Genomic DNA, 112,698 nt, shown 5'->3' with positions numbered 1-112,698 from the left:
GGGCATACCCGCGCACTACGCCGATGCGCAGGTCGGCCAGGTCGCGCAGGTCTGTCCAGCGCCGCGCGTTGCCCGCCAGCGCGAACAGCGTCAGCGGGCCGCCGGGAAACGGCGCGGAAAGGTCGCACTCGCTTTCCCGCCCGGTGGTCTTGTAGGCGGGGGCCACGGCGGCCACCTGGCCTTCGCGCAGCAGCGCCATGCCCCTGGCCCAGGGCATGAATTCGAAGCGCGCCTCCAGCCCGGCGGCGGCCAGCGCGGCGCGGATGATCTGCACCGCGTATCCGCCGTGCGGCAGATGGCGCTCCGCGTAGGGCGGCCAGTCGCAGGTGGCGATGACCAGGACGGAATCATCGGCTTGCGGCTGACCGGGCAGCGCTTGAACCGGCCGGGCCAGGGCCTGCGACAGGGGCATGCTGCCCAATGCGGCCAGCCCCGCCAGCGCGCACAGCGCGGCCAGCAGCACCGCGTGCCGCAGATGCGTCAGCGCCGCCGTCGGCATCCGGTGGCGGATGCCGACGGCGCGCCACGGGCGCGGGCGGGTCATGCCGGTCCTTCTACGCGGGCGAGGCCCAGCGGATCAGGCCCAGCGAGTGCGGGTCGGCCAGCAGCGGATGCACCGGGGCGGCCCGCACGGTGAAGCCGAAGCGCCCGGCCTCCGCCGGGCGGGTGCTGCCGCTGAACAGCTGCCAGCCGTCACGCCGTTCGCCCTCGGGGGTCATCACGGTCAACTGGCGCTGCGAGAAGGAGCCGTCCTGCCCCAACGGCCCGGCGTACAACTGGACGAGCACGTGCTCGGCCGCGATGTCGTCGAGGTACAGTTCCGCCTCCACCCGCAGCGAATCGCCCACGTGCAGGGTGTCTTCCACCCGGCTGCGCACGTTGCGGATCTGCACCGCGCTCCACTTGGTCATCATCTCCATGCGCCATTCGGAAAGTTCGCGTGCCGGGACGAAGCCGTCGCGCGCGAGGCGCATGTAGTAGCCGTGGGCCGGGGAATAGGCCGTGCCCAGGTAGTCCAGCACCATGCGGTGCGAGTTGTAGCGGGGGGCCAGTTCCTTCAGGGCGGCCTTCATGCGGCGGATCCACGAGCGGGGCAGGCCGCCCCGGCCGCGGTCGTAGAATTCGGGGATGATGTCGTTTTCCAGGATGTTGTAGAGGGTCTGCATCTCCACGAAGTCCTGGTAGTCCGGGTCGTCGTATTCCTCGCCCTTGCCGATGGCCCAGCCCAGGCTGTTGTCCGGGCGGTAGGCCTCGTCCCACCAGCCGTCCAGCGTGGAGAACTGCACCACGCCGTTGAGCATGGCCTTCATGCCGCTGGTGCCGCAGGCCTCCAGCGGGCGGCGGGGGTTGTTCAGCCACACGTCGCAGCCGGAAACCAGGTACGAGGCCACCTCCATGTCGTAGTCCTCGAGAAAGACCACGCTCATGTTGGCGCCCTGCGAACGGCTGAAGGCGATCAGGTCCTTGATCAGCTGCTTGCCGCCCTGGTCCTGCGGGTGGGCCTTGCCCGCGATGATGAACTGCACCGGCCGTTCGCGGTCGCCCAGGATGCGTTCCAGCCGTTCGCGGTCCTGCAACAGCAGGTTGGCGCGCTTGTAGGTGGCGAAGCGCCGGGCAAAGCCGATGGTCAGGGCTTCGGGATTCAGCATTTCCTCGGCCATCTGGATGTCCTGCCGCCGCGCGCCCTGCGCGGCCAGCTGGCGGCGCAGCCGCTCGCGCACGAAGTCCACCAGCCGGGCGCGCAGCCGTTCGTGGGTTCGCCAGAACTCGGCGTCGGAAATGGTGTCCACCTGGCTCCAGGCGCGGGCGCAGTCCGGGTCCTCGCGCCAGTTGGAGCCCAGGTACCGGTCGTACAGCATGCCGATGTCCTGGGCCACCCAGGTGGGCGCGTGCACCCCGTTGGTCAGCGCGCCGATGGGCACGTCCTCCATCGGGAACTGGTGCCACACCTGCTTCCACATGTTGCGCGAGACGCGGCCGTGCAGCGTGGACACGCCGTTGTTGGCGCGCGACAGGCGCAGGGCCAGCACGGTCATGCAGAAGGGTTCGGCGTCGTCGTGCGGGGCCTCGCGGCCCAGGGCCATGAACACCTTGAAGGCCAGGCCCATGTCGCGGGCGTAGGGTTCGAAGTAGCGGTACATCAGGTCCGGGGCGAAGCGGTCGTTGCCCGCGGGCACCGGGGTGTGCGTGGTGAAGATGGAGCCGGAGGCGGCCACCTCGGTGGCGGCCTCGAACGACAGCCCGTGCTCCTTCATGTACAGCCGTACCCGCTCCAGCCCGGCGAAGGCCGAATGCCCCTCGTTCATGTGGATGACCTTGGGGTCGATGCCCAGCACCTTCAGCGCCTTGATGCCGCCGATGCCCAGCAGGATTTCCTGCCACAGGCGCATCTCGATGTTGCCGCCGTACAGGCGTTCGGTGATCTGGCGGAAGTCAGGCGGGTTCTCCGGCAGGTTGGTGTCCAGCAGGTACAGGGTCACCCGGCCCACGGCCGCCTGCCAGATGCGCGCCGCAAGCGGCCTGTTGCCCACGTCCACGCGCACCACGGCGGGCTGGCCGTCGGGCGTCAGCGCCGGGCGCATGGGCATCTGCTCGAAGTCGTAGACGGGGTAGCGTTCCTGCTGCCAGCCGTCGGGGGTCATGTACTGGCGGAAATAGCCCTGCTGGTAGGCGATGCCGATGCCCACCAGCGGCACGTTGAGGTCGCTGGCCGACTTCAGGTGGTCGCCCGCCAGGATGCCGAGGCCGCCGGAATAGATGGGCAGGCACAGGGCCAGGCCGAATTCCAGGCTGAAGTAGGCCACGGCGGGCGTGCCGGGGGGCACCTGCTCGAACTTGTGGGGCGACGGCCTGCCCACGTACTGGCGCAACTGCGCCACGGCGTCGGACAGCCGTTGCTTGAAGAACGTGTCGCGCGAAAGTTCCTCCAGGGTGCGCTGGGGGACGTGGTTCAGGAACCATACCGGGTTGCGGTAGCTTTCCTGCCACAGGCGCTGGTCCATCTGCGAGAAGATGGACTCGATGTCGCTGTTCCACGAGAACCAGAGGTTGTAGGCCAGTTCCCACAGCCCTTCGAGCCCTTCGGGAAGTTTGGGGATGACACTGAAGACCTTGAGCGGCTGCATGCTGCGTACCTCCGGCGGTGCGGCGTCGGCGTGCTTTTGACTTGCCTGCGAGAGTGGCATAGGAACAGACGGTCCGGCGGCCCCCCTCCGTGCGGCGGTGGTCCGGCGGGTCTGTGGAGTTACGGTATTCTTTCACAGGAGCTTTTTCGTGACAAGTGCAAGCAGCGTTATGGAGGGTACGCCGACGTTGCGCGTGCGGGTGCGCTACCTGCGCGACGCGCGCGCGCTGTACGCCCCCGATGGAGGCGCCGGCGGCCCCGGCGGCCTCGCCCCGGCCACGCCGCTTGCGGCGGGCATGGACCTGCGCGCCTGCATGGACGCGGAAGAGGCGGTCCTGCCCGCAGGGGCGCGGCTGGCCATCCCCGCCGGGGTGGCCGTGGAGCCGCTGTCGCCCGGCGCGGCGGGGTTCGTGTACTCGCGTAGCGGGCTCGGGGCGCGCATGGGGCTTACCGTCAGCCAGGGAGTGGGCGTCATCGACCCCGACTATCGCGGTGAGATCGTGGTCTCGCTGCTGAACACCTCGGGCGAGGAGCGACGAATTCGCCGTGGCGAGCGCATCGCGCAGCTAGTGTTCCAGCCGTATTTCCACGCCCTCGTCGAAGAGGCGGATGCCCTTGGCGAGACGGCGCGCGGCGCGGGTGGCTTCGGGCACACCGGCAGCCTGTAGGGATCGTGCCGAAATTGTCTTTTCGCCCGTTGACAGCGTCAAACTTCGCTCGCCATTTCGGTCAAATACGATAAGAGTATACTCCCTCATGGCGGGCTCGTTTTCCTTGTCAACGAACGAAAATCCTAATTTCGGAAAGCCCCTTGGGTACGCGGCACGGGTTTTCCCGCCCGCACCCCCGCCGCATCCGAATACTTCCATCAATTCTCCGGAGACACGCCATGAGCGAACGGTTCGAAGCGCTGAAAGCGCGCGAGGAATCCCTGTTGTGCCGCACCTACGGCCGGTACCCCATTTCCGTGGCGCGGGGGCATGGCTCGCGCCTGTGGGACATTGACGGCCGCGAATACGTGGACCTTCTGTCCGGCATCGCCGTGACATCGCTGGGCCACTGCCACGAGGAACTGGCCGAGGTGGCCGCCGCCCAGGCCCGCAAGCTGGTGCACGTCAGCAACCTGTTCTACCAGGAAGAACAGCTGGACCTGGCGGAAAGGCTGCTGTCCACCAGCCATTGCGCCAAGGCGTTCTTCTGCAACTCCGGGGCGGAGGCCAACGAGGCCGCCATCAAGCTGGCCCGGCGCTACATGCAGCGCGTGCAGGGCCGCGAAGCCTACGAGATCATCACCCTGACCGGGGCCTTCCACGGGCGCACCCTGGCCACGGTGGCCGCCACCGGGCAGGCCAGGTTCCAGGACGGGTTCCATCCCATGCCGGAAGGGTTCCGCCAGGTGCCTGCGGGCGACATCGAGGCCCTGCGCGCCGCCGTGGGCCCGCAGACCGCCGGGGTGCTGGTGGAGGTCGTGCAGGGCGAGGGCGGCGTGTGTCCGCTGGACCCCGGCTACGCCAGCGCCGTGCAGGCCCTGTGCCGCGAGAAGGGCGTGCTGTTCATGACCGACGAGATCCAGGCGGGTATGTGCCGCACCGGGCGGTTCTGGTCCTTCCAGAACTACGGCCTGGAACCGGACATCGTCAGCTGCGCCAAGGCCCTGGCCAACGGCCTGCCCATGGGCGCCATGATGACTACCGACGAGGTGGCGCGCGGCTTCGTGGCGGGCAGCCATGCCACCACCTTCGGGGCGGGGGCGCTGGTTTCCGCCGTGGCCTCGAAGACCGTGGAGATCATGCTGCGCGACGACCTGGCCGGACGGGCCGCCGCCGAGGGCGCGCGGATCATGGACCGCTTCCGGGCCATGGGCGAAAAGCTGCCCGGCACCATCGACCACGTGCGGGGCCTTGGCCTGATGATCGGCGTGGTGCTGGCCTTCCCCGGCAAGGAGGTATGGCAGGCGCTTATCGACCGGGGCTTCATCTGCAACCTGACCCAGGATTGCGTGCTGCGCCTGCTGCCCGCGCTGACCATTCCCCGCGCCGACCTCGACGCCTTCGCCGACGCGCTGGAGGACATCCTGTCCGCGCACAGGCCCGCGTAACGCGCCCGCGCGAGAGGGGCACCACCCCTTCCGGCTCATGATGAGTGACGCCCCGCCGGCTGGTCCCCAGGACCGTCCGGCGGGGCGTTTTGCGTGTGGCGGCCCCGTCCGCCATGCCCGGCACGGCAAAATAATGGCGTGACCCGGTTGCCCGACCTACTGTATATCGTGAACATGGGAAAACCGCGCGGCGGGACGTGGCCGCGCGGTGCACGCATGGCGCGCCCGCCGCACGGCACGGATGCCCGGCCCGCGCGAAGGAGGGGAGGGGTATGAGTGATTTCAGCGTATCGTCAACCAGTTCCGGAGGATGGGACAGCCAGACCTTCGGCGCTGCGGTGGTGGGCAAGACGCTGGACTACATGAACGGCGTGGCGTCGTCGCCAGTCCAAGCGGTCCAGGCGGCCCCCTGGGACAAGCAGACCTTTGGCGCGGCCGTGGTAAGCAAGACCCTGGACTACATGAATTCCCCGGGGCTCGGGAGCACGGGCGGATCGGGTTCTGCCCGCTCCACGGGCTGGTCCGGCTCCATGAGCGCCGATTACGATTTCCAGAAGTCGGTGCTGGGTCCGGCCTATTCGGGCGCGGGCGCGCTGGTGGACATCTATGCGTGATTGCGGGCCTGACAGGGTGGCCTGACCGGAAGGCTCGATGACCAGCCAAGCCAGGCCACCGCTGCCGGAGATGTTCACGGCGTCCGCCCGTACGGGGCGGGCGCCGTTTCACGTTCTCCGCTCGTGACAAGGGTTCCGGACGGCGCGGGGCCGCCCGGCCCGGGCAGGCGGGCACCCCGGACGTGGAATGGAGGAATGTTCCCGCAATCCCCCGCCGGCATTGGCTGTTTACGTTTTTGTTAATGATTTCGCTTGACAGCGCTTCAAACCGTCCGCTACAACACCGCAACACGCCTGTAGAAACGTGTGGCACTTCCGGCGGCCGATGCGGTGGCTTTCCCGTGTCGGCAGTACGGCTTTCGCGGTGCAGCGGCCAGTGACGGCGGACGGTGACCGTCCGCCCGTGCGGGGTTGCGTCGCGCACGGGTGCCCGCCGTACCGTCCGGGGCCGCCCCCTGGCGGTGCATCGCCCCGCGGCGCGGGGCGCATCTTCGACAATCTGGTAAAAAGACGGCGGCGGCCCGCGCCATCGCCGGTACAGGATACGGACGGCCGCGCATGGCGATGATCGAATTTCACGACGTGCACAAGTGGTACGGCGAGTTCCACGTGCTCAAGGGCATCACCCAGAAGGTGGAGAAGGGCGAGGTGCTGGTCATCTGTGGCCCCTCCGGCTCCGGCAAGAGCTCCTTCATCCGGTGTCTGAACCGGCTGGAACCCATCCAGAAGGGGCAGATCCTGCTCGAAGGCAGGAGCATCCACGACAAGAGCGTGGACGTGAACGAACTGCGCACCGAGGTGGGCATCGTCTTCCAGCAGTTCAACCTGTACCCGCATCTTTCCGTGCTGCACAACGTGACCCTGGCCCCCACCAAGGTGCGCAAGATGCAGAAGGCCAAGGCGGAATCCATCGCCATGGAACTGCTGGAGCGCGTGGGCATCCACGACCAGGCCCGCAAGTATCCCGTGGAACTTTCCGGCGGCCAGCAGCAGCGCGTGGCCATCGCCCGCGCCCTGGCCATGCAGCCCAAGGTCATGCTGTTCGACGAGCCCACCAGCGCGCTCGACCCCGAAATGATCAACGAAGTGCTCAACGCCATGAAGGACCTGGCCCGCGCGGGCATGACCATGCTCTGCGTGACCCACGAAATGGGCTTCGCGCGCGAGGTGGCGGACAGGGTCGTCTTCATGGACGGGGGCAAGGTGATCGAAGAGGCCCCGCCGGACGTCTTCTTCTCCAATCCCCGGCACGAGCGCACCCAGGCGTTTTTGCGGGAAATCCTGTAGCACTGCCTGTCGGCGCCCCGGCGTCGGCAGTCCCCCAGCCGGGCGGCGCGAACGCGCCTCGGGCACGACACGCGACACCCCCGACAGCCGCGCCATGCGGCACGCCGGGTTCGGACGACGGACGAACGCCCATCCCGGGGGCCTGCGGCCCCCCGAACCGCATCAGCAGGGAGAACTCTCATGAAGCGTCTTGTGCTACTGGCCGTGGCCCTGTGCGTGGTGCTTTCCGGCACCATCGCCCACGCGGGCAAGATCGAGGACATCAAGGCCCGCGGAGCGCTCGTCTGCGGCGTCAAGGACTCCACCGTGCCCTTCGGGTTCATCGACGAGCAGAGCAAGCAGGTCGTCGGCTTCGACATCGACATCTGCAAGGCCGTCGCCGACAAGCTGGGCGTGAAGCTGGAACTGAAAACCGTCACCAGCGCCACCCGCATCCCCATGCTGACCCAGGGCTCCGTGGACATGGTGGCCGCCACCATGACCCACAAGTTCGAGCGTGACGACGTCATCGACTTCTCCATCACCTACTTCATGGACGGCCAGAAGCTGCTGGTGAAGAAGGGCGGCGGCGTGAAGAGCGCGGCCGACCTCAAGGGCAAGAAGGTCGCCACCGCCAAGGGCTCCACCTCTGAAAAGAACATCAAGGCCGCCCAGCCCGAGGCCACCGTGATCTCCTTCGACGAGTACCCGCAGGCGTTCCTGGCCCTGAAGCAGGGCAAGGCCGAAGCCGTCACCACCGACTCCACCATCCTGCTCGGCCTGCGCAACTCCGACCCCGAGCCCGAGAAGTGGGAAATCGTGGGCGACTACATCGCCGCCGAGCCCTACGGCCTGGGCCTTGCCGAAAACGATTCCAAGTTCCGCGATCTCGTCAACCGCACCCTGGTGGACCTGTGGAACACCGGCGACTACATGAAGATCTACGACAAGTGGTTCGGCAAGGACACCAAGTACTACCTGCCGCTCACCTGGAAGATGGAAACCTGGCCCTACTAGCACGCACCAACCCGACGGGGGACGCGGCGCCATCGCCGCGCCCCCCGTTTTCACGCGGATAACGTCTTGCAGTACAACTTCGACTGGAAACTCGTCCTCTCCGGCGAATACCTGCAGTGGATCATCGACGGCGTCGTGGTCACCTGCCAGATTTCCGCCATCTCGCTGGTGCTCGCCATGGCGCTCGGCACGCTCATCGCGGTGATGCGCCTTTCCGGGGTGCGCCCGCTGGTGTGGTTCAGCGCCGGGTTCACCGAGTTCTTCCGCAACACGCCGCTGCTGGTCCAGATATTCTTCTGGTACTTCGGGTCCGACGCGGTGTTGCCCGCCGCCGTCAACCAGTGGCTGTACAAGCAGAATTTCGAATTCGCGGCCGGGGTCATCGCCCTTGCGGTGTACACCGCCGCGTTCATCGCCGAAGAGATACGCTCGGGCATCTTCTCCATTCCGCGCACGCAGTTGGAAGCCTCGCGCGCCTGCGGCCTCACCTTCCTGCAGGCCATGCGCTACGTGGTCCTGCCGCAGGCCTTCCGCATCATCGTGCCGCCGCTGATCTCGCAGGCGCTCAACCTGTTCAAGAACTCGTCGCTGTGCATGACCATCGGGGTCATGGAACTTACCTACATGGCCCGCCAGATCGAATCGTACACCTTCCACGGGTTCGAGGCGTTCACGGTCAGCACGCTGATCTACCTCGCCATCTCGCTGCTGGTGTCGTTCAGCATCACCCAGTATAACAGGCACTTCCTGCGGACCATCAAGTACTGACGCACCCCGCGCCGCCACGGCGGCCCGGTCTTTTCGGGCGGCACCGCCGCGTGACCCCAGGCACCACTGGGGACACCGCCGGGCAACAGGCGCCGCCACGGTTTCAGAATCAGTCGTAAGGAGCAACCGGCGTGCAGTGGGACGTCGTCTGGAGAAATTTCGATTACCTGCTCGTGGGCTCGTGGCCGCAAGGGCCGCTGGGCGGTCTTGCCATGAGCGTGATGCTGGCCATCGGCGGCATCTTCGGGGCGTTCTGGCTGGGCCTCGGCTTCGGCCTGCTGCGCCTGTCCGAGCGCTGGTGGCTGCGCCTGCCCGCCGTCATCTACGTCGAGGTCATCCGCGGCATTCCGCTGCTGATGCTGATCTTCTGGTTCTACTTCCTCGCGCCCATCGTGCTCGGCCACACCCTGCCCGAGGCGGAAAGCGCCCTCGTCGCCTTCATCGTGTTCACCGGCGCCTACATCGCCGAGATCGTGCGCGCCGGGGTGCTGGCCCTGCCGTACGGCCAGATGGAGGCCGCGCGCGGCACCGGGCTTTCCAAGACCCAGGCCATGGTCTACGTCATCCTGCCGCAGGCCCTGCGCAACATGATCCCCTCGTTCGTGAACCAGTTCGTCAGCTTGACCAAGGACACCTCGCTCGCCTACATCATCGGCGTTTCCGAGCTCACCCGCACGGCCACCCAGATCAACAACCGCGAGCTGACCGCTCCGGCCGAACTCTTTTTCACCATCGCCGTGCTGTACTTCATCGTCTGCTGGACCCTGACCGCAGCCAGCCGCCGGCTGGAGCGGCAGATGGCCCGGTACCAGGCAAGGTAGCCCCGTGTCCGACCTCATCCGCATCAGCATCGTCATTCCCGCCGACTGTCCCGAAGACCTCGAAATCGCCGACGGCGTGCTGGCCCTTGCCGTGCCCTTCGGCTGGGAAGAGGAAAGCCTGCCCGACGGCTCCGTGCGCCTGCGCGTGCACACCGACAACCCCGCCTTCTGCGAGCAGCTTCTGGCCACCCTGCGCGCCGGGCTGCCCCGCGCCGAGGTGACCCGCGATTCCGTGCCCGACACCGACTGGACCCTGGCCTGGCGCGACTTCTTCACGCCCGTGGAGTGCGGGTCGCACTTCATGGTCATCGCCCCGTGGATGGTGGACACCGTGGACCTGCACGGCCGTATCCCCATCGTCATCGAGCCCAAGACCGCCTTCGGCACCGGCCACCATCCCACCACCGCCCTGTGTCTCGGCGCTGTCTCCGAGCTTGCCGCCTCCGGCCGGGTGCACGCGGGCCTGCGCTTTCTCGACCTGGGCACCGGCTCCGGCATCCTCGCCATCGGTTGCGCCAAGCTGGGCCTGACCGGCGTGGCCACCGACATCGACATGCTGGCCGTGGAAAACGCCGAGGAAAACCGCGTCATCAACGCCGTGGCCCCCGCCATCGACGTGCGCCTCGGCAGCACCGAAGCCGCTCAGGGCGAACGCTACGACGTGGTGCTCGCCAACATCCTCGCCCAGCCCCTGAAAGACCTCGCTCCCGATATCCTCGCCCTGCTGGCCCCCAACGGGTGCCTCGTGCTCTCCGGCCTGCTTGCCGTGCAGGCCGATAGCGTGGAAGCCGCCTACACCAGCCTCGGCATGCCCCCCGCACGCCGCCGCGTGGAAGGCGAATGGGCCGCGTTGATCTGGGAGTAGGGGAGGGAAGAGTTTTTTAAGAGAGAAAGAGTTACCGGGGGAAGGGACCCTTTGCGGCAGCCGTTAGATGAGCGCAAAGCGCGAATCTTACGGATGGCGACCGCAGCGTGTAAAAGGGGCTCCTTCCCCCGGCCCCCCATCCCCCCAAACTTTTTGATCGGGTGGGAGGGGGGAGAGTTTCAGCGCCGTGTTGCTCAACGAGTGACGCGGCATTTTTGTTGGAAAACGTTGGGTTTTCCCTGAAAGGGGTGCAGGGGACGGAGTCCCCTGCCCGCCGGAGGCGTAAGGAACGCCGTCTCCTTGCCCGCCGGAGGCTGAAAAAAACGTGCATCCCTGATAGCACCGCCCCGTGCGACGCCGCCGGTTGCGGCGCATGCGGGATGACGCTAGGGTGTCGGCCTATGCGAGGGAAACGGGAACGCCTGTTGCGCGAGATGTACGCGGCCATGCACGCCCGGCTGGGTCCCAGCGGCTGGTGGCCGGGCGAAACGCCGCTGGAGATCTGCGTGGGCGCGGTGCTGACCCAGAACACCGCGTGGACCAACGTGGAAAAGGCCATCCATCGCCTGCGGGAAGCCGGGGCGCTGGCCGACGGCCAGACCCTGCTGGCCCTGCCCGAGGCAGAGCTTTCGGAGCTCATCCGCCCGGCGGGGTTCTTCCGGCTGAAGGCGGTGCGCCTGCGCAATCTGCTGCGTTTCCTGGACGATGCCTGCGGCTTCGACTTCGGCGTGCTGGCCCGGCAGGAGTTGCACGACCTGCGCCCCCGGTTGCTCGGCGTGTCGGGCATCGGGCCGGAAACGGCGGATTCCGTGCTGCTGTATGCCGTGGGCCTGCCCACCTTCGTGGTGGACGCCTACACCCGGCGCATCCTGCACCGCCACGCCATGGTGCCGGAAGACATCCCCTACCACGACCTGCGCGACGTGTTCATGGACGTGCTGGACCCCGACGTGGACTTCTACAACGAATACCACGCCCTCATCGTGCGGGTGGCCAAGGACTGGTGCCGCGCCCGCGCGCCGCGCTGCGTCGACTGCCCCCTGTGCTCCTTCCTCGACAGCGGGGTGGCCTGAGCCATGCGGCCGGTGCGGTTTCCGTCGTGGGGTTCCGGCCTCGCCCCCTCTGCGGGCATGCGCCGCGCCGGTCCCGCACGCGTGGCGCTGCGCCGCCTGCTGTGCCTGGCCCTCACGCTGGTCCTGACGCTGGCCCTCGCGCTGGCGGGATGGCTGGCCGCGCGGCCGGAATCTTCCCTGGCCGCCACCTCCGGCTCCATCGGCAAGGCGGGTCCGCTCAAGCCTGGTCCGGATGCTGATGGCGACGCGACCGCGCCACCAACCAAGGGCGGCAAGGGCGGCCAACCCCGGCGCCAGGAAGCGCGCGGCAAGGCCGCGCCCGTGGGCCAGTTGACCACGGAAGAGGACATCCGCAAGGCGCTGGAGGCCCAGCAGGCCCGCCTGCGCGCCCGGCAGGAGAGCATCACCAGGCTTTCGGTGCAGGAACGCGCCCTGAACACCGACCTGGCCATGGCCGAGGACCGCATCACCGCGCTGGAGGCCAAGGTGGCCCGCCAGGAGCAGGAACTGGCCCAACTGGAGGCCGCCGCCACCGACGTGCGCGCCGCCTACGAGCGGTTGGCCGCCGAGCGGTCCCGCACGGAAGAATCCCTTGCCGGGCTGCTGCAACTGCTCTGGCCGCTGTACATGCGCCAGAAGGGTGTGGGCGCGCGCGACCTGACCAACTGGCGCATGGCGGAGCGCGACTACGCCTGGACGCAGGAAATCTACAAGGTCATCGGGGAGCGCCAGCAGGAACTGCACGGCCAGGAAACCGCCATGGCCGAAGCCCTGACCCGGCGCGAGGCCCTCTCCGAACAGGTGCGCAAGCAGGTGGAGGCCCTGGGGGCCGACCGTTCCAAGCTGCTGGCGGACAAGCAGCGCTTCCGCCAGTCGCTGTCCTCGGTGCGCCAGCAGCGCGAGGACGCCGAGGCCGAACTGGCCGACCTGTTCGAGATGATCCAGACCCTGAACGCCCGGCTGGAGCAGGCCCTGTCGCGCGGCGACATAGAGAAGCAGAAGGGCCGCCTGCCGTGGCCCGCCAAGGGCAGGGTGGTGCGCCGCTACGCGCCGGACGCCAAACCGCCGGTGCGCGGGCTGGGCATCTCGGTGGGGCAGGGCGAGCCGGTGCGCGCCGTGGCTTACGGCCGCGTGGTGCACAACGACACCATGCGCGGGTTCGGCCGCGTCGTCATCCTGATGCACGGTCAGGCGTATTATACGTTGTACGCCTTCCTGGCCGACAGTCCGTTGCGGCTGGGCCAGGAGGTGGGCGGCGGCCAGCAGGTGGGCACCGCCGGATTCTACCCGGACGCCAATGGCCCCGGAGTCTATTTCGAATTGCGTTTTCACCAAAAAGCCATTAACCCTGATGCGTGGCTCCTTTCAGCAAATTAGCCTCTTTTCAGGCTTTCGGAGGATTCGTTATGCGTGTGACGCTGTGGACGGCCACGCTGCTCATTCTCGGCGTGCTCGCGTTTTCCGGCGGGTCGGCGCTGGTGCCCGGTACCGTCGGCGCGGCAAGTGACGAGGGCAAATACGATTCGCTGAAGCGCTTCAGCCAGGTGCTGGACCTGGTGGAGCGCTATTACGTGCGCGACGTGCCCCGCAAGGACCTGATCAACGGCGCCGTGAAGGGCATGCTGCAAGGGCTGGACCCCCATTCGACATTCCTGTCGGTGGAGGAGTTCAAGGAGATGCAGGAAAGCACCTCCGGCGAATTCTTCGGCATCGGCATCGAGATTTCCAGCGAGAACGGCCAGCTCATCGTGGTGGCCCCCATCGAGGACACCCCCGCCCACAAGGCGGGCCTGAAGAGCGGCGACATCATCCTCGCCGTGGACGGCGTGCCCACCCAGGACATGACCACCCAGGAAGCGGTCAGCCGCATCCGGGGCGCCAAGGGCACCGAGGTGGAACTGTCCATCCTGCACCGCGACGCCAAGGCCCCCGAAGTGGTGCGCCTGGTGCGCGACGCCATCCCGCTCATCAGCGTCAAGTCCAAGATGCTCGAGGACGGCTACTACTGGGTGCGCCTGACCCGCTTCAGCGAACGCACCACCGGCGAACTGGTGGACGCGCTGAAAGAAGCGGGCAAGAAGGGCATGAAGGGCATCATCCTCGACCTGCGCAACAACCCCGGCGGGTTGCTGGACCAGGCCGTGAGCGTGTCCGACACCTTCCTCAAGGACGGGGTCATCGTGTCCATCCGCGGCCGCATGGAAGACGCCAGCCGCGAATACCGCGCCAAGACCCAGCCCGGCGACGTGGCCGTGCCCATGGTGGTGCTGGTCAACGCCGGTTCCGCTTCGGCCTCGGAAATCGTGGCCGGCGCCCTGCGCGATCACAACCGCGCGCTCATCCTGGGCGAACGCACCTTCGGCAAGGGCTCGGTGCAGAACGTCATCCCGCTGTCCGACGGCGCGGGCCTGAAGCTGACCGTGGCCCTGTACTACACGCCCAACGGCCGCTCCATCCAGGCGGAAGGCGTCGAGCCCGACTTCGAGGTGCCCTTCGAACTGCCGCGCGAAGAGGAAAAGGCCCACCGCCTGAACATGGTGCGCGAAAAGGACCTCAACCGGCACCTCGAGAACGGCGCTTCGGGCAAGGATGCGCGCCCCGCCACCCGTGCGGACGACGTGAAGCAGGCCCTGGAAAAGGACAACCAGCTGCGCATGGCGTTGCAGTTCGTGAAGCGCCTGCCCCGCCTCAAGGACATCCAGTAGGTGCGCCGCCGCGCATGCGGCGGGCTGCCGATGAAGCTGTAACGCTGCACGACGAAAAACCAGGGGCGCGGGAGACCGCGCCCCTATCATGTAGGGACATGCCGGGACATGCCGGGACATGTCCCGGGCCGGACGGCCGCCACGGGCGGCGCGGGCCGGACATGATGCAGGAGAATGCATGGCAGGGGAGAAAAGCCCCGGAAAGAAGCCCCCCCGCAAGGATGACGCCAAGGGGGGCAAGGGCCGCAAGCCCGCCGCATCGGGCAAATCGGGCAAGTCTTCGGGTCCGGCGTCAGGAGGATCGGGCAGCCGCCCGCGCTCCGGCGGCAAGCGCGGCAAGCCCACCCTGACGCCGCTGGTGGCGCGGGCCGTGCTGGCCATCTGCGTGGCCGCCACGCTGCTGGTGATGCTGCTGTTCGTGTTCGGCTCGCCCATGAAGCCGTCCGGCGACGAGGCGCGCAAGCCCGCCGTGACCGAGCGCGGCGAGAAGAAGGCGCAGGCCCCGCAACAGGCGCAGAAGCCGCCAAAGGGCGACGCGAAACGCGGCGAACAGTCCGAACTGCCCCAACTGCCGCAGTTTCCGCAGCTTCCACAAACCCCGGTGAGCGATACGCCCAAGGGCGAACCCCTGGCCGGGGACGCAACGGGTGACGCCGGGGCCGATGCGCCGCAGACCGCGCCCGTCAAGCCGGAACGCGCCGCGTCACCCCCGGCGAACGGCACGGCCGACGCCAACGGCGCGCGCGAGGCGGGGGGCGAAGTCCGCCAGCCCGTGACCCCCGGCAACCTGCCCTACGAGGAAAGCCTGGACGCCCCGGTGGAAGCGGGCGTGAAGCAGGTGGACTATGCCCTGGTCCAGACCGTGACCCGCCTGGGCCTCGGCCGCGACCGGCTGCGCCTGGCCTCCATCGAGAACCGCCAGTCCAAGGGCCAGACCTTCCATTTCCAGCGCATGGAAATGCGTCTGGACGGCGCGCCCGACCGCTTCGTGCAGACCCTGAGGGAAACGCTGGCCGCCTGGTCCGACACCGCCAACGTCGAGGTGCGGGCCGACGACCTGCTCATCGTCACCGTGGACGGCCTGCCCACCCACGAGATTTCGCTGCTGCTCTACGAGGGCGCGCCTCCCCCGGTGGCGATGACGCCGGGCGGGGCGCGGCTGGCCATCGTCATCGACGACATCGGCGAAAGCATGTCCGCCGCGCGCGACCTGGCCGCGCTGGACTATCCGGTGACCTTCTCGGTCTGGCCGCGCAGCACGCACGCCCGCGAGGCGGCGGACCTGGCCCACAAGGCCGGGCGCGAGGTGATGATCCACCTGCCCATGGAGCCGGTGCGCTACCCGCAGGTGAAGCCCGGCCCCGGCGCCATCCTGTCCGGCCAGCAGCCGCAGGAAATCGCCGCGCTGGTGCGCGACGCCGTGCGCCGCGTGCCCCACGCCGTGGGGCTGAACAACCACATGGGCTCGCGCGCCACCCAGAACGCCTCGGCCATGCGCACCGTGTGCGAGACACTTGACGGCACCGGCCTGTTCGTGCTCGACAGCGTGACGCACCAGAATTCGAAACTGTACGCCGAGGCGAAGCGCGCGGGACTGCCCGCCTACAAGCGGAACGTGTTCCTCGACGTCATCGCCGACAAGCGCAACATCATGTTCCAGTTGGACAAGGCGGCCCGCATCGCGCAGGCCGAGGGGCAGGCCATCGCCATCGGCCACCCCCTGCCGGAAACCGTGGCCGCCCTGAAGGAATGGGCGCGGACGCGGGATCGCAGTGTCATCATCGTACCTGTCCGGCAGCTTTCCCGCTGACTTCAAGCGGACCTTCCGCCCGTTGGCGTCGTCAAGCTTCGCCTGCCATGTCGGTCGAATACGATAAGAGTATACTCCCTCATGTCAGGCTCGCTTTCCTCGCCAACGAACGGAAATCCCGCTTGAAGGTGCGCCGCGTGACTCGTCCTCCTTGCCGGAGAACGAAATCTCCGCAGCGTGCGGGGTGCGCAGGCACAGGATTGAAACCGCAAGTGAGTGAGGCGGTTTCGGTCAACTGCGCGCACCTGATGGCATGTCCCCTGTACGGGCGCGGGTGAACCGTTCCGTTGCCGCCCGCGCCGCAACCGCAACCCTTGCAGTATCCGGAGGAAATGAATGGCCGAGCGCACCTTTTCGATCATCAAGCCCGACGCCGTGGAACGTAACCTGTCCGGCGCCATCCTGAAGATGATTCAGGACAGCGGGCTGAAGGTCGTCGCCATGAAGATGATCCACCTCACCCGCAGCCAGGCCGAAGGCTTCTACGCCGTGCACCGCGAGCGTCCCTTCTTCGACAGCCTGGTCACCTACATGTGTTCCGGCCCGGTTGTCTGCTCCGTGCTGGAGGGCGACAACGCCATCCAGCGCTACCGCGACCTGATGGGCGCCACCAACCCGGCCAATGCCGCCGAAGGCACCATCCGCAAGACCTACGCCGTGAGCATCGAGGCCAATTCCGTGCACGGTTCCGACGCCCCCGAAACGGCGGCGTACGAAATTGGGTACTTCTTCAACGCACTGGAGATGGTAGGGTAGCGACATGACCGTCAGCAGCACCGGGAACGCCGTCATCGGCTGCATCGGCTGCGGCAACATGGGGGCCGCCATCCTGCGCGGTCTTTCCGGCCGCGAGGGACTTTCCCTGCTGGGATACAACCCCACGCCCGCAAGGGTGCTGGCCCTGGCCGACGCTGGGGTGCGCGCCATGCCCGACGCCGCCGCGCTGGCCGCACAGGCCGACGTGGTGTTGCTGGGGGTGAAGCCGTACATGGTGCCCGAGGTGCTGCGCGCCGTCGCGCCGTCGCTCAGGCCGGACAAGGTGGTGGTGTCCATCGCCTCCGGCGTGTCCATCGCGGCCATGAAAGCCGCCATGGCGGAAGCGGGCGGCCCCGAGTGTCCGGTGGTGCGCGTCATGCCCAACACCCCCGCCATGGTGGGCAAGGGCGTGTACGCGCTGTGCTTCGACGACCCGGCCCTGGACCAGTCCCGGCGCGACCTGGTCCGGGGCCTGTTCGAGTCCATCGGCACGGTCGTCGCGCTGCCGGAGTCGAAGTTCGCCGCCTTCACGGCGGTGGTGGGCTGCGGCCCGGCCTACGTCTTCTACTTCATGGAGGCGGTGACCGAGGTGGCCGTGACCCTGGGTTTCACCCGGCAGGACGCCACGGAACTGGTCAAGGGCCTGTTCTCGGGCTCGGTGGCGCTGGCGGAGCAGTCCGGCACGCACCTTTCGGTGCTGCGCGAACAGGTCTGCTCGCCCGGCGGCAACACCATCGCCGCCATCAACCAGTTGGACCGCGAGGCCGTGCGGGGCCGCATCATGGATGCGGTGCTGGCGGCCTACAAGCGCGGGCTGGAAATGGAGAAGTAGCGGACCCGGCCTTCGGGCCCGTGGAAACGCCGGTAGAACCATGATCCCCCGTCGCGGCAACGCGGCGGGGGATTTCCGCGTTCCAGGGTACGGGGATGGCGGAATGCTCGCGCCATGAGGCGGCCAAGGCGGTGTGGCGGGCAGCCATGGGTGAGTGCGGGCCTGATGCGGGCCTGATGCGGGCCTAATGTGGGCCTGATGAGGCATGACGTGGGCGGGGCCGGACTGGCGCGGGGCGGTTCACTCCCCGCCGTTGCCGTCGGGTGTGCTCCAGCGGCGCAGCCAGGCGGCCAGCGTCTCTTGCGGCACATCGCCGCGCCCCAACCGCTCGAACACCAGAATCCTGTCGCGCGGCGGGGCGTGACATGTCCTGCCGTGCAGGCGCAGGAACAGCATGGCCGTGACGTAGGCGGTGCGCTTGTTGCCGTCCACGAAGGGATGGTTGCGCGCGATGCCGAAGGGGTAGGCGGCGGCAAGCCCGAAAATGTCCGGCGCGTCGTAGTTGGCCAACTGCCGGGGGCGTGACAGCGCGCTTTCCAAAAGTCCCATGTCGCGCACGCCCGTGGCGCCGCCGTGTTCGTCGATCTGCCGATCGTGGATGGCCAGCGCCACTTCGGCGGGTATCCACCGGATCATCGTTTGGCCAGTTCGCGCAGGATGTTCCGGTCTTCACGCATGATGTCGTCGGCAAGGCCGATCTGCTCGGCGAAATCCTCGTTGACCGGGGTGAGCCGGAACCCGCCGTCCGGGGCTTCCGTGAGGTAGATGGTGTCCCCCTCGCGTACGTTCATGCGGGCCACGGCTTCCTTGGGCAGGACCATGCCCAGCGAATTCCCCACCCTGCGTACCTTGACGGTCTGCATGCGCCACCTCCGTTGTTACGGATGTAATAACATCACGGAGCGACGCAGGCAAGCGGACGCGACGGGATGTGGCCAGACGAGATGTGGCAGGACGGGATATGGCAGGACGGCATGAGGCCGCCGGGGTGTCCGCCGGACACCGCCCTACAGGAACAGGTCGGCGTCCGTGGGGGTGCGGTCCCACTGGATCTTGCCGCGCGACTTCTTGTACTTGCGCAGCAGTACGTACAGCGCGCCCGCGCCGCCGTGGGCGGGCTGGGCCGTGCAGAAGGCCAGCACCACCCGCTTGAACGGGTCGTGCGTCAGCCATGCCTGCACCTTTTCACGCAGGACGCCCATGCCGTCGGGGGAGTTTTTGCCCCTTCCCGGTATGACCAGCACGGTGCGCATGCCCTTGTGGTAGGCGGCGCGCAGGAAGCCGACCATGGATTCGTAGGCTTGCAGCGCGTTCATGCCGTGCAGGTCCAGATGGCCTTCCGGGCTGTACTGCCCGGCGCGCAGCTTGCCGACAGTCAGCGCGTCCAGCCCCACCACGTGGCCCTCCAGGTATTCGTCGGTGAATTCCAGCGCGAATTCCACCGCACCGTCCATGAAGTCCTGCAACGGATGGCCCACGGCGGGCGCGGCGGCCTCGCGCGGGGCGGTTTCCGGCGGCACCTCGCGCCCCTTGCCCGCCAGCGTGCGCACCCCGGTCATGGCCTTGGTGAACAGGTTGTCCTCGTCGGGGGGCGGGGTGTGCTCGTGGTCGGCCACGGTCTGCCGCGAACGCTGGCGCACCGCCTCCTTGCGTTCGGAGGCCGTGACGGGCACGGCATCGGGCTTTCCGGGCATACTCCCGGCGGGAGGCGGGCCGGAGCCGTCAGGCGCATCCGCCGTCTGTTCCAGCAGTCGCTTGAATCCCGGCTGGTCCTGCAACGCAAAGCCGTTGCGGGCCGCGTCCGCGTCCAGCCTGGCCGCCGTAGTGGCTGCCAGCTTGTCGCGTTCGGCGGCCGGGACGGCCGATGCGGGCATCTCGGGCACTACGGGTGCCGGTGTCTGCTCCATTCCCCTCTTGCCCGGCGTGCCCTTGCCGGGCTTCTTCGGCGCGTCCAGCCGCTGCACCGCGCCCATGGCCGACAGGAACGCCTCGGCGTCTTCCTCAGACAGGGGCGGTAGCGCGGACCGGGCTTCGTCCGTTCCGCCGCTCGTGCCGGGCCGCTGGTGCGCCTTGTGCGCCTGCCCGCCGTGTCCGTGGGATCGCGCACCTGCCTTGGCAGCGGGGGACGTCGCCTTCTGGGCGCGGGCGTCGCGGAAGGAGCGCTTGTTCAGTGCCCGGAACGGATTGGCGCTGTCGAAATCGTCGTCGCGGGTGTCTGTCATGGGAAGTCTCCGGAATATGCGGGCGGGGTGGGCGGCACGGCGCGGAAAGGCGGGCGCGCCGTCCGGCCCCGGCAAAGGTCGGAAAAGGTCAGGGGTGGAATTCTCCGTGCGGGGCGGGGTGCTGTCAAGTGGAGCAGGGGACCGGATGGAATCAGGGGGGCGCGCGGCCTCCGGAACGGCCCCGGCCCGTTACACGCTGTTACACGTCCGCGAACGGCCTTGCATTGTTCACGCCCGGCCAAATGTGGTAGTGACGGCGCAACGGAGGTTTCTCATGATCGCATCGCATTCTCCGCGCCACGGCGCGCGTTCCCTGCTGGTTCTCGCACTGCTGCTGGCGTGTTCCGCCCTGCTTGCCGGGTGCGGCGCTCGCTCGTCGTTCTTTGGCGGGCCGGACCCCTTTGGCGAGGAGACCGTGTTCGGTCGGGGCCGCGACAAGGCCGTGCTCATCAATGTCAACGGCGTCATCGACAACCGGCCCAAGTCCGGCCTGTTCCGCGAGCGTCCGGGCATGGTGCAGGAGGTGGTGGCGCAACTGCGCCTGGCCGCCCAGGACCCGGACGTGAAGGCCGTGCTCGTGGCCATCGACAGCCCCGGCGGCGGCGTCACCGCCAGCGACGTGCTGTACCATGAGTTGATGCGCCACCGCGAGCGCACGGGCCAGAAGGTCGTTGCCCTGATGATGGATACCGCCGCCTCGGGCGGCTACTACACCGCCCTGGCCGCCGACCGCATCGTGGCGCACCCCTCCACGGTCACCGGCAGCATCGGGGTCATCTTCCTGCGGCCCGAGGTGGCCGGGCTCATGGACAAGATCGGCGTGCGCGCCGTGGTCAGCAAGTCCGGCGACCACAAGGACATGGGCTCCCCCTTCCGCGAGGGCACCGACGAGGAGCGCGCCCTGTTCCAGTCCATCATCGCCGACATGAACGGCCGCTTTCAGGGGCTGGTGCGCGAGCGCAGGCCCGCCAGCCACGGCCGCGAGGCGCAGTTCGCCGACGCGCGCATCCTCACCGCCCGCCAGGCCCTGGCCGCCGGGCTGGTGGACCGCATCGGCTACTTCGAGGACGCCCTGGCCGAAGCCGCCAGCCTGACCGGCGCCACCGAACTGCGCGTGGTCACCTACCGCCGCGACCCCCTGCCCGGCGCCACCGAATACGCCACCGCCACCACCCCCGCCGGGTCCGGACGCATGGCCCTCGTCGATCTGGGCCTGCCCGGCATGGACGCCGCCTCGCGCGCCGGGTTCCACTATTTGTGGCTGCCCGAGGCCGGGATGTAAGAGGCAGATGGAGAGTAATCGTGGGAAGGGAGAGAACTTTTGCGCTCTGCGGTCGCCATCCGTAAGGCTCGCAGGCTCGCCTAACGGCTGCCGCAAAGTTCTCTCCCTTCCCACGAACCCCCATCCCTCTCTCAAAACTTTTCCATTAAGGCACCCCCCGTCATTACGGCATGGCGGAGGGTGTTTTCTTTAACCGTATTGGGCTGCTACGCCTCCGGAGCGTCCGCTTCCACCAGCGCGTCCACGATGGTGCTCAGCACGGCGGCGGCGGGGCGGTCGGGGTGCGAGGCGATGTAGATGTTGCCCTCGTCGCCCGCGCGGACGATCTCCGGGTCCAGCGGCACCGCGCCTAGGAACGGCACGTTCATTTCCTTGGCCAGGCGTTCGCCGCCGCCCTGGCCGAACAGGGATTCCACGTTGCCGCACTTGGAGCAGACGATGCCGCTCATGTTCTCGATGACGCCCAGCACCGGCACGTTCAGGTCTTCGCAGAAGCCCAGCGAGCGGCGCACGTCGTCCACGGCCACGGCCTGCGGCGTGGTGACGATGAGCGCGCGGGCCGCGTCGCCCAGCAACTGGAGCACGGACAGCGGTTCGTCGCCGGTGCCGGGGGGGCAGTCCACCACCAGGAAATCCAGTTCGCCCCAAGCCACGTCGGACAGCAGTTGCCTGATGAAGCCCATCTTCACCGGGCCGCGCCAGATCACCGCCTGGCGGCCGTCGGGCAGGAAGAAGCCCAGCGACATGACCTTCAGCGAAACATCTTCGCGCCACAACACGGGCTGGATGGTGTCGCCGTCCACGTCGGCCTGGGCCGCGTCCAGCTTCAGCAGGCGGGGGATGGACGGGCCGTGCACGTCCACGTCCAGCAGGCCCACGCGCTTGCCCGCCAGGGCGAGCCCGGCGGCGATGTTGGCGGCGGTGGAGCTTTTGCCCACGCCCCCCTTGCCGGACATGACCACGATGGTGTTGCGGATGTGCGAAAGGGTGGCCTGCAACCTGGCCTCTTCGGCCTGCTGTTCCGGGGTGGGACCACCGCACCCGCCGCCGCAGCCGCCTCCGGCACCTGCGGCCGGGCCGGACGAGCCGGACGAGCCGGACGAGCCGGACGAGCCGGACGAAGAAGACGAGGGGCAGCCCTCCGGATTTCCGGCGGAGCCGCAACCGGCCGCGCTGGGGCAGCCCTGACAGGAAGAAGAATCGCTCATGGGGTGTTGCCTCCGGCAATGGCATACCCCCGGATACCGTCCGGGCACGAACTGCGTGCCGGACGGGCCGGGGGGTGAATTCGACGTCGGAACGGGGATGCTTGCCCGACGTGTGCTACTGTAACCACGCGCCCGCCATGCCGCAAGCCCGCAGGCGGGGTTGCCCGGGCGCTACCCGCGCTTGGCGGCGCGCGCCGCGCGCAGCCAGTCGTACCAGCCTTCCAGTCCTTCGCCGCTGCGGCAGGACATGGGGAAGATGGTCAGCCCCTTGTTCAGGTGCGTGGCGAAGCGCTTGGCCCGCTCCACGTCAAAGTCCACGTAGGGCAGAAGGTCCACCTTGTTCAGCAGCATCACCGTGGAAAGATTGAACAGCAGCGGGTATTTCTCGGGCTTGTCGTCGCCCTCGGTCACGCTGAGCAGGGCCACCTTGTGGTCTTCGCCGCAGTCGAACTCCACCGGGCAGACCAGGTTGCCCACGTTCTCGATGAACAGGATGTCGATCTCCGCGAGGTCGAAGTTGGACAGCGCCTCCAGAATCATGTTGCTGTCCAGGTGGCAGCCGCCGTCGGTGTTGATCTGCACGGCCTTGGCCCCGGTGGCGGCCACGCGGCGGGCGTCGTTGTCGGTTTGCAGGTCGCCTTCGATGACCGCCATGCGGAACTCGCCGCGCAGGTCGGCCAGGGTGCGCTCCAGCACCGAGGTCTTGCCCGCGCCGGGCGAACTGATCATGTTCAGGACCAGAATGCCGTGCCGGGCGAACAGGCCTTTCAGTTGGGCGGCCATCTTGTCGTTGGCTTCCAGCACGTTCCTGACCACGGGTATTTCCACGGTAGCCCCCTATTCTGCTTCGATGTGTTCGACGTACAGCTCGCGCCCGGCCAGCACGTGGTGTCCGGCCTCTTCGCCGCAGGCGGGGCAGGGCGCGAACAGCAGTTCCTTGCCCTGCGGCTCGAACTCCCTGCCGCAGCCGCCGCATTGCAGCTTCACCGGGGCCATGGCCAGTTCCAGCTTCGCACCCTCGAAGGCGGTGCCGATGGTCATGGCCTCGAAGGCGAACTCCATGGCCTCGGGCACGAGGTTGGCCAGCGCGCCGAAGCGCACGCGGACCAGCAGCAACCGGGTGGCGGAATGCTTGGCCAGCTCTTCCTGAACGATGGAGATGACGCTGGATGCGACGGACATTTCATGCATCCGGCATGGATAAAGGAAAAGCCACGGCGCGTCCAGTTGGGGGAAGCGGTGCGGGACAGGGCCGCCGTCCCGCATGCCCCGGCCGTTTGCAACGCCCGCGAAAAAGGGTACATCTGAGCCCGACGCGCCCACGCCGTGCAGCCACGGCGCGGTGTTCGCGGGCAGCGACAGGAGCAGATATGGAGACCGGCATCTTCAAGGGCGTCTATTCCTCCGTCGATCCGCGCCAGACGGGCAGGCCGGGCATGGGGGCGCCGGGGCGCAACGCCGCGCGCAGGCGCTACTGGTTTGTCTGGGAGCACGACGCGGGCGGCTACGTGGTGCAGCCCCTGTCGGCCAGCATGGAACCCACGGGCGAGCGCCGCGCCATCAGCACGGCGGAACTGGCCAAGGGCTATGCCTTCGAGCCGGACGTGCTGGCCGTGCCCGTCCGCCCCGGTTTGACGGCCATGCAGGCCGCGCGGGGCGGTTCCGGCGGTTCGGGCGGCAAGAAGCAGCAGGACCCGGCACCCGGTGACGCGCCGTCCGGCATGGCCGCCGGGCGCGACGCCAACCGCCGTTCCGGCGACATCGCCGGACACGAGATGGGCGCGCAGACCGAGCGTTCGCTGCGGGCCGACTTCGCCATCGCGCTGGCCCAACTGCGCCGGGGCGACCGCGACCGCGCCGTGCGCGCGCTGGAGCGCCTGGCCGAGGCCCCCGGCGAATTCGTACCCGCCCATCGCCACATGTTCACCGATTTCGGCATCAACCTGCGCAAGAGCAAGCTGCCGCGCATCGCCATCCGGCACCATCTGCGCGCGCTGGACCTTTCGCCGGACGACAGCCACGTGCATTTCAACATCGCCCGTACCTACTACGACATGGGCGACACGGAGCGGGCGGAACAGCACCTGCGCGAGTCGCTGGAACTGACGCCCGACCTCGAGCCCTCGCGCCGCTTTCTCGACTTCCTTCTGGAGCGGAAGGCCGGCGCCGCCAACGATGAAGGGACGGCCCGCAAGGCCGCCCGGTAAGGAGACCTTCGCAAGATGAACAAGACCATCGCCATGCTGATACCCACCGTCGTGCTGTTCGCCATGGCGCTCATCGTGCTCAATCATTTCAGTTCCGGCGACGAAAAGCCCGCCCCGGTGGAGGGACCCTCCGTACAGGCGCCAATGCAGACTCCGGGGCAGACTCCGGGGCAGGGCCAGCCCCTGCCCGCGCAGCCGGGCCAGCCCGGCATGCCCTACTTCGAGCAGGGTGGGCAGGGAGCCCTGGCCCCCGGCCAGCCCGGCGGCACGATGACCGAAACCCCGGCAGGCATGGTTTCGCCCGGCGAGGGCGAGCCCGCCGGTTCCCCGGGTTCCGCCGGACAGGCCGGACAGGCCGGGCAGGCTGCGTCGGGCGAACCGCGTACGGCTCTGGGCCGCATGGCGTCCAAGTCGGGCGCCGACCTTGCCGCCCCGCTGGAAAGCAAGAAGAAGGAACCGGCCAAGGGCACGGAGAAAGCCGCGCCAGCCAAGCCTGCCGAAAAGGCGGCCCCGGCCGCCAAGCCGCAGGTCGCCGCCGCCGCCCCCGCCGCGCAATCCGCCCCGGCCAAGGCCGCCCCCGCCGCAACGCCGCAGACGGCCAAGGGCGACCATTCCATCACCTCCGCCACCATCAAGTTCTCCGGCAGCACGGCCATCCTGCACCTGCAAGGCGATGCGCCCATCCAGTACAAGTACATAGTGCTGCCCAACCCCGACCGGCTGGCCCTGGACCTGACCGGCGCGTGGTCGGTGACCGCGCCCTCGGTGCCCTCCAACAGGGTCATCGAAAAGGTGCGCGTGGGCCGCTACGGCGAGAACACCCGCATCGTGCTGGACCTGAAGGCCGCGCCCACCAAGCATGAGGTGGTGAAGAGCGGGGACAGGGCCATAGAGGTCCGCGTGCAGTAGGGGCTGTCTCCAAATTGTCTTTTTGCCCGTTGGCTGACCGACCCGAAGGGCGCGAAGCGTGCCCGTTACGCGAGCTTGCGAGTGTTACGGGCATCGAGCGCAACGCGGTCAAATTTCGCCAGCCATTCCGGTCAAATACGATAAGAGTATATTCCCTGCATGGCGGGCTCTTTTTCCTTGCCAGCGAACAAAAATCCTGATGTGGAAACAATCCCTGGCAGGGGGATTCCCTTCGGAAACGCAAAGAGCGGGACGGAATGGCCGTCCCGCTCTTTTCATGTCCGCCGTCTGCAAGAGGACCGCGTCCGGCGCGGCCCGGAAGGGGCTACTCGGTGTCGAACCCGGCCTTGCGGATGGCGGCCTTCACGGCCTCCACGTCCACGGGGGCCGATTCGGTCCACGCGGCTTCTCCCTTTTCCAGGCTGACGTCCACATCCTTGACGCCGGAAACCCCGGCAACGGCCTTGGTGACGGACATCTTGCAGTGGTTGCACGACATTCCCTTCACGGTGACGCTGGGCATGGTCAGGCTCCTTGGGCTTGCGTGTCGCGGTGGGCGGGGCGCGCACTTGCCTTGCGGCGGGCGCGGGGTTACTTGAATGAGAACTTCTTTCAACACCATAGGCTCCGGGGCGCGGTTTGGCAACACGCCGCCGCAATTCGGAGCCGTCATTTCGGTCGGCGACGGCGGCACGGTTCCGTCATCCGCTGGCCGCAGGAGCCCGCCATGACCACCCTCGCAGGACCGCCCGACCCCCGCGAACGGGCCGACACCCCGCAGCAGTCCGCCCGCCCCGAACAGGCTGATTCCTCGCGGCAGGCCGACGCGCCGTCCGCTTCTCCCTCCCTTGCCGCCCCGGACCTTGCCCGGCTGGTGCTGCCGGTGCGGGGCATGACCTGCGCGGTGTGCGCGGGACGCATCGAACGCATGGTGGGGCAGATGGACGGGGTGTCGCGCATCAGCGTGAACCTGGCCACCGAGACCATGGACGTGGCGTGGAACCCCGCGGCCCTGCATCTGGACGACATCGCCGAACGGGTGAAGGACCTGGGCTTCGAGGCGGTGCTGCCGGACCCCGCTTCCTCCGCCGCCCCCGACGACGGCCTGCTGCGCTACGCGGTGCGCGGCATGCACTGCGCGGCCTGCTCGGCGCGCATCGAGCGCGCCGTGGGCCAGATGGAGGGCGTGGCCTCGGTCACCGTCAGCCTGGCCACGGAAACGGCGCAGGTCACCCCCGCGCCCGGCTTGGCTCCGGACGCCACGGAAGCCCTTGCCGCCGCCATTCCCGCGCGCATCGCGGAATTGGGATTCGAAGCGGAACGCATCCTGCCCCGGCAGGATTCCGGCACCGCCCTGTGGGAGGCCCAGCGCGAGGAGGCCGCCGCCCGCCTTGCCCGCATGCGCGGCAAGCTGGCGCGCGAGTTCGCCTTCACCATTCCGCTGCTGGTGCTGTCCATGGGGCACATGGCGGGCCTGCCCCTGCCCGCCTGGCTCGACCCGCACCACGCGCCGCTGGCCTTCGCGCTGGCGCAGCTGGCGCTGACCGCGCCGGTGCTGTGGTTCGGGCGAGACTTCTACCGCATCGGCTTCGGCAATCTGGCGCGGCGCGCCCCCAACATGGATTCGCTGGTGGCCGTGGGCACCGGCGCGGCCTTTGCCTACAGCCTGTGGAACACGGTGGAGATCGGCCTTGGGGTGGAGGTGGCCCGACGGGTCATGGACCTGTACTACGAGTCGGCGGCAGTGCTCATCGCGCTGGTGTCGCTGGGCAAGTACTTCGAACTGCGCTCGCGCACCCGCACGTCCGAGGCCATCAAGGCCCTGATGGAGCTTGCGCCCGACACGGCCCTGCGCATGGAAGACGGCGAGGCGCGCGAGGTGTCCGTTGCGTCCGTGCGGGCCGGTGACCGGCTGCTGGTGCGGCCCGGCGCGCGCATCGCCGTGGACGGGGTGGTGGAGGAGGGCACCAGCAGCGTGGACGAGGCCATGCTGACCGGCGAAAGCCTGCCGGTGACCAAGAACCCCGGCGACCCGGTGGCGGGCGGCACCATCAACCGGCACGGCTCGTTCGTCATGCGGGCGGAACGTGTGGGCGCGGACACCGTGCTGGCCCGGATCATCCGGCTGGTGCAGGACGCGCAGGGCTCCAAGGCCCCCATCGCCAACCTGGCCGACCGGGTGAGCCTGTGGTTCGTCCCGGCGGTGATGGCGCTGGCGGTGCTGGCCGGGGTGGCGTGGTATGCCTCCGGATCGGAATTCACCTTTGCCCTGCGCATCTTCGTGGCGGTGATGGTCATCGCCTGCCCGTGCGCCATGGGGCTGGCCACGCCCACCTCGATCATGGTGGGCACCGGGCGCGGCGCGCAGCTGGGCGTGCTGATCAAGAGCGGCGAGGCGCTGGAACAGGCCGGGCGGCTGACCGCGCTGGTGTTCGACAAGACCGGCACCCTCACCGTGGGCAGCCCGCGTCTGACAGATGTTGTGATGCTGGCCGACGTGGTGGCGCTGCGCGCGGAGGGCGAAGACGGTTCCGAAGCCGCGCTGGTGCGCCTTGCCGCCTCGCTGGAAGCCCTGTCCGAGCATCCGCTGGCCGAGGCCGTGGCCGAGGGGGCCACGGAACGCCGCCTTGCCCCGTGGCCGGTGGAGGACTTTCTGGCCGTGCCCGGCAAGGGCGTGCGCGGCCGGGTGGTGGCCGATGACGGTGCACGGCGTTCCGTCGCCATCGGCAATGCGGCGTTCATGGCGGCGGAGGGCGTGGCCGGGCATGATGCGCCCGAGGTGACCGCGCGGTCCGACGCACTGGCCGAGCAGGGCCGCACCCCGCTGTACGTGGCCGTGGACGGCCGCATGACCGCCCTGCTGGGCGTGTCCGACCCGCTGAAGCCGGAAGCCCCGGCCGTGGTGCGCCGCCTGCGGGAGATGGGCGTGCGCGTGGTGATGCTGACCGGCGACAACCGCCGCACCGCCCTGGCCGTGGCCCGTCAGGCGGGCATCGACGACGTGCGGGCCGAAGTGCTGCCCGACCAGAAGGAACAGGCCGTCAGCGCGTTGCAGGCAGAAGGGCACGTGGTGGGCATGGTGGGCGACGGCATTAACGACGCCCCGGCCCTGGCCCGCGCCCACGTGGGCATCGCCATGGGCACCGGCATCGACGTGGCGGTGGAGGCGGGCGACATCGTGCTGCTGCGCGGCGGACTGGACGGGGTGCTCACGGCGCTGTCGCTCAGCCGGGCCACGGTGCGCAACATCCGCCAGAACCTGTTCTGGGCCTTCGGCTACAACGTGCTGGGCATTCCCGTGGCGGCCGGGGTGCTGCACGCCTTCGGCGGGCCCACCCTGTCGCCCATGATCGCGGGCGGGGCCATGGCCCTGTCCTCGGTTTCGGTGGTCAGCAACGCGTTGCGGCTGCGCTTCTTCACTCCGGAGGGCGGACCCGAGAGCGGGCCGGAAGGCGGGGCGGAAAAGAGCGTGTAGAACCCGGCACCGCCGGGGGGAAACGCAAGGGGCACCGGATCGTGATGATCCGGCGCCCCTTGCCGTTCCGGGATACCTCGCGGTGGATGCCCGCGGCGTGCGGCGTCAGGCGGCGGAAAGCCGCAACCGCTAGTAGTCCTTGATGTACTCGTCCAGGCTGTCGGCCGTGCAGTTGCGGCTCACCCAGTAGGCGGCGGCCCAGACCATCAGCGCGGTGGCCTGGGTGTCGTCCAGGCGTTTCAGCTTGGCTTCCAGGCTGGCCTTGCTGGCCCCGTGCTTGGTGTGCACCATGCCCACGTCGCAGGCGTCCATGACCCGCAGCAGCAGGTAGGACAGCCGGGTGTGGTCGGGCAGCAGGCGCAGGTCCTTGTGGGCCTCGATGATGGTCTTGAGTTCGGGCCCGGAAAAGATGCCCTTGATGGTGGAAATGGCGCGGAAGAAGGTGTCCACGGCCCACGGCAGGATGAATTCCGCCCCGGCGCTCTTGGTGCGGAAGTAGTCCTTGAGCCAGCGTTCCTGCTCCGACGATATTCTGGCGGCAACCTGAGGCATGTTCGCCCTCCCTGCTCGGGGTGCGGCTGTCGTCCTGCGGGGTGGTGGACGGCGGCACGGCGCGACGGGCCGGACCTGTTCGTCCCCGTTTCGGCGGGCCGGGCTGCATGGCCTGCGTGCGCGCCGCATCGGCGGCGCGCGCGATTGCCCCCAAGCATGCCCCCGTACACACCGGTCTCACGGGGCACGTTAGGTCAGACGGAAAAAAAGCTCAAGAAAAAATCTAGAAATGGCCGCGCGTGGTTACGCGTCCTGACATGACATGGGCATGACGTGGGCATGGCGCGGGGCGCACGCGGCGGGCGAAGGGGGGCTGGACCGGACGGAATTGGGCGGAATCGGGTGGAACCGGACGGCAGTGGCCGCGCCAGCGGGCGCGCCTACAGGTTCACGTCGCCTTCCAGCACCGCGCCGTGGGGGATGGCGGCCTGCATGCACGAGGGGTTGCGCACCACCACCCGCCCGCGCACGGCGACGTCGCGGCCGAACAGCACGTCGCCGTGCACGGCCAGCGTGGCGCAGTGCAGCAGGGATGGCGCGCCGTGGGGAAAACGGGCCATCAGCCGGTCCCAGGTGCCGTAGTGGGCGTTGTCCAGGTCCACCAGCACGTTGGAGGAGGTGCAGTCCGGGTTGGGGCGCACGCGGCCGTCGGGTTCCAGCAGGGTGCGGTCGGACCACAGCACCAGCAGGTCGCTGCACCGCTTCACCGGCAGGAAGCGCTCGCGCCGGGTGACGATGGCCCGCGCCTTGGGGAACAGCGAAATGGCCGCGCCCATGGCCGTTTCCACCTGCCAGACCTTTTCCGAATGGGGGTCGCGCGGGTTCACGGTCTTGGGGTTGCGGATCATGGGCAGGCGCAGCAGGCCGTGCCCGTCGATGTGGCGGCGCAGCGCGCGCAGGTCCAGCCAGATGTTGTTGGTGTTGAACAGCCCGTAGCGCACGATGTCCTGGAAGCGGGGCAGGTCTTCGTCCGGGCACTGGGCCAGTTCGCGCAGCGCCAGCCCCCCGTCGCGCGAGCGGGCCAGGTGCCCGCCCTTGCGGTCCGCCGGGGTGCGCGGCGCGCATTCCATCAGGAAGGGGATGTCCTCTTCCATGAGGTAGCCGAGGATGGCCGGGTCCAGCGTGGCGCCCAGGTTGTCGGCGTTGGAGATGAGCGCGTAGCGGCGGCCCGATTCCAGCAGCCGGTCCAGGTGGCCGGAAAGGGCCAGCGCGGCGTAGATGTCGCCGTGGCCGGGCGGGTTCCATTCCTGTTCCGGGTTTTCCGGGTACTCCACGGGCAGCAGCGTTGCCCGCGACACCTTGGGAAAGCGGTGCTGCAAGAAGGCGCCCGGCCTGCCGGTGTGTTGCAGGCCCAGCACGTCCAGCGCGCGCAGGGTGTCCTGGTGGGTGGAAAAGCTGTTCATGAACAGCAGCGGCGAAGGCCCGCCGTGGGCGCGGCGCAGGTGTTCGGCCTGGCGCACGATGAGTTCGAGGAAGGTGGCCCCGTTCTTGGCGGGCAGCAGCGACTTGGCGTGGGTCATGCCCATGCTGGTGCCGAGGCCGCCGTTCAGCTTGATGCACGCCGCCTCGCGCAGGCGGGCGCGCCCGGTGGCGGCGTAGGGGGCCAGGTCGTCCAGCAGGGGCAGGTCGTCGCGCCCCACGGGCAGGATGTCCGATTCGGGGATCAGGCCGGTGCTGCCGCAGGCCAGTTCTTCCAGGTATGAGGCGAACAGCGCCACCAGCGGCGAGGGCATTCCGGCGCGCGACATCTTGGCGGCAAAGGGTTGCAGGGGAGCGGTGCACACGCCGGCATCCGCGTCCGCATCGGGAATGCGGACGGGGGCGATGGCGGGGGCGGCGGGCCGGGTCAGCAGCTCGGGGCCGGAATGGGGCATGGCAACCTCTGCAAAAGCGCTACGAAGGCATTCCGATGGCGCGCACGGCGGCGCGCCGAAGGGGCGGGCATGCAAGAATGCACTAAATGTAGCATAACTTCAAGAAAAGGACAGCAGAAAAGGGGGGTTGCGCATGGCGAACCGGTGACGGCGGGGTGGCGGAACACGGCGCGCGGGCGAGAATGGGGAATATTCGTAAATGGTTGCTGACGAAAAGGGGCGGCGCGGCGAACTGGCCGCCGCGCCGCCGGAATGCGCGGGATTGCGGGAAGAGGGGGGAAAAAGAGGCGAAAGACTACAGGTACCCGTGCAGCGGGCCGCCGGGCGCGGCCAGCGCGTCCACGCGGCGCTCCACGTCCGGGTCGGTCTCCAGCGCCGGGGCGTGGAACGACTTCAGCCGCGCGTCGATGAGCAGCGGGCCGGTGCACCCCCAGTGCTTGCAGTGGGTGAATTCGCCCGCGCCGTACATGTCGGTGGCCGGGTCCGAGCGGGTGAAGACCACCCACAGGAAGTTCTCCCAGTTGGCGGCGGTGAAGGCCGGGTCGTCCACCACCACGAACAGCGGCAGGCCGTCCAGCCCGCGCGCGTGAGCCAGCCGGGCGGCCAGGGCGTGCATGGCCGGATCGTGCTCGTCGCGCCTGGCGGTGTGCTTCGGCCCGCGCAGCACCACGACGCCCCGGCCGAACAGGCGCGGATCGCCGAACGCGCCGCCGCCCGCCCCGGCCATGTGATCGTCGTCCGTGCGAGCATCCAGCGGCAGGTCGCCGGGCAGGGTGTCGGCCAGTTGCCGCTTGCGCGGGCCCGCCGCCGCCCACACCAGCTTGGAGCCCTGGTTCAGGCTGATGCCGGTGTAGTCCAGGGTGTCGATGGTGGTGCGGGTGATGAAGTGCAGGTCGCGGGTGAAGTCGGTGCGCTCCAGCATGTGCGTGAAGAAGCCGGGAAAGTCGTGCGTGGACATGGAGGGCGCGTCCTCGTGGGCCATGATCAGCACGTACTTGGACAGGGAGGTCTGGGTAGTGCCCAGCAGGGCCATGCCGCAGGTGATCAGTTCCTGCGGCTGGCGTTCCCCGGCGTAGGGCACGTAGCGCTCGCTGCCGATGGCCAGCAGCAGCGGATGCACCCCGGCGGCGTCCACGGCGTGGATCTCGCGCACGCCCGCGAACACCTGCGGCACCAGGTCGGCGGTAAGCTGGTGGATGAAGTCGCCGAACATGGTGTCTTCCTGCGGGGGGCGGCCCACGGTGGTGAACGGCCAGATGGCGTCGGGGCGGTGGTGCACCGCGTCCACCCGCAGCACGGGGAAGTCGTGCGCCAGGCTGTAGTAGCCGAGGTGATCCCCGAAGGGGCCTTCCGGCTTCTGGTACGGGGCGATGGCGCCGCTGATGCAGAAGTCGGCTTCCGCCAGAATGGGGAGGCCGCCGGGTCTGCGCACCATGGGGATACGGAACCCCGCCAGCGCGCCCGCGAACAGGATTTCGGCGATGCCTTCCGGCAGGGGCATGACGGCGGACAGGGTCATGGACGGCGGCCCGCCCACGAAGACGTTGACCTTCAGCGGTTCGCCCCGGCGCAGGGCCTGGGCGTGGTGGTACCCGATGCCCCGGTGGATCTGGTAGTGCAGGCCCACCTCGCGGTCCTTCTCGTAGTCCGGGCCGTCCAGCTGCACGCGGTACATGCCGATGTTGGACTGCATGGGGCCGGGCGCGTCGGGGCTTTCGGTGTACACCTGCGGCAGGGTGACGTAGCCGCCGCCGTCCATGGGCCAGGAGACCAGGCGCGGCAGGTCGCTGATGGCGCAGCGGTGGCGCAGCACCGGGCCGTCGGACACCGATTTCGGCAGCATGGACCACAGGGCGCGCGGAACCCCGGTATAGCGCAGGGGATGGCGGAAGGCGTCGAACGGGTCCAGTTTCAGACGGAAGATGCCTTCCACGGCGCGCAGGGTATCGCGGAAGATGAATTTCGTGCGCTCCATGGTGCCGAACAGGTTGGCCAGCATGGGAAAGCGGCAGCCCCTGACCCGCGTGAACAGCATGGCGGGCGCGCCCGCGCGGTAGGCGCGGCGCTGGATGGCGGCGATTTCCAGGTTGGCGTCCACCTCCGCGTCGATGCGCACGAGGTGCTTGTGGCGTTCAAGGTCGGCGACGCAGGCGGAAAGATTGCGGTAGGTCACGGGTTCCTCGTGCTGGCGGCGCGGTGGCGCATGCATGGTTCGCGCGGGCCGGGCGGAGTGGCCGGAACCGGCGGCGCGGCGGGGTTCGGGAATGCGACAATGCGACAAGCCCGCCCGCGACGCAAGCCCGTAGTGGGGAGTGGATGGCCGGGGGAAGAACCGGGGGCGCGGCGTCAGTCCGTCTCCAGCCGGTAGCCCACGCCGCGCACCGTGCGCAGGCGGGCGCCGACTGCGGGACCGTGGGACCCGGGGAAGCCGGGGGAGCCCGGTGCGACCGTGCGCTCCAGCGTGCGCCGCAGGCGCGAGACCAGCACGTCCACTTGATGTGCCTGATGGGGCTGATGCGCCTGACGGGCATGGGACGGGCGGCCGGAAACCCGGCCGGAAGACGGCGCGGCGTAGTCCAGGCACCAGCGGGCGATGTCCGCGCGCTGCACCACCGTTCCCGCCCGGCGCAGCAGCAGTTCCAGCAGCAGCCGTTCCTGCGGGTGCAGCGAGAGGGGCCGGAAGTCGCGGGTGGCGCGCCCGGTGGCCGGGTCGAACACGATGTCGCCCAGGGCCAGCACCCCGGCCGCCAGCGGACCCCGGCCGGGGGGAGCCGCCAGCCCCGCCGCCCGCAGCGCGGCCACCAGCGCCCCGGCGGCGAACGGCGCGCGCAGCAGGCGGGCGGACGCGGGCAATCCGGCGGCGCGCACGCGGCGCGACTCCTGCCGGGCCGTGCCGGTGTGCAGCAGGACCAATGGGGTGCCGGGCGGGATGCCGGGCGGGGTGCCGGACCGGATGCCGAGAAGGACGGGGTGGGAAAACGGGGACATGTCGCGTGAAGGAGGCGGGACCAGCAGGTCCAGGTCGGCCACCAGCGCGTCGGCATGCGGAACGGCCTGTACCCCCGCGTCCGGCACGTTCGCGGATGCCGGGGGCAGTTCCTCCACCAGCCGCAACCCGGCCTCGGCCAGGGTGTCGGTCATGTGCGCGGCGATGCGCGCATCGGCGGTGCGGAGCAGGATCAGCATGGGGTTTCGGGCGCGGCCATGGTGGTGCGCATAGGTTGGGATACTGCACTGGCCGCGCGGTGTCGAGGGCGGCGGGGTGCGCCAGACCACAGGAGGGCCCCGGTGTGCATGCCGGAGCCCTCCGAAGGGACGCGCCGCTCGTGCAGGGGAGCTACGCCACCTTGTAGAACGCGGAGGCCGAGGCGTTGCAGATGGGGCACTTGTCGTCGTGCGGGCCTTCATGGGTGTAGCCGCACACGGAACAGACGTAGTAGTCCACGTCAGCCAGGGCGGCCGGGTTTTCCAGCGCCTTCTTGTAGAGGTTGGCGTGCACCTCTTCCACGGCGTTGGCCCAGCCGAAGTAGCGGGCGGGAACCTTTTCGCCTTCGGCTTCCGCCTCGGCGATCATCTGCGGGTACATCTTGGTGAATTCGTAGGTTTCGCCCTCGATGGCGGACTTGAGGTTGTCGAGGGTGGAACCGATCTTGCCCGCGTTGCGCAGGTGGCCGTGGGCGTGGATGGTTTCCGCCTCGGCGGCGGCGCGGAACAGCTTGGCGACCTGCGGCAGGCCTTCCTTGTCGGCCTGCTTGGCGAAGGCGAGGTACTTGCGGTTGGCCTGGGATTCGCCGGCAAAGGCCGCCATGATGTTCTCGTGGGTCTTGCTCATCGATATGCTCCTTTCTGGTTTTATGGTTGGGTTCCTTGTCAGGAACAATTCCTGTTTAGCTTCCATCCATGGCCTTGTAAAGTGCTTTTTTGAAGTTTCCCGAAAGAAATTGTCCCGGTCATACGGCATGACGCCGGACGGGGAAGGCGCCCGCGTTGAAAACGGGAAACGGAGGCGCGGGCCGGTGGTGGCCGGACGGCCGGAACTGCGCGGGATATGGGCGGCGTGGGGCTGCGTTGCGGTTGATGGCGCGGACTTGACGAGGACGCGCGCGAAGGCGTGCGGGAGCGCGACGGTTCTAGATGTCGGAGACGGGGGCAGCGTCGGGCACGAATTCGGGGCGCAGGCGGCCCCCCTTCAGCACCAGATGCGCCCGGAACTTCTTGCCCTGGCGCGAGGTGAAGTCCATGGCCTGCGCGGTGCGGCCGGTGGCCAGCAGTTCGCGCGCCGTGGGCTCGTCCAGTTCGCGGCCGAAGGTGGTGCGCCAGATGATGAACGGGCAGCGCCCGCCGTTGGCGGCGACGGGTTCCGCCACGCCGTCCTGCGCGGCCCCTTCAGCCTCGGGCGCGTCCCCCGATGGCTTGCCGCGTTTCTTTCCGGAAGGGGCGGGCGGCTGCCCGGTGCAAGCCCAGCCGCGCGGGGTTTCGCGCACCTCGCCGCCGCACAGGGGGCACAGGCCGTCGGGCGTGCGGGCGTGGCGTTCGGCCGCGGCGTCCAGCAGGCGGTCCAGGTTGCGTCCGCCCACCCGCTTGATGCGGTGCACGCCGTGCCACACGCTTTCGCGTATCCCGTGCATGAACTGCGGGTAGGTGGCCTTGCCCGCCTCCATGTCCTTGAGGGCCTTCTCCCACGTGCCGGTCAGTTCGGGCGAGGCCACGTCGGGCAGCAACGCCTCGATGACCTCGGCCACCTGCATGCCCCGGTCGGTGGCGATGAGCCGCTTGCCCTGCTTGCCCGCGTAGCCGCGCTGGAGCAGCGTCTCGATGATCTGGGCGCGGGTGGCGGGTGTGCCGAGGCCCCGTTCCTTCATGGCCTGGCGCAACTCCTCGTCCTCCACCAGCTTTCCGGCGGTTTCCATGGCCGCCAGCAATGACGCGTCCGTGTAGTGGGCCGGGGCCTTGGTCTGGCGCTTCACCCGGCGGATGTCATGCGTGTGCAGCTTCGCGCCCTTGCGCAGGGGCGGCAGGGGGGTGTCTTCCGCCGCGCGCCACGGCTCCACGGCCAGCCAGCCCTTTTCCTTGAACACCTTGCCCCGCGCGATGAAGGCGTGCTCGCCCACCTTCACCGTGACCGTGGAGGTGGAGAATCTGGCCTCGGCGCAGAAGGCGGCGATGAACCGGCGGCAGATCATCTCGTAGACCTGCCGTTCCGCCTGCGAGAGGCGGGCCGGGTCGCCCTTGCGGGCGGTGGGGATGATGGCGTGGTGGTCGGTGACCTTGCGGTCGTCCACGCAGGCGAACTTCACCTTGCCGGACTTGATGCGCGTGACGGCCAGCATGGTCTCGTCCGGGTACAGGTGGTGGATGGCCCTGAAGTGGTTCAGGATTTCCGCGAACAGTTCCTTTGTCAGGTGGCGGGAATCGGTACGCGGGTAGGTGATCAGCTTGTGCGTTTCGTACAGCGCCTGGGCGTGGCCCAGGGTGTCCTTGGCGGACAGGCCGAAGCGGGTATTGGCCTCCCGTTGCAGGGTGGTCAGGTCGAAGGGCAGGGGCGGCTGCTGGCTGCCCGCCTTGCTGGCCACCGATTCCACCACGCCCTCGCGCCCGGTGCAGGCGGCGGCGATGGCGGCGGCCTCGTCCTCGCTGTCCACACGAGTTTCGCGCAGTTCCGGCGGGCGGTGCCATACGGCGGGAAAGGTGTCCGGCGCGTCCGGGGAAGCGGCGGGCGGAGTAGCGGGCGTGTCCTGGGAAGCAACGGGCGTACAGGGGGTGGCCGCATCGTCCTGCGCGGCGCGTCCCTTGCCCGTACCGGGGGCGAACACCCCCTCCACGGTCCAGAAATCCTGCGGCACGAACTGCTCGATCTCGCGGCGGCGGGCGGCCAGCAGGCACAGGACCGGGGTCTGCACGCGCCCCACGGAGACGAGGCCACCGGTCTTCACCGTGAACAGGCGCGAATAGTTCATGCCCACCAGCCAGTCGGCCTCGGCGCGGGCAAAGGAGGCCAGCCCCAGGTTGCGCTTTTCCGCGTCGGGCAGCAGGCGGGCCAGGCTCTTGCGCAGGCCCTCTTCGGTCATGTCGCTGGCCCACAGGCGGCGCACCGGCTTCGTGCATTCGGCCATCAGGTAGATGCGCCGGAAGATCAGCTCGCCCTCGCGCCCGGCGTCGGTGGCGTTGATGACCCCGGTGACGCGCTCGTCGGCCAGCAGGCGGCGCAGCACGGCGAACTGGTCCGCCGTCTCCGGCAGCACCCGCAGCCGGAAGCGCGGCGGCAGCATGGGCAACTGGTCCAGGGTCCAGCGGCCCGCCCAGGCCGGGTCCTGCTCCTCCGGCTCGGCAATGCCCACCAGATGCCCCACGGCCCAGCTGACCAGATGGTCCGGGCCTTCCAGAAAGCCCGCGCGGCGCTGCGTGGCACCCACCAGGGGGGCCAGTTCGCGCGCAACGGAGGGCTTTTCTGCGATGATCAGGGTCTTGGACATGGGCGTGGTGGAGATGCCGGAGGATGAAGGGTTGCCGGTGCGGGACGTCCCCGCGAACCCGGCCAGCGGGCGAAAGGACACGTTGGAAACAGCCCCTACCCCTTGGCGGCCCCCTCGTCCACGATCCACACCAGGTCCCCGTTGGCCGGCTTCACGAACTGCGCGGGCAGGGTGGGTTCGGCCAGCAGGTCCAGCGCCCGCGCCAGCACGGGGTGCTTTTCCCGGCCGGACACCAGGAACACGCAGCAGCGGGCGTTGTTCAGCACCGGCAGGGTCAGGGTAAGCCGGTCGCTCTTGGTGGCCGGCACGTACTGGTCGATGACCAGGCGGGTGCGTTCGGCAAGGCCGGTGGAATCGGGGAACAGCGACGCGGTGTGCCCGTCCTCGCCCATGCCCAGCAGCGCCATGTCGAAGCGCGGCCAGGCGCCGTCCTCCAGGTCGAAATGCTCGCGCAGCAGCGATTCGTAGGCGGCCGCGCCCTCCACCGGGTCCATCTCGCCCTTCATGCGGTAGAAGCGGGTGGCCGGGGCCAGCGACAGCAGTTCGCGCCGGGCCACGCCGTAGTTGCTCTGCGGGTGGTCCGGCTCCACGCAGCGCTCGTCCACCCAGTACACGGCGATCTTTTCCCACGGCAGGCGGTCGAGCCAGGCCGGGGTGGCCAGCAGGCGGAACAGGGGGATGGGCGTGCTGCCGCCGGACAGGGCCAGGGTGAACACGCCGCGCGCGGCCACGGCCCGCTCGCAACGTTCCAGCAGCAGTTGGGCGGCCTTTTCGGCCATGGCGGCCGGATTCTTCATGACGTGGAGGGCAAGGTTGACGGAACGGTGAGGCATGGCGGCTCCGGTGGCGGCGATTCCGGTTGGCGGTTCGGGTGCGGGTGCGGCCCGCGCGGCGCGGGAGTGTTCCCCATGGCGAATCTGCCACAGGACAGGCCGCGTGGGAATGGGCAAAGGGGGCGGGGGGGCCGCCCGGCAACACCGGAAGGCCCCATGAATATGGCAGCGCCGTGGCGGGCCACGGCGCTGCGGAGAACGGCCGGAAACGGGTGAAAATGGCGTGCGCCGGGCGGCGCGGCTCCGGGCGGCCGGGGGGACGCCTACGCCAGCACCACCTCGAAGGCGGGCGGGGTCATGATGTGCTTTTTCACGGTGCACAGTTCCACGGCGCGCATCAGCGCGTCGCGGTATTCGGCGGGAAAGCCCTGCGGCGGGGTGACCACGAAGGTCATGCGGGTGACCTGGAAGCCCTTGGGCGCGAATTCGCAGCCCACGCGGATGCCCAGCCCTTCCGTGGATATCTTGCGGGCCTCGCAGAAGCGCTGGGCGTACACGCCCGCGCAGGTGGCCAGCGAGGCCAGGAACAGTTCGAACGGGGTAGGGGCGGTGCCTTCGCCGCCGTCCTTCACCGGCTGGTCGGTGCGGACGATGGTGTCCGGGATGGCGGGCGCGTCCTGCCCGGCGGCGACGGCGGGGTGGAGAATGGCGTCGATCTTCATGCCGCCGTTGAAGGCGACGTCGATGAACTTCATGGTCATGGTGCGGCTCCTGTGGATGTTCCGGCGTGGGGTGCGGCGCGACAGCCGAGACTGGAGCGCGACTGTTGAGAGTGGGGCGCGCCTGCGCGGGTGTCGGGCGGTGTTCGACCGTGGTGTGGTGTCGTGTCGTGGGGTGCGCCGCGCGGGGCGGCTGCGGTCAGCCGATGGTCTCCATGCGGGCGAAGCGCGGCTCGTGCAGCGGAATGACGATGTCCGCCGCCTCCTTCACCTTGAGCATGATGTCGTAGCCCTGCTTGGGGTTGATGCAGGTGCCGGGGGGAATGACTTCCATCTCCATGCCCCGGATGGCGGCGGGGGGATTCATGTTCTCGTCGATGATGCAGAACCCGGTGATGGCGGCGACGCCCTGTTCCGTGTCCACGAACACGGTCAGGCCGCCCTCGGTGTGCACCGGGGTGTGCACCACGCGGATGCCAGGCAGTATTTCGCGCTCTTCTTCCGTGATCACGCGCAACTGGCCGTTGTCCTCCACGTCGGTGATGTAGTCCTCGAGGTAGCGGAAATCCAGCGGATGCGGGTTGTGGATCGATTCCAGTTCCTTCTCGTGCACCCATATCTCCGCGTTTTCGCACTTGTAGTCGTTTTCGCAGTGGTCGTTGTGCAGGTGGGTGTGGATGATCACGTCGATGTCCGCCGGGGTGAGCCCGAATTTGGCCAAGCCCGCCTCGAAGGTGTGGATTTTGCCGCCAAGGGCCGCCTCGCGGTCGGGCGAGACGATGGGGTTCAGTTCGCCGGTGTCCACCAGGATGCGCTTGTCGCCGCCCTCGATGTACCAGGCGTAGATGGGGATGGTGTACGACGTGCCGTAGTCGTGCTGGTAGGTCATCATGCCCTTGTCGAAGACCTTGGAACCCACGACGATGGGGTGGATGCGGTATTTCATGCGACGCCTCGCGTGCTGACGGTTGCCGGAAGATGGCCGGGGCTTTCCGCGGGCGCTTCCCGCGGGTGCCCGGCCACGGGGCAGAGAGTAAGCACTTCCGCCCCGGTTGTCACGATTCCCTCCCGTTTTGGTGGGAAATGGGCGCGGGGAGCGGAAACGCCCCGGCATCGCGGGGATGCCGGGGCGTGCGGTTGGTTGCGTTGCCGCTTCCGGTGCGCGGGGGCCGGTAGCCCGGCGGCCCGCCTAGCTGTCTTCCTTCAGTCCGTGAATGACGTCCTGCAATTCCGACGACAGCCGGGCCAGTTCGCCCACCTCGCGGGTGGACTGGGCCATGGCCTCGGCCATTTCCGAGGCGATGCGGTTCACCTCGTCGGTGCCTCGGTTGATCTGCTCGGACGCGGCGGACTGCTGCTCCGACGCCGTTGCTATGGACCGCACCTGGTCGGCCGTGGATTCCACGATGGACACGATGCGCGCCAGCGCCTCGCCCGCCCTGGAGGCCAGGTCGGTGCTGCGCTGCACCACCTCGGCCGCGCGGCCCATGCCGGTGATGTTGTCCTGCGTGCCGCGCTGGATGGCGGTGATGGCGTCGCCCACTTCCTTGGTGGCGGTCATGGTCTTTTCGGCCAGCTTGCGCACCTCGTCGGCCACCACGGCGAAGCCGCGCCCGGCGTCACCGGCGCGGGCCGCCTCGATGGCCGCGTTCAGCGCCAGCAGGTTGGTCTGGTCCGCGATGTCGGTGATCACGGTCATGATGTTGCCGATGCCCTCGGCCCGCTTGCCCAGGTCGCCAAGGCCGCCGCTCATGTCGCGGGCGAACTCGTCCACCTTGCGGATGCTGTCCACCACGTCGCGCACGATGGCGCCGCCCGCCTCGGCTTCCGCCCTGGCGTTCTCGGCGCTTTCGGCCGCGCGCGAGGCGTTGGCGGCCACCTCGAGCACCGAGGCGTTCATCTGTTCCATGGCGGTGGCGGCTTCGGCCGTGCGGGCGCGCTGCACCTCTGCGCCGGACCGGGCCTCGTCCACCTGCCCGGCGAGTTCGTGCGAGGCGTTGCGCACGTTGGCCACGATGCCTTCAAGCCGTTCGGCGGTGTGGCGGATGCCTTCCTTGCGGGCCTGTTCGCCGCGCAGGCGGGCTTCCTCGGCCTCGCGCAGGGCGTTTTCGGCCTTGCGGGTCTGCTCTTCGGCCTCGGCGGTCTTGGCCTTGGCCGTGCCCAGCAGTTCGCCCAGGTTACCCACCATGGCGCGCAGGCTGCCGTGCAGGTCCAGCAGTTCGCCCGAGAAGTGGCGCGCGTCGGGCAGGGCGTCGAATTCTCCCGCCGCCACGCGGCCGGATGCGGCCACCAGCATCTGCACCGGGTTGGCCACGGAACGGGCCAGCAGCCACGCCACCACCATCAGCACCACGGCGATGCCCGCGCCCACCATGAGGATGTAGTTCACCACGCTGGCCGACTGGGCGTACACCTCGGCCTTGTCGATGACCACCGCCATCTTCCAGCCCTGGTAGCCGGTGAACACCGTAATCAGCTTGTCCGTGCCGTCCATGGGTGCCTCGAAGGTGCCGCGCTGCATCTTCATGATCTGGGCCATGGCGGGCACGCCGGTGTCCTCGGCCTTCTTGAAGCCGAACTTTTCGTGCCTGGGGTCGGACAGGATGACCGAGGTGTCCTCTACCAGCATGACGTAGCCGGTCTTGCCGATGCGCAGGTTGGAGGTGACCTTGGTCAGGGTGGAAAGGTTGATGTCCACGCCCATGACGCCCACGATCTCGCCGGAGCCCGCGCGCACCTTGCTCATGACGCTGGCAACCGGATAGCCGGTGGTGGACAGGTAGGCCTTGCTGATCAGCGTGTTGCCGGAAGAGGCCATGGCCTCCTTGTACCAGGGGCGCTTGCGCGGGTCGTATCCCGCGGGCACGCCGGAGCCGTCGATGTGGCTGATAAAGCCGCCGTCCTGGTAGCCGATGAAGATTTCGTCGTACCAGTTGTTGGCCTTCCCCATCAGGGTGAGCACCTTGGCCAGCGCCTGTTCCTCGGGCGTCATCGAGGCGTGGAACAGCTTGTTGTCCTGCTTGGTGTCGGCGTACGAGGCCACCTGCCCCTTGGCCTCCACCACCCGGGGCAGCGAGGCCATGTAGACCACGTTGCGCTGGGCCGCCTCGAAGAAGGTGGCGATGAAGTCGTTCACCCGTTCCAACTGGGCGCTGGATGAATCCTCGAAATCGCGCAACGAGGCGCGCCGGATTTCGATGGACACCACGGCGGAAACGCTGCCGATGGCGACGACGATGGACAGGAGAAAGGCGATGATCAGTTTGCTGCGGATGGTCAGAGACATGGTGCCCCCCATGACGACTGGATGTTTACGGTAGGCCCGCCGTGAACCCTTCCGTCGTGTGGCCGGGATTGCGAGGAGTGTGCGCCCGCGCCGGCACCCGGATGGCTCCCCAGCCGCTTCCGTGCGCCGCGCGGCCTTCATGCCCATATTCATGAAGATTGGCAAGAGGCATGCTGTTGTGCATATTATAAATTTGCGAGCATCACTACAATGATAAGGGGTTGCGCTCATGTGTCCAGGGGAGGCGGTCATGTCGCCGTGCCGCCGTGCGCGCATGCGCGGCATGGTTGCGCGCCGCCCGGCGACACTATATTGTCCGCCGCCGGAACGGCGGAACCCCGCCACGAAACTGGAGGAAAGGATGATCATCGGTACGTCGGACACGTGGATGCGGTATGATCTCGGCCCCGCGTGGCGGGCTGCCTTCGCCTTTCTGGCCAACCTCGCGCCCGATGCGGCCTCCGGCCGCCATCCCGTGCCCTGCGCCGGGGCGCCGGAGGGCAGCGTGTACGTGGAGGTGGGGCGCTACGATACGAAGCCCGAAGGCAGCGGACGGCTGGAGGCCCACCGCAGGCATATTGACATCCAGTACGTTCTTTCGGGTATGGAATGGATGGACTGGACGCCGCTGGCCGGTCTGGGGGCCCTGGGCCCCTACGCCGAAGACAGGGACGTGCGGTTCTTTTCCGTGACGGAGCGCCCCTGCGCCCGCGTGCTGCTGCAACCCGGCACCTTCGCGGCGCTGTTCCCAGAGGATGCGCACATGCCGGGCATCGCCGTGCCGGGCGGCCCGGCCGCCATGGTCAAGGCGGTGGCCAAGGTGCGGGTGGACGCCCTTGCCGTGGCAGGCATCCCCGCACGGGGGCTGGACGGGTAGGAAGCGCGGGACAATGACGGCTGATGGAGTCAGGCCGGATGCGCGCGGGCACGCCCCGCGCCGAGGGGGGCGGACGTAGCGCTGACAGGGAGCGGATCGGGACAACCAGGAGGTCTCATGGACATTTTCGATCAGGCCCAGGAACTGGAGCGGCTGGAACGCGAAGCCGCCTTGTCCCGTGCGCGGAGCGCCTCCGCGCAGGGGCGCGAGGGGCCCGAATGGATCGATGGCGTCGCCTGTTGCCGCGAATGCGGCGAACCCATTCCCCCCGCCCGGCTGGCCGCCGTGCCGGGTGTGGGACTGTGCAAGGCCTGCCAGGAAGAGATGGAAGCGGGCAACTAGCCCCGAACCCGGTCACCCCCGAACGGCCCGCGATCGTCATGGTCGCGGGCCGTTCCGCGTTCCGCGTTCCGTGTCCGGCAACGGCAACGGCAACGGGAAGGCGGCTAGTCCGCGATGCCCAGCAGTTCCATGATCAGGAAGCTGACGGAGGCCATGGTGGCGGCGGCGGGAATGGTGAGTATCCACGCCACCACCAGGTTGCCCGCGATGCCCCAGCGCACGGCGGACAGGCGCTTGGTGGCCCCCACGCCGAACACGCAGGCGGTGATGGTGTGGGTGGTGGAAATGGGCGCGCCCATCAGCGAGGCCCCGGTGATGACCACGGCGGCCGAGGTTTCGGCCGCGAAGCCGTGCACCGGCTCCAGCTTGAATATCTTGTGGCCCATGGTCTTCACGATCTTCCAGCCGCCCAGGGCGGTGCCCAGCGCCATGGCCAGCGCGCACGACAGCTTGACCCACAGCGGCACGTGGATGGTGTCGATCTGGTGGAACAGGAACAGGGCCAGGGTGATGATGCCCATGGTCTTCTGCGCGTCGTTGAGGCCGTGGCTGGTGGCCATGAAGGCGGAGGAGACGATCTGCAACTTCTCGAACGACCGCGTCACCGTGCGCCGGTTGGTGCGCCAGAACAGCAGCATCAGCAGCATCATGCACGCGTAGCTGACGGCAAAGCCCGCCAGGGGCGACAGCACCAGCGGCACCAGGATCTTCTTGACGATGGACATGCCGTTCAGGGTGGTGAACCCGGCATGGGTGATGGCCGCGCCCATCAGCCCGCCGATGAGCGCATGCGACGACGAGGACGGCAGGCCGAAATACCAGGTGATCAGGTTCCAGGCGATGGCCCCGAGGAGCGCCGCCAGCACCAGGGTCTGGCTGCCCATGACCATGTCGGTGTTCACGATGCCCTGGCCCAGGGTGTGCGCCACCTCTTCGCCCAGCATGGCCCCGAAAAGGTTCAGCACGGCGGCCATGGCCACGGCGGTGCGCGGCGAGAGCACCTTGGTGGAGACCACGGTGGCGATGGCGTTGGCGCAGTCGTGCGCCCCGTTGGTGAAGTCGAAGATCAGCGCGACGATGACGATGACGACGAGCAGCACCGGTATCTCAAGCATTCTTCAGCACCACTTCCTCGATGGCGTCCGCAAGGTCGTCCAGGCGTTCCACGGCCAACTCGATGCGGTCGTACACCTGGGTCCACTTCATGATGTCCACCACGGCGCGCATGTCGAGATTCTCTATGTCGTGCAGTTCGGCAAGGCCCGTGCCCAGCAGCATTTCGCATTCGCCCTTGATGGCCTTCAGCTGCTTCACCTGCGCGGCCACGTCGGTCTTGTCCTTGAGGCAACAGATCATCTCGCCGGTGATGCCTGCCATCTCGCGCATGTTGCGGGCCATCTTGCGGGCGGGAAAGCGGATGTAGGTGAACCCGTACAGCCGCGCCCGGGTGGCGATGCCCTTGATGAGATTGATGGAGTCTTCCTGGGACAGGTTCAGGCGGTAGATGTCCTCGCGGTCGATGGGGGTGATGAAGGTGAGCGAGAGCTGGCGCGAGATTTCGCGGCACAGTTCGTCGGCCTCCACCTCGATGAGGTTGACGCGCTTGCAGGCGTCGTCGACCTTCCCGAACTCCTCCAGGATGCGGCTGAGCAGATCGGCCGCTTCCACCAGCATGGCGTTCTGGCGGCCCAGCAGTTCGAAGAAGCGGACGGTCTTGGGAAACAGGTTCAAGGCCATGCGGTGGCTCCGGTGTTGTCGTTTGGCGAGTCGGACCCGCCGTCCCCCCCCCGATCCGGCCGGTCCCGCCAATATGGCCGGTCCGGTCGATCCGGTCGATCTGGCCGGTCCCGTGGCGGGGACGGCCGCCACGCAAGCGGCGACGGTTACGGATGTGTTGCGGTCCCGGCGGGTGCCGGACGTGCGCTGCCCATGCGCAAAAAAGGCCGGTCGGGGCCGCGGGAATTCTACGCTTCCCCCAGCGTCCGGGCAACCGGCATTGTCACGAATTCGCCACGAAATAACGCGGTTTTGTTACGGAACGATGACGGAAGAGGCAACCGGAAAGAAGTCCTGCGATGGCGGTATGTTGAGCGTTTGAACAGCCCTTGCCGGGACCGGAGGCTGCCCGCGGCGCAAGAAAAAGGGGCGGGAAGTTTCCCGCCCCGTGATGGGCATGGCCGGGGGATGGCCGCCGGGCCGCGGCGGTGCGGCCCTAACGCTGCATGGCGCGGTATTCGTCCACGGTGACCATGTGCAGGGCCTTCACCGGGCAGGCTTCCACGCAGGCCCCCTGCTCCTTGCCTTCCCTGGCGCGCCAGTCGGCGCACACGTCGCAGCGCACGGCCACCTCGCGGCGGGGCTGCACGGGCTGGGCGGCATCGGCCGCGCCCTCCTCGGGCAGGCCGATGAAGGACAGTTCGATGGCCCCGTACGGGCAGGCCATGACGCACAGTTGGCAGGCGGCGCAGTACTGCTGGCGCATCACCACCACGCCGTCCTCCTGGACCAGCGCGTCGGTGGGGCACACGCGGGCGCAGGGCGCGTCGGCGCACTGGCGGCACTGTACGGGCATCTTGACGCTGTCGGTCTTGATGACGTGGACGCGGGGCTGGAAGAGGTTGCGCTTCTTCACCGCCTCCTTGATGGTCATGTTGTTGTGCGAGGCGATGCAGGCAAGTTCGCACTTCTTGCAGGCCTTGCACTTGTCGGCTTCCGCGAAGACGACGTACCGCATGAGCGAATTGGTCATGGTGCTATCCTTCCATGGTTTGCGCCGTTGCCGGAAGGCCGGTGGCATCCGGGGAGGGCACTTCTATGCTTGCGATGTACAGTTCCCTGCCGCCGGTCCAGTGCACGGCGTCGTGGCCGCACGAAGGGCAGGAGAAGTTCCGCTTGCGGGTTTCCACGTCGCCGCAGGCCGGGCAGGCGCCGCGCAGGGGCAGCAGGTGCACGTCCAGCGGCGCGCCTTCGGCGGGCGTGCCTTCGGCCAGCAGTTCGAAGCAGGCGGTCAGGGTGCGCGGCTCGACGCACGCCAGAAGGCCCACGGCCAGCGACACGCGGGAGACGCGTGCCGCGCCGTAGCGCGCCGCCTCGTCCGAGACGATGCGCAGGATGCCTTCGACAATGGACGATTCGTGCATGACCGCCTGCCTTCGTGGTTTCTTGCGGCTATCGTTCCGTGCACGAGATGCACGGGTCGATGGAGTTGACGATGAGCGGCACGTCCGAAACCTTGCAGTCGTGCATCATCACGCCCAGCGCGTCCCAGTTCATGTACGAGGGCACGCGCCACTTCAGGCGGTTGGGCACGTCGGTGCCGTCGGTGCGCAGGAAGTAGATCAGTTCGCCGCGCGGGGCCTCGCTGCGGGCCACGGCTTCGCCCGCCGGGATTTCCGGCAGCCGGGCCACCAGGTCGCCGCCGGGCAGGTCGCGGGCGCACTGGCGCACCAGACTGATGGATTCCATGGCCTCGCGCAGGCGCACCAGGGCGCGCGAATGCACGTCGCAGCCGGTTTCGGTGATCACGTCGAAGGCCAGGCGCGGGTACGCGGCGTGGGGCACGTCCTTACGGATGTCCACGGCCAGGCCGCTGCCGCGCGCCACGGGACCCACCACGGCGTATTCCGCCGCGTTTTCCGGCGACAGCACGCCCACGCCCACGGTGCGGCCGCGCACCATGGGGTCGTTGCGGTAGAGCTTGTGGATCTCTTCCACGTGCTTCTGCACACGGTCCAGGTTGCGGGTCAGGAAGGCGAGCAGGTCGGCGTCCACATCGTACTTCACGCCGCCGATGCAGTTGGCGGCGAGGTCCATGCGGTTGCCGTACACCGTCTCCTTGATGTCCTGCATGATCTCGCGCACTTCCATCACGTGCATGAACAGCGACTTGAAGCCGATGATGTGCGCGAGGATGGCCACGTTGAACAGGTGCGAGGCGATGCGCTTGATCTCTTCGGCCATGGAGCGCAGGTAGCGGGCCCGCTCGGGCACCACGATGCCCGCGAGGTTCTCCACCGCCATGCAGTAGGTGAAGGGGTGGCTGTTGGAACACAGCGAACAGACCCGCTCGGTGAGCACGATGTTCTGGAACAGGTTGCGCCGCAGGGCCAGCGCCTCCATGCCCCGGTGCACGTGCCCGGCGGTGATCTCCACGCGCTTCACGGTTTCGCCTTCCACGCTCACGCGGAAGTACATGGGCTCTTCAAGGGCCACGTGCAGCGGCCCCACGGGCAGGGTGAAGCCCGCGCGCGGGTCGGTGTTCACGTGGGTATCCATGGTGGTGGGGGCGTGGGGGGTATGGACGGCGGTGCTCATGCCCGTGCCTCCCCGCCGGTTTCGCCGTCGGATTCCGGCACGGTGGTGACGGAGGTGGTGCCCTCGGGCAGCTTCGCCGACATGATGCGTTCCCACAGGTCCTGGGTGGAGGCCCCGTTCATCATGGTGGAAAGGGGAATCATCTGGCCCATGACGCCCGCGTCCAGCCGTTCGTCCAGGAACAGCCGCCTGGGGTTGGGGTGGCCGGTGACCGCGATGTCGTACATCTCCATGAATTCGCGCTCGTTCCAGTCCGCGTTGCGGAACCACGGGGTGATGGAGGGCACCTCGGGCCTGCCCGTTGCTTCGCCGTCCTCGCCCGCTTCAGGCATGACCAGCGGCGCGGTGACCGTGAAGGTCAGGCCGTCCAGGTCGAAGTGGTAGGCGATGGCGCGGCGCGGGTTGGCCGGGTCGCGCTCGGGGTCGTAGGCGGTCATGGTGCACAGGCGCAGGCGGCAGCGGGCCATGGCCGGGGCCAGTTCCGCAAGGCGCGGGGCCTCTTCCAGCACCAGCCAGCCGTAGAGGTTGCCGTGGGCGTCCTCGGTCCAGGATATGTCCGCGCCTGCCGCGTCGGGCAGCCGCTGGTCCAGCAGGGCCTTAGCCTGCGCTTGCGCGGGGCGTGTCAGCATCGGTGCGTCCTCCATCGACAATGGCGTCATTGAGGGCAGGGGGAGTGTCAGTGGCCGGGGCGGCCGCTTCGTCATGTCCGGCTTGGGGTGCGGTCTCGCCCGCGTGGGCGGCCAGCGTGGCGGCGCGGGTGGCCGCGGCCACCTGGCGGCACTTGGGGCACATCCGCAGCAGCGCGGGAAAGTCCAGGTCGTGGGCGTGGTTGGCGTACACGCGGGTGGCCAGGTCCGGCGGCAGCATGCGGATGTGCGCGTCGCAGCCGGTGCAGCGCAGGTAGGGCACGTAGTGGTGCTCCGCCCATTCGTACTTGCGTTCCTGCAGGTGCGCGTTGTGCCAGTCGTTGGTCATGGTGATGGCCCCGGTGGGGCAGTAGTGGCGGCACAGCCCGCACAGGGCGCAGGTGTTATGCCACACCGTGAAGTCGTAGCCGCTGCGGTCCTCGTGCGGCTCGATGCGGATGGCCCCGCCCGCGCACACGTGGCGGCAGATGGCGCAGCCCACGCACTTGGCCGGGTCCATGGTCACCTTGCCGCGAAAGCGGCGGGGGGTATGCGTCTCGGCAAAGGGGAAGGGGTCGGTGGACGGCCCCTGGGCCACGTTGCGCGCGAGTATCTTCAGGAATCCCAGCATGGCTTACTCCTGTAGCCCGAGGCGGGCCATCCACACGTCGCGGGCCTTGACCACGCCTTCGATGATGGCCTGCGGGCGCGGCGGGCAGCCGGGCACGTTGACGTCCACGGGGATGTAGCGGTCGATGGGCCCCTCGATGGAGTACCCGTCGCGGAACACGCCGCCGCTCACCGGACAGATGCCCACGGCCACGGTGACCTTGGGTTCGGGAATCTCGTCCCATACCCGCAGCACCTTGTCCTTCACGCGGGCGGTCAGCGGCCCGGTGATCAGCACGATGTCCGCGTGGCGGGGGCTGCCGCAGTACTTGCAGCCCAGGCGTTCCACGTCGTAGCGGGGGATGCAGGCGGTGGTGGCCAGTTCCACGTCGCAGCCGTTGCACGAGCCCGCGTTGATCCGGTACAGCCACGGCGACCGCACGGAGAGCTTCTTCAGGAAGTTCATGTCGTCTCCTCTCGGGGCTGTTTCTAAATTAGGATTTTCGTTCGTTGGCAAGGAAAACGAGCCTGCCATGAGGGAGTGCGGCAGCCGTTAGGCGAGCTTGCGAGCCTTACGGATGGCGACCGCAACGCGTACTCTTGTTGTATTTGACCGAAATGGCAGGCGAAGTTTGACGACGCCAACGGGCGAAAGGACATTTTAGAAACAGCCCCTGCCTACATACCGCGCCATGCCAGCACCAGACTCGCCAGGGCCAGCACCGAGGGGTACTTGAGATAGAAGGTGAAGGCCTGGTCCACGCGAAAGCGCCCGGTGGCCGACTTGACCAGCGTCAGCGAAACAACCATCAGCGCCGCGCACTTGAGCACGAACCACGGGATGTTGGCGAGAATGCCGCCGGGAACCGTGCCCGGCAGGAACAGCGCCACGCCAAGGCCCAGCACCACCACGGTCTTCAGTGCCGAGGCGATGTGGAAGAAGGCCAGCGCCGGACCGGAGTATTCCAGCAGCGGCCCTTCGATGATCTCGGTTTCCGCCTCGGGCACGTCGAAGGGCACGGTGCCCATGGTGCCGGGCAGGAACAGCAGGTAGGCCAGCAGGGCCGGAATCATCACCGGGTCGAAGGCCAGTTGCCCGTTGGTCAACTGGTAGTCCACGATGCTCGCCAGCGAGAACTCGGCCCCGCCGCCCGTGGCCATGCCCACCTTCATGGCCACGGCCAGCATCACGGCCAGCAGCGGCATTTCGTAGGCGAACATCAGGGTCATCTCGCGCGAGAAGCCCATGGCCCCGAACGGAGAGCTGGAGGCGGACCCGCCGACCATCAGCGCGATGGCGGGCAGCGGCAGCAGGTAGAAGATCACCAGCAGGTCGCCCATGGCGGGTAGGCCCCGGCTGACGCCCGGCACGGGCAGCAGCGCGGCGCACACCGCCATGCCGGTCAGGCCCAGCAGCGGGGCCAGCAGGAAGGCGGCCCGGTTGGCCGAGGCGGGCATGACCGTTTCCTTGGTGAACAGCTTGGCGATATCCAGGTAAGGCTGGATCAGGGGCGGGCCCACGCGGCGCTGCAAGCGCGCCTCGATGCGCCGGTCAAGCCCCTTCAGGAACAGGCCCACCGCGAGGGCGAACAACCCGCCCGGGAACACCAGCAGGCCGAGCAGGCCAAGGCCGGTCTGGGTGAGCAGTTGGGTGAAGAGTTCGGTGGCGTTGGACATGGTCTACCTCCGCTTCAGGGCGGGCACGGCCGCCTGGGCCAACTGCCGCAGCAGGGCCAGGGGTGCGCCGTAGATGTCCTGCGGGGCGAGGCGGGCCTCGTCGGCCTTCATGGCAACGCCGCAGGTGTGGATGTCGGTGGTGCGCACGGTGCCGACCAGCCTGCGCAGGGCGAACCGCCCGCCGAAGAAGGCGACCGCCAGCAGCACGGCCAGGGCGGTGGCGTTGAACGCCCCGGCCCCGGAGGCCACGCCCCACGGGGCGACCGCTAGCCCGGCGAAGCCCAGTTCGCGGCCCATGGCGTCGATGGCCAGCAGGGGCAGGCCGGGGAACACGCCGGTGACGATGCACCCGGCGGCCAGGATGCCCATGGGCACCAGCATGGTGCGCGGGGCCTCGTGCACGTGGGCCAGGTCCGGCGAGGGGCGGCCCAGGAAGGCCGAGTGTAGGAACTTGGCGAAGTAGGCGAGCGTCAGTACGCTGCCCGCCAGCGAGAGCAGGGCCAGGGCCACTTCGCCCTCGGCCATCAGCGCGTGGTAGAGGATCCACTTGGAGGCGAAGCCGTTGGTGGGCGGCACGCCGACCACCGAAAGCGCCCCGATGGCGAACATGGTCAGGGTGACGGGCATGCGCTGTCCGATGCCGCCCAGTTCGTCCAGCGAGTGCTTGTGGGTGCACAGGATGAGCGAGCCCGCCACCAGGAACAGCAGATCCTTGAACAGCACGTGGTTGACCAGGTGCAGCATGCCCCCGGCCATGCCCAGCGGGGTGCCCAGCGCCACGCCCACCACCATGTAGCCCAGCTGGCTGACGGTGGAGTAGATGAGCACCAGCTTGAGGTCCGACTGCATCACGGCCAGCAAGGCGGCCATGACGATGGTGACGCCGCCCACCCAGGCGATGGCGTACATCACCTGCGGCTGGCCCCACTGGGCGGACAGCCCGGTGAAGAAGCCCGCGCCGCCCAGCACGAAGAACAGCTTGGCGAGGCCGAACAGGGCGCTCTTCAGCAGCACCGACGAGATGTAGCCGGAAACCGGCGTGGGGGCCGTGGCCGGGTGCATCTGCACGTCGATGCGGAAGGGCAGTTGCGCCGCCTTCATGGTGAAGCCGATGGCCATCAGGGCCACGGCCGTGGCGGCCAGGGCCACCGGCATGGTCGGCAGGGCGGAACGCACCGCGCCGAAGCCGGGGTCGCCCGCCATGGACGAGAGCATGACCACCCCCAGGAACAGGAAGGCCGCGCCCAGCACGTTGAAGAAGAAGTACTTGAAGCCCTCGCGTAGCGCGGCGGGGTTCTCTTCATGCACGATGACGAAGTACAGGCTCCACGAGCTCATGATCTCCCAGAAGGTGAAGAAGCCGAACAGGTCGTTGCTGGCGGCAACGCCCATCAGCCCGCCCGCCATGAACAGGAAGAACGTGTAGAAGCGCCACTGGGTGTGGCTGTGCTCCATGTAGCCCACGGCGTAGAGCATGTTCAGGCAGCCGATGACCGGCACCATGAGCGCGAAGGCGAAGGAGACGGAATCCAGCCCGCGTCCGAACGCCACCACCGCCACGGCCGCCACGGCCAGGATGATGGCGGTGGCCATGCCCGCCGCCTTGCGGTCGCGCCGCAGCAGGAAGGGCACCACCGCGCCCAGCATGGGGATGAGCACGAAGGGATGCCAGGTCACCGCCAGCATGGGCAGCGCGCCCGCGTCCAGCTTGCCCGCGCCCGCCAGCATGTCGGCCACGGGGGTGACCAGCGACAGGCCAAGCTGCGGCAGCACGCCCAGCACCAGGCACAGCGCGGCCAGCACGCCGGTGGCCGCGCGCATGGAGGCCGGGGCCTCGCGCACCACCGGACCGGTGTAGGGCTGGAAGACCAGGGTGCGCACGATGCGCATGTAGTAGACGCACCCGGCAAGGCTGCCCAGCAGCAGCACGGCGGCCAGCGCCGGATGACCGGCGGCCACCAGCGATTGCAGCATCAGGTACTTGCCTACGAAGCCGTTGAACGGCGGCAGGCCCATGATGGAGATGAGGCCGACGACCATGCACCCGGCGGTGAAGGGCATGACCCGGGCCATGCCCGCAAGGTCCGCCAGCTTCCTGCTGCCCGCGCGCAGGATGAGCCCGCCCGCGCAGAGGAACAGCAGGTTCTTCATGATGGCGTGGTTCAGCACGTGCAGCAGCGAGCCGGTGGTGGCAAGCCACGTGCCCAGGCCGACGACCATGAAGATTTCGCCCACCTGCCCCATGGTCGAGTAGGCCAGCAGGCGCTTCAGGTCGTCCTGGCGCAGGGCCATCAGTTCGCCGTAGAGCATGGTGGCCGTGCCGAGCACGGTGACCATGAGGCCCATGGAGCTGAAGCCCCCGGCGGATTCCCCGGCCTTGAGCAGCACGGCGGAGCCGAACACCGCCAGCATCAGCCGCAGGGTGCCGTACACGCCGGTCTTGGTCAGGATGCCCGACAGCGGGCCGGAAATGGATGAGGGTGCGGCGGGGTGGGCGTCGGGCAGCCAGCCGTGGCCGGGCACCAGACCCGCCTTGACCGCGAAGCCGACGAAGGCCAGCACCACCGCGCCCTTGACTACGGGAGCGGGCAGGGCGGCAGGCAGGGCGGCGGCAAGGCCCGCCAGGGCCGCGAAGTCCAGCGTGCCCGCCTGGGCGGACAGCAGCATGAAGCCGGGCAGCATGACGCAGGCCCCGGCCACGCACATCACGAAGTACTTCACGGCGGCGTGGAACGCCTTGTCCGTGGCCTCGTGGGCCACCAGGAAGTACGACGAGAAGGTCATCAGTTCCCAGAACACGTAGAAGCCGCCGAAGTCGCGCGCCAGGGCCAGGCCCGAGAGCGAGCCGCACATCAGCAGCAGGAAGAACCAGTAGCCGCCCGCGCGGCGGTCGTGGTGGATGTAGCCCACCGAGTACACCGCCACCACCAGGCCGATGCCCGCCATGATCACGCCGAACAGGCGGGACAGCGGATCGATGGTGGTGTCGAGCCAGGTGAGCGCCAGCGAGGCGGCCACCAGGGCCACCCCGGCCAGCGCGCGGGCGCGGCCGGAGACGAGGCCGATACACCACACGGCGAACGCGCCCGCGTAGGGCGCAAGGGCCGCCGGACGCCAGTGCGCGCCGAAGGCGGGCAGCGCGTCGGGCGCGACGCCAAGGGCGGCGGCCACCTGCGCGGTAACGGAGTGCCCGGCCAGGCCGAACGCGGCGAGGAAGAGTGCAAAAAGCCCCGCCTGCACGTGGAACGTGGCGGACGGGGCATGTGGAACGTGGGCGGATTCGCGCCACTGGCCGGATTCGAGACAGATGGCCTGTACTGTCAGCACGGTGGCTGCGGCCAGGGCCATGCCCGCGATGGCCACGGCGGCGGCGTAGCCCCAGTGCCCGGCGGCAAAGGCGGCGTGCAGGATGAAGGCCCGGCCGTCGGGCGCCAGGAAGGGCGAAAGGCCCATGCCCGCGAACATGGCGAAGCCGAAGAACAGCCCGGTCAGGGGCAGCGCGGCGCGGATGCCGCGCAGGTCGTCCAGAGAGGCGGACCCCGCCGTACGGACGAGGCGCGAAAGGGCAAGCAGCGCAAGACACCGCGCCGCCACCTGATAGATGAATTGGGTCGTTCCCCCGACCAGCCCGGCTCCCCCGCCGAGGCCAAGGCCGAGTAGCGTGAGGCCGATGTCGGACAGGAACATCAGGCCCAGCATGGTGAAGGGGCGTCGGCGTGCCGCAAGGGCCGACACGGCGCCACAGAGCAGCAGCAGTGCTCCCAGCATGGCCAGGAACGGCAGTTCGGCGACAGGCGGAGCGGTGGTCATGCGAGTCTCCGTCGTTGAGCGTGTGTGGTGCAAATTGGTTAAACAACCAATTCTTGAGCCCACCTTATTTTGACCGGAGACTTCTTTCAACCCCCCTGATTGTGAACGGGTGGTACAAAAAAGGGTGTGGCTGGGAAAAAAGCGTGTCCATGTCCATGTTTGACCGCGCGAACAATTTTTTTCGCGGCCGGAAAAAGTTTTCGAAAGTTGATCGGATCATCCCGCAAGTACAAAAGATTTGTCAGAGAAGACGTCAGCGGATTGATCTAATGCGAAAAAATGAGAGTGGAGCTTTGTGAAACGAGTGGCGATTCGCAAATGTTTATGTGAGTAAACACTATAGCTGATGAGTGCGTAGTATTCCGTCCGCGGCAACGCCTGCAACGGCGTACGTGGCGGCGTCGCAATGCCTGCAACGGCGCAGCATCATTGGCGCGGGATCGCGGTATGCCCGGCGGTCCGGTTTCGCGCTGTGTCAGGAGTTCGCCAGCAGCTTCAGCCCGGCGATGCCCGCCACGATGCACAGGATGCAGCCCAGGCGGGCCGCGGTGGCGGGTTCTCCGAACAGCGCGATGCCCAGCAGCGCGGTGCCCACGGTGCCCACGCCCGTCCACACCGCGTAGGCGGTGCCCAGCGGCAGATGGCGCAGGGCCACGGCCAGCAGGTACAGGCTGACGGCCATGGCCGCCACGGTGAGCAGCGAGGGCAGCGGGCGGGTGAAGCCGTGGGTGTACTTGAGGCCCACGGCCCAGCCCACCTCGAACAGCCCGGCGGCGAACAGGGCGAGCCAGGCGCCCGATGCTCCGGACGCGCCCGGCAGGGCGGAAATGGACGTGGTGAACGATGGCAACATGATGGCTCCTGCGGCCGCACTGGCGCGGCGGGTTGCGGGCAACAAAAAACCCGGCCGGGGCCGGGCATAAGGACAGCACGCCGTGCGCTGGCGCAGTCCGTGTCATGCGACGTCCCCAACATAGCCACGCCGGGAAAAAAGGCAAGCCGCCACGGCGCGCCGCGACTTGCCGCCATGGGGCTGCCGGGGTATCCTGCGGTATCATTCTTCATCTTGCGCAAGCGTCAGGCTGGTTTCGATGACATTCCGGGGGTACAGTGTGCGCCGCATCGCGGCGGCGATGCGTGGCATGGTCCTGTGCGCCGTGCTGGCGCTGGTCTGCGCGGTCGCGCCCGGAGTGGCCTCGGACGATGCGGCTGGTCCGGCGACTGATTCGGCGGCCGGTCCGGCGACTGATCCGGTGACTGGTCTGGCCACCGACGCGGACGCCACCCCCGTGCTGCGCATCGGGTTCAGCACGTCATCGCCGCCCTATGTGGACATGGTCAACAAGGCGGGGCTGGAGCCGGTCCTGGTGGCCGCCGCGCTGGCCAAGTCCGGCTACCGCATCGTGCCGGTGTTTCTCCCGCATGCCCGCGCGCTGGAACTGGCGCGCAAGGGCACGCTTGACGGCTGCGGCCCGGTGGGGCGTCACACCGATGTGGCGGAACTGGCCGTGGGGGACATGTATCTGCGCTACAGCAACGTGGTGGTCTCGCTGGAGGCCGCCGGGCTGGATATCCGTTCGCTGGCGGACCTGCGGGACCTGGCGGTGACGGCCTTCCACAACGCGCGGGTGTTCATGGGGCCGGAGTTCGCGGCCATGGCCGACGCCAACCCGCACTACGAGGAACAGGTGGACCAGCGGGCCCAGGTGGAGGCGTTCTTTTACCGGCGCGACCGGGTCATCGTGGTGGACGAGCGCATCTTTGCCTTTCACCGCGCCCGGCTGGCCGCACGGGGCGTGGCCGTGCCGGTGCGCTTCCACAGGATATTCCCGCCGCAGGACCGTTTTTTCGCGTTCCGCGACCCGGCCGTGCGCGATGCCTTCAACACCGGGTTGCGGACGTTGCGCGAGAGCGGGGAGTATGCGCGCATCGTGCGATAGGCATGGCCGCATGGCGGACTTCGGGATCATCGGCAACGGGACGGAAAGGATCGGACGCAATGACCACGACGGGACAGGACGCCATCGGGCAGGACTCCATCGGACAGGGGGCTGGCGGCCTTCCGGCCACCGGCAGGCTGGTGGACAGCCATCCCCTGCTGGCCCGGCTGACCGGGCAGGTGGTGTGGAACCTGGCGGAAGAGGCGGGCGCGGACGACGGGGAGTGTTCCCTGTTCATGGACCACTACGCGGCTTGGCAGGGGGCGGCGCTGGGCGTGCTGGAACGGCTGCGCGACGCGCCGGGCGGCGGCCTGCGCCTGGTGGTGGACGACGAGGACCGGGCCGGAGCCTGCCCGGAATGCGTGGCCCTGCATGGCGTGGTCCTGCCGGGCACCCATCCGGACCTTGCCGCATGGCTGCCGCCGTTCTCCATCGGCTGCCACTGCCGGGCCGAATACGTGGAGGCGGCGGAAATGGCCGTGGCCGGTTCGAACCTGCCTCCGACGGGGCTGCGGCCGCCGGCGCACCGGCTGTGCTGTCCGCGCCGTCCGTTGTCGCTGCTGTTGGCGCAGTTGCAGGGACACGAGGAGTAGCACCGGGGAGGCATTCAGATTGGCACAACGGGGTGAAGTCCGCTCGTGTGTCGTTGGCCCTTGTGCCGCAAGGCGTTTGAAGAAAGGTGTTTTAGGCGCTTTTGGAAGAAACGCGCAGAAGAGTGTGCGCCGATTGGTACGGTTATCACAGGCATGAGAGAAAAACGGGCGGCCCTCTCGGACCGCCCGTTGTATTTTGCCTGTGTTCTGCTTTTGCCTTCCGGGTAAGGCAAAATACGATAAAAAATCCTGCGCGATTCTGCCGCGCCAGCGCGGCATGTTGCGTCAATTCAACTCGCGTCCAACCCAGATTGCGCGGCCTATGATACGGATTCCGTTGGACAAGTCGTCGTGCGCATCCACTCCAATCGGCGGGTAGTCGGGGTTGTAGCTGGAAAGGACCAACTTGCCCGGCTCTGCGTTAACCGACTTGAGGTAGACCAAGTCTTCCACGCCGACGGCGTACAGCAGCCCAGGGCGGGGGACGCGCTGGCTCTGATCAATAAGCACCACGTCATTGTGCTTGATGTCCGGCTCCATGCTGTCGCCGGTTACCCGCATCAGGACCATGGATGACGGCTGCCCCTTGCGCATGAGGAAGTCTGTGTGGAAGGCGTAACGCCGTTCCACGTCTTCTCCCACCTCGAAACTGCCCGTACCCGCCGACAAGCGGGCCTCCACCATGGGCACCAGCATGATCTGGCCGTCCTTGCACTCAATGACATGCCCCCCTGCTTCTTTGGGGTGTCCTACTGGCTGCGCAAGGGGGGCGCCCACTCTGAAGCTCCCGATCTGCGCGGGGACGTACTTGGTTTGAGGGCCGGTGAAAACCGGTCCTTCTCCCAAAAGAAGCCATGCCGGAGCCACATTGAACCGTTTGGATATATTTTCCAGAAACGTGCTGTCAGGAAGGCGTTCACCCTTCTCATAGCGCGCCAAGGTCTGGGCATGCACGCCAAGTTCTGCGGCAAAGGCTTCGCGCGAAATTTTCCCTCGCAGTTCTTCGATCCGCTTGCCAATCATACGCAAAACTTCCAGTCCCAAACTTTTGCAAGGCTTGCCTGCGCCGATTTTTGCGCGCGGCTCGACTTAACTGTTTGGAATGTTTTCCCGAAGCTTCGCAAAGCCGAACGGGAAAGTTTTGCGCCATTCAGCGTTGACTTTCTATTCCGTTTGGATAAAAATGGAGCTGCGGGGCGGTAAAGGTTTCATCGTAGCAAGCTGACCTTATCCGCCCGGCCTGCACGGGTCAACGCCCGGAGCGTAGAGACTCCGGACGGTAAACCCAGGAACAGACGGACGGTTGCCGGTGACTGCGATCCAGTGCTCGCTTTCGACGACAAGGCAGCCCGCCTTGCCGGGTTGAATGTCACGCTGAAGGCGTCCGTGCAGCGCGCCCTTGCCTCGTGCGGGCTTTCCCGTGCGCAGGTGGTGGACCGCATGAACGCCTTGGCGTCGGAAGCGGGAGTCAGGCTGACCACCGGCAACGCCCGTCAATTGTCCTTTGCTACGCCCGGCAAGTGGCTGAATCCCGCTGACCGCGAACACCCGCCACCGGCGTGGCCGTTGGTTCGGCGCTGATGGCCGTCAGCGACCCCGAAGGACTGGAATATCTGGTGGAGCGGCTGACCGCTAAACCGTGGACGGCGTGGTAGATGATAGCGGCATTACACAAACAATTTGAGCGAGCAAAACGGCATATTCCATGGCACTGGCGTAATGCCATACCCGTAGACAACGTTCGCATCCGTACGACGCGGGAGACACTGGAGCGCTGCGCGGACCTGATCCACGCGCAGCGTGGCGGGGCATACCTGCGCTTTGGCGATGGAGACATCTACCTAGCCCACGGCATGAACGATGCACTGCAAACAGCCACGCCGGAGTTCGCGAAGGAAATGCGCGAGGCGTTCCAGTGCAATATGCCGGGTGTCCTAAAAGCATTGCCCATACATTCTGAAAAATTCGGATGCGAGGAAGGAATGTCGCCGGGCGTCTTCCTGATGCGCGACGAAGCGGCGGAACGGTTCCTGCGCAGGACGCTGGAATGTTTTTCGGGCCACCCCATCTACAGCGCCGTGGCGCTGCACTATCAGTTCGTCGTGGACTTCGAGTATGCCGTGGCCTTCCTGAAGCTGCTGCAACAGAACACCATATTGTTCGTGGGTGCCGGGGATGTGCCGGACGCGGACAGGAACCTGCTTTTTGGCAACGCACCCCACGTCTGCACGCCGATGAAGGACTCGTACCGCGCGTTGGACAGAATCGAGCGGGAAACCGTGGCGGCCCTGGAAGCTCGGGACGCCTATGGGGTGGTCGTGGTGGCCACCGGCTGCGCTGGCCGGGTGCTCGTCAAGCGCCTGTTGCGCCGTGGCCTGACACGATTCTTCTATTTCGATTTCGGCAGCCTGCTGGACATCATCTGCGGGTGGCATACCCGGACATGGCATACGCGGGCGGGCATCACCCAGGAGCAGATCAAGCGCCTGAAGCGCGACCTTGCCCGCACCTGATCTTGCAGGAAGGACCCGCCGGAGGCGTCCCTTCGTGCGGATGCACGCATCAGTAACAGCTAATGCAAAGCACCCGGCGATGTGCCCAAACGAAAAATGGCTTACCTGTGTTTCAGGTAAGCCATTGATCTTTCTGGTGGAGACGATGAGGATTGAACTCACGACCTCAGCATTGCGAACGCTGCGCTCTCCCAGTTGAGCTACGTCCCCAGTCAGGAGAAGGCTGTATATACCTGTTGCCGTCCGACCGCAAGAGGCCGGGGCGGAAAAATTTCTCCGGACGGGCGGGCCGGGGACGGCCGCTATTCCAGTCCCAGTGCGGCGCACAGGGTGCGCACCCGGTGACGGTAGGTGTGGTGGGCCAGGATGTGCGCCCGCCACGCCGTGGCAAGGTCGCCGCACAGGGCCGGGTCGCGCTCCAGACGGTCCAGCAGGGCGGCGAGGCCGGGCGCGTCGCCCGTTCCGGCGGGGGGCAGCGTGCCCTTGCCGCCGCCGCGGGCCGGGGAAAAGGCGATTTCCCGGCGCAGTTCCTCCGGGAAAATGGCGAGGCCGGGCGTGTCGTCGGTGATGCAGAAGCCGCCCGCCGCCCACACGTCGAAATGGCGCTGGGTGAGCCCGGCGGGCAGCAGCAGGCTGGTGACGTTCAGCGACCAGCGGGCCGCGCGATACACGGCGGGCAGGGTGGCGTAGTAATCCACGGGAGGCCGGATATCAGCGCCCGGCGGCAGCACCGGCTTCCAGCCGTTGTCGCCGAACACGGTCAGCCCGTGCGGGGCGGCGGCAGCAAGGCAGCGCACCCGCCGGGCCAGGGCGCATTCCTCGGCCCCCAGGCCCGCCGCGCGCACCGCGTTGCCTGGCCACAGTTCCGCGATGCCGAGGCGCGCCGTCCACCAGTGGAAGTCGGGCCGGGGGCCGGGCGCGCCGAGCAGGCCGAGCGCCTCGTCCAGCAGGTCCGGGGCCATGCGCTGTCCGGCGAAGAAGCCCCCCTTGCCGGGAAAGGCGGAGCGTCCCACGAACACCACGGGGTTCAGATTGTCGCAAGCGGAAGTGGCCGTCCCGGCCTTGCCGGTTCGGGAGGGCGCGGCCGCGCTGTCCGCCGTGGACTGTTCCGGCGCGAAAAACTCCGGCCCAGTCGCCAGCGGCAGGTGGATAACCTGTTGCGCCCCGTGGGCGCGCAGCAGGGGAATGAACGATGCGTCGGTGACGCACAGCAGCGCCCCGCGCCACCACGGCCCGCGCAGGGCCGAGAGCAGGTGGAAGGGGTTGTCCACGCACCATACGGCCACGGGCACGCCGCAGGCGCGCAGCAGGTGGAAGCGTTCGCCCCAGGCGTCGAGGCCCGCAAGATTCACGCTCAGGAACAGGGCCGGGCGCTGGTCGGCCAGCAGGCGGGGCAGGTCGGCGTGCAGGGTGTCCGGATCGGCCCGGCGCGGGGTAAGCCCTTCGGCCGCAAGGGCGGCGGAAAGTTCCGGCAGCAGCAGGGAGCCTTCCGTGCCCGGCAGCAGCACGGTGCGGGAACGGGCGGATGGGGAGGCCGCGCGCAACGCTGCGCCGTCACCTGCGGCAGTCGGCTCCATCGCCAGCGCCGGGGCCATGCGCACGGCCCGCGCCGCGCCCAGCAACGGCCCCCAGAATGACGGGAACAGCCGTTCCGCTTCCCTGTAGGTCACCACCAGCGCGCGGGACAGGCGGCGGGGCGGAAAATCTTCGGGCGCGGCCTGCGTCCACCCGGCGGGGATGGCCGCGCGCCATGCGCCGGGCGTGGCTTTGTCCATATGATGGATGAACGCCGGGCATTCGATGACGTACACGGCCGGGGCGCTCCGCTCGTCCGGGGGGGCATTCTTTTTTCGCAGCCCGGCCAGCGCGGCGGTCACCGCGCGGTGCGCCGTGGCCGGATTCGGCCCCAGGCCCAGCACCACCACTTCGGCGGGGGCGCCGCCGTCCTGCCCGCGCGGGGGCAGCACGTCGAACGTGGCGGGCAATGGCCGCGCGCCGTCCGCCTGCGCCTCATCAGGCCGCATGTCATCCGGCCGCACATCATCAGGCCGCACATCATCAGGCAGGGTGCGGAGCTGCCCCAGTTCGTTTGGGATGCGCAGTCGGGCGGGGCGGGTCATGCTGGTCCTTGGCGGGCGGAGGGGTTTCGGGTACAAGCGGCCACGGGTGACCACATGAAGACATACCGCGACCACTATTTTCTGAAGGCCAAGCAGGAGAACTATCCCGCGCGGTCCATCTACAAGCTGAAGGAAATCGACAACCGCTTCAAGCTGTTCCGTCCGGGCATGAAGGTGCTGGACCTGGGGGCGGCCCCCGGCTCGTGGTCGCTCGGCGCGGCAGAGCGCATCGGCCCGAAGGGGCGGGTGCTGGCCTGCGACCTGCAAGCCACCGACACCCAGTTTCCGCCCAACGTCACCTTCATGCAGGAGGACGTGTTCAACCGCTCGGAAGCGTTCGAGGATGCGCTGGCGGCCATGGGGCCGTTCCACGTGGTGATCAGCGACATGGCCCCGCGCACCACGGGCACCAGGTTCACCGACCAGGCCCGTTCGCTGGAATTGTGCATCGAGGCCCTTGCGGTGGCGGACCATTGCCTGATAAAGGGCGGCAGTTTCGTGGTCAAGATTTTCATGGGGCCGGACGTCAAGCAACTGGTTGACGCGCTGCGGGCCCGCTTCGAGACCGTGAAGACCTTCAAGCCCAAGAGTTCGCGGGCCGAAAGCAAGGAAACGTTCTACGTCTGCCTCGGGTACCGGGGCGACGGACAGCAGGACTGACGGACAGCGCCGATTGCGCGCGCCGGGCAGGCATGCCGCCCGTCGCGCGTTGCGTCGTGTTGTTTCCGCATCTTTTCCGTATCCATTTTTTTCAGGAGGACGCATGGCCGGACACAGCAAATGGGCCAACATCCAGCACCGCAAGGGGCGTCAGGACGCCAAGCGCGGCAAGCTGTTCACCAAGGCCGCCAAGGAAATCATCATCGCCGCCAAGGGCGGTGGCGACCCGGCCAGCAATGCCCGCCTGCGCGCCGCCATCGCGGCCGCCAAGGCCGTGAACCTGCCCAAGGACAAGATCGAGAACGCCATCAAAAAGGGCACCGGCGAACTGGCCGGGGGCGACATCCTCGAAATCTCCTACGAAGGCTACGGCCCCGGCGGCGTGGCCCTGATCGTGGAAGCGGCCACCGACAACCGCAACCGCACCGTGGCCGAAGTGCGCCACATCCTTTCCAAGCACGGCGGCTCCATGGGCGAGACCGGGTGCGTGGGCTGGATGTTCGAGCGCAAGGGCGTGATCACCCTGGACGGCGGCAAGTACACCGAGGACCAGGTGATGGAAGCCGCGCTGGAAGCAGGCGCCGACGACGTGCGCGACGAGGGCGGCACCTGGGAGATCCACACCGCCGTGGCCGACTTCGCCGCCGTGCGCGACGCGCTGGAAGCCGTCGGCATGGAGATGGATTCCGCCGAACTGTCCATGATTCCCCAGAACACGGTGGAAGTGGACGCGGACACCGGCCGCAAGCTGATGCGCCTGGTGGACGCCCTGGAAGACAACGACGACGTGCAGAATGTGCACGCCAACTTCGACCTGCCCGACGAAGTGCTGGCCGAACTGGAATAGCACCCGCTGCCCATGCCCCGGAGCCCGCCTTGCGCGGGCTCCGGCGTTTCGGCCGCCGCCCGGAGATTCGCCGCCCGGCCCGCCACCCTGCATTCTCCGCACCCGCCGGAGGCGCAATGCCCCCCCGCAAGTCCGCATCGCCCGCACCGGATACGCCCGCATCCCCTTCGCCCGCCTCCGGCGGCGTCACCGTCATCGGCATCGACCCCGGCTCGCAGTGCACCGGCTGGGGGGTGGTGCGCGAGGCGTCGGGCGTGCTCACCCTGGTGGACTGCGGAGCCATCCGCCCCAAGGGCGACGACTTCGCCGCGCGGCTGGGCCACCTGTTCCGCGAACTGCACGCCCTGGTGGGCCGCTACGCGCCGGACGAGGCGGCCATCGAGAACGTGCACGCCGCCCGCAACGTGGCCACCGCCCTCAAGCTGGGGCAGGCGCGCGGGGTGGCCGTGGCCGCCTGCGCCGCGCACGGGGTGGCGGTGGCGGACTACCAGCCCTCGGAAATCAAGAAGGCCCTGGTAGGCACCGGCGGGGCGGACAAGGAGCAGGTGAGCTTCATGGTGGCCCGCGTCCTGGGCGTGAAGGGCGGCTGGGCGCTGGACACCGGCGACGCGCTGGCCGCCGCCGTGTGCCACCTGAACGCCCGGCGGCTGTCGCGGCTGGCGAAGCTGGGCGGATAGCGGCCCCCCGCGCGCAGGCGTCCCGCGCGTGCGGGACTCAGGCGGCGCCGGTCTCCCCCGGTGTTCCCGGCTGGCCTCCGGCCTCGTCCCCGGCCTCATCCCCGACCTCGTTCATGTCCGCGTCCAGAGAGATGCAATCCGGTGTCTCCAGCCAGCCCGTGGCGGCGTCCTCCGGCACCTGCGAGGCGCGCACGGTGCGGTTGCGGCCGCAGCGCTTGGCCATGTACAGCGCGGCGTCGGCCTCGTGCATCCAGCGCCCCGGCTCGATGTCCGTCCGCGCCTCGGCCACGCCCGCGCTGACAGTCATGGGAATGGGCCCGTCCTCGTGGGGCAGGGGCGTTTCCTCCACCTTGCGGCGCACCCGTTCCAGCAGGGCCATGGCATCGCGTTCGCCCGTGTCGGGCAGCAGCAGGGCGAATTCCTCGCCGCCCACCCTGGCCAGCAGGTCGGGCTCGCGCAACTGGTGGCGGATGATGCCGGTCACGTGGGCCAGCATGGCGTCGCCCACGCCGTGCCCGTAGCGGTCGTTGACCGCCTTGAAGTGGTCCAGATCCAGCATGGCCAGCGCCAGGGGATGCCCGCTGCGCGCGCTGCGGGCCAGTTCCGCGTTCATGGCCTCGTCCAGGCGTCGCCGGTTGAAGCAGCCGGTCAGGTGGTCGCGTTCCGCTATCCGGCGCAGTTCTTCGTTCAGGCGGGTAAGGGCCTGGTTGCTGCCCTCGATGATGCGCACCTGAGCCCGGTTGTGCAGGGTATAGATGGCGGCGGAAAGCAGGGTGCCCAGCGCGGCCAGCCCGCACAGCGCCGCGAAGTGGAAGCGCACCTGCCGCCGGTCCTCCAGGGTCAGGGCTTCGCCGACCTCTTCGGCCACATGCAGCGAAAGGCCGTCCTGCGGCCGGTGGGTCACCCCCAGTAGCGCGGGGCGCGTGGCATCGCCGATGAGCGTCAGGCCGTGCCGCTCGCTGATGCCCTTCACCACGAAGGGGCGTAGCGACAGTTCGGGAAACGCCTCGCGCTTGTAGCGCAGGATGCGCGCCGAAACGGGCATGTCGCGCACCGGGGCGTCGGGCAGGGCGTGGAAGATGTGCGTCTTGTCGTTGGCCAGCACCACCACTCCCTGTTCGTCGGTGACGAAAGCGGCGTCCAGGCGCAACCGGCGCGAGAGGGTGGGCAGGTCGGTCTTCACGCCCACCGCGCCCAGCACCGTGCCGTACTGGTACACCGGCGAGGCGAAGAAGAAGCCGGGCACGCTGGACACGCGCCCCACGGCGAACTGGCGGCCCCGTTCGCCGGACATGGCGGCGATGAAGTAGGCGCGGTCGGCGTAGTTGGTGCCCAGCAGGCTGTCCGCCGTGTCGTAGTTGCTGGCGGCGATGCACGTGCCGGTGTGGTCCATGAGCCAGGCGATGTGCAGACCCATGGTTTCGGCAAAGGTCTTCAGGAAGGCGTTGAGGGGCGCCCGGCGTCCGGCGTCGGTCCGGGCGGACCCGGACGGGGTGGCCGGGGCCGCCCCGGGCCGGGGAGCCACCTCGTCGCGCACCCGGTCGTCCAGGGCCAGCAGGTCCGGCAGGCGGCGCAGCCCGGCGAAGGCCAGTTCGAACTCGTCGTTCACCGTGCGCTGGCGCAGGGCCAGCCGGGTCCGCGCGCCGGACACGATGTCCTCCAGGGCGCGGGCGGCCCACATGTCCGCATAGGTATCGGCCACGTAGAGCACGGGCGCCAGCAGCAGCGCCAGCGCCGCCAGCAGCAGGCGGATGGGCGTGCGCTCCGCGTGGTGGCGGAACCGCGTGAGCGGGGCGAACTGGCGGGGCAGAAGGGGCATGGACGAGGCTCCGATGGACGAGGCTCCGGCTGCGGGGTGCGGACAGGATACGGGATTTTCCGTTCCGCACCAAGGGCGTTATCCGGGAGCGGCGTGTTTTTTCCGGGGCATGCGGGGCATGCGGAGCGTGCGGCGGGGGCCTGCGGACAGGACCGTGCGGCGCACCCGTCTTCCGGCCCGGTCGCTTTTTGTGTAGGGTGCCCGCGAGAGGTGGAACCATGATCGCGTATGTCGAAGGCCGCGTTGCCGAAGTCTCTGGCAATGCCTGCGTGGTGGTGACGGAAGGGGGCGTGGGGTACGAGGTGCACCTGCCCGCGCACACCCTGTCGCGCCTGCCGGAGCGGGGCGGGCAGGTGGCCTTCCACGTGCGGACGGAGGTGCGCGAGGACGCCCTGGAACTGTTCGGCTTCTCCACCTGGGACGAGCGGCAGACCTTCATCGTGCTCACGTCCATCAGCAAGGTGGGGGCGCGCACGGCCCTGGCCATCCTTTCGCAGTTCCGCCCCGACGACCTGCGCCGTCTGGTGGTGGAGGACGACGTGTCGGCGCTGACGCGGGTGTCCGGCATCGGCAAGAAGACCGCGCAGCACATCTTTCTGGAATTGAAGTACAAATTGAAGGTGGAGGACCTGCCCGCGGCCGTGGCGCTGGCGGGCGGCGCCGCGCCGGGCGGGGTGTTCCGCGACGCGCTGGCCGGGCTCGGCAACCTGGGCTACCTGGAGGACGAGGCCGCGCCGGTGCTGAAGGACGTGCTGAAGGCCGAACCCGACCTTGACGTGGCGGGCGCGTTGCGCGGGGCGCTCAAGGCCCTGGCGAGGGGGCGCTGATGACGGCGGAGAGCAGGAAACCCGGCGGCGAGGGAGCGGGCGGCGGCGCCGGTGCCCACACCAGTATCTGCCCCAGCATCTGCATGGATGAGAACGTGCGGCCGCGCAGCCTGGACGACTTCATCGGACAGGACGAGTTGCGGGCCAACCTCAAGGTCTTCGTGGCGGCGGCGCTGGAGCGCGGGCAGGCCATGGACCACCTGCTGTTCTACGGCAACCCCGGCCTCGGCAAGACCACCCTGGCCCAGATCATCGCGGCGGAACTGGGGGTGAACCTGGTCTCCACCTCCGGCCCGGTGCTGGAGCGCAGCGGCGACCTGGCGGCCATCCTGACCAACCTCGGGCGGCACGACATCCTGTTCGTGGACGAGATCCACCGCATGCCCGTGGCCGTGGAGGAAGTGCTGTACCCCGCGCTGGAGGACTTCAAGCTGGACCTGGTCATCGGCCAGGGGCCGGGGGCGCGCACGGTGAAGATCGACCTCGAGCCGTTCACCCTGGTGGGCGCCACCACGCGCATCGGCCTGCTGTCGTCGCCCCTGCGCGACCGCTTCGGCATCATCAGCCGCCTGGAATTCTACACGCCGGACGACCTCGCGCGCATTGTCACGCGCACGGCGCGCATCCTGGGGGCCAACCTGACCCCGGAGGGCGCGGTGGAGATCGGCCGCCGCTCGCGGGGCACCCCGCGCATCGCCAACCGGCTGCTGCGCCGGGTGCGCGATTTCGCCGCCGTGCACGGCAACGGCACCATCACCCCGGAACAGGCCGCCGCCGCGCTGGAGCGCATGGACGTGGACGAGAGCGGGCTGGACCAGATGGACCGCAAGCTCTTGTCCGTGCTCATCGAGCACTTCGGCGGCGGGCCGGCGGGGGTGAAGACCCTGGCCGTGGCCTGCTCCGAAGAGGTGCGCACCATCGAGGACATCTACGAGCCGTACCTGATCCAGTGCGGCTTCCTGAAGCGCACCCCGCGCGGCCGGGTGGCCACGGCCAAGGCCTACCGTCACCTCAACCTGCTGGCCTGACGCCGGGCGGGAACGGTCCGGCCCGCGAAGGCTCCTTTCCAACCCTCACCCGGCCGCAGGGCCGGCCACGGAATCTCCATGCCCAAGACGACGCTGCGGGTCGAACTGCTGGCCCATACCCCGGAACCGCTTTCGCTCATCTATGCCGCCTTCCGCCAGTGCTACCATTCCGGGTTCGTGGCCGACATGTGGCCGCGCCTGCTGTCGGGCGAGATCGCGCGCGAGAAGCAGGCCCAGTTCGTGGCCTCGGTGATGGAGTCGGGGCATGCCAGTCCGGTGGAGCACGTCAGCTTCACCTTCGCGGCGGAGGGCGTCTCCCGCGCGCTGACCCACCAGTTGGTGCGTCACCGCATCGCCTCGTACTCGCAGCAGAGCCAGCGCTACGTGGACGGCAGCGACTTCGACTACGTGCTGCCCCCGGCCATCGCCCGCAACCCGCAGGCCTTGGCCCGCTTCGAGCGGTGCATGGCCGAAATCGGCGGGGCCTACCGCGACATCAAGGCCCTGCTGGAGGCCGACGGCCGGGCCGGGGCCAAGTCCAACGAGGATGCCCGCTTCGTGCTGCCCCAGGCGGCGGAGACGCGCATCGTGCTGACCATGAACTGCCGCAGCCTGCTCAACTTCTTCGAGCACCGCTGCTGCCTGCGCGCCCAGTGGGAGATTCGGGCCATGGCCAACGCCATGCTGGACCTGTGCCGCGGTGTGCTGCCGGAACTGTTTGCCGTGGCCGGGGCCAAGTGCGAACGGCTGGGCTACTGCCCCGAGGGCGAACGGTTCACCTGTGGCCGGTATCCGCTGCGCCAGCCTGGCTGAACGTGCGCAAGCGCACGGGCGGTCATGACGCTCCGTCGCACCGGGCCGAATCGCGCCGTACAAGCGTATTCTTCGCCAACATTGGGGAAATTCAGGAAAAATCCGAGAGTTCCGCCAGACCCGAAGCAAGGTTGTTTCCCGCCGCGCTGCCGGGCGGGAACTCCGGCTTTTGGCGACGGCGCGGCGTCAGGCGTGCCTGCGAGGTTACGCGGGATGGTTTTTGAGGGTGCTTTGTTTCACGCACGAAGTGCCGTGGCGAAAAAAATAGATACACGGGCAATCTTTTGGTGAAAATCAAAAAAGTACCTGTGGAAAAGTTTTTTGATTGATGTGCAAAACTGTGGTTTCCTGCTGTGGAAAGTCTTGCCTGCCAAGGTGTCCGGAAAAGGGCGGAATGACGCCATCGAGTGGTTATAGATTGTGATTTCAGTATGTTGTTTCGGAAAAAGTCTTGGGAAACAGGGCGCGGGTTCCTCATGACGACAGGCGCTTTTTCTCCGTTGCAACCCGGCCGCGAACTCCGTAAACCAAGCACCATGATTTCAATTTGGGGCCAAATTCAGAATATTCTAGAAAAGAGTCTCAACCCGGGGCTCTTCAAGGTCTGGATCTCGCCGTTGGCGGCAGAGGTCCGGGACGACGTGCTGCGCCTGGTGGCTCCCAACGAATTCGTTGCGGCCTGGGTCCGCGACCGGCTGCTGGATGACATCGTGCAGGCGGCCACCGCCGTGCTCGGCAGCGCCCCCACCGTGGTGGTGGACGCCGCACCGCATGGCGCCGCCTCCCTCTCGCCGCGCGCGGGCCGCGCGGACGCCGCCGCTTCCGCTCTTGGCGCGGGTCTGGACGCTGGCGCGGGCGAAGCCGCCACGGCCGGCGGCGCGCAGGCCCTGCCCGTGTCCGCCGCTCCCTCTCCCTATGTCGCCCATGCCGCGCAGGCCGTGGCCGCGCGCTCCGCGTCCGGCGCCGCCGCCCGCGCCGCGCAACTGGGGCTGCCGCTGGACATGCCCGCCCCCAACCGCACCCTGAACTGGCGCTTCTCCTTCGACTCGTTCGTGGTGGGCGCCAGCAACGAACTGGCCTACGCGGCCTCGCGCGGCATCTGCCGCGAATCCCTTTCCGCCGACACGCTGTTCCTCAGTTCCGGCCCGGGCCTCGGCAAGACGCACCTGATGCAGGCCGTGGGCCGCGCCCTGTGCGACGCCAGCAACCGCGCCACGCCGCGCGTGGAGTACCTGACCGCCGAAGAGTTCGCCACCCGGCTCATCGCCGCCCTGAAGGCGCGGGAAGTGGACCGCTTCAAGGCCCGCTACCGCGACGTGGACGTGCTGCTGCTGGAGGACGTGCACTTCCTGCAGGGCAAGGAACGCATGCAGGACGAGGTGCTGGCCACGGTGAAGGCGCTGAAGTCGCGCGGCAGCCGGGTGGTGCTGTCCAGTTCGTTCGCCCCGCGCGACCTCAAGAACCTGGATACCCAGCTGGTCTCGCGGTTCTGCTCCGGCTTCCTCGCGCACATCGACAAGCCCGGCTTCGAGACGCGCCGCCGCATCCTGTGCGAGAAGGCCCGCCTGCACCAGGTGATGCTGCCCGACAACGTCACCGACCTTTTGGCCGACCGCATCCGCTCGGACGTGCGCCAGATCGAAAGCTGCCTGCACAACCTGGTGCTGAAGGCCAAGCTGCTGAACCGCCAGATTTCCATGGAGATGGCCTGGGAAGTGCTTGGCCACTACGCCCAGCAGGAAGTGGTCATGGACTTCGAGGGCATCGTGCGCAAGGTGTGCGAAGGCTTCGGCATCTCGCCGAAGCAGCTTAATTCGCGCAGCCGCAAGCGCGAATACGTGGTTGCCCGCAATTCCGTGTTCTACCTGGCCCGCAAGCATACCGACCTTTCGCTGAAGGAGATCGGCGACCGGTTCAGCCGCCGCCACTCCACGGTGCTGAAGGGCATCACCTCCATCGAGCGCGAGATGAGCCGCGAAACGCCGTTGGGCCGCCAGGTGTCCAACACGCTGTCGCTCATCGAACGCAACGGTCGAATTACCTACCCCTAGCCATGGGGGGGCCGCCGCGCATGCGGTCGGCAGGGCGCATGCCATCACGGCGGCGCGGGCCTCCCGGTCCGCGCCGCCTTTCGTTTCGCCCGCGCGCGGACTGCCAGGCATGCGGATGCCGTTGGCATAGCGGGCTTTTCATTTGCGGCACGCTGGGGTATCGCAATGCTTCCCCCAGCCATCGAGAGCGCCACTGCAAGGTGCGGGGGCACGGTAGGGGCTGTCTCTAAATTGTCTTTTCGCCCGTTGGCATCCGACCCGAAGGGCGCGAAGCGTGCCCGTTAAGCGAGCTTGCGAGCTTTACGGGCATCGTGCGCAGAGCGGTCAAACTTCGCCTGCCATATCGGTCGAATACGAGAAGAGTATACTCCCTCATGGCAGGCTCGTTTTCCTTGCCAACGGACGAAAATCCTAAGTTAGAAACAGCCCCTAGCACAACAGGAGGACCGGACGATGCAGCAACCGCCCTACAAAGAGATTGCGCCGCGCCTTGCCGGGCTGCGCGACGCCTGCGGCTTCTCGCAGCGGGAACTGGCGGACAAGGTGGGCGCCACTGAGGCAGAGGTGGCCCGCTTCGAAAGCGGCGAGGTGGAGATTCCGGTGAGCTTCCTCACCGACGTGGCCCGCGAGTGCGGCGTGGACCTGACCGCGCTGATTTCCGGCGGCGACGCCCACCTGCACGGGTACAGCCTGGTGCGCAAGGGCGAGGGCCTTTCGGTGCAGCGCCGCAAGGACTACGACTACTGGAACCTGGCCTCGCGCTTCACCAACCGGCGCATGGAGCCCTTTCTGGTGCGCGTGCCGCCCAAGGAGGAGAAGGACCTGGTGTTCAACTACCACCGGGGCCAGGAATTCATCTACATCCTGGAAGGCCGCCTGGAGATCTGGCTGAACGACGCGCGCCACGTGCTGGCGGCGGGCGACAGCCTGTACTTCAGCTCGCGCATCCCGCACGCCCTGCGCGGCCTTGACGGCAACGACGCGGTGTTTCTCGACGTGATTAGCTAGGGCTTGTTTTCCTGCCGGAAAACAAGCCCTTCGGGCCAAACCCGCTGTCACGCCGCAGGAGAACGCCCCCGCCGCCAACACGGGGGGCGCGCCGTACACGCCATCAGTCAACAAGCCCGCAAGGGATCGCTTCGCAGGGATGCACCCATGACCTATACAACCAAGTTCACCGCCAGGGATTACAGGGAATTCTGCGCCACATTCAGCATCGACGCCCCGGACACCTTCAATTTCGCCTTCGACGTGCTGGACCGCATCGCGGCGGCCGATCCCGCCCGGCTGTGCATCGCCCACGTGGACGACGCGGGCGTGCGGCGCGACTACACCTTCGCCTGGATGGCCGAGTCCTCGGCCAAGCTGGCCAACGCGCTGCGTTTGCAGGGCATCCGCAAGGGCGACCGGGTGATGCTGGTGCTGTACCGGCGTATCGAGTTCTGGGTGTCCATGCTGGCCCTGCACCGGCTGGGCGCGGTGGCCATTCCCGCCCCGGCGCAACTCACCCCCAAGGACATCGTGTTCCGCGTGGAGCGCGCCAAGACCAGGTGCGTCATCGTGGACCACTCCATCACCGACCGCGTGGAGGCCGCCCGGCCCGACTGTCCAAGCCTTGCCGTGTGCGTGCAGGTGGGGGGCGACGCCCTGCCGCGCGGCTGGGTGGACTACGACACCATCTTCATCCCGGCGGAGGCCCGGTTCCCCCGTCCGGAAGGCCCGCTGGAGTTCGCCGGGGGAGAGGATCCGCTGCTGATCTTCTTCTCGTCCGGCACCACGGGCATGCCCAAGATGGTGGAGCACGTGCACACCTACCCGCTGGGCCACCTGCTGACCGGCATGTACTGGCACGACCTGGTGCCCGGCGACCTGCACCTGACCCTGGCCGACACCGGCTGGGGCAAGGCGGTGTGGGGCAAGTTCTACGGCCAGTGGATGGCCGGGGCGTCGGTGTTCGTCTACGACTTCCGGGGCAAGTTCGATCCGGCGGCGCTGCTGGGCGTGCTGGCCGACCACGCCGTGACCACCTTCTGCGCGCCGCCCACCGTGTACCGCTTCCTGGTCCGGCAGGACCTGTCCGCCTTCGACCTCTCCAGGCTGCGCCACTGCACCACGGCGGGCGAACTGCTGAACGACAGCGTGTTCCACGACTGGAAGGCCGCCACCGGCCTTCCCATCCACGAAGGCTACGGCCAGACCGAAACCACCCTGCAGATCGCCACGCTGCCGTGCATGCAGCCCAAGCCCGGCTCCATCGGCCGACCCATGCCCGGCTGGGACGTGGTGTTGCAGGATGCCGCGGGCAACGTCTGCCCCCCCGGTGAGGAAGGCGAAATCTGCGTGCGCGTGGCCGAGGGGCTGCCCGTGGGGCTGTTCCGGGGCTACCTGGAAGAGCCGGAAAAGACTGCCTCGGTCATGTTCGGCGGCTACTACCACACCGGTGACAAGGCGTGGATGGACGAAGACGGCTACTACTGGTTCCTGGGCCGCGTGGACGACCTGATCAAGAGCTCCGGCTACCGCATCGGGCCGTTCGAGGTGGAAAGCGCCCTCGTCGCCCACCCGGCCGTGGTGGAGGCCGCCGTGACCGGCGTGCCCGACCCGCTGCGCGGCCAGGCCGTGAAGGCCACCGTGGTGCTGGCCGCAGGCTACCAGCCCTCGCCCGAACTGACCAAGGAGTTGCAGGACCACGTGAAGAAGGTGACCGCGCCCTACAAGTACCCGCGCATCATCGACTACGTGGCCGAACTGCCCAAGACCATCAGCGGCAAGATCAAGCGCGCCGAAATCCGCGAACGCGACCAGCAGGCGAGTGGTCCGGTGGCATAGGGAAGAGGTTTTTTATACGCCTCCGGCGGGCAGGGGACGTTGTCCCCTGCACCCCTTCAAGGGAAAGAAAGGATGGGGAGAAGGCGATACGCCTTCTCCCCATCCTTGTAATGTGTTGGCTATGTTTGTGTATTGTTGCGACTAGCTCCCCCCAACTAAAAAGTTTGGGAGGTAGGGGGTCCGGGGGAAGGAACCTTTTACGCTTTGCGGTCGCCATCCGTAAGGTTCGCGCAGCGCGCTCACCTAACGGCTGCCGCAAAGGGTTCCTTCCCCCGGTTCGCTTTTTGTCTTTCCTCTCCTACCCCGCTTGGGTCCGCAATTCCGCAAGATGGGTGCGGGCGAAGTCCAGGGAGGGGTCGATTTCCAGCGCGGCTTCCAGCAGGTGGGCGGCGGTGTCGGCATCGCCGAGGAACTTGTGGCACAGCCCCAGATTGGCGAGGTCGATGACCGAGCCCTTGTCCAGGCGCAGCACGTGTTCGAAGTTGGCGGCGGCCTGTTGGTAGTCGCCCAGCTTGAAGTGGCACACGCCGCGCAGGTTGAAGTATTCCTTCATTTCCGGGCAGGCGGCCACGGCTCGGTCCAGGCCGGGCAGGGCGGCGGCCCAGTCCTGGGCCAGGGTATGCACGTAGGCCCCGTAGAAGGCGGCAAGACCGCGCGAGTCGGCGTCGGGTTGCAGGGGTTCGCTGCGTTCGAACCAGTGGCGCGCCTCGTCCATGGCTTCGCCGCGCAGGGCCAGCATGCCCCGGAAGAACGGCACGAAGTGCGCGCCGGGGTAGAGTTCCGCAAGCACTTCGAGGCCGCGCAGGGCGGTTTCCGCGTCGGCCTCCTCGCTCAGGATGCGGCCCACGAACAGTCCGATGGAGGCGTTCTTGTCCCGCTCGCGGAAGCGGAACCCCGGCACGATGTTGTAGTGGGTGGACACGTCCGCACCGGGATTTTTGGTGGAGATGGACAACAGGGTGTAGCCCTGCCGGGCAAGGCCGTCGGAAAGGGTGGTGAGCTCGTGCAGGATGTCGCCGGATTCCACCGTGGGCAGCGAGGACAGGGGCACCACGGGGCCGCGCCGCAGCCATTCGATGTCTTCCAGCCGTTCGTACTTGGGCAGGCCGGAAGCCTCGTAGCAGGCCCCGGTGATGAAGTCGCCCGCGAGCTGGGCGATTTCGGTCAGGGCGCGCACGGCGGCCTTGACCGGGGTGGCGGCGGTGCCTGCGGTGTACACGATTTCCGAGCGGGCCGGGAAGGTGGCCGGGTCCCAGGCCACGGCGCCCACGGTGGGCACGGGCAGGTCCAGGGAAAAGTCCTTCAGCACCACCTGCACGCCATGCCGGGCAAAGCGGTCCAGCAGGTCGCGCAGCACGGCGTCGTCACCGGAGCCCTCGGGGGAAATGTCGATGGTGGGCAGTTCGGGCATGGTCTCGTCGATGACGCAGCACACGTGGCGCTCCACCAGTTCGCACGCGCCTTGGAGGATGGATTCCTCCTCGGTGTTGCCAGCGGACGAGCCGTTGAATTCGCCCAGTTTCTTGAACCAGTCGAGGGGCAGCCACACCTCGCGGCCTTCGCTGCCCTCGCGCGGGATGACGGTGGCCGGGAAGAATTTCCAGCGGATCAGGTCCAGGGCGCGCACGGCGTCTTCGGGCGCGATGGGGTCGTGCACGGACTTGGCGATTTCCTGCACGGGCAGCAGGGCGTCGCCGAAGCGGGCCCGCGCCTCGCTCCAGGTGGCCTCGACCATGCCGGGCATGTCGCGCCAGAAGGTGAAGAAGCTGTAGCGCTCCATCAGTTCCATCAGGGCCGACGCCTCGGCCTGCTCCACGGACGCGCCCTTGCCCATTTGCTTGCGGGTGGGCATGACACGCCTGGCGTCGGCTCCGCACATGCTGAGGAACACGGGAATGCCCAGCCGGTCCACGTCCACGCGGCGGGTTTCGGCAAGGATGTCCACGTCGAGGCTGGCAAGGCGCTGGCGCACGCGGCGCACGGTCTCCACCGGCGAGGTGGCCTTGTCCTGGTCCTTGGTATAGCCCTTGGGGCAGGGGGAGAGCTTGATCATGCGATGGTCCGTGAATGGTCAGGGTTGCGGATGCGGGCCGTCGTTCAGGAATATGGGCGGTGCGGGGCCTATGCCGGAGTGACGGGGGGGACGGGGGCGGTGCTCGCACGCTTGGGGGTGAGCCTGTGCACCAGGAACAGGCGGCGTTCCTCCTGCCCGTCGTCGCCGGTGGACTTCACGCCCACGGGCTGCTCGGCCACGTCGAAGTCGCGCCCGGCCAGCTTCAGGAAGTGCGCGGCCTTGCGGCGCTTGTCGGTGCACAGCATGGCCTGTCCGCCGGGAGCCACGTGGCGGGCCAGGAACTTGGCCAGCGGGCGGTGCAGGTCTTCCAGGTACAGGATTTCCGCCCCGGCGACGACGTCGTAGCGGTCGGCGAGGCGGGCGGCGGTGATGTCGCAGCGGCGCACCTCCACCCGGTCGGTCAGGCCGTTGCGCAGCACGTTGATGCGCGCGAAGAGCAGGGCGTCGTCGTTCACGTCTGTGATGGTCACGCGGGCAAAGCCGTAGCGTGCGGCGATGAGTCCGGTGACGCCACAGCCCGCGCCGATTTCCAGCAGGCTCTTGCCCGCCGGGTCCAGCTTGCGCAGAAAGCGCCCCAGCAGGAACGAGGCGGGCCATATCTTGGCCCACAGGGGCAGGTCGCGCAGCGGGTCCTTGATGGCGTTGGCGGCGATGAGCCGGTCGAGGTGCCCCACCATGTTGCGGATTTGCAGGATTTCCAGCGGCGCGTCGTCCACGGTGAGGGTTTCGAATTCCACCTCGTAGCGTTCGCGCGCCTTGGTCAGCAGGCGTTCCAGTTCGGCGGCGTGCGCGGTGTCCGTGGCGGTGGAATCCGTGGTGTCTGTGATATGGGAGGCCGGGGCGCCCGGTTGTTCGGTCATGGTCTGTCCTTATTAAGCCGATGTGAGCCCGCGCGAGTTGGTGGCTGCGGCAAGCCGGTCGCCGGGGAACGCGCCGGAAGGGGGCGACGTGTTCGTGGGCACGTGGCCCGCCAGCGGCGGCGCGTCCGGAGTTCATGCCTCAACCGGGCGGGCAGCGCAAGCGAGGCGGGGGTAAGCACGCGCTTCGCGCCGGGCGGGGCATGGGGCCGGGGGAAAATCGAGCGGGGGACGCGGGGGAGGCAGCGGGCTCGCGGCGGGTCATTCGGCAAGGGCGGCCTCTTCGGTGCCCTGCGCCGGTTGGGCGTCATCGACCACGGACCGCTTGCGCGCGGCCTTCTCCACGAGGCGCTTTCTGGCCTCTATGGCCACCAGCCGCACGAAGCCACCGTCCACGGACATGGTCCGGATGTCCCGGCGCAGTTCGCGGTAGCCGTGGTCCTTGTAGAAATCCAGGGCGTTGAGCGAGGCGGTCAGGCGCAGTTCCGGCCAGCCCTGCTCCACGGCATGGCGCTCCAGTGCGCGCAGCAGCGCGTGCCCGGTGCCGGGTGGGGCTTGCGGCGCGGCGTACAGGTAGGCCACCTCGTCGCCGCGCAACGCGCCGAAGCCGACCACGGCGGGCGATGGAGCAGGGACGGAGGACATGGCTCCGTCGGCCGGGGGGGCTGGCGGGCCGCCGGGGTCCACCGCCTCGGCCACCAGGAACGGGTTCATGCCCAGCTCAAGCTCCCGCCGGAACTGGGCCTCGGTGCGGCCCGCGCACCACGCCGCCAGTTGCTCCGCGTCGTAGCTGCGCGCCGCCTTGCCGTGGATGGCCGCGTGGAACACGGCCGTGACGGCGGTGGCGTCGTCGGGGGTGGCGAGGCGGATGGCAAGGCGGGGCATGGCGTGTCCTGCGGCTGGGGGTGATGCTTCCGGCATATGCCGGGGAAAGCCGGTGAGCAACCGTTTTGCCGGGCCGTGGCCGCCCCGCGCGGGGGCAGATCGTGCGGGCCGGAGCCTGCGCCGCCCACCCGCCCTTTCCCGTGGCCGGAAACGACGAAGGCCGCCTTGCGGCGGCCTTCCGTGCCCATCGGGCGAAATTTTGGAGCGGGAGACGGGATTTGAACCCGCGACTTCAACCTTGGCAAGGTTGCACTCTACCACTGAGTTACTCCCGCCCTCTTGCGCAGGCATGGGGGCGGCACGCGGGGCGGGGCAAAGCCGCCGTTCCCTCGTGCGGAGGGAGAGCTACCCTTTTTGGCGGGGGGTTGTCAACATGCCCGCGCGGAAAAGTTTGCGCGGGACGGGTATTCTCGCGGTCTCGGAGGGGGAGGTGGGGGGGCCGGGAGGGGGGAGGAGGGGGGCGACCGGAAGTTGCCGGGCCGCGTTGCTTGCCGTTTCGACGCGGGCGTAAAAACGGTGTAGGGTGACGGGGCATGCCGGGTGTCCGGAACGGTGACGGCGCGGGCTCCGCCGCCACGTCGTGGCGGTCCGTCATGCACTGCCGCTAAAGGAGGAAAAAACATGGAAAGCACGAGGGATGACGGGCTGGTTCACGTGGCCTGCCGGGGGACGGTCCCCGAGGTGTGGGAGCGTTTGCTGGGGGTTCTGGACGGCATGGGCGTGCCCGTGTTCTGCACCGTGGACCATGCGGCCAACGCGGAAGGGGCGGGATTGCGCATGCCGGGCACGCGGGTGGTGACCTTCGGCAACCCCGCCGTGGGGACGCTGCTGATGCTCGAAGCGCCGTCCATCGCCCTGGACCTGCCGCTGCGCATGCTGGTGCGCGAGGCCGGGGACGTCACCATGCTGTCCTATGCCCGGCCGGAAGCGCTGGCCGTGCGCCACGGCATCGACCCTGCCTTCGCCCCGGTGGGCAAGGTGTCCGCGTTCATGGCCGGGCTGGCGGAGTCAGTGCGGCACTAGCCGGAAGAACGAACCCCGGTGGCCGGTTCCCGCGGCCCGGACAACGAAAAGCCCCCGCGCATGTGCACGGGGGCGACGATTTCTGGAGCGGGAAACGGGATTTGAACCCGCAACCTTCAGCTTGGGAAGCTGACACTCTACCGTTGAGTTATTCCCGCTAATGGTGGGGTATCATTAGGATTTACCGTGCTGTGCGACGAACCCGAAGGAGACGGTGGAGCGGGAGACGGGATTTGAACCCGCGACTTCAACCTTGGCAAGGTTGCACTCTACCACTGAGTTACTCCCGCGCCGATGCTGGAGGCGGCATCCGGATTTGAACCGGAGAATGGAGGTTTTGCAGACCTCTGCCTTACCACTTGGCTATGCCGCCTCATCGGTTCGTTGGAGCGGGAGACGGGATTTGAACCCGCGACTTCAACCTTGGCAAGGTTGCACTCTACCACTGAGTTACTCCCGCTCAACGAGGAGAGCCTTCTACGTCACAGCCCCGCTCCCTGTCAAGCGAGGTTCCCGAAAAAACTCGACGGATTCCCGCAAGATGTTGACGGATGCGGGTTTGCGGGCACGGAACGGACGGGGTGACGGAGGCGGCCCCGGTCCTGACCCGGCGGGGAGCCGCCGGTAAGGGAGGGCGGGCAATCCCTCCGGCGGCCCCTTCGGCGGTGACCCCGTCCCGGCCGCCGGGTAAGGCGTCCGTACCGTTTTTTCCTCCGTTCCGCGCCATCCGTGACGTTCGGGCCGTCAGTCTGCGCCCACCAACGTCTCGCGTCCGCGCCTTCCGGCTTTCGCGAGCGGAAATCAGGACTCGCCTCTTTACTTTTATCGGCCGGATGATTTATGGCAGTTGCCTTGCAAGCGACAGCCCCACCCGGCACGCGTGCCGCCTGGCGGCGGCGCGCTGCGTACCGCGAGGAGGTTCCCCATGGATCAGAAGGATATCGAATACTTCCGCGAATTGCTGACCCAGATGCTGGAAGAAGCCACGCAAAAGGGCGACCTCACGCTGGAAGACATGACGGATAACAACGAGGTCTTCGCCGACCCGGCCGACCGCGCCACCATGGAATCGGACCGCGCCTTCACCCTGCGCATCCGCGACCGCGAACGGCGGCTCATCAAGAAGATCCAGGCGGCGCTGGGCCGCATCGAGGACGGCTCCTTCGGCATCTGCGACGAATGCGGCGAGGACATCGGCGTGCCGCGCCTGAAGGCGCGCCCCGTGACCAAGCTGTGCATCAATTGCAAGAGCAAGCAGGAAGACGACGAGCGCGTCCGAGGCGATTAGAAGCCCGCAACGGCCCCTCACTCCTTCCGGATGAGGGGCCGTTTTCGCTTCGGGACCGTGGACGTGCCGTCCGCGCCGCCTTGCCCGGACACGTTGCCCAGGAATACGACGATGGACGCCCATCTGTTCCGCCGGGTCTGCCGGGCGCTGGTCCCGTTGCTGACCGGGTGCCGCATCGAAAAGATCCACGCGCCCGCGCCGGACATCCATTCCCTCACCATCTTCGCCGCCGGGCGCAAGCAGGTGCTGGTGCTGCGCCACGGACGCCGCGCGCCGCTCCTGTACCTGGCCGCGCACAAGCCGCCCAACCCGGCCCGGCCCGACGCCCAGGTCATGCTGCTGCGCAAGCATCTGGCCGGGCGGCGCGTGGCCTGGGCCGGGTGCGACTGGCCGCGCCGCAGGCTGGCCCTGCACATGGCGGCCGGAACCGGACAGCCGGAGGGGCAGGGCGCCCTGGTGCTGCTGGACCTGCGCGAGGGCATGCGCCTTGTGGACGTCCTACCCCCTGACTTCGGCGCGGAACCGGCCTGGCCGCAGTTGCCGCCCCCTTCGGAACCGGAAGCGTTGCGGGACGCCCTGCGCGCATTGTGCGCGGACGGCGCCGCCGGAGCCGATCCGGTGCTCACCCCGGCCCTGCGGCGCACTCTTGCCGCCCTCGTGGGCAGTGGTCATTCCGCCGCCGCCTCTCCCGGCAGCCCTTCCGGTAGTTCCCGCGACATTCCGGAAGATGGCGCGCTCGACACCTGCGCCCTGCTGGTGGACCTGGATTCCGGCGAGGGCGACGTGTTCCTGTACCGCCAACGCGTCACGGGCGAGCCGGACGAGCTTTCCGCGTGGCCGCTGCCCGCGTCGCTGCGCGGCGGCAGGATGGAAGAGACGCACGAATCCGCCCTGGATGCCGCCGCCATCCTGGGCGAAGCCGCCGCGTTCACCGGCCTTGCCGAGGCCGCCCGTACCGGGGCCGCCGCCCCGTTCAAGGCCGAGGCCAAGCGCCTGCGCCGCCTGCTGGCCAAACTGGACGAGGAGGAGCGCCGCCTGCGCGGCCTGCTGGACCAGCGGGCCGACGCCGTGGCCCTGCAAGGGGTGCTGTACCGGTATGCGCCGGATGCCCGCCTGCCCGAAGTGACGGTGCCCGAAGGCGCGGCGCGGGAAGCCGGGAACGACGGCGCACCCTCTCCGGCGGACGGCCCTGCCGTACCCGCCGTGCGCACCATCCGCCTCGATCCGCTGCTGACCGTGTGCGAGAACATGGCCGCCATGTTCCACCGCTCCGGCCGGGGCGCGCGGGGGCTGGCCATTCTCGAACGCCGCCGGGCCGAAGTGGCGCGCGACTTGGCCGCCGCCGAACAGTCCGCCGCCATGCCGCCGGACGCGGGGCTGCCCCCGGTACAAGCCCGTTTCGCCGCCCAGCCCGCCAAGGGCGCACCCACCCCCCGCAAACAGTCGCGCGCCGCCGGAACCGGCAGTGACGTGCAGCGCTTTCGCAGTTCCGACGGCTTTCTGCTGCTGCGCGGCCGGTGCGCCGAGGGCAACGCCGAACTCCTGCGTATCGCCTCGCCCTTCGACTGGTGGCTGCATGCCGAGGACGGCCCCAGCGCGCACCTGATCATCCGGCGCGACCACCCGGCGCACCAGGTGCCGGAACGCACCCTGGCCGAGGCCGCCGCGCTGGTGGCGGTGAAAAGCTGGCAGCGCAACGCCGCCCGCGCTCGGATCATGCTGGCCCTGGTGCGCGACGTGCGCGCCGTGAAGGGGGCCGCCGCCGGTTCCGTGCGGGTGGACGCGGTGGCCCGTTCACTCACCGTGGCCCCCGACCCCGGACTGGAAACCGCCCTGCGCCTGGACGAGGCGGCTGGCGACCCCGGCCCGCACCCCACCCGGCACGGCGGGAAGGACGCCCACAAGACGGGCAAGGGGCGCGGCAGGCGGCGCTGATCGGTATCCACCGGCCCGCACCCCGCGCGGGTCAGGCAGTATCGGCTTGTTGACCGACGTGCGGCATACCGCATACAGTCCGCCACGGCCCTGCGGAGGCCCGCAGAGTAGGGGCAGTTTCTAAATTGTCCTTTCGCCCGTTGGCTTCGTCAAACTTCACCTGCCATGTCGGTCGAATACGATAAGAGTATACTCCCTCATGGCAGGCTCGTTTTTCTTGCCAACGAACGAAGATCCTAATTTGGAAACAGCCCCTAGCGCGCCCCTGGCGCAGGGATGGGGGAACATCGGGGGGAAGGGATTTCGCTCATGCTCAGGCGCATGCGATCGTTGCTCGGCCTCGCGGATGCCGACGAACCGCCTTCCCTTGCCCCGTCCCGAGCGGCGGCGCGGGCGGCTGACGGCACGGCGTCGTCCCGGCCGGACGCCGGGGCCGCCCCGGCAACCTGCCCGGCGGACGCGGCCTGCGGCCCGGCGCTGCTGGTGGCCCGGCAACCGGTGTTCGATGCCTCGGGAGAGGTGTGGGGCTACGAACTGCTGTTCCGCCAGCCCGACTGCCCCGAGTGCTGCGGCGAGGACGTGGACGCCAGCGTGGCCACCGCCTCGGTCATGGCCGACGGCTTCGCCATGGCCCGCCCGGCCCTGGGGCCGGGCCAGCGCCTGCTGGTGAACTTCGGCGAGGACATGCTGCTGGCCGGTGCGCCACGCATCCTGCCCGCCGACGTGTGCGGGGTGGAGGTGCTGGAGACGGTGCCCGCCACCGGGGCCGTGCTGGAGGCTCTTGCCGGTCTCAAGTCCGAGGGCTACCTGATCGTGGTGGACGATTACGCGGGGCAGCCCGGCATGGACGCGCTGCTGGACATGGCGGACATCGTCAAGATCGACGTGCTGGGCCGCCCGCTGACGGACCTTGCCCGCGACGTGGCCGGTCTGCGCGCCCGCCAGTGTCTGCTGCTGGCGGAAAAGGTGGAGGACCTGGCCACCCACCGCCAGTGCGAGGCCTTGGGATTCTCGCTGTTCCAGGGGTTCTTCTTCAGCCGGCCGGAACTGGTGCACGGCAGGCGGCTGGACAGTTCGCAGGCGGCCAAGATGCGCCTGCTGGCCACCCTGGCCCGCGAGGACGTGAACATCAAGGCCGCCACCGAGGTGGTGCGCTCCGACGCGGCCCTTTCGTACAAGCTGCTGCGCTACATCAATTCCGTGCACTTCGGGCTGCCGGTGAAGGTCACGTCCATCCAGCACGGCATCTCGCTGCTGGGTACGCGCAACCTGGTGCAGTGGCTGTGCGTCACCGTGCTTTCCGAATTCGACACCGGCCCCATGGCGCGCGAACTCATCGCGGTCTCGGCCCTGCGCGCCAAGTTCCTGGAACTGTGCGCATCCCGCGCCGCCGTGCGCGCCGGTCAGGCGCCGCCGCCCGCCGCGCCCCGGCCCATGCCGCAATCGGGGACGCTGTTCATGCTCGGGCTGTTCTCGCTGCTGGAGCCATTGCTGTGCCTGCCGCTGGCGGAACTGCTGCGTTCGCTGCCGCTGGTGGACGACCTGACCGAGGCCCTTTCCGAGCACACCGGCCCCTACGCGCCGTGGCTGGCCCTGATGGAACACTACGAGCGGGGCCGCTGGGACGAAGTGCTGGCCAGCGGGGCGGCCATGAGCCTGACCCAGGCCGACCTGGCCGTGGCCTACGCGGGCGCGCTGGAATGGACCGCCTTCTTTCACGACAGCCGGGAGTAGGAATGAAACCCCTGATCGCCACCATCGAGACGTCGCTGTTTGACATGTTCGAGGCCGGTCCCGGCCCGTCCAGTTCCCATACCATCGGCCCCATGAAGGCGGGACACGACTTCCGTTCCCTGTGCGCCGTCCTGCCGCCCGACGTGCTGGCCCGCGCGGCGGACATCCGGGTGCGGCTGTACGGCTCGCTGAGCGCCACGGGCGTGGGCCACGGCACCACCGGCGCGGTGCTGGCCGGGCTGCTGGGGCACCGGCCCGCCACCTGCCCGCCGGGGCTGCTGGAATCGCTGCCCGCGCTGCCGGAGGCGGACCGCACCCTGCGCCTGGGCCCCGCCGCCATGGTGCTTTGCGAAGGCGCCGTGCTGCGCGACGCGGTGCAGCATTCCTACCCCTTCAGCAACACCCTGGTCATGGAACTGCTGGACGCGCACGGCGTGGTGCTGTGTGCGCGCGAGTACTATTCCGTGGGCGGCGGGTTCATCCAGTGGAAGGGCTGGCGGCCCGAGGAGCGCGGCAGGCCCGTGCACCCCTACCGCAGCATGGCGCAGTTGCGCGCGCGGCTGGAAGAGACCGGGCTGACCATCCACGAACTGATCCTGGAGAACGAGATGGCGGTCACCGGCATGGGCCGCGCCGCCATCCTGGACCGGCTGGCCGCCATCATCGAACTGATGGAGGCCAGCGTGCGGCGCGGCATCGAGGACGGCGGCCCGCTGCCCGGCACCCTGGGCGTGCACCGCAAGGCCCGCGTGCTGCTGATGCGCGCCCAGCGGCTGCCCAACGAGGTGGATGTCTTCCTGGGGCGGCTGAACGCCTATGCCTTTGCCGCCGCCGAGGAAAACGCGGCGGGCGGGGTCATCGTCACCGCGCCCACCTGCGGCGCGGCGGGGGTGATGCCCGCGCTGCTCTACGCCATGCGCCACGACCTCGCCATCGGCGACCGGGCCGTGCGCGAAGGCGTGCTGGCGTCGGCCGCCGTGGGGTTCCTGGCCAAGCACAACGCGGGCATCGCCGGGGCCGAGATGGGTTGCCAGGGCGAGGTGGGCGTGGCCTCGGCCATGGCCGCCGCCATGCTGGCCCATGCGCGCGGCAACCCGGTGCACGTGGTGGAGAACGCGGCGGAAATAGCGCTGGAACACCACCTGGGCCTGACCTGCGACCCCGTGGGCGGCTTCGTGCAGATTCCGTGCATCGAGCGCAACGCCGTGGGCGCGGTGAAAGCCTACAACGCCTGCCTGCTGGCCACCTGCGAAGACCCGCGCCACCACCGGGTGACCCTGGACAGCGTCATCGCGGCCATGGCCGAGATAGGGCGCGACATGAACGCCAAGTTCAAGGAAACCTCTTCCGGCGGGCTCGCGGTCAGCGTGGTGGAGTGCTGACCGGCCCTTTTCGTCCGGTATCCGAAAGAAAGCGGCGTCCACCCCCTGCGGGATGGACGCCGTCATTGCTTCAATCGATCGGCAACAGCCCCTACAGGTCCTTGCCCACCATGCGTAGCAGCCGCACCAGCTGGTTGGTGAAGCCCGCCTCGTTGTCGTACCAGATGATCAGCTTCAGCATGGTGCCGCCGATGACGCTGGTGCACGGCGCATCCACCACGCCGCCGTAGGTGGAGCCCATGTAGTCCACGGACACCAGCGGTTCTTCGGTGTAGCCCATGTTGCCCAGCAGCGGTCCCTCGGCCGCGGCCTTCAGCAGGGCGTTGACCTCTTCCACGCTGGTGGGGCGCTCCAGTTCGCAGGTCAGGTCCACCAGCGACACGTTGGGGGTGGGCACGCGCACGGCCATGCCGTCCAGCTTGCCCGCCAGCGCGGGGATGACCAGCGTGGTGGCCTTGGCCGCCCCGGTGGTGGTGGGGATCATGGACAGGGCGGCGGCGCGGGCGCGGCGCGGGTCCTTGTGCGAACCGTCCAGGATGCGCTGGCTCATGGTGTACGAGTGCACCGTGGTCATCAGGCCGTGCTTGATGCCGAACGCCTCGTGGATGGTCTTGGCGGCGGGGGCCAGACAGTTGGTGGTGCACGAGGCGGCGGAGATCACGTCGTGCCTGGCCGGGTCGTAGTCGCCATGGTTCACGCCCATGACCACGGTGACGTCGGCGTCCTTGGCCGGTGCGCTGATGACCGACTTCTTCGCGCCGCAGGCCAGGTGCTGCGCAAGGCCTGCGCGGTCCTTGATGGTGCCGGTGGTTTCCACCGAGATGTCGATGCCGAGGTCCTTCCACTTCCATTCGCCCGCGCGCTCGCGGGTGACGGCGATGTGGCGCCCGTTGACGATGAGCCCGGCGTCGTCGTGGCCCACTTCGCCCCGGAAGGTGCCGTGGCACGAATCGTACTTGAACAGGCGGGCCAGCGAGGCGTTGTCGGCGCGGGCGTTGATGGCGGCCACGCCAAGGTCGTCGGTGTCGGCCAGCAGTCTGACGAGGTAGCGGCCGATGCGGCCGAAACCGTTCATCCCAAGCTTGATCATGAGTCCGTTCCCCTAAAAACGGTTAGATCTTGTTCGAGCAGCCCAGCACGTTGCGGATCTTGTGCTGAACCATGTTCTTCACGGCGTCGCGCGCGGGCTTGAGGTACGCGCGCGGGTCGAAGTCGGCCGGTTTTTCCATGAAATGCTTGCGGATGGTGGCGGTCATGGCCAGGCGGATGTCGGTGTCGATGTTGATCTTGCACACGCCGAAGGTGGCCGCCTTGCGCAGCAGGTCTTCGGGCACGCCCTTGGCGCCGCCCACCTTGCCGCCGTAAGCGTTGGCCATGTCCACGAATTCCTGCGGCACGCTGGACGCGCCATGCAGCACCAGCGGATAGCCGGGCAGCATGGCGGTGATCTTTTCCAGCCGGTCGAAGTCCAGCTTGGCCTCGCCCGCGAACTTGTACGCGCCGTGGCTGGTGCCGATGGCGATGGCCAGCGAATCGCAGCCGGTGCGCTGCACGAAGTCCACGGCCTGGTCGGGGTCGGTGTACACCGAATGCTCGGCCGACACGTCGTCCTCCACGCCCGCCAGCTGGCCCAGTTCCGCCTCCACCCACACGCCGCGCGCGTGGGCGTATTCGACGACCTGCTTGGTGACGGCGATGTTCTCTTCATACGGCAGGTGCGAGCCGTCGTACATGACCGAGGTGAACCCGCCGTCGATGCAGTCCTTGCAGATCTGGAAGTCCTGCCCGTGGTCCAGGTGCAGCACCACCGGCAGGTCGGTGTCCAGCAGGGCCGCCTCGATGAGCTTCACGATGTAGTTCTGCCCGGCGTACTTGCGGGCGCCGGCGGAAACCTGGAGGATCAGCGGGGCCTTTTCTTCGCCGGCCGCCTGCATGATGCCCTGGATGATTTCCATGTTGTTCACGTTGAAGGCGCCGATGGCGTACCCTTCCTTGTAGGCCCGCTCGAACATCTGCTTGGGACCGGTCAGCGGCATGGGTTCCTCCTGCTGCGCCGGACGGGCGTGCTGCCTGCTGGTCCGGCGGTGGAAATGAGTTCGTCGGTCGCGCTCCGCCGGGGGGCCGGGCGGGCGCGCGCGATCCGGGCATGCCTTCGGAAGGTCCGCCCGTGCCCGCCTGTGAAGGTGCATCCGCACATGATTCCATGGCGCAAGGAGCGGGTTTGGCCTCTCGGCGAAGGCGCGGGAAAGATACCAGAATCCGTGGGAAAAATAAAGACGGGCCGCGCGGGGCGGTCCGTCTTTCATGGTTATGCCTCTCCGCCCGCCCCGTTGCCCGTCCCGTCGCCTGCCCCGTCGCCTGTAGGGCCGCCGTCCTGCACGGCGGCCAGCACGTCCATGGCCGCGTGGTCGGTGAAGTCGAAGCGCAGCGGAGTGAGGGTGACCCAGCCTTCGGTCAGCAGGGCGCGGTCGGTGCCGGGGGCCACGGTCTCGGGCGGGATGGTGCCGTTCAGCCACCAGTACGAGCCGCCGCGCGGGTCCACCCGGTGGTCGTACCAGTCCTTCCACACGGCGCGGGTCTGCGGGCAGGCGCGCACGCCCTTGACCTGATCCATGGACAGGGCGGGATAGTTCAGGTTCACCACGCAGCGGGCGGGCAGGGCCTTCCAGTCCAGCGCGGCCAGCAGCCCGGCGGCATGGGCGGCCTGGCCGGAAAGGTCGGCGGGCCGGAACGAGTCGTAGGACACGGCCAGGGCGGGAAAGCCCATGTGCGCCGCCTCGGTGGCGGCGGACACCGTGCCGGAGTACAGGATGTCCGGACCCACGTTGGCCCCGGCGTTGATGCCCGACACCACGATGTCGGGCTTCTTGTCCAGCAGGCACGACAGGCCCAGCTTCACGCAGTCGGTGGGGGTGCCGTACACCCCGCGCCCGCGAAAGCCGTTCTCGCGGAATTCCTTCACCCGCAGGGGCAGGCTGATGGTCACGGCGTGGCCCACGGCGGACTGTTCGGTGACCGGGGCCACCACGTGCACCTCGTGCCCGGCGTCCAGCAGGGCCTTGTACATGGCGCGCAGGCCGGGGGCCTGGATGCCGTCGTCGTTGGTCAGGGCGATGATCATGGGATATCCTTTTCGTGTGGGGCGGCGCGCGGGCTCGCATCCGCCATGCATCCGACTGCCCCGCGCATTGACAACGTGGCCGATAAACAGGCACCTTGCGGCAAATTGGCCGCATCCGCGCGGGCGCTTTTTCCGTCCGCGCCCGGTGGTTCCCACCGGGTCACGGGCATGGCCGCTTCCTTACGACGCACATGGAAAAAAGACAAACCATACGAGATATCGCCGCCAACGACGAGGTGAACGGGCTGTTCCTGCTCGGTTCCGCCACCCTGCAACAGTCGCGCAACGGCCCCTTCTGGCGGCTGGAACTGCGCGACGCCACCGGCAGCATGGAGGCCAAGATCTGGAGCCCCCAGAGCCAGGCGTATCCCGATCTGGCCGCCGGGCAGATCGTGGACGTGGAAGGCCGCTCCGGCACCTACCGCGACAAGGTGGAGGTGACCATCGGCCGCCTGCGCGTGCTGGACGACGCCGAGCAGGCCGGGCTGGACCTCGGCCTGTTCCTGCCCGCCAGCCCGCGCCCCGCGCAGGAAATGCTGGATGAGCTGATTACCCTGTGCAAGGCGGAATTCACCCATGCGCCGTGGCGCAAGTTCGTGCTGGCCGTGCTGCGCGACGAGGACATCGCCCCCCGCCTGCTGGCCGCGCCCGCCGCCAAGTCGGTGCACCACGCCTACGTGGGCGGCCTTGTGGAGCACATGCTGTCCGTGGCCGGGCTGGCCCTGCGCATCGCCGACCATTACCCGGAGCTTGACCGCCAGGCCCTGCTGGCCGGGGCGCTGTTCCACGACATCGGCAAGGTGTGGGAACTCACCGGCGGCCTCGCCAACGACTATTCCGACGAGGGGCGGCTGCTGGGGCACATCCACATCGGGCTGGAACGCATCGAGCCGCACCTGCGCAAGTCGGGCCTTGCGCCGGAACTGGCGACCCATTTCAAGCACCTGATCCTCAGCCACCACGGCGAGTATGAATTCGGCTCGCCCCGGCGGCCCAAGACGGCGGAAGCCATGGCCCTGCACTACGCGGACAATCTGGACGCCAAGATGGCCCAGTTCCGGGGGCTGTTCGCCAACCACGAGGAGGACGCCACCGGCTGGACGCCGTTCCAGCCCACGCTGGGGCGCTTCCTGTACCGTCCGGCGCGCTCGCCCGAGGAACCCCGCCCGGCCCGCAAGGGGGCCGCGCCGCGCAAGGCCACGGCCGAAAGCCCGGAAGATTCCGCAAAGACCGCCCCGCAGGGTGCGCAAGCCACATTATTCGGGTAAGCCCCGGCCAAAAGGCCGCCCTCTCTCGGAGCGAGCAATGTTCATCACCTTTGAAGGAATAGAGGGGTCCGGCAAGAGCACGGCCCTGAACCGCGTGCGGCAGACGCTGCTGGACGAAGGGCACGGGGTGCTGCTGACGCGCGAACCGGGCGGCAGCCGCCTGGGGCGCACGCTGCGCTCCATCCTGCTGGACCTGTCCAACGACGACATCGTGCCCGAGGCGGAACTGTTCCTGTACCTGGCCGACCGCGCCCAGCACGTGGGGCAGGTGATCCGCCCGGCCCTGGCCGAGGGCGTGACGGTGCTTTCCGACCGCTACGCCGATTCCACCGTGGTCTACCAGGGCTACGGGCGCGGTCTGGACCCCGAACGGCTGCGCGAACTGAACGACATGGCCGTGGGCGGGCTGTGGCCCGACCTGACCCTGGTCTTCGACCTGCCGCCCGAAGAGGGCCTGCGCCGGGCCATGGCGCGCAACCTGCAAGAGGGCACCAGCGTTTCCGAAGGGCGGTTCGAGGCGGAGCACCTTGCCTTTCACGACCGGGTGCGCGAAGGCTATCTGACGTGGGCCGCGCTGCATCCGGCGCGGTTCCGGGTGGTGGACGCCACCCGCACGCCCGACGAGGTGTTCGAGGACGTCATGCGCGCCGTGCGGGCCGCCCTTGCGGCCGCGTCCGCGCACCCATGACACCGGCGCACGTCTAACTGCGGGCCAGGCCCGCGAAGGACATTCCCATGCTGGAAGCGAAGAACCGGCTGGGCATCATCTTCTTTCCGGCCTTCGACTGGGCCATCAGCGCCACCCACCCGGAACGCGAGGAACGGCTGCTCTACACGCAGGACCAGTTGCGCGAGGAAGGGCTGTTCGACATCGCGGGCATCACCGAATACAAGCCGGAAATCGCCACCCGCGAAGACGTGGAGCGCGTGCACTTCTGCATTCCCGGCGTGGAGAGCGTGTGCACCAAGTCGCACCTGATCTCCGCCGGGGGGGCCATCACCGCCGCCCGGCTGGTGATGGAGAAGGAAGAGGAGAAAGCCTTCGCGCTGGTGCGCCCGCCGGGCCACCACGCCATGAAGGTGGTGCACGGCAACCGGGGGTTCTGCAACATCAACATCGAAGCCGTGATGCTCGAACACATCCGCGAGCACTACGGCCCGTTGCGCGTGGCCATCGTGGACACCGACTGCCACCACGGCGACGGCACGCAGGACATCTACTGGAACGATCGCGACACCCTGTTCATCTCGCTGCACCAGGACGGCCGCACCCTGTACCCCGGCACCGGCTTTCCGCACGAGTTGGGCGGCCCCAACGCCATGGGCCGCACCCTGAACATTCCGCTGCCGCCCGGCACGTCCGACAAGGGCTTCCTGCACGTCATCGACAATCTGGTGCTGCCGGTGCTGGAAGACTTCAAGCCCGACCTGGTCATCAATTCCGCCGGGCAGGACAACCACTTCTCCGACCCCATCACCAACATGAACTTCTCGGCCCGGGGCTACGCCATGCTGAACAAGCGGCTGAACCCCGACATCGCCGTGCTGGAAGGCGGCTACGCCATCCAGGGCGCGTTGCCGTACGTGAACCTGGGGATATGCCTGGCCATGGCCGGGCTGGACTTCGATGGGGTGCGCGAGCCGGAGTTCGACCCGGCCGTCATCGCCCAGACGGACCAGGTGACCGCGTACATCGAACGGCTGTGCGACGAGATGCTCAAGGTGTGGCGCAAGCCCCCGGCCTTGCCCAAGCAGGGCGAACGCTCCGGCGACTGGTGGGTGCGCACCAAGGACATCTACTACGATACCGACGGCATCAGCGAGAGCCAGGTGGAGTCGGTGCTGCTGTGCCGGGACTGCTCGGGCACGGTGAAGATAGAGACGTGGTCCACGGTGAACCCGCTCAGCGTGGGCATAGAGATTCCCATCGGCGCCTGCGACAGGTGCGCGGGCATCGGCCGCCGCCTGCTGGAAGAGGCCCACCTGAAGGGCAACTACCGCTACGTGCAGTGCATCGACCGAAAGGCCAAGCGGTACCCCCGTTATGGATTCTAGGATACTATTCTGAAATCAAAGAAAATTCATTCCAAGAGAGACACGTCATGAGCAAGACCGCCGCCAAGACATCCACCCCGCCCGCGAATCCTGTGGACACCTTCTGGACCATCCGCCTGGCCACCACCAAGGAAGCCCTTGAAGCCAACAACTTCGAGGTGTCCATGGCCGAAAACCTGGCCGACGCGGCCCGTATTTTTCTGGAGGACATCCTGCCCGCCTCGGGCGCGAAATCCGTATCCTTCGGCGGTTCCATGAGCGTGGGCAAGAGCGGCGTGCCCGAAGCCCTGCGCGCCATGGACGCCGTCGAACTGCTGGACACCATGAACTACAAGCTGCCTGCGGCCGAAATGTACGAACTGCGCCGCCAGGCCCTGCTGGTGGACCTGTTCCTGTCCAGCACCAACGCCCTCACCGTGGACGGCAAGCTGGTGAACCTGGACATGATCGGCAACCGGGTGGGGGGCATCAACTTCGGGCCGAAGAAGGTGGTGCTGTTCGTGGGCCGCAACAAGGTGGTGGACAGCGTGGAGGACGGCATGCGCCGCATCAAGGAGTTCTCCGCGCCCACCAACGCCATTCGCCTGGCCAAGAAGACCCCGTGCGTCAAGGTTGCGGAATGTATGGACTGCAAGAGCCCCGACCGCATCTGTAACGTCTGGACCATCACGGAAAAGGCTTTCCCGGTCAAGCGCATCCACGTGATTCTGATCAATGAGGATACGGGGCTGTAACCTCGTCCCCAAATTGTCTTTTCGCCCGTTGGCGTCGTCAAACCTCGCCTGCCATGGCTTTGCTGTCCTTATCCGTAAGGTTCGCTTCGCTCACCAACGGCTAAGGCTCGATCGAATACAATAAGAGTACGCTCTGCGGTCGCCATCCGTAATGCTCGAAGACTCGCATAACGGCTGCCGCGCTCTGCGGTCCTCATCCGTAAGACTCGCGCTACGCGCTCGCCTAACGGCTGAGGCACTCCCTCATGGCAGGCTTGTTTTCCTCGCCAACGAACGAAAATCCTAATTTGGGGCACTTGCTGACACGAGGCTGTTTGAGATTGCGCCGTCCCTGAAAGGGTGATGCACTGAGTGTCCTCCGGGATGCTTCACGGTGCAGGGGGTGGCCGACACGGGCCGGACCGGGGCGCGCGGCGTCTCCGGTCCTCTGGCGGCCCGCGCACCGCACGCCGCACGCAGGGGGACGGATGTTCCTGAACGAACACCAGAGCAAGAAGCTGTTCGCCGCGGCGGGGATTGCCGTCCCCGCCGGGGATTGTCTGGGGCCGGAAGACGTGGACGCCTATGCGCCGCCGTTTCCCGGCCCCTGGTACGTCAAGGCGCAGGTGCTTACCGGCGGGCGCGGCAAGGCCGGGGGCGTGCTGCGGGCCGACACGCCCGATGGGCTGCGCGACACCGCGCGGGCCATCCTGGGCATGACCATCAAGGGCCACCCGGTCCCCTTCGTGCGGGTGGAACCGGCCACGGACATCCGCAAGGAGTGCTACCTTTCGTTCATGCTTTCGCGCCAGCGGCGCGAAATGCTGCTGACCACCAGCCACCGGGGCGGCATGGAGGTGGAGTCCACGGCCGAGACCCGCAAGCCGCTGGTGCAGCGGGTGCCGCTGGACGCGGGCCTGCGCGAGCATCACCTGCGGGCGGCGTTCTTCGAACTGGGGGCGGACCCGGCAGGCTGGACGGGCTTCCGCGACCTGGCGGAACGCCTGTTCCGCGCCGTGCGGGACGACGGCCTGCTGCTGGCCGAGATCAACCCGCTGGTGCTCACCGGGGAAGGGCAGTGGGTGGCCCTGGACGGCAAGGTGGAACTGGACGACAACGTGGTGGACCTGCGGCCCGACTTGCAGGGCTACCACACCCCCGAGCATCAGGGCGCGGAAGAGAACGCCGCGCGCGAGGCGGGGCTGAGCTACGTGGGCCTTTCCGGCTGGGTGGGCCTGCTGGTCAACGGGGCGGGCCTTGCCATGGCCACCATGGACCTGCTGAACTTTTCCGGCCTGCCCGCCGCCAACTTCATGGACCTTGGCGGCGCGGCCGACGGCGCGCGCATGCGCCGGGCGCTGGACCTGCTGTTCGCCAACCCCAAGGTGCGGGCGGTGTTCATCAACCTGTTCGGGGGCATCGTCTCCTGCGCCGGGGTGGCCCGCGCGCTTATGGAAGCGCTGGGCGCGGAACGCGCCGCCCAGCCCGTGGTGGTGCGCATGGCCGGGCACGAATCGGCCGAGGGGCGCGAACTGCTGCGCGCCTTCGCCCATCCGGACGTGATCATCGCGGACGAGGTGGCCGACGCGCTGGACGCCCTGCGGAAGATCGACGCCGCCGGCGGCGCGCCCGGCGCCTCCGGTACCGCCGCGTATCCGCTGGCCGACGAGGCGTGGCCGCTGCCCCCCGCCGCCCGCAAGGGCTACCGCCGCTCCGGCAGGCGCGGCGTGCCGTGGCTGGGGCCGGATACCCAGGTGCTGGTGCAGGGCATCACCGGCAAGGTGGCCCAGCGCCACGTGCAACTGATGCAGGAATACGGCACGCGCATCGTGGCCGGGGTCACCCCGTTCAAGGGCGGACAGTCGGTGCTGGGCGTGCCGGTGTACGATTCGGTGCACGAGGCGTGCAGGCACCACCGCATCGACGCCTCCATCATCTTCGTGCCCGCGCCCTTCGCGCCCGACGCGGTCATGGAGGCGGCGGCCGAGGAAATCCCGTGGGCGGTGTGCATCACCGAAGGCATTCCGCAGCGGGCCATGCTCTCCGCCCTGAAGAACGTGCCGCCGTCGCCCACCCGCGTGGTCGGCCCCAACACACCGGGCGTCATCGTGCCGGGCGCCACCAAGATCGGCATCATGCCGGGCTACGTGTTCACGCCGGGGCCGGTGGCCATCTTCTCGCGCTCGGGCACGCTGACCTACGAGGCGGCGGCCCGCCTTTCGGCGGCGGGCATCGGCCAGTCGCTGTGCGTGGGGGTGGGGGGCGATTCGTTCATCGGCAGCGATTTCATCTCGCTGTTCGAGTGCATCCGCGACGACGACGCCACCGAGGCCGTGCTGGTGCTGGGCGAGGTGGGCGGCACGGCGGAAGAGGACCTGGCCCGCTGGGTGACCGCCACCGGCTTCGCCAAGCCGGTGCTGGGCTTCATCGCCGCGCGCACGGCCCCGCCCGGCCGCCGCATGGGCCACGCCGGAGCCATCCTGGACGAGGCCACCGGCGGGGTGGAGGGCAAGTTGCAGGCCATGCGCGACGCGGGCTTTGCCGTGTGCCCCGATCTGGCCAGCCTGCCGGAGCGGGTGGCCCGCGCGCTGGGCCGGTCATAGCAACGCGAAGAATAACCGGACGCCACAATGAACAGGGTGAACGGGGGCCTGCCGCAGACCGGCGGGCCCCTGTTTTCGTCCAAAGAGGCGATGCCCGCCGGTCAGTCCGCCAGCCTGCCCCCGCGCAGGGTGATGCGCGCGTCGGCCAGGGCGTCCAGTTCGCGCGGCTCGTGCGAGACCAGCAGCATGGCAACCCCGTACGTGGCGCGGATGTCCCGCAGCACGTCCCACAGCCGTTGGCGCAGTTCCCAGTCCAGGCTGGAGAACGGCTCGTCCAGCAGAAGCAGCCGGGGCGCGCCCACGACCGCTCGCGCCAGCGCCGCCCGCTGCTGCTCGCCGCCGGATATCTGCCGGGGCAGTCGGTCCGCCAGGTGCGCGATGCCCATGCGGGCCAGCACCCCGGCCCGGCGCGCCGGGTCGTCCGGCTGCCCCGCCGCGTACTGGGCAAGGCGCAGGTTGCCGTCCACCGTCAGGTAGGGGAACAGGTACAGCCGCTGGTCCAGGCGGCGGAAGGGCCGCCGCCACGGGGGCAGCCCGGTGATGTCGCGCCCCGCGTATTCCACCCGCCCGCCGTGCGGCAGGGTGCCCGCGATGATGCGCAGCAGGGTGGTCTTGCCGCTGCCGGAAGGGCCGCCCACGCCCAGGCATGCGCCCTCGGGAAGATCCAGTGAGACGTCGTGCAGCAGGCCGCCGGAGATGCCGGCCAGCCGCAGCAGGGGAGTTTTCGAAACGCGTATCGCGGGGAGTGGACCCTTTTCACGCTTTGCGGAATATGCCGGTTCCATATCCGGCTGTCCCCCGGCAGCCGCAGGCGAGTCTCCGTCCCCATCCCCGTCTGCGGCCCGGTCCCGCCCCTGCATCGCGTGCAGGGCCAGCAGCAGCGCGCAGGCGATGATGATGAGCAGCGCGGCGCAGGCGATGGCCTTGGTGAAGTCGCCGCTGGCGATGTTCAGGAACACCGCCATGGGCAGGGTTTCCGTCTTCATGCGGGTGGCCCCGGCCAGCATCAGCGTGGCCCCGAACTCGCCAAGGGCGCGGGACAGGGCCAGGATGCAGCCGCCGGTCAGCGGCCGCCAGCACAGGGGAATTTCCACCAGCAGGAACGCCTTCCACGGGGAAAGGCCCAGGCCGTGCGCCGCATGCACGTATTCCCGGTCCACGGCGGAAAGGGCCGACGCCGCGCTGCGCACCAGAATGGCGCAGGCCACGTAGGTCTGGGCGATGATGACGCCCAGCGGCGAGAACAGGCTGCGGGCGAACGCCGGAAACACCGCGCCCACCGGGCCGGTCTGGCCCAGCAGCAACAGCAGCCCCATGCCCGTGACCAGCGGAGGGGTGACCATGGGCAGGTCCAGGGCCAGGTCCGACAGCCGGTGCAGCAGGCGTCCGCCGGGGATGGCGCCGCGCGTGAGCGCCCACGCGGCGGGCACGGCGATGAGCACCGCCAGCCCCAGCGAGGTCACCGCCGTGCCCATGGACATGGCGATGGCGAAGCGGATTTCCGGGTCGGTCAGGATGCCCGCCACGGTGGCCGCGTCCAGCCGGGCCAGCAGGGCGGCGATGGACCCCAGCACCACCGCCAGCAGCAGCGCCAGCGGGATGAGCGCCGTTTTCGCCATGGCGGCCGGGCTACTTCGCCGGAAGCGGCAGGAACCCGTGGTCCACGAACACCTTGATGCTCTCCGGAGCCGCGAAGAACGCGGCCAGTTCCCGCGCCAGTCCGGGATGGGCGCTGGTGGACAGCGCGGCCGCCACGCTGATTTCCTCGGGCGTGCCCTGCGGCGTGGGCAGGATGACCAGCGAGGCGGCGTTGGCCACGGCGTCGGAGCGGCCGATGACGGCGGCGTCCACGTCGCCGTTGGTCAGGTACAGCAGCACCTGCTTGATGGTGGTGCCGCGCACGGCCACCTTGTCGCGCAGCGCCTGGCCGTGGCCGCTGGCGTCCAGCAGCTTTTCGCCGCTCTTGCCCAGCGCGATGGCCTGCGGGTCGCCCATGGCGATGCGCAGGTTGCTGGCCGCCAGGTCCGCCAGGGTGGCGATGCCCGCCGCCTTGTCCTTGCGCACGGCCATGACCGGGGTGTGCAGCACCAGCCTGTGTTCGGACAGCACCTTGCCCGCCGTGGCCAGTTCGCGCACGTACTGCTCGCCGCCGGAAAGGAACACGTCGCCGGTATTGGTGGCGTTGAACCGGGTGAGCAATTGGCCCATGCCGCCGTATTCCACCACCACCCTGACGCCGGTGCGCTGTTCGAAGGTGCGGACGACGGCTTCGGCGGGCACGCGCAGGCCCGCGCCCGCGTACATGTGCAGTTCCACGGCGTCTTGCGCCGCCCGGGCCGCGCGCGGGGCGGCGGGCAGGACGACGGACAACAGCAGGAGCAACGAAAGGCAGCGGCTGCGCAGGGTCATGGCGGTTTTCCCTTGATGTGCGTAGGTTGATGGGCGTGCGGTTGGCGCACGATGGTCCGCGCGGTGCCCGGAAACCCTACTCCAGCATTTCCGGGAAACCCATTCGGTCACGGGAGCATCGATGTGCGTGACTACCGTGGCGGGCGGCCGGGCGTGGCGGCGGCGTTGCCGTCCGCCGCCGGTCGCGGTATGCAGCCTGCGGGCTGTACCGGCATGGCCGGAAAGCGGTACCGGAGTCCGCACGACGTTTTCAACCGCCCGGCATCCCCGCGGCCACCGGGACCGGGCATCGCATATCCGGGAGACAGGCATGAACATCACCGAAGCATTGCTGCACGCCCTGAAGGAACGCGGCGCGCGCGAGGTCTGGGGCATCCCCGGCGACTTCGCGTTGCCGTATTTCAAGATCATCGAGCAGACCGGCATCCTGCCGCTGATCACCCTGACCCACGAGCCGGGCCTCGGCTTCGCGGCCGACGCCGCCGCGCGCATCCGCCGGGGGCTCGGCGTGGCCGCCGTCACCTACGGTGCCGGGGCCATCAACATGCTGAACGCCGTGGCCCAGGCCTTCGCGGAAAAGTCGCCGCTGGTGGTTTTGTCCGGCGCGCCGGGCACGGCGGAGCGGGCGCGCGGCCTCCTGCTGCACCATCAGGTGAAGACCGTGGGCTCGCAGTTCCGCATGTATCAGGAGGTCACCTGCGACCAGGGCATCCTGGACGACCCGGCCACCGCGCCCGCCATCATCGGGCGGGTGCTGCGCAATTGTCTTGAGCATTCGCGCCCGGTGTACCTGGAGATTCCGCGCGACATGCCCGCCATGGCCTGCGGCCCGGTGGCCCCGCACGCGCCCACGCCCTGCGACGAAGAGGCCGTGGCCGCCTGCGCGGCGGAGGTGCTGGCCCGGCTGCGTGCCGCCAGCCGCCCGGTGCTGATGGTGGGGGTGGAGGTGCGCCGCTACGGCCTTGAGGACCGCGTGGCGGAACTGGCCGACCGGCTGGGCGTGCCCGTGGTCACCAGCTTCATGGGTCGCGGGCTGCTGGCGGGCAAGGGCTGCCTGCAGGGCACCTACATGGGCGTGGCGGGCGACGCCGACATCACCCATGCCGTGGAAGGCTCCGACGGCCTGCTGCTGCTCGGGGTGATCATGTCCGACACCAACTTCGGGGTCTCGGCCAGCCACATCGACCGCCGCCGCCTGATGCACGCCGAGGACCGCGAAGTGCGCATGGGCTTCCACACCTACCACGACATCCCGCTGGAAAAGCTGGTGGATGCGCTGCTGGCGGCCCTGCCCGAAGGCGCGCGGGCCTGTTCGGCCCCGGCGGTCCCGGCGGCCCCGGCGGACATGAACGGCGACGATGCGCCCCTGGGCCGCAACGTGGTGTACCGGCGCGGCTTCGTGGCGGACGACGCCCCGGTGACGCCCGACGACATCGCCGTGCTGCTCAACGATTTCTACGATGGGGTGGCGGCGGGGCAGGACCCGTTCCCCTGGCCGCTGGCCTGCGACATCGGCGACTGCCTGTTCACCGCGCTGTCGGTGCGCCCGGTGCCCATGGTGGGGCCGGGATACTACGCCAGCATGGGCTTTGGCGTGCCCGCGGGCATGGGCTTGCAGGTGACCACCGGCCGCCGCTCGCTGACCCTGGTGGGCGACGGGGCCTTCCAGATGACCGGCATGGAGCTTGGCAACTGCGCGCGCCTGGGCATCGATCCGGTAATCGTGGTGTTCAACAATGCGTCGTGGGAAATGCTGCGGGTGTTCCAGCCGGAAACCTCGTACAGCGCCATCAACACGCTGGACTTCGCCGCCTTTGCCGATGCGCTGGGCGGGCGCGGCCACCGCGCGGCCACCCGGCGCGAGCTGGCGGCGGCCTTCGCCTCGGCCACCACGGAGCGCGGGCGCTTCCAGCTCATCGACGTGCGGTTGGAAAAGGGCGCCATCTCCGGCACGCTGGCCAACTTCGTGGCCGGGGTGAAGCGGGTGTCCGGCGTGAAGTAGCCGGGCGGTCCGTTCCGGTTCCCCCGCGTGCGTCGCGGAACAGGGGGGAAGCCTTGTCCTACTTGCCCGATTTGCCCAGTGAGGCGTAGGACACCGCGCTGCCGCCGCCCCCGCCCGAGGCCTGTTTGGCGGCCTGGGCCTGCAATTCGTTGATCTGCTGCTGCAACTCGTTGATCTGCTGGTACAGCGGGCGGGTGACCGATTCCTTCACCCCGTCGGGCATGGCGCCCTGTTCCACCTGTGAGATCTGCTGTTGCAACTGCTCGATCTTCTTCTGCAACTCCTCGATCTGTTTGGCTGTGGAGTCGCCGCCAGCGCCGCCTGCGGCACCGCTGGCTCCGGCAGTCGAGGTGGACGCCGCGTCCGCGTCATCGCCGGTCAGGGAGCCCGCCTCGGTCAGGGTGCCCGCTTCCTGCGCCGCGTCGGCCTCGGCCTGCTGGCGCGCGGCCAGCATTTCGCGGGCAAGGCGCATGGCCTCCTCGGACAGGGACACCCGGTCGCCCGACTGCGTGGCGGTGACGCTCTGCGTGGCGCGCCGGGTGGAGGAGATGCCCGAGATGAAGTCGGTGGACGACACCCCGTAGCCCTGCATCAGTTCCATTCCCCAATCGCTCATGACCGCATCCTCCGTGCATGGATGGCGGCGGCCCGGCCCGGTGCGCGGAAACGCCCGGCAGGACTTGCCGCCTTTTTCGGCGTGCCCTGCGGTATGCAAAAGCCGTTCAAGGGGAAAACGTTTCCCGGAGCGGGCTGGCGGGCGCAGGCTCAGTCCGCGGGTTCGGGCCGGTGGCGGCGGGTGGGGGAGTAGATGATGGCGTTCATGGAACTGCCGGGAATGCGCTCGAACCCGAATCCCAGGTACCACGCGGTCAGCGCGCGCTGGTCCAGGCAGCCGCCGCCGTGGACCAGGGGCAGGGCGTTGGCCACGATGTGCAGCCCGTGGAGTTCGGCGATGGCCACCAGCAGGGCCATGGCCCGCGAGCCGTGGCCCGCCCGGCGGGCATCGGAATGTATTTGCAGGAGCGACATGCGGTCCTGCCAGAAGCACACCAGCATGCGCACCGGGCCCAGTTGCCGGAAGCCGGACCGGCTGCCCGGCACGGGGGTGGTGTGGCGCAGGTAGCACTGGCGGGCGGCTTGGGTGGCCGGGGGCAGCCCGGCCGGTCCGGTCGGCGTCGCCGGGGATGTGCCGGACGCCACGGGGGGAGGCACCGGGCGGCGGATGGCGGCGTTGCGGGACGGGGCGGCTGCGGCATGGGGGGGCGCTGGCTGCGGCTGCGGCATGGGAGGGGACCTCTTGCTGGGTATGGTTGCGTGGAGTGGACGTGGCCGATGGGCGGACGACGCAAAAGTCCCCCCTTTCCGTTGCGGAGAAAGGGGGGACGTCCGTGGCCGGAATGGCCGATGTGAACAGGACTACCCCCCGTGCGCCTCGCGGGCGGCACGGGGAAAGAGACCGCGCTGGGCGGCCGTGGAGCGGAAGGAACCGGAGCGGGCGTCATGGCCGCACGGGACGGCCCGGTGCGCGACGCACTGTGCATGCCGCGCATCGGCGCGGAAGGAGATGCTTCCGGTGGTGGTGGTCTGTTGCTGCATGGTCAGGATGGGTTCCCGCACGTCTTGAAGGGGCGTGCATGGCGAATCAAAGATGTCTGCCATGATTCCATGGCGCGGCCAGGAAGTCAAGCCGGTTCACGGAATTTCATGCCTGCCCGTAGTTGTGCGGCGCACTGTGTCATGCGGCACTGCGGAATGGGCAGGGATGCTGCGCAGATGTCGCGTTGCATGCCGCACGGGGCGCACGTTGCGGTAAAAAATACTGCAAGGTATATCCCGCGCAGTATGCAGCGTGCACCGGCATGGCGGCGGCCGCCGTCAGGGCAGGGCCATGCACCCGATGCGCCGGGCCTGTTCGCATCCGGCCGGGTAGTCGCGGCAGCGGGTGGGCTTGGTGCCATGGATGGCGCAGGCGGCCAGCCCGTCCGGGGTACGGCGCAGCCACGGACAGTGGCCGTCGTCGCCGCCGCCGCTGCCGCCGCCGTCGGCGCGGGGCGACAGCCAGACCTCGTGGACCGTGCCTCCCTCCTCCTCCGGGTCGGGCGTTTCGCCCACCCGGCGCAGGATGTCCTCTCGCCCTTCACGCCGCCAGCGGGCCACGTCCTCCGCTTCCACGGTCAGCAAGTGCAGGACGGTGCAGCATTTTCCGCAACGCACACAGGTCGGCATGGCGGCCTCCGGCGGGCTGGGGTTCCGGACCTGTCCCATCCTATCGCGGATGGTGGTGCCGCGCCATGAAAATGCGGAACACGCAGACTGGCGCGCGAACGGCCCGGCGCGGTCCGTTTTTCCGCGAAAACACGGGCCTGGCGTGTTGCCAGCGATGTACGCCGGGTGTATCGGCAGGGACAACCGGCGTCCACGGATGCATCGCCGGATGCATCCTGTCCGTGCCGCCCTGTACGGACGGCCATGCGCGCCGCCGCCACCGCATCGCAACGCAATATCGCCCGGAGGTATGCCTTCCATGTCACATCTCTCGCAGATGGATCCCGACGGTCTTGAAATCCACGACGTTGACTTCATCCAGACCGACGGCATGGCGGAAGGGACGGGGACGCTGGTCATCGAGATGACCCTCGACGACGAACGCGAGGTGACGCGCGTTCACCGGAACGTTCCCGAACATCTCTACGAAGCCTGGGAACAGCACGACTTCGACCCCGAGATGTACGCGGCGGAGATCGAGGACGCCTTTCCCTTCGACGAGGAAGAGGACGACGAGGACGAATAGCCCGGCCGTCCCGCCTGCCGGTGGCCCGTGACCGGGCCGCCCGTGGGGCGGGGCGCGTTCCGGCGCGGCATGATAATATGTTCGAGGCGAGCGCCCCGGCGGTTTCGGCTGCCGGGGCGCTTTCGCACGTGCCCGGCTGGTGGTGTGGCGGCGGTGCGGCGGGCGGTGCGGGGGGCATCTCCGGCGTGTTCCTGCATGCCCGGCCCGCCCGGCGATTGCCGCCCTTGCCCGCTGCGGTTATCGTGGGAAGAAACGATTCCGGCCACCGGCCCCCACGGGGCCCCGGAACAGGCCGCGGCGGCACGAAACATCCTAGACGGAGGGGGCATGGCAACGCCGGAGCAACAACGGATGACGCCGGCCATAGGCGTTCGCGGGTGGCTGCTGGCGCTCGCGCTGGTCACCGGGCTGCCCGCGACCATCTTTTCCGTATTCGCCATGCTGGAACACGCGCGGGCGCAGATCGAGAAGACCGACGCGCAACTGCGCCAGCAGGTGCTGGCCGTGGCCTCGGACATCGATGCGAACCTTTCGGCCAAGGTGGCCATGCTGCGGGCCCTTGCCGCCTCGCAGGACCCGGAGCGCGCGGACATCGGGCAACTGTACCACCAGGCCGGGGGCGTGAGCAGGGTGGAGGCCGCCGTGCAGTCGCTGGCCCTGGTGGACCGCGAGGGGAACCGGCTTTTCAGCACGCGGGAGCCGTTGGGCGCGGTGCTGCCCCCCACCGGCGACGTGGAATCGGTGCGGCGGGCCTTCGACGAAAACCAGCCCGTGGTCTCCGACCTGTACGTCGGCGCCATGACCCGCCACCCCGTCACGGCGCTGGGCGTGCCGGTGAGGCTCGGCAGGGCCGACCGGCATGTGTTGCGCATGTTCGTCGGGGTCGAAGAGTACGCCGGGTTGCTGACCGGCCAGCATTTGCCCGAAGGGTGGGGCGCTACCCTGATGGACGGCAAGGGCGCCATCCTGGCCCGCACCCGCGCGCCCGAGATCTTCGTGGGCAAGGAGGTGTCGCCGTGGCTGCGCAGCGTCCTGCATTCCCCCGAGGTGATGGAATCGGCCAACCGGGAAGGGGTGAAGGTGCGCTTCGCCATTGCCCCGGTGGGCGACTGGGGCTGGCACGTGCTGGTGCAGGTGCCCGTGGCCACGCTGTACGCCTCCATGCGCGTCTACCTGCTGCGCCTGGCGGGCATCGGACTGTTTTGCGCCGTCTGCGGGTTTGCCGGGGCGTGGCTGCTTTCGCGCCGCCTCGCCGCGGAGGTTGAACTTGCGGCAGGAGCGAGCGCCGCGCCCGCGCCGGACGGGCCGCCGGTCAGGCCGACGCTGGTGCGCGAACTGCGCCAGGTGGGGGACGAACTGGCCGCCGCCCGCGAACGGGAGGAGATGGCCCTGCGCGACAGCCTGACGGGCCTCCCCGGACGGACGCTGTTCCTGCGGCATGCCCGGCGGCTGCTGGAAGCGAGCCGCCGCGACCCGTCACTGCGGCTTGCCGTCATGTTCATCGACCTTGACGGGTTCAAGCAGGTCAACGACCGCCACGGCCACGCCGAGGGAGACGAGGTGTTGCGCGGCACGGCGCGGGTGCTGGAGGGCGCGGTGCGCCCGTCGGACGCGGTCGGCCGCCTGGGCGGGGACGAGTTTGTGCTGTGCCTGGCCCTGCGGGCCGACACCGCCTGCGAGGTGGCCCGCAGCGTGGCCGCGCGCATCGTGTCCGGCGTGGCGCGGATCGGGTTCGGCATCGGATGCAGTGTGGGCATCTCGCTGGGCAGGGCAGAGGGGAACCCCGAAGCATCCGGTGACGTGGCCGAGGACCAGCCGAGTGAAGGGACCGGCGGCGGGCCGGATGCCCTGCGGAAGGCCGGGCCGGATGAGGCTGACAGGCCGGACGAGGAGGCGCTGGACGAGGAGGCGCTGGACGGTGCGCCCGCCCCCCTGCGCGCCCTGCTGGAAGAGGCCGACAAGGCCATGTACCTGGCCAAGCAGGCGGGCAAGAACAGCTACCATCTGCTCGACCTGGCCGCCTGCGACTAGGGGGCGGCACAGCGGCGGGAAGGCCCCGGAAGGTCCCGGCAGCGCAGGCCGCCGGAACCGTGGTCCGGCACCGTGCGCGCCGTGCGCCCCCTCAGCGGCCGGGCTGGCCGTCCGTCCCGTCCCTCTCGTCGTCGGGGCGCTGTTCGCGCAGCTTGCGGAAGATGGTGGTGCGGCTGACCTTGAACATGCGCGCCACCTTGTTCACCGAGCCGTGCCGGGCGATGGCCCGTTCCAGGATTTCGCGCTCGATCTCGTCCATGATCTCGCGCAGGGCGCGCGGCGCCTGCATTTCCGGCATGGTGTAGGCGTGGCCGGGGCGGCAGGCCTCGGCCATGTGCGGGGGCAGGTCGGCGCAGGTGATGGTGGGCCGGTCTCCGGTGACCACCATGCTCTGGATGAAGTTCTGCATCTCGCGCACGTTGCCGGGCCAGCGGTAGTTTTCCAGCGCCTCCAGCGTCGATTCGGCGATTTCCATGGACCGCCGGTACTTGGTGGCGTAGCGCTCCAGAAAGTGCCGGGCCAGCGGGGCGATGTCCTCGCGCCGTTCGCGCAGCGGCGGAATCTGCAACACGGCCACGCTCAGGCGGTAGAACAGGTCGCTGCGGAACTTGCCGGTGCGCACGTCGTCGTCCAGGTCGCGGTTGGTGGCGGCGATGATGCGCACGTCCACCTTGCGCGGCTGGGTGGCGCCCACCCGGGTCACCTCCTGGTCCTGGAGCACGCGCAGCAGCTTGGTCTGCATGGGCAGGGGCAACTCGCCTATCTCGTCCAGGAACACCGTGCCGCCGTCGGCCATCTCGAAGTATCCGGCCTTGCCCTTGGCGTTGGCGCCGGAAAACGCCCCCGGCACGTACCCGAACAGTTCCGACTCGATGAGGTTCGGCGCGATGCTGCCACAGTCCACCTTCAGGAACATGCGTTCGCTGCGGGGGCTGTGCTCGTGCGCCAGGCGGGCCAGCACGTCCTTGCCGACCCCGGTTTCGCCCAGCAGCAGGAGCGTGGCGTCGGTGCCCGCCACGCGTTGCAGCCGGGCCACTAGCGAGAGCATGGACTCGCTGCGGAAGATGGGGTGCGTGGGCGAGGCGTTGGTCTGGATCATGCTTTCCAGACGTTCGTGGAATTCGTCGATGAGCTGCTTCTGCTGGGCGATCTGGTCGCGGAACTGGGTGATCATGGTGATGTCCCGCGCGAAGGTGACCACCAGGCACACCTCGCCCGCCTCGTCCAGCACCGGGTAGCCGCGCAGGATGATCTTCTTCTCGCCGCGCACGTTCTGCACCGAGGTGGACGGGCGCCTGGAGCGCACGATCTCGGGGTTGACGATGCGGTCGAAAACCCCTTCCTCCACCAGTGCGTTGACGTTGCGGCCGCGCAGGTCTTGCTGCCGCAGGCCGGTCAGCTGCTCGTACATCCGGTTGACCAGCAGGGTGGTGCCGTCGCGGTCAGAGATGTAGATGCCGTCGCTGAATATGTCGATGATGCTTTTGAAATGCTTGAGTATCTTTTCCATGGTGCGGCCTTGGCCCCCTGGCGGGATGCGGCGGTGCGCGGGCGGGAACGGAAGACGCCGCATGCCCCATTGCCGTGCGTCCATTGCCGTGTGGCGGACACCGTGGCGGAACGGGGCTGCGGCAACCGTACGGCAGGACGCGGGGGCGTGCAAGACGCCGTCGGCTGCCGCAGCCGCGAGGGCCTAGCTCCGCCCCCGGCGGGCGGCCACCAGGCGCAGCAGTCCCGACATGCGCGCCTCGTCCAGTCTCGCTTCGCCCATGGGGGCTTCGCGCCCGAGGAAATGGTACTTCTGGGTGCCCAGCCGGTGGTAGGGCAGTAGGTGGTATTCCACGTGGGGGTACGGCGCGAGAAAGTCGAGGATGGCCTCGATGTCCGCATCCCCGTCGTTGAAGCCGGGGATGACCGGCGTGCGCACCATCACGTGCAGTTTGGGATGGTGTTCCATGACCCGGCGGAAGTTTTCCAGGATCAGGTCGTTGGCGACGCCCGTGCCTTCCTCGTGCCGTGCCGGGTCCATGTGCTTGAGGTCGAACAGCAGGGTGCGCGAAAGGCGGCAGGCCGCGTCCAGCGCTTCCCACCGGGCATGGCCGCAGGTTTCCACGGCCGCGCCGATGCGGCGCTTGCGCGCCTCGCGCAGCAGGGCCAGGGCGAAGTCTTCCTGCAACAGCGGTTCGCCGCCGGAAAGGGTCATGCCGCCGCCCGAGCGGGCGTAGAACGGGCTGTCCTGCTCCACGGTGCGCAGCACGTCGGCCACGGTGCGCCGCGCGCCGTAGGTGATCAGCGCGTTGGAGGGACAGACCGAGGTACAGTCGCGAGTGCATTCCACGCACAGGGCCCGGTCGATGACGATGCGGTCGTCCTCCCCGCGCGAGATGGCGCCGGAAAAGCACATCTCCACGCAGCGCACGCAGTGGGAAAGCCCCAGGCACCGCCCCTGGTTGTAGGCCAGCTGGATGCGCGCGGCCTGCGATTCGGGGTTGGAGCACCAGTGGCAGCGCAGCGGGCATCCCTTCAGGAACACCACGGTGCGGATGCCCGGCCCGTCGTGCACGGAGTATTTCTGGATGTTGAAGACGATGCCGGTGGCGTTGTTGTCGTCCGTGGGGGTCATGCGGAAATCCGGTGCGCCCGGCGTGCGGGGTTGGCGTGCTGCGTGCTGTGCGTGATTCGGCGCGGCTGCATTTGGGCGGTCGGCGCGCCTGGGCGGGCGCCCCTTCCGTGCCTCCCGGAAGGGGCGCCCCGTGGCCGGCGGGCCCGGCCCGCCGGCGTCGCGGACTACATGGCGCCGTGTTCGGTACGGGCGATGAGGTCGTTCTGCAGGTCGGGCGACAGGTCCACGAAGTAGGCGCTGTACCCGGCGATGCGCACGATGAGGTTGCGGTACTTTTCGGGGTCGCGCTGGGCGGCCAGCAGGGTTTCGCGGTTGATGACGTTGAACTGCACGTGCCACAGCTTCAGGTCGCAGAAGGTGCGGATGAACGAGACCAGCTTCTGGGTGCCGTCGTCGCCTTCCAGGCACTTGGGCGTGAACTTGATGTTCAGCATGCGCGCCGCGCGCGCCCGGTAGCCGTAGTTCTTGGAGTGGAAGTTGGACAGCAGCACCGCCGTGGGGCCGTTGACGTCGGCCCCGTGCGAGGCGGACGAGCCGTCGGACAGCGGGGTCCACGCCTTGCGCCCGTTGGGGGTGGCGCTGACCACCTTGCCGAACGGCACGTGCGAGGTGAACGGCACGTAGCGCACGTCGTTGTGCATGCCGAGGTCTTTCGAGTAGCGGGCCCCGTATTCCACGGACAGCAGGTCGATGTCGCGGGCGATGGCGTCGGCGTAGTCGTCGTTGTTGCCGTAGCAGGGGGCGTTGCGCAGGATCTGGCGCACGTCCTCCTTGCCCTCGAAGTTGCATTCCAGGGCCTCGACGACCTGGGCCATGGTCAGGGCGCCGTCCTCGAACACCACCTTCTTCAGGGCCGCCAGCGAATCCACCACGGTGCCGTAGCCGATGTACTCGAAGTAGCCGAGGTTGATGCCCTCGGGAATCTGCGGGGTGTGCAGGTCAAGGCAGTGCTTCATGCACAGGTCGTGCAGGGTCGAGCCCATGGGCTGCGCGAAGTGGCGGGCGCGCAGGTTGTTGATGATGTGCTGCTGCATGAAGGCCGTCTTCAGGAACAGCCTGTGCTGGGCCACGTAGGCGTTCCACAGGTCGTCCCAGGTCCTGAAGTTGCGCGGGTCGCCGGTGTGCTCGCCAAGGTCCGCGTCGCCGTACTTCTTCATGCGGCCGTTGTAGAGCACCATTTCCAGCGCCGCGGCGAAGTTGATGTACGCCCCGCCGGAGGTGTAGGTGTCGCGGTTGGGCATGCGCGCCTCGGTGCAGCCCGACACGGCGTAGTCGTACGCCTCCTCGAAGGTGGCCCCCTTGGAGACGTAGAGGGGGATGATTTCCTCGTCGTTGATCAGCTTGGGAAAGCCCGAGCCGTCCTTGATGGTTTCCGCCACTTCCCACAGGTAGCGTTCCGGGGCGCGGGAGTGGATGCGCGCCGCAAGGTCGGGGTAGTGCAGCGGGAATTCGCGCTTGGACTTCAGGAACAGGTAGGTCAGGTCGTTGGTGGCGTCGCTGCCGTCGGGGGTCTGGCCGCCCACGGTCACCGCCTCCCAGTGGGCGTAGCCTTCGTTGAAGGCCCCGCCGGTGGGCGAGATGTACAGGTCGATGAACTGGGCCATGCCCACCCACATGCACTCGATGAGTTCGAGGGCGGCGTCCTCGGTCAGGCGGCCTTCGGCCATGTCCTTCTCGTAGAACGGGAAGAAGTACTGGTCCATGCGCCCGTTGGAGACGATGGTGCCGGTCTTCTGCTCCATGCGCGAGAACATCTGGGTGAACCACTGCGCCTGCACCGCCTCGCGGAAGGTGCGGGCGGGGTGTTCGGGCACCCGTTGGCAGATGTCGGCCATGGCCAGCAGTTCGGCCTTGCGGGCGGGGTCGGTTTCCGCCGCCGCCTTTTCGCGGGCCAGGTCGGCGTGCCGCCGGGCCCAGGTGACCACGGCGTCGCACACGATGGTCACGGCTTCCAGGAAGGGTCGCTTCTCGCAGTTGTCGGCGGGGCTCAGCGGGTCCAGGGCGGCCAGCTTGTCCAGCGCTTCCCGCTTCAGGCCGCCGAAGCCCTTTTGCAGCACCTTTTCATAGTCGTGCACCCACTGGATGGACGAGCGGAACGACGAGGTCTCGTTGACGATGAACCGCGAGTGCAGCCCGTCGGGGTCGTCGTAGGTCAGCTTGTGCACCTCGGCGGGCAGGGCCATGTTCAGGTGTTCGTGGTAGGTGCGGCCCTTCCAGAACGGGGCGATTTCGTCCACCACCACCCGGGCGTCCTCCGGCGTGATGGTGAAGGGCGATTCCACGCGCTTGGGCAGGTCTTCGATGGCCAGCCCCAGGAAGTCGCCGTCCAGTTCCGGGTACAGGATGCCGTAGCGGCCCTGCGCACCGGCGCGGCCCGCCAGCAACTGGTGGTCGTCGATGTACACGGTGATGTTCTCGGCCACGTGCAGCATGGCTTTCGCCCAGCGCAGCACCAGCGGCTGGCCCTCTGTGGCGCGCATGGACCGGGTGAAGTACCTGGCGCGTTCCACGTCGATGCGCGGGCGCAGCCCCTCGAAGGATTCGAGGATGGTGAACACCCGCCGGTGCCCGGCGCGGAAGCGGTCCTCCTTGCCTTCCATCTTGTCGTACAGGCGCTGTTCGTGCGGGGTCATGACCTCGCAGCATTCGGGATTGCGCATCTCGCTCACCTCTGATCCGTTTTGATGTTGTCTCGGCTGGCCGTCCCCATGCGGCGGACGGCGGCCGGTGGCAGAAAAATATCCCTCGCCGGGCGCCCTGGACGCGGTGCCCGTCCATGCGCAGGCTGGATGTGGGGCGGCGTCCCTTCCGGGCGTGTACCGGCGCTCTTGTCCGGTGGCGTCGCCGCGCACATTGCACCGACCGTGCCAAGGCGGCGGGAGGACGCGAGGGGCGGCGGGCGGACAGGGAATGGGCAATGCGGACGGGCCGTTGGCGCGGGCTGGCACCTGTTGACGCGCCGGAGAAGGCCGCGCGCGGGCCGTAGTCCGGCCGGGTGGCAGGCGCGGGCATGTTGCATTCCCGTAACATGCCCGCACCGGATGAATGGAAACAGGGGGTTGCGCGGGTATCCGGCATGATGCGCGGGCGCAACATGGTGCAACCGGCGCAACATGCGGCAACATGCGGCAACATGCGACAGCACGGGGGGGCTCCGGAGGCGCCTCGCATCGCGCAGCCGGGGCGGCATGTCTCTTGCTTTTCGGGGCGCACCACCCCTTACCCCAGGAGCCTCCATGCCCGTCATCGATTTCCGCTTCCGCCCCAACACCCCGGAAACCATCACCGGCATCGCCACCAGCAACATGTTCAGGGCCGCCTGCGCGGCCATCGGCTTCGAGCGGCGCAAGCCCCAGCCGCTGGAGGACATAGTGGCGGCTCTGGAGGCGCGCGGCGTGGAACGCTGCGTGATCACCGGCCGCGACAGCGAGACCACCTACGGTTCCCCGTCCAACAACGGGAGCGTGCTGGCCTTCGTCCGGGCGCATCCGGAGCGGTTCATCGGCTTCTGGGGTGTGGACCCGCACAAGGGCATGGCCGCCGTGCGCGAGCTGCGCCACGCGGTGGCGGACCTGGGCATGCGCGGGGCCGCCATCGATCCGTATCTGGCGCACCTGAGGCCCGACGAGGCGCGCTACTACCCGGTGTACGCGGCCTGCTGCGACCTGGGCATTCCGGTGGTCATCACCACGGCCCCGCCGCCGCAGGTGCCCGGCGCGGTGATGGGCCACACCGACCCGCGCCACGTGGACGTGGTGGCCCGCGATTTTCCGGAACTGCGCATCGTCATGAGCCACGGCGGCTATCCCTTCGTGAACGAGGCCATCTTCGCCTGCCTGCGCAACGCCAACGTGTACATGGACTGTTCGGAGTACGAACTGGCGCCCATGGCCGAGGCTTACGTGCAGGCCATGAACACCCTGATTCCCGACAAGGTGGTGTTCGCCAGCGCGCATCCGTTCATCGAACAGGCGGATGCGCTGGATATCTACGCCCGCATGGACCTGTCCGACGAAGTGCGGGAAAAGGTGATGTACCGCAACGCGTTGCGTGTTCTGGGCGAGACGTCGTGAGGCCGGGGGGCGGGCCGCATCCGGCCCGGTGACATGGCGGAATCAGGGATGAAAGCGTTAAAATTTTCTCAAATCGATCTGTCGTTGTGAGCGACAGGTCGCTTTCCGGCCTCCGGGGCGTCATTGCAGCCATCAATGCTTCGGTATTGATGGCTTTTCTTGTCGGAGTTCCACGTGGCCGCGTGTGCCGTACGAACATGTGCATGGTCGGAAAATCGGTTGCATTTCTGCAACATGGTTGCACTTGTGGAACGTATTGCCATAACACACTGTAAAATAAGGAATAAAATGCGGATTGGCACGTTCCGGATTGAGGGGGGCGCACAAAAATGCAACCTGTGCCGCGTCGGGCGGGGGGACAATCCCGGTGATTGTGTCGAAAGGGAACAATATGCTCCGATGAAATGTGTTGTAACTCGCTTTGGTATCGTACTTGCTTTGCGGTCGGCAGGGGCTGCCAGCCTCGCGCGAACCGCGCCCCGGACGAATCTACGTTCTGAACAGGGGGGAACCCCTGAACTGTACTGGAAATGGAACGGACCCCGGCGGGAGACACCCTGATCCGCCGGACCAACCCGAACACCCCGGACCGCAGGAGAAACACGATGCGAAGACTGCCATGGCGTTTCATCACGGGCCTTACTCTGCTCACCCTGCTCACGCTGTCCCTTGCCTCCACGGCAATGGCCGAGAAATTCGTGGTGGGCTACCAGCCTTATGACACCATTTCCTACCAGGCCATCGTCAACGCGGAACTCGGCCTGTGGAAGAAGTACGTGCCGCAGGGCACCGAAATCGAGTTCCAGGGCGCGCTGCAAGGCACCGTGGTGGCCAACAACATGTTGGCCGACAAGGCGCACATCGGCTACATGAGCGTGATGCCCGCCACCATCCTGTGCTCCAAGCCCGAGCAGGCCGAGATCAAGATGGTGGCCACCCTCGGCATGTCCGAGGGCACCCGCTGCTCGCTGGTCCTGGTCCGCAAGGACGCCCCCCGCTTCGAATCCGTCGAGGCCCTGGCCCGCTGGATGGACGGCAAGGTCATTGCCGCGCCCAAGGGCAGCGCATCCGACCAGTACCTGATGCGCTTCTTCGAAAAGTACAACGTGAAGCCGAAGGAATACCTCAACCAGTCCATCGAGGTCATCGGCACCAACTTCCGCATCGGCAAGATCGACGCCGCCTCGCTGTGGGAACCCACCCTGTCCCGCATCGCCGACGACGTGGGCGAAGGCGTGGCGCGCATCGCCGCCGACGGCCGCGCCTGCGACAACCCCGACCTCGGCATCCTGGTCATGCGCAAGGACTTCATGGAGAAGCACCCCGAGGTGGCCAAGGGCTACCTGCGCGCCGAACTGGAAGCCCAGCGCTACCTGCTGGACCCCGCCAACTGGACCAACGTCATCGAAATGGTCTCCAAGCACGCCAGCGGCATCCCCAAGACGGTGCTGTGGTACTCGCTGTACGGGCAGATTCCGGCCGACTCGAAGGAAACCGTGCGCGAGTGGAAGTCGTTCTACTTCAACGAGCGCGAGCGCAAGAACATCGCCGAGGTGGCGCCCTTCCTGCTGAAGGACAAGCGCATCAAGTCCCTGCCCCCCGAAGGCACCGTGGATGACGCCATGGCCCGCGCCGTGGTGGCCGCTGCGGGCATCACCCCGGTCAGCGACAGCGTGACCCTGGGCGTGATCGAAGGCGCCCCCGCCAGCGCCAGCCCGTTCAAGGAGTAAGGACCGACGGTCCACCTTCCCGCGGCGGGCGTGGGACGCACATCCCGCGCCCGCCGGACGGGCCGCCCCTTCCCGGAGTCGGGCCGGGCGGCCAACCAAGCCGGAGGAATTCGTGAGCACCGCAAGCGCCGCCACCGCAACCCGCAACGACGCAGCGCCCAGTTCCCTGGAGGTGAGCCTGTTCTGCCTCCGGGAATGGCTGAAAAGCGCCGCCCCCTATCTGAACCTGCTCGGCATCGTCGGCTTCATCTTCCTATGGTACCTGCTGACCGAAAAACTGAGGGTGCCGTGGTTCAACAAGCTGCCGGGTCCCGTGGGCGTATACGAGGAATGGGTGTCGCCGGATCCGTCCTACGGCATCTCGCTGTACACCCCCGAATACTACCAGCACATCCTGACC

The 112,698-nt window shown here is 68.4% G+C and carries 96 protein-coding genes and 6 tRNA genes (2 of these 102 only partly in view); 49 read left to right on the top strand and 53 right to left on the bottom strand.

Annotated elements, in window-relative coordinates; genetic code table 11:
- Together ACR4XJ_RS12700 and glgP are read right to left on the bottom strand one after the other, a co-directional pair.
- Window positions 1-544: the 5' portion of a substrate-binding periplasmic protein gene (locus ACR4XJ_RS12700; protein WP_434755537.1), read on the bottom strand. Its footprint begins 353 nt before the window's first position; only the first 544 of its 897 coding nucleotides appear in the window; it begins with the start codon at window positions 542-544; its stop codon lies beyond the left edge, outside the window.
- A 10-nt stretch (window positions 545-554) separates the two neighbouring features.
- Window positions 555-3,125 (bottom strand): alpha-glucan family phosphorylase, encoded by a 2,571-nt coding sequence (glgP, locus tag ACR4XJ_RS12695; RefSeq protein WP_434755536.1) that lies wholly within the window; start codon window positions 3,123-3,125, stop codon window positions 555-557.
- A 169-nt stretch (window positions 3,126-3,294) separates the two neighbouring features.
- Between glgP and dut the strand changes: the two genes are divergently transcribed.
- The 14 genes from dut to proC all read left to right on the top strand — a co-directional run bounded on the left by dut (window position 3,295) and on the right by proC (window position 17,749).
- Window positions 3,295-3,792, top strand: a complete 498-nt coding sequence (gene dut / locus ACR4XJ_RS12690; RefSeq protein ID WP_434755595.1) for a dUTP diphosphatase — start codon at window positions 3,295-3,297, stop codon at window positions 3,790-3,792.
- A 221-nt stretch (window positions 3,793-4,013) separates the two neighbouring features.
- Entirely contained in the window at window positions 4,014-5,222 is a 1,209-nt protein-coding gene (locus ACR4XJ_RS12685; protein WP_434755535.1) for an aspartate aminotransferase family protein, read from the top strand.
- Between the two features lie 272 nt (window positions 5,223-5,494).
- Complete coding sequence (locus ACR4XJ_RS12680) at window positions 5,495-5,836, top strand: hypothetical protein (RefSeq protein WP_434755534.1); 342 nt, start codon at window positions 5,495-5,497, stop codon at window positions 5,834-5,836.
- A 558-nt stretch (window positions 5,837-6,394) separates the two neighbouring features.
- The gene (locus ACR4XJ_RS12675) at window positions 6,395-7,123 is read left to right on the top strand and encodes an amino acid ABC transporter ATP-binding protein (protein ID WP_434755533.1); all 729 of its coding nucleotides are present in this window, start codon (window positions 6,395-6,397) and stop codon (window positions 7,121-7,123) included.
- A gap of 180 nt (window positions 7,124-7,303) precedes the next feature.
- Window positions 7,304-8,119, top strand: coding sequence for an ABC transporter substrate-binding protein (locus ACR4XJ_RS12670; RefSeq protein WP_434755532.1), 816 nt, complete (start codon window positions 7,304-7,306; stop codon window positions 8,117-8,119).
- A 66-nt stretch (window positions 8,120-8,185) separates the two neighbouring features.
- The gene (locus ACR4XJ_RS12665; RefSeq protein WP_434755531.1) at window positions 8,186-8,887 is read left to right on the top strand and encodes an amino acid ABC transporter permease; all 702 of its coding nucleotides are present in this window, start codon (window positions 8,186-8,188) and stop codon (window positions 8,885-8,887) included.
- 131 nt (window positions 8,888-9,018) lie between these two features.
- A complete protein-coding gene (locus ACR4XJ_RS12660) occupies window positions 9,019-9,708 on the top strand; it encodes an amino acid ABC transporter permease (protein ID WP_434755530.1) in 690 nt (229 codons plus the stop codon).
- 4 nt (window positions 9,709-9,712) lie between these two features.
- Window positions 9,713-10,573 (top strand): 50S ribosomal protein L11 methyltransferase, encoded by an 861-nt coding sequence (locus ACR4XJ_RS12655; protein ID WP_434755529.1) that lies wholly within the window; start codon window positions 9,713-9,715, stop codon window positions 10,571-10,573.
- A 401-nt stretch (window positions 10,574-10,974) separates the two neighbouring features.
- Window positions 10,975-11,646 carry an endonuclease III domain-containing protein gene (locus tag ACR4XJ_RS12650; protein ID WP_434755528.1) on the top strand — a complete coding sequence of 224 codons (672 nt, stop codon included), beginning with the start codon at window positions 10,975-10,977 and terminating at the stop codon, window positions 11,644-11,646.
- A gap of 81 nt (window positions 11,647-11,727) precedes the next feature.
- The gene (locus ACR4XJ_RS12645; RefSeq protein ID WP_434755527.1) at window positions 11,728-13,023 is read left to right on the top strand and encodes a murein hydrolase activator EnvC family protein; all 1,296 of its coding nucleotides are present in this window, start codon (window positions 11,728-11,730) and stop codon (window positions 13,021-13,023) included.
- A gap of 29 nt (window positions 13,024-13,052) precedes the next feature.
- On the top strand, window positions 13,053-14,351 hold the full coding sequence (locus ACR4XJ_RS12640) for a S41 family peptidase (protein WP_434755526.1): 1,299 nt from the start codon (window positions 13,053-13,055) through the stop codon (window positions 14,349-14,351).
- A 178-nt stretch (window positions 14,352-14,529) separates the two neighbouring features.
- On the top strand, window positions 14,530-16,161 hold the full coding sequence (locus ACR4XJ_RS12635) for a divergent polysaccharide deacetylase family protein (protein WP_434755525.1): 1,632 nt from the start codon (window positions 14,530-14,532) through the stop codon (window positions 16,159-16,161).
- Between the two features lie 336 nt (window positions 16,162-16,497).
- Complete coding sequence (ndk, locus tag ACR4XJ_RS12630; RefSeq protein WP_434755524.1) at window positions 16,498-16,917, top strand: nucleoside-diphosphate kinase; 420 nt, start codon at window positions 16,498-16,500, stop codon at window positions 16,915-16,917.
- Between the two features lie 4 nt (window positions 16,918-16,921).
- Complete coding sequence (gene proC, locus ACR4XJ_RS12625; RefSeq protein ID WP_434755523.1) at window positions 16,922-17,749, top strand: pyrroline-5-carboxylate reductase; 828 nt, start codon at window positions 16,922-16,924, stop codon at window positions 17,747-17,749.
- Window positions 17,750-17,989: 240 nt separating this feature from the next.
- Here the strand turns inward: proC and ACR4XJ_RS12620 are convergent, their stop codons facing one another.
- The 3 genes from ACR4XJ_RS12620 to ACR4XJ_RS12610 form a co-directional block, all read right to left on the bottom strand.
- Window positions 17,990-18,385 (bottom strand): type II toxin-antitoxin system death-on-curing family toxin, encoded by a 396-nt coding sequence (locus tag ACR4XJ_RS12620; protein WP_434755522.1) that lies wholly within the window; start codon window positions 18,383-18,385, stop codon window positions 17,990-17,992.
- The gene (locus tag ACR4XJ_RS12615) at window positions 18,382-18,612 is read right to left on the bottom strand and encodes an AbrB/MazE/SpoVT family DNA-binding domain-containing protein (protein ID WP_434755521.1); all 231 of its coding nucleotides are present in this window, start codon (window positions 18,610-18,612) and stop codon (window positions 18,382-18,384) included. The genes ACR4XJ_RS12620 and ACR4XJ_RS12615 overlap by 4 nt, the downstream gene beginning before the upstream one ends.
- 144 nt (window positions 18,613-18,756) lie before the next feature.
- Complete coding sequence (locus ACR4XJ_RS12610) at window positions 18,757-19,971, bottom strand: Smr/MutS family protein (RefSeq protein WP_434755520.1); 1,215 nt, start codon at window positions 19,969-19,971, stop codon at window positions 18,757-18,759.
- A 274-nt stretch (window positions 19,972-20,245) separates the two neighbouring features.
- On the opposite strand from ACR4XJ_RS12610, the gene sppA reads away from it, so the two are divergent.
- On the top strand, window positions 20,246-21,253 hold the full coding sequence (gene sppA / locus ACR4XJ_RS12605) for a signal peptide peptidase SppA (protein WP_434755519.1): 1,008 nt from the start codon (window positions 20,246-20,248) through the stop codon (window positions 21,251-21,253).
- Window positions 21,254-21,459: 206 nt separating this feature from the next.
- Here sppA and ACR4XJ_RS12600 read toward each other — a convergent pair whose 3' ends face one another.
- The 3 genes from ACR4XJ_RS12600 to ACR4XJ_RS12590 form a co-directional block, all read right to left on the bottom strand.
- The gene (locus ACR4XJ_RS12600; protein ID WP_434755518.1) at window positions 21,460-22,461 is read right to left on the bottom strand and encodes a P-loop NTPase; all 1,002 of its coding nucleotides are present in this window, start codon (window positions 22,459-22,461) and stop codon (window positions 21,460-21,462) included.
- Between the two features lie 171 nt (window positions 22,462-22,632).
- Entirely contained in the window at window positions 22,633-23,289 is a 657-nt protein-coding gene (gene hypB, locus ACR4XJ_RS12595) for a hydrogenase nickel incorporation protein HypB (protein WP_434755517.1), read from the bottom strand.
- Between the two features lie 9 nt (window positions 23,290-23,298).
- On the bottom strand, window positions 23,299-23,643 hold the full coding sequence (locus ACR4XJ_RS12590; RefSeq protein ID WP_333506247.1) for a hydrogenase maturation nickel metallochaperone HypA: 345 nt from the start codon (window positions 23,641-23,643) through the stop codon (window positions 23,299-23,301).
- Between the two features lie 188 nt (window positions 23,644-23,831).
- On the opposite strand from ACR4XJ_RS12590, the gene ACR4XJ_RS12585 reads away from it, so the two are divergent.
- Window positions 23,832-24,668 (top strand): tetratricopeptide repeat protein, encoded by an 837-nt coding sequence (locus ACR4XJ_RS12585; protein WP_434755516.1) that lies wholly within the window; start codon window positions 23,832-23,834, stop codon window positions 24,666-24,668.
- 15 nt (window positions 24,669-24,683) lie between these two features.
- Window positions 24,684-25,577 carry an AMIN domain-containing protein gene (locus ACR4XJ_RS12580; RefSeq protein ID WP_434755515.1) on the top strand — a complete coding sequence of 298 codons (894 nt, stop codon included), beginning with the start codon at window positions 24,684-24,686 and terminating at the stop codon, window positions 25,575-25,577.
- Between the two features lie 325 nt (window positions 25,578-25,902).
- On the opposite strand, the gene ACR4XJ_RS12575 is transcribed toward ACR4XJ_RS12580, so the two are convergent.
- Window positions 25,903-26,100: a heavy-metal-associated domain-containing protein gene (locus tag ACR4XJ_RS12575; RefSeq protein ID WP_333506250.1), complete on the bottom strand. Its 198-nt coding sequence runs from the start codon at window positions 26,098-26,100 to the stop codon at window positions 25,903-25,905.
- A gap of 204 nt (window positions 26,101-26,304) precedes the next feature.
- On the opposite strand from ACR4XJ_RS12575, the gene ACR4XJ_RS12570 reads away from it, so the two are divergent.
- On the top strand, window positions 26,305-29,052 hold the full coding sequence (locus ACR4XJ_RS12570) for a heavy metal translocating P-type ATPase (protein WP_434755514.1): 2,748 nt from the start codon (window positions 26,305-26,307) through the stop codon (window positions 29,050-29,052).
- A gap of 129 nt (window positions 29,053-29,181) precedes the next feature.
- Here ACR4XJ_RS12570 and ACR4XJ_RS12565 read toward each other — a convergent pair whose 3' ends face one another.
- The 10 genes from ACR4XJ_RS12565 to ACR4XJ_RS12520 all read right to left on the bottom strand — a co-directional run bounded on the left by ACR4XJ_RS12565 (window position 29,182) and on the right by ACR4XJ_RS12520 (window position 42,729).
- Complete coding sequence (locus tag ACR4XJ_RS12565; RefSeq protein ID WP_333506252.1) at window positions 29,182-29,604, bottom strand: hypothetical protein; 423 nt, start codon at window positions 29,602-29,604, stop codon at window positions 29,182-29,184.
- Between the two features lie 380 nt (window positions 29,605-29,984).
- Complete coding sequence (locus ACR4XJ_RS12560) at window positions 29,985-31,478, bottom strand: UTP--glucose-1-phosphate uridylyltransferase (RefSeq protein WP_434755513.1); 1,494 nt, start codon at window positions 31,476-31,478, stop codon at window positions 29,985-29,987.
- A 295-nt stretch (window positions 31,479-31,773) separates the two neighbouring features.
- Complete coding sequence (locus tag ACR4XJ_RS12555) at window positions 31,774-33,651, bottom strand: UbiD family decarboxylase (protein ID WP_434755512.1); 1,878 nt, start codon at window positions 33,649-33,651, stop codon at window positions 31,774-31,776.
- A gap of 173 nt (window positions 33,652-33,824) precedes the next feature.
- Window positions 33,825-34,664: a winged helix-turn-helix domain-containing protein gene (locus ACR4XJ_RS12550; protein ID WP_434755511.1), complete on the bottom strand. Its 840-nt coding sequence runs from the start codon at window positions 34,662-34,664 to the stop codon at window positions 33,825-33,827.
- 151 nt (window positions 34,665-34,815) lie between these two features.
- Window positions 34,816-35,310: a rubrerythrin family protein gene (locus ACR4XJ_RS12545; RefSeq protein WP_434755510.1), complete on the bottom strand. Its 495-nt coding sequence runs from the start codon at window positions 35,308-35,310 to the stop codon at window positions 34,816-34,818.
- A 298-nt stretch (window positions 35,311-35,608) separates the two neighbouring features.
- Window positions 35,609-37,951, bottom strand: coding sequence for a DNA topoisomerase 3 (locus ACR4XJ_RS12540; RefSeq protein WP_434755594.1), 2,343 nt, complete (start codon window positions 37,949-37,951; stop codon window positions 35,609-35,611).
- Window positions 37,952-38,046: 95 nt separating this feature from the next.
- Window positions 38,047-38,784 carry a 6-phosphogluconolactonase gene (pgl, locus tag ACR4XJ_RS12535; protein WP_434755509.1) on the bottom strand — a complete coding sequence of 246 codons (738 nt, stop codon included), beginning with the start codon at window positions 38,782-38,784 and terminating at the stop codon, window positions 38,047-38,049.
- Window positions 38,785-39,047: 263 nt separating this feature from the next.
- Window positions 39,048-39,485, bottom strand: coding sequence for an OsmC family protein (locus ACR4XJ_RS12530; protein ID WP_434755508.1), 438 nt, complete (start codon window positions 39,483-39,485; stop codon window positions 39,048-39,050).
- A gap of 157 nt (window positions 39,486-39,642) precedes the next feature.
- On the bottom strand, window positions 39,643-40,389 hold the full coding sequence (locus ACR4XJ_RS12525) for an N-acyl homoserine lactonase family protein (RefSeq protein WP_434755507.1): 747 nt from the start codon (window positions 40,387-40,389) through the stop codon (window positions 39,643-39,645).
- A gap of 243 nt (window positions 40,390-40,632) precedes the next feature.
- Entirely contained in the window at window positions 40,633-42,729 is a 2,097-nt protein-coding gene (locus ACR4XJ_RS12520; protein ID WP_434755506.1) for a methyl-accepting chemotaxis protein, read from the bottom strand.
- 361 nt (window positions 42,730-43,090) lie between these two features.
- Here ACR4XJ_RS12520 and ACR4XJ_RS12515 point away from each other — a divergent pair, with 361 nt between their 5' ends.
- Complete coding sequence (locus ACR4XJ_RS12515) at window positions 43,091-43,606, top strand: YhcH/YjgK/YiaL family protein (RefSeq protein ID WP_434755505.1); 516 nt, start codon at window positions 43,091-43,093, stop codon at window positions 43,604-43,606.
- 117 nt (window positions 43,607-43,723) lie between these two features.
- On the top strand, window positions 43,724-43,948 hold the full coding sequence (locus ACR4XJ_RS12510; protein WP_434755504.1) for a TraR/DksA family transcriptional regulator: 225 nt from the start codon (window positions 43,724-43,726) through the stop codon (window positions 43,946-43,948).
- Window positions 43,949-44,052: 104 nt separating this feature from the next.
- Here ACR4XJ_RS12510 and ACR4XJ_RS12505 read toward each other — a convergent pair whose 3' ends face one another.
- From ACR4XJ_RS12505 to sugE, 11 genes are all read right to left on the bottom strand, one after another.
- On the bottom strand, window positions 44,053-45,063 hold the full coding sequence (locus tag ACR4XJ_RS12505; RefSeq protein ID WP_333507383.1) for an inorganic phosphate transporter: 1,011 nt from the start codon (window positions 45,061-45,063) through the stop codon (window positions 44,053-44,055).
- Entirely contained in the window at window positions 45,056-45,685 is a 630-nt protein-coding gene (locus tag ACR4XJ_RS12500; RefSeq protein ID WP_434755503.1) for a DUF47 domain-containing protein, read from the bottom strand. The genes ACR4XJ_RS12505 and ACR4XJ_RS12500 overlap by 8 nt, the downstream gene beginning before the upstream one ends.
- A gap of 475 nt (window positions 45,686-46,160) precedes the next feature.
- Window positions 46,161-46,697 carry a 4Fe-4S dicluster domain-containing protein gene (locus ACR4XJ_RS12495; protein WP_434755502.1) on the bottom strand — a complete coding sequence of 179 codons (537 nt, stop codon included), beginning with the start codon at window positions 46,695-46,697 and terminating at the stop codon, window positions 46,161-46,163.
- 4 nt (window positions 46,698-46,701) lie between these two features.
- Window positions 46,702-47,088: a hydrogenase maturation nickel metallochaperone HypA gene (locus tag ACR4XJ_RS12490; RefSeq protein ID WP_434755501.1), complete on the bottom strand. Its 387-nt coding sequence runs from the start codon at window positions 47,086-47,088 to the stop codon at window positions 46,702-46,704.
- 28 nt (window positions 47,089-47,116) lie between these two features.
- A complete protein-coding gene (locus ACR4XJ_RS12485) occupies window positions 47,117-48,223 on the bottom strand; it encodes a nickel-dependent hydrogenase large subunit (RefSeq protein WP_434755593.1) in 1,107 nt (368 codons plus the stop codon).
- Window positions 48,224-48,258: 35 nt separating this feature from the next.
- On the bottom strand, window positions 48,259-48,891 hold the full coding sequence (locus tag ACR4XJ_RS12480) for an NADH-quinone oxidoreductase subunit C (protein ID WP_434755500.1): 633 nt from the start codon (window positions 48,889-48,891) through the stop codon (window positions 48,259-48,261).
- Entirely contained in the window at window positions 48,860-49,519 is a 660-nt protein-coding gene (locus tag ACR4XJ_RS12475) for a 4Fe-4S dicluster domain-containing protein (RefSeq protein WP_434755499.1), read from the bottom strand. The genes ACR4XJ_RS12480 and ACR4XJ_RS12475 overlap by 32 nt, the downstream gene beginning before the upstream one ends.
- A gap of 3 nt (window positions 49,520-49,522) precedes the next feature.
- The gene (locus ACR4XJ_RS12470) at window positions 49,523-49,963 is read right to left on the bottom strand and encodes an NADH-quinone oxidoreductase subunit B family protein (RefSeq protein WP_333507374.1); all 441 of its coding nucleotides are present in this window, start codon (window positions 49,961-49,963) and stop codon (window positions 49,523-49,525) included.
- A gap of 212 nt (window positions 49,964-50,175) precedes the next feature.
- Complete coding sequence (locus ACR4XJ_RS12465) at window positions 50,176-51,174, bottom strand: respiratory chain complex I subunit 1 family protein (RefSeq protein WP_434755498.1); 999 nt, start codon at window positions 51,172-51,174, stop codon at window positions 50,176-50,178.
- A gap of 3 nt (window positions 51,175-51,177) precedes the next feature.
- The gene (locus ACR4XJ_RS12460; protein WP_434755497.1) at window positions 51,178-54,984 is read right to left on the bottom strand and encodes a complex I subunit 5 family protein; all 3,807 of its coding nucleotides are present in this window, start codon (window positions 54,982-54,984) and stop codon (window positions 51,178-51,180) included.
- A 475-nt stretch (window positions 54,985-55,459) separates the two neighbouring features.
- Window positions 55,460-55,837 carry a quaternary ammonium compound efflux SMR transporter SugE gene (sugE, locus tag ACR4XJ_RS12455; protein WP_434755496.1) on the bottom strand — a complete coding sequence of 126 codons (378 nt, stop codon included), beginning with the start codon at window positions 55,835-55,837 and terminating at the stop codon, window positions 55,460-55,462.
- A gap of 289 nt (window positions 55,838-56,126) precedes the next feature.
- Here sugE and ACR4XJ_RS12450 point away from each other — a divergent pair, with 289 nt between their 5' ends.
- The gene (locus ACR4XJ_RS12450) at window positions 56,127-56,924 is read left to right on the top strand and encodes a substrate-binding periplasmic protein (protein ID WP_434755495.1); all 798 of its coding nucleotides are present in this window, start codon (window positions 56,127-56,129) and stop codon (window positions 56,922-56,924) included.
- Window positions 56,925-56,983: 59 nt separating this feature from the next.
- Window positions 56,984-57,517: a hypothetical protein gene (locus ACR4XJ_RS12445; protein ID WP_434755494.1), complete on the top strand. Its 534-nt coding sequence runs from the start codon at window positions 56,984-56,986 to the stop codon at window positions 57,515-57,517.
- A gap of 285 nt (window positions 57,518-57,802) precedes the next feature.
- On the opposite strand, the gene ACR4XJ_RS12440 is transcribed toward ACR4XJ_RS12445, so the two are convergent.
- On the bottom strand, window positions 57,803-58,540 hold the full coding sequence (locus tag ACR4XJ_RS12440; RefSeq protein ID WP_434755493.1) for an XRE family transcriptional regulator: 738 nt from the start codon (window positions 58,538-58,540) through the stop codon (window positions 57,803-57,805).
- A gap of 300 nt (window positions 58,541-58,840) precedes the next feature.
- On the opposite strand from ACR4XJ_RS12440, the gene ACR4XJ_RS12435 reads away from it, so the two are divergent.
- Together ACR4XJ_RS12435 and ACR4XJ_RS12430 are read left to right on the top strand one after the other, a co-directional pair.
- Window positions 58,841-59,098, top strand: a complete 258-nt coding sequence (locus ACR4XJ_RS12435; protein WP_434755492.1) for a hypothetical protein — start codon at window positions 58,841-58,843, stop codon at window positions 59,096-59,098.
- Window positions 59,099-59,499: 401 nt separating this feature from the next.
- Window positions 59,500-60,030: a hypothetical protein gene (locus ACR4XJ_RS12430; RefSeq protein ID WP_434755491.1), complete on the top strand. Its 531-nt coding sequence runs from the start codon at window positions 59,500-59,502 to the stop codon at window positions 60,028-60,030.
- Between the two features lie 134 nt (window positions 60,031-60,164).
- Here ACR4XJ_RS12430 and ACR4XJ_RS12425 read toward each other — a convergent pair.
- Window positions 60,165-60,240: transfer RNA gene (locus ACR4XJ_RS12425), tRNA-Ala, on the bottom strand.
- Window positions 60,241-60,332: 92 nt separating this feature from the next.
- Window positions 60,333-62,150, bottom strand: coding sequence for a glycosyltransferase family protein (locus ACR4XJ_RS12420; RefSeq protein WP_434755490.1), 1,818 nt, complete (start codon window positions 62,148-62,150; stop codon window positions 60,333-60,335).
- Between the two features lie 54 nt (window positions 62,151-62,204).
- Between ACR4XJ_RS12420 and ACR4XJ_RS12415 the strand changes: the two genes are divergently transcribed.
- The 3 genes from ACR4XJ_RS12415 (at window position 62,205) to ruvC (ending at window position 64,334) form a co-directional block, all read left to right on the top strand.
- Window positions 62,205-62,810, top strand: coding sequence for an RlmE family RNA methyltransferase (locus ACR4XJ_RS12415; protein WP_434755489.1), 606 nt, complete (start codon window positions 62,205-62,207; stop codon window positions 62,808-62,810).
- A gap of 103 nt (window positions 62,811-62,913) precedes the next feature.
- Entirely contained in the window at window positions 62,914-63,657 is a 744-nt protein-coding gene (locus ACR4XJ_RS12410) for a YebC/PmpR family DNA-binding transcriptional regulator (RefSeq protein WP_434755488.1), read from the top strand.
- A 116-nt stretch (window positions 63,658-63,773) separates the two neighbouring features.
- Window positions 63,774-64,334 carry a crossover junction endodeoxyribonuclease RuvC gene (gene ruvC, locus ACR4XJ_RS12405; RefSeq protein ID WP_434755487.1) on the top strand — a complete coding sequence of 187 codons (561 nt, stop codon included), beginning with the start codon at window positions 63,774-63,776 and terminating at the stop codon, window positions 64,332-64,334.
- A gap of 37 nt (window positions 64,335-64,371) precedes the next feature.
- Here ruvC and ACR4XJ_RS12400 read toward each other — a convergent pair whose 3' ends face one another.
- Window positions 64,372-66,153, bottom strand: a complete 1,782-nt coding sequence (locus tag ACR4XJ_RS12400) for a sensor domain-containing diguanylate cyclase (protein WP_434755486.1) — start codon at window positions 66,151-66,153, stop codon at window positions 64,372-64,374.
- A gap of 218 nt (window positions 66,154-66,371) precedes the next feature.
- Here ACR4XJ_RS12400 and ruvA point away from each other — a divergent pair, with 218 nt between their 5' ends.
- From ruvA to ACR4XJ_RS12370, 6 genes are all read left to right on the top strand, one after another.
- Complete coding sequence (gene ruvA / locus ACR4XJ_RS12395; RefSeq protein WP_434755485.1) at window positions 66,372-66,980, top strand: Holliday junction branch migration protein RuvA; 609 nt, start codon at window positions 66,372-66,374, stop codon at window positions 66,978-66,980.
- Between the two features lie 83 nt (window positions 66,981-67,063).
- Window positions 67,064-68,008, top strand: a complete 945-nt coding sequence (ruvB, locus tag ACR4XJ_RS12390; protein ID WP_434755484.1) for a Holliday junction branch migration DNA helicase RuvB — start codon at window positions 67,064-67,066, stop codon at window positions 68,006-68,008.
- A 78-nt stretch (window positions 68,009-68,086) separates the two neighbouring features.
- Complete coding sequence (gene thyX / locus ACR4XJ_RS12385; RefSeq protein WP_434755483.1) at window positions 68,087-68,821, top strand: FAD-dependent thymidylate synthase; 735 nt, start codon at window positions 68,087-68,089, stop codon at window positions 68,819-68,821.
- A gap of 536 nt (window positions 68,822-69,357) precedes the next feature.
- Window positions 69,358-70,872 (top strand): chromosomal replication initiator protein DnaA, encoded by a 1,515-nt coding sequence (gene dnaA / locus ACR4XJ_RS12380; protein ID WP_434755482.1) that lies wholly within the window; start codon window positions 69,358-69,360, stop codon window positions 70,870-70,872.
- Between the two features lie 453 nt (window positions 70,873-71,325).
- The gene (locus ACR4XJ_RS12375; RefSeq protein ID WP_434755481.1) at window positions 71,326-71,880 is read left to right on the top strand and encodes a helix-turn-helix domain-containing protein; all 555 of its coding nucleotides are present in this window, start codon (window positions 71,326-71,328) and stop codon (window positions 71,878-71,880) included.
- 147 nt (window positions 71,881-72,027) lie between these two features.
- Window positions 72,028-73,701 carry an AMP-binding protein gene (locus ACR4XJ_RS12370; protein ID WP_434755480.1) on the top strand — a complete coding sequence of 558 codons (1,674 nt, stop codon included), beginning with the start codon at window positions 72,028-72,030 and terminating at the stop codon, window positions 73,699-73,701.
- A 298-nt stretch (window positions 73,702-73,999) separates the two neighbouring features.
- On the opposite strand, the gene ACR4XJ_RS12365 is transcribed toward ACR4XJ_RS12370, so the two are convergent.
- The 4 genes from ACR4XJ_RS12365 to ACR4XJ_RS12350 form a co-directional block, all read right to left on the bottom strand.
- Complete coding sequence (locus tag ACR4XJ_RS12365) at window positions 74,000-75,754, bottom strand: YcaO-like family protein (RefSeq protein WP_434755479.1); 1,755 nt, start codon at window positions 75,752-75,754, stop codon at window positions 74,000-74,002.
- Window positions 75,755-75,822: 68 nt separating this feature from the next.
- On the bottom strand, window positions 75,823-76,635 hold the full coding sequence (locus ACR4XJ_RS12360) for a class I SAM-dependent methyltransferase (protein ID WP_434755478.1): 813 nt from the start codon (window positions 76,633-76,635) through the stop codon (window positions 75,823-75,825).
- A gap of 258 nt (window positions 76,636-76,893) precedes the next feature.
- A complete protein-coding gene (locus tag ACR4XJ_RS12355) occupies window positions 76,894-77,517 on the bottom strand; it encodes a GNAT family N-acetyltransferase (RefSeq protein WP_434755477.1) in 624 nt (207 codons plus the stop codon).
- 200 nt (window positions 77,518-77,717) lie between these two features.
- Window positions 77,718-77,792: transfer RNA gene (locus tag ACR4XJ_RS12350), tRNA-Gly, on the bottom strand.
- Window positions 77,793-78,138: 346 nt separating this feature from the next.
- On the opposite strand from ACR4XJ_RS12350, the gene ACR4XJ_RS12345 reads away from it, so the two are divergent.
- Window positions 78,139-78,540: a DUF302 domain-containing protein gene (locus tag ACR4XJ_RS12345; protein WP_434755476.1), complete on the top strand. Its 402-nt coding sequence runs from the start codon at window positions 78,139-78,141 to the stop codon at window positions 78,538-78,540.
- Between the two features lie 83 nt (window positions 78,541-78,623).
- Here ACR4XJ_RS12345 and ACR4XJ_RS12340 read toward each other — a convergent pair.
- From ACR4XJ_RS12340 to ACR4XJ_RS12325, 4 genes are all read right to left on the bottom strand, one after another.
- Window positions 78,624-78,698 (bottom strand) — tRNA-Gly (locus ACR4XJ_RS12340).
- A gap of 57 nt (window positions 78,699-78,755) precedes the next feature.
- Window positions 78,756-78,830 (bottom strand) — tRNA-Gly (locus ACR4XJ_RS12335).
- An 8-nt stretch (window positions 78,831-78,838) separates the two neighbouring features.
- Window positions 78,839-78,913, bottom strand: a tRNA-Cys gene (locus ACR4XJ_RS12330).
- 12 nt (window positions 78,914-78,925) lie between these two features.
- A tRNA-Gly gene (locus tag ACR4XJ_RS12325) sits at window positions 78,926-79,000 on the bottom strand.
- Window positions 79,001-79,465: 465 nt separating this feature from the next.
- Between ACR4XJ_RS12325 and dksA the strand changes: the two genes are divergently transcribed.
- The 4 genes from dksA (at window position 79,466) to ACR4XJ_RS12305 (ending at window position 84,879) form a co-directional block, all read left to right on the top strand.
- Window positions 79,466-79,828, top strand: a complete 363-nt coding sequence (gene dksA, locus ACR4XJ_RS12320) for an RNA polymerase-binding protein DksA (RefSeq protein WP_333507701.1) — start codon at window positions 79,466-79,468, stop codon at window positions 79,826-79,828.
- Window positions 79,829-79,939: 111 nt separating this feature from the next.
- Complete coding sequence (locus ACR4XJ_RS12315; protein WP_434755475.1) at window positions 79,940-81,763, top strand: NFACT RNA binding domain-containing protein; 1,824 nt, start codon at window positions 79,940-79,942, stop codon at window positions 81,761-81,763.
- Window positions 81,764-82,072: 309 nt separating this feature from the next.
- Complete coding sequence (locus ACR4XJ_RS12310; protein ID WP_434755474.1) at window positions 82,073-83,497, top strand: EAL and HDOD domain-containing protein; 1,425 nt, start codon at window positions 82,073-82,075, stop codon at window positions 83,495-83,497.
- A gap of 2 nt (window positions 83,498-83,499) precedes the next feature.
- Window positions 83,500-84,879: an L-serine ammonia-lyase gene (locus ACR4XJ_RS12305; RefSeq protein ID WP_434755473.1), complete on the top strand. Its 1,380-nt coding sequence runs from the start codon at window positions 83,500-83,502 to the stop codon at window positions 84,877-84,879.
- A 91-nt stretch (window positions 84,880-84,970) separates the two neighbouring features.
- Here the strand turns inward: ACR4XJ_RS12305 and gap are convergent, their stop codons facing one another.
- From gap to surE, 3 genes are all read right to left on the bottom strand, one after another.
- Window positions 84,971-85,969 (bottom strand): type I glyceraldehyde-3-phosphate dehydrogenase, encoded by a 999-nt coding sequence (gene gap, locus ACR4XJ_RS12300; RefSeq protein WP_434755472.1) that lies wholly within the window; start codon window positions 85,967-85,969, stop codon window positions 84,971-84,973.
- A 22-nt stretch (window positions 85,970-85,991) separates the two neighbouring features.
- On the bottom strand, window positions 85,992-86,915 hold the full coding sequence (gene fba / locus ACR4XJ_RS12295) for a class II fructose-1,6-bisphosphate aldolase (RefSeq protein WP_434755471.1): 924 nt from the start codon (window positions 86,913-86,915) through the stop codon (window positions 85,992-85,994).
- A 272-nt stretch (window positions 86,916-87,187) separates the two neighbouring features.
- Window positions 87,188-88,000, bottom strand: a complete 813-nt coding sequence (gene surE, locus ACR4XJ_RS12290; RefSeq protein WP_434755470.1) for a 5'/3'-nucleotidase SurE — start codon at window positions 87,998-88,000, stop codon at window positions 87,188-87,190.
- A 191-nt stretch (window positions 88,001-88,191) separates the two neighbouring features.
- Here surE and ACR4XJ_RS12285 point away from each other — a divergent pair, with 191 nt between their 5' ends.
- From ACR4XJ_RS12285 to sucD, 5 genes are all read left to right on the top strand, one after another.
- Window positions 88,192-89,268, top strand: coding sequence for a 3'-5' exoribonuclease YhaM family protein (locus tag ACR4XJ_RS12285; protein WP_434755469.1), 1,077 nt, complete (start codon window positions 88,192-88,194; stop codon window positions 89,266-89,268).
- Between the two features lie 37 nt (window positions 89,269-89,305).
- Window positions 89,306-89,956, top strand: a complete 651-nt coding sequence (tmk, locus tag ACR4XJ_RS12280; protein ID WP_434755468.1) for a dTMP kinase — start codon at window positions 89,306-89,308, stop codon at window positions 89,954-89,956.
- 47 nt (window positions 89,957-90,003) lie between these two features.
- Window positions 90,004-91,323, top strand: a complete 1,320-nt coding sequence (locus ACR4XJ_RS12275; protein WP_434755467.1) for a histone deacetylase family protein — start codon at window positions 90,004-90,006, stop codon at window positions 91,321-91,323.
- Between the two features lie 47 nt (window positions 91,324-91,370).
- A complete protein-coding gene (locus tag ACR4XJ_RS12270; RefSeq protein ID WP_434755466.1) occupies window positions 91,371-92,057 on the top strand; it encodes a lactate utilization protein in 687 nt (228 codons plus the stop codon).
- Between the two features lie 467 nt (window positions 92,058-92,524).
- The gene (gene sucD, locus ACR4XJ_RS12265) at window positions 92,525-94,639 is read left to right on the top strand and encodes a succinate--CoA ligase subunit alpha (protein ID WP_434755465.1); all 2,115 of its coding nucleotides are present in this window, start codon (window positions 92,525-92,527) and stop codon (window positions 94,637-94,639) included.
- A 101-nt stretch (window positions 94,640-94,740) separates the two neighbouring features.
- On the opposite strand, the gene ACR4XJ_RS12260 is transcribed toward sucD, so the two are convergent.
- Both ACR4XJ_RS12260 and modA read right to left on the bottom strand, forming a co-directional pair.
- Entirely contained in the window at window positions 94,741-96,258 is a 1,518-nt protein-coding gene (locus tag ACR4XJ_RS12260) for an ABC transporter permease (protein WP_434755464.1), read from the bottom strand.
- Between the two features lie 10 nt (window positions 96,259-96,268).
- The gene (modA, locus tag ACR4XJ_RS12255; RefSeq protein ID WP_434755463.1) at window positions 96,269-97,048 is read right to left on the bottom strand and encodes a molybdate ABC transporter substrate-binding protein; all 780 of its coding nucleotides are present in this window, start codon (window positions 97,046-97,048) and stop codon (window positions 96,269-96,271) included.
- Window positions 97,049-97,358: 310 nt separating this feature from the next.
- Between modA and ipdC the strand changes: the two genes are divergently transcribed.
- Entirely contained in the window at window positions 97,359-99,050 is a 1,692-nt protein-coding gene (ipdC, locus tag ACR4XJ_RS12250) for an indolepyruvate/phenylpyruvate decarboxylase (protein WP_434755462.1), read from the top strand.
- Window positions 99,051-99,108: 58 nt separating this feature from the next.
- Here the strand turns inward: ipdC and ACR4XJ_RS12245 are convergent, their stop codons facing one another.
- From ACR4XJ_RS12245 to ACR4XJ_RS12235, 3 genes are all read right to left on the bottom strand, one after another.
- Window positions 99,109-99,666, bottom strand: a complete 558-nt coding sequence (locus ACR4XJ_RS12245) for a FlxA-like family protein (protein ID WP_434755461.1) — start codon at window positions 99,664-99,666, stop codon at window positions 99,109-99,111.
- A 149-nt stretch (window positions 99,667-99,815) separates the two neighbouring features.
- On the bottom strand, window positions 99,816-100,334 hold the full coding sequence (locus ACR4XJ_RS12240; protein ID WP_434755460.1) for a hypothetical protein: 519 nt from the start codon (window positions 100,332-100,334) through the stop codon (window positions 99,816-99,818).
- 591 nt (window positions 100,335-100,925) lie between these two features.
- Entirely contained in the window at window positions 100,926-101,276 is a 351-nt protein-coding gene (locus tag ACR4XJ_RS12235; protein WP_434755459.1) for a YkgJ family cysteine cluster protein, read from the bottom strand.
- 298 nt (window positions 101,277-101,574) lie between these two features.
- Between ACR4XJ_RS12235 and ACR4XJ_RS12230 the strand changes: the two genes are divergently transcribed.
- Together ACR4XJ_RS12230 and ACR4XJ_RS12225 are read left to right on the top strand one after the other, a co-directional pair.
- The gene (locus ACR4XJ_RS12230) at window positions 101,575-101,841 is read left to right on the top strand and encodes a hypothetical protein (protein WP_434755458.1); all 267 of its coding nucleotides are present in this window, start codon (window positions 101,575-101,577) and stop codon (window positions 101,839-101,841) included.
- Between the two features lie 351 nt (window positions 101,842-102,192).
- Window positions 102,193-103,872 (top strand): sensor domain-containing diguanylate cyclase, encoded by a 1,680-nt coding sequence (locus ACR4XJ_RS12225; RefSeq protein ID WP_434755457.1) that lies wholly within the window; start codon window positions 102,193-102,195, stop codon window positions 103,870-103,872.
- A 91-nt stretch (window positions 103,873-103,963) separates the two neighbouring features.
- Here the strand turns inward: ACR4XJ_RS12225 and ACR4XJ_RS12220 are convergent, their stop codons facing one another.
- The 3 genes from ACR4XJ_RS12220 to hpsG all read right to left on the bottom strand — a co-directional run bounded on the left by ACR4XJ_RS12220 (window position 103,964) and on the right by hpsG (window position 109,155).
- A complete protein-coding gene (locus tag ACR4XJ_RS12220; RefSeq protein WP_434755456.1) occupies window positions 103,964-105,382 on the bottom strand; it encodes a sigma-54 interaction domain-containing protein in 1,419 nt (472 codons plus the stop codon).
- Window positions 105,383-105,565: 183 nt separating this feature from the next.
- Entirely contained in the window at window positions 105,566-106,495 is a 930-nt protein-coding gene (gene hpsH, locus ACR4XJ_RS12215; RefSeq protein ID WP_434755455.1) for a (2S)-3-sulfopropanediol dehydratase activating enzyme, read from the bottom strand.
- Between the two features lie 164 nt (window positions 106,496-106,659).
- Window positions 106,660-109,155 carry a (2S)-3-sulfopropanediol dehydratase gene (hpsG, locus tag ACR4XJ_RS12210; protein ID WP_434755454.1) on the bottom strand — a complete coding sequence of 832 codons (2,496 nt, stop codon included), beginning with the start codon at window positions 109,153-109,155 and terminating at the stop codon, window positions 106,660-106,662.
- 576 nt (window positions 109,156-109,731) lie between these two features.
- Here hpsG and ACR4XJ_RS12205 point away from each other — a divergent pair.
- From ACR4XJ_RS12205 to ACR4XJ_RS12195, 3 genes are all read left to right on the top strand, one after another.
- A complete protein-coding gene (locus tag ACR4XJ_RS12205) occupies window positions 109,732-110,568 on the top strand; it encodes an amidohydrolase family protein (protein WP_434755453.1) in 837 nt (278 codons plus the stop codon).
- A gap of 605 nt (window positions 110,569-111,173) precedes the next feature.
- On the top strand, window positions 111,174-112,298 hold the full coding sequence (locus ACR4XJ_RS12200) for an ABC transporter substrate-binding protein (RefSeq protein WP_434755452.1): 1,125 nt from the start codon (window positions 111,174-111,176) through the stop codon (window positions 112,296-112,298).
- Window positions 112,299-112,410: 112 nt separating this feature from the next.
- Window positions 112,411-112,698, top strand: partial view of an ABC transporter permease gene (locus ACR4XJ_RS12195; RefSeq protein ID WP_434755451.1) — the 5' end (the start) only. It continues 588 nt past the right edge of the window; only the first 288 of its 876 coding nucleotides appear in the window; it begins with the start codon at window positions 112,411-112,413; its stop codon lies off the right edge, out of view.

Origin of the sequence: Nitratidesulfovibrio sp. D1 (genome assembly GCF_051133415.1) — a bacterium.
Taxonomy (GTDB): domain Bacteria; phylum Desulfobacterota; class Desulfovibrionia; order Desulfovibrionales; family Desulfovibrionaceae; genus Cupidesulfovibrio.
Note: the sequence above shows the minus strand (reverse complement) of the source record. Positions and strands in the feature narration are given on the sequence as shown.

Bases quoted from the DNA above. Each gene is read 5' to 3' on its own strand.
- glgP (WP_434755536.1), bottom strand. From the start codon at position 3,125: ATGCAGCCGCTCAAGGTCTTCAGTGTCATCCCCAAACTTCCCGAAGGG.
- dut (WP_434755595.1), top strand. From the start codon at position 3,295: ATGGAGGGTACGCCGACGTTGCGCGTGCGGGTGCGCTACCTGCGCGAC.
- ACR4XJ_RS12685 (WP_434755535.1), top strand. From the start codon at position 4,014: ATGAGCGAACGGTTCGAAGCGCTGAAAGCGCGCGAGGAATCCCTGTTG.
- ACR4XJ_RS12680 (WP_434755534.1), top strand. From the start codon at position 5,495: ATGAGTGATTTCAGCGTATCGTCAACCAGTTCCGGAGGATGGGACAGC.
- ACR4XJ_RS12675 (WP_434755533.1), top strand. From the start codon at position 6,395: ATGGCGATGATCGAATTTCACGACGTGCACAAGTGGTACGGCGAGTTC.
- ACR4XJ_RS12670 (WP_434755532.1), top strand. From the start codon at position 7,304: ATGAAGCGTCTTGTGCTACTGGCCGTGGCCCTGTGCGTGGTGCTTTCC.
- ACR4XJ_RS12650 (WP_434755528.1), top strand. From the start codon at position 10,975: ATGCGAGGGAAACGGGAACGCCTGTTGCGCGAGATGTACGCGGCCATG.
- ACR4XJ_RS12640 (WP_434755526.1), top strand. From the start codon at position 13,053: ATGCGTGTGACGCTGTGGACGGCCACGCTGCTCATTCTCGGCGTGCTC.
- ACR4XJ_RS12635 (WP_434755525.1), top strand. From the start codon at position 14,530: ATGGCAGGGGAGAAAAGCCCCGGAAAGAAGCCCCCCCGCAAGGATGAC.
- ndk (WP_434755524.1), top strand. From the start codon at position 16,498: ATGGCCGAGCGCACCTTTTCGATCATCAAGCCCGACGCCGTGGAACGT.
- proC (WP_434755523.1), top strand. From the start codon at position 16,922: ATGACCGTCAGCAGCACCGGGAACGCCGTCATCGGCTGCATCGGCTGC.
- ACR4XJ_RS12620 (WP_434755522.1), bottom strand. From the start codon at position 18,385: ATGATCCGGTGGATACCCGCCGAAGTGGCGCTGGCCATCCACGATCGG.
- ACR4XJ_RS12615 (WP_434755521.1), bottom strand. From the start codon at position 18,612: ATGCAGACCGTCAAGGTACGCAGGGTGGGGAATTCGCTGGGCATGGTC.
- ACR4XJ_RS12610 (WP_434755520.1), bottom strand. From the start codon at position 19,971: ATGACAGACACCCGCGACGACGATTTCGACAGCGCCAATCCGTTCCGG.
- sppA (WP_434755519.1), top strand. From the start codon at position 20,246: ATGATCGCATCGCATTCTCCGCGCCACGGCGCGCGTTCCCTGCTGGTT.
- ACR4XJ_RS12600 (WP_434755518.1), bottom strand. From the start codon at position 22,461: ATGAGCGATTCTTCTTCCTGTCAGGGCTGCCCCAGCGCGGCCGGTTGC.
- ACR4XJ_RS12590 (WP_333506247.1), bottom strand. From the start codon at position 23,643: ATGTCCGTCGCATCCAGCGTCATCTCCATCGTTCAGGAAGAGCTGGCC.
- ACR4XJ_RS12585 (WP_434755516.1), top strand. From the start codon at position 23,832: ATGGAGACCGGCATCTTCAAGGGCGTCTATTCCTCCGTCGATCCGCGC.
- ACR4XJ_RS12580 (WP_434755515.1), top strand. From the start codon at position 24,684: ATGAACAAGACCATCGCCATGCTGATACCCACCGTCGTGCTGTTCGCC.
- ACR4XJ_RS12575 (WP_333506250.1), bottom strand. From the start codon at position 26,100: ATGCCCAGCGTCACCGTGAAGGGAATGTCGTGCAACCACTGCAAGATG.
- ACR4XJ_RS12570 (WP_434755514.1), top strand. From the start codon at position 26,305: ATGACCACCCTCGCAGGACCGCCCGACCCCCGCGAACGGGCCGACACC.
- ACR4XJ_RS12565 (WP_333506252.1), bottom strand. From the start codon at position 29,604: ATGCCTCAGGTTGCCGCCAGAATATCGTCGGAGCAGGAACGCTGGCTC.
- ACR4XJ_RS12560 (WP_434755513.1), bottom strand. From the start codon at position 31,478: ATGCCCCATTCCGGCCCCGAGCTGCTGACCCGGCCCGCCGCCCCCGCC.
- ACR4XJ_RS12550 (WP_434755511.1), bottom strand. From the start codon at position 34,664: ATGCTGATCCTGCTCCGCACCGCCGATGCGCGCATCGCCGCGCACATG.
- ACR4XJ_RS12545 (WP_434755510.1), bottom strand. From the start codon at position 35,310: ATGAGCAAGACCCACGAGAACATCATGGCGGCCTTTGCCGGCGAATCC.
- ACR4XJ_RS12540 (WP_434755594.1), bottom strand. From the start codon at position 37,951: ATGTCCAAGACCCTGATCATCGCAGAAAAGCCCTCCGTTGCGCGCGAA.
- pgl (WP_434755509.1), bottom strand. From the start codon at position 38,784: ATGCCTCACCGTTCCGTCAACCTTGCCCTCCACGTCATGAAGAATCCG.
- ACR4XJ_RS12530 (WP_434755508.1), bottom strand. From the start codon at position 39,485: ATGACCATGAAGTTCATCGACGTCGCCTTCAACGGCGGCATGAAGATC.
- ACR4XJ_RS12525 (WP_434755507.1), bottom strand. From the start codon at position 40,389: ATGAAATACCGCATCCACCCCATCGTCGTGGGTTCCAAGGTCTTCGAC.
- ACR4XJ_RS12520 (WP_434755506.1), bottom strand. From the start codon at position 42,729: ATGTCTCTGACCATCCGCAGCAAACTGATCATCGCCTTTCTCCTGTCC.
- ACR4XJ_RS12515 (WP_434755505.1), top strand. From the start codon at position 43,091: ATGATCATCGGTACGTCGGACACGTGGATGCGGTATGATCTCGGCCCC.
- ACR4XJ_RS12510 (WP_434755504.1), top strand. From the start codon at position 43,724: ATGGACATTTTCGATCAGGCCCAGGAACTGGAGCGGCTGGAACGCGAA.
- ACR4XJ_RS12505 (WP_333507383.1), bottom strand. From the start codon at position 45,063: ATGCTTGAGATACCGGTGCTGCTCGTCGTCATCGTCATCGTCGCGCTG.
- ACR4XJ_RS12500 (WP_434755503.1), bottom strand. From the start codon at position 45,685: ATGGCCTTGAACCTGTTTCCCAAGACCGTCCGCTTCTTCGAACTGCTG.
- ACR4XJ_RS12495 (WP_434755502.1), bottom strand. From the start codon at position 46,697: ATGACCAATTCGCTCATGCGGTACGTCGTCTTCGCGGAAGCCGACAAG.
- ACR4XJ_RS12490 (WP_434755501.1), bottom strand. From the start codon at position 47,088: ATGCACGAATCGTCCATTGTCGAAGGCATCCTGCGCATCGTCTCGGAC.
- ACR4XJ_RS12485 (WP_434755593.1), bottom strand. From the start codon at position 48,223: ATGGATACCCACGTGAACACCGACCCGCGCGCGGGCTTCACCCTGCCC.
- ACR4XJ_RS12480 (WP_434755500.1), bottom strand. From the start codon at position 48,891: ATGCTGACACGCCCCGCGCAAGCGCAGGCTAAGGCCCTGCTGGACCAG.
- ACR4XJ_RS12475 (WP_434755499.1), bottom strand. From the start codon at position 49,519: ATGCTGGGATTCCTGAAGATACTCGCGCGCAACGTGGCCCAGGGGCCG.
- ACR4XJ_RS12470 (WP_333507374.1), bottom strand. From the start codon at position 49,963: ATGAACTTCCTGAAGAAGCTCTCCGTGCGGTCGCCGTGGCTGTACCGG.
- ACR4XJ_RS12465 (WP_434755498.1), bottom strand. From the start codon at position 51,174: ATGTCCAACGCCACCGAACTCTTCACCCAACTGCTCACCCAGACCGGC.
- ACR4XJ_RS12460 (WP_434755497.1), bottom strand. From the start codon at position 54,984: ATGACCACCGCTCCGCCTGTCGCCGAACTGCCGTTCCTGGCCATGCTG.
- sugE (WP_434755496.1), bottom strand. From the start codon at position 55,837: ATGTTGCCATCGTTCACCACGTCCATTTCCGCCCTGCCGGGCGCGTCC.
- ACR4XJ_RS12450 (WP_434755495.1), top strand. From the start codon at position 56,127: ATGGTCCTGTGCGCCGTGCTGGCGCTGGTCTGCGCGGTCGCGCCCGGA.
- ACR4XJ_RS12445 (WP_434755494.1), top strand. From the start codon at position 56,984: ATGACCACGACGGGACAGGACGCCATCGGGCAGGACTCCATCGGACAG.
- ACR4XJ_RS12440 (WP_434755493.1), bottom strand. From the start codon at position 58,540: ATGATTGGCAAGCGGATCGAAGAACTGCGAGGGAAAATTTCGCGCGAA.
- ACR4XJ_RS12430 (WP_434755491.1), top strand. From the start codon at position 59,500: ATGTCGCCGGGCGTCTTCCTGATGCGCGACGAAGCGGCGGAACGGTTC.
- ACR4XJ_RS12420 (WP_434755490.1), bottom strand. From the start codon at position 62,150: ATGACCCGCCCCGCCCGACTGCGCATCCCAAACGAACTGGGGCAGCTC.
- ACR4XJ_RS12415 (WP_434755489.1), top strand. From the start codon at position 62,205: ATGAAGACATACCGCGACCACTATTTTCTGAAGGCCAAGCAGGAGAAC.
- ACR4XJ_RS12410 (WP_434755488.1), top strand. From the start codon at position 62,914: ATGGCCGGACACAGCAAATGGGCCAACATCCAGCACCGCAAGGGGCGT.
- ruvC (WP_434755487.1), top strand. From the start codon at position 63,774: ATGCCCCCCCGCAAGTCCGCATCGCCCGCACCGGATACGCCCGCATCC.
- ACR4XJ_RS12400 (WP_434755486.1), bottom strand. From the start codon at position 66,153: ATGCCCCTTCTGCCCCGCCAGTTCGCCCCGCTCACGCGGTTCCGCCAC.
- ruvA (WP_434755485.1), top strand. From the start codon at position 66,372: ATGATCGCGTATGTCGAAGGCCGCGTTGCCGAAGTCTCTGGCAATGCC.
- ruvB (WP_434755484.1), top strand. From the start codon at position 67,064: ATGGATGAGAACGTGCGGCCGCGCAGCCTGGACGACTTCATCGGACAG.
- thyX (WP_434755483.1), top strand. From the start codon at position 68,087: ATGCCCAAGACGACGCTGCGGGTCGAACTGCTGGCCCATACCCCGGAA.
- dnaA (WP_434755482.1), top strand. From the start codon at position 69,358: ATGATTTCAATTTGGGGCCAAATTCAGAATATTCTAGAAAAGAGTCTC.
- ACR4XJ_RS12375 (WP_434755481.1), top strand. From the start codon at position 71,326: ATGCAGCAACCGCCCTACAAAGAGATTGCGCCGCGCCTTGCCGGGCTG.
- ACR4XJ_RS12370 (WP_434755480.1), top strand. From the start codon at position 72,028: ATGACCTATACAACCAAGTTCACCGCCAGGGATTACAGGGAATTCTGC.
- ACR4XJ_RS12365 (WP_434755479.1), bottom strand. From the start codon at position 75,754: ATGATCAAGCTCTCCCCCTGCCCCAAGGGCTATACCAAGGACCAGGAC.
- ACR4XJ_RS12360 (WP_434755478.1), bottom strand. From the start codon at position 76,635: ATGACCGAACAACCGGGCGCCCCGGCCTCCCATATCACAGACACCACG.
- ACR4XJ_RS12355 (WP_434755477.1), bottom strand. From the start codon at position 77,517: ATGCCCCGCCTTGCCATCCGCCTCGCCACCCCCGACGACGCCACCGCC.
- ACR4XJ_RS12345 (WP_434755476.1), top strand. From the start codon at position 78,139: ATGGAAAGCACGAGGGATGACGGGCTGGTTCACGTGGCCTGCCGGGGG.
- dksA (WP_333507701.1), top strand. From the start codon at position 79,466: ATGGATCAGAAGGATATCGAATACTTCCGCGAATTGCTGACCCAGATG.
- ACR4XJ_RS12315 (WP_434755475.1), top strand. From the start codon at position 79,940: ATGGACGCCCATCTGTTCCGCCGGGTCTGCCGGGCGCTGGTCCCGTTG.
- ACR4XJ_RS12310 (WP_434755474.1), top strand. From the start codon at position 82,073: ATGCTCAGGCGCATGCGATCGTTGCTCGGCCTCGCGGATGCCGACGAA.
- ACR4XJ_RS12305 (WP_434755473.1), top strand. From the start codon at position 83,500: ATGAAACCCCTGATCGCCACCATCGAGACGTCGCTGTTTGACATGTTC.
- gap (WP_434755472.1), bottom strand. From the start codon at position 85,969: ATGATCAAGCTTGGGATGAACGGTTTCGGCCGCATCGGCCGCTACCTC.
- fba (WP_434755471.1), bottom strand. From the start codon at position 86,915: ATGCCGCTGACCGGTCCCAAGCAGATGTTCGAGCGGGCCTACAAGGAA.
- surE (WP_434755470.1), bottom strand. From the start codon at position 88,000: ATGATCATCGCCCTGACCAACGACGACGGCATCCAGGCCCCCGGCCTG.
- ACR4XJ_RS12285 (WP_434755469.1), top strand. From the start codon at position 88,192: ATGGAAAAAAGACAAACCATACGAGATATCGCCGCCAACGACGAGGTG.
- tmk (WP_434755468.1), top strand. From the start codon at position 89,306: ATGTTCATCACCTTTGAAGGAATAGAGGGGTCCGGCAAGAGCACGGCC.
- ACR4XJ_RS12275 (WP_434755467.1), top strand. From the start codon at position 90,004: ATGCTGGAAGCGAAGAACCGGCTGGGCATCATCTTCTTTCCGGCCTTC.
- ACR4XJ_RS12270 (WP_434755466.1), top strand. From the start codon at position 91,371: ATGAGCAAGACCGCCGCCAAGACATCCACCCCGCCCGCGAATCCTGTG.
- sucD (WP_434755465.1), top strand. From the start codon at position 92,525: ATGTTCCTGAACGAACACCAGAGCAAGAAGCTGTTCGCCGCGGCGGGG.
- ACR4XJ_RS12260 (WP_434755464.1), bottom strand. From the start codon at position 96,258: ATGGCGAAAACGGCGCTCATCCCGCTGGCGCTGCTGCTGGCGGTGGTG.
- modA (WP_434755463.1), bottom strand. From the start codon at position 97,048: ATGACCCTGCGCAGCCGCTGCCTTTCGTTGCTCCTGCTGTTGTCCGTC.
- ipdC (WP_434755462.1), top strand. From the start codon at position 97,359: ATGAACATCACCGAAGCATTGCTGCACGCCCTGAAGGAACGCGGCGCG.
- ACR4XJ_RS12245 (WP_434755461.1), bottom strand. From the start codon at position 99,666: ATGAGCGATTGGGGAATGGAACTGATGCAGGGCTACGGGGTGTCGTCC.
- ACR4XJ_RS12240 (WP_434755460.1), bottom strand. From the start codon at position 100,334: ATGCCGCAGCCGCAGCCAGCGCCCCCCCATGCCGCAGCCGCCCCGTCC.
- ACR4XJ_RS12235 (WP_434755459.1), bottom strand. From the start codon at position 101,276: ATGCCGACCTGTGTGCGTTGCGGAAAATGCTGCACCGTCCTGCACTTG.
- ACR4XJ_RS12230 (WP_434755458.1), top strand. From the start codon at position 101,575: ATGTCACATCTCTCGCAGATGGATCCCGACGGTCTTGAAATCCACGAC.
- ACR4XJ_RS12225 (WP_434755457.1), top strand. From the start codon at position 102,193: ATGACGCCGGCCATAGGCGTTCGCGGGTGGCTGCTGGCGCTCGCGCTG.
- ACR4XJ_RS12220 (WP_434755456.1), bottom strand. From the start codon at position 105,382: ATGGAAAAGATACTCAAGCATTTCAAAAGCATCATCGACATATTCAGC.
- hpsH (WP_434755455.1), bottom strand. From the start codon at position 106,495: ATGACCCCCACGGACGACAACAACGCCACCGGCATCGTCTTCAACATC.
- hpsG (WP_434755454.1), bottom strand. From the start codon at position 109,155: ATGCGCAATCCCGAATGCTGCGAGGTCATGACCCCGCACGAACAGCGC.
- ACR4XJ_RS12205 (WP_434755453.1), top strand. From the start codon at position 109,732: ATGCCCGTCATCGATTTCCGCTTCCGCCCCAACACCCCGGAAACCATC.
- ACR4XJ_RS12200 (WP_434755452.1), top strand. From the start codon at position 111,174: ATGCGAAGACTGCCATGGCGTTTCATCACGGGCCTTACTCTGCTCACC.